The 115,343-nt window shown below is 37.8% G+C and carries 85 protein-coding genes, 1 other RNA gene and 1 riboswitch (2 of these 87 cut by a window edge); of the genes, 32 read left to right on the top strand and 54 right to left on the bottom strand.

What is annotated here, in order from left to right; all coding sequences use genetic code 11:
* The 3 genes in view from ubiH to ABN212_RS05120 are tightly spaced (at most 51 nt apart) and all read right to left on the bottom strand, a layout consistent with a single transcriptional unit that may run on beyond the window.
* On the bottom strand, positions 1 to 84 hold the start of the coding sequence (ubiH, locus tag ABN212_RS05130; protein ID WP_198620802.1) for a 2-octaprenyl-6-methoxyphenyl hydroxylase. It extends 1,089 nt beyond the left edge of the window; only the first 84 of its 1,173 coding nucleotides appear in the window; the start codon lies at positions 82 to 84; its stop codon lies beyond the left edge, outside the window.
* Positions 85 to 97: 13 nt separating this feature from the next.
* Positions 98 to 1,408: a Xaa-Pro aminopeptidase gene (gene pepP / locus ABN212_RS05125; RefSeq protein ID WP_198629867.1), complete on the bottom strand. Its 1,311-nt coding sequence runs from the start codon at positions 1,406 to 1,408 to the stop codon at positions 98 to 100.
* A 51-nt stretch (positions 1,409 to 1,459) separates the two neighbouring features.
* Positions 1,460 to 2,038: a YecA family protein gene (locus ABN212_RS05120; protein WP_109371086.1), complete on the bottom strand. Its 579-nt coding sequence runs from the start codon at positions 2,036 to 2,038 to the stop codon at positions 1,460 to 1,462.
* Positions 2,039 to 2,214: 176 nt separating this feature from the next.
* Here ABN212_RS05120 and zapA point away from each other — a divergent pair, with 176 nt between their 5' ends.
* From zapA to ABN212_RS05090, 6 genes are all read left to right on the top strand, one after another.
* Positions 2,215 to 2,544 carry a cell division protein ZapA gene (gene zapA, locus ABN212_RS05115; RefSeq protein ID WP_023581530.1) on the top strand — a complete coding sequence of 110 codons (330 nt, stop codon included), beginning with the start codon at positions 2,215 to 2,217 and terminating at the stop codon, positions 2,542 to 2,544.
* 109 nt (positions 2,545 to 2,653) lie between these two features.
* A non-coding RNA gene (gene ssrS, locus ABN212_RS05110) (6S RNA) lies at positions 2,654 to 2,837 on the top strand.
* A 172-nt stretch (positions 2,838 to 3,009) separates the two neighbouring features.
* Entirely contained in the window at positions 3,010 to 3,603 is a 594-nt protein-coding gene (locus ABN212_RS05105) for a 5-formyltetrahydrofolate cyclo-ligase (RefSeq protein WP_198632513.1), read from the top strand.
* A gap of 122 nt (positions 3,604 to 3,725) precedes the next feature.
* Positions 3,726 to 5,783, top strand: coding sequence for a peptidase domain-containing ABC transporter (locus tag ABN212_RS05100; protein WP_349442970.1), 2,058 nt, complete (start codon positions 3,726 to 3,728; stop codon positions 5,781 to 5,783).
* A 2-nt stretch (positions 5,784 to 5,785) separates the two neighbouring features.
* Positions 5,786 to 7,147 carry an HlyD family type I secretion periplasmic adaptor subunit gene (locus tag ABN212_RS05095; protein ID WP_198629869.1) on the top strand — a complete coding sequence of 454 codons (1,362 nt, stop codon included), beginning with the start codon at positions 5,786 to 5,788 and terminating at the stop codon, positions 7,145 to 7,147.
* Between the two features lie 16 nt (positions 7,148 to 7,163).
* Positions 7,164 to 9,275 (top strand): type I secretion system permease/ATPase, encoded by a 2,112-nt coding sequence (locus tag ABN212_RS05090; protein WP_198632515.1) that lies wholly within the window; start codon positions 7,164 to 7,166, stop codon positions 9,273 to 9,275.
* Between the two features lie 72 nt (positions 9,276 to 9,347).
* Here the strand turns inward: ABN212_RS05090 and serA are convergent, their stop codons facing one another.
* Positions 9,348 to 10,598, bottom strand: a complete 1,251-nt coding sequence (gene serA / locus ABN212_RS05085) for a phosphoglycerate dehydrogenase (RefSeq protein WP_198632516.1) — start codon at positions 10,596 to 10,598, stop codon at positions 9,348 to 9,350.
* 272 nt (positions 10,599 to 10,870) lie between these two features.
* The gene (gene rpiA / locus ABN212_RS05080; RefSeq protein WP_072063358.1) at positions 10,871 to 11,527 is read right to left on the bottom strand and encodes a ribose-5-phosphate isomerase RpiA; all 657 of its coding nucleotides are present in this window, start codon (positions 11,525 to 11,527) and stop codon (positions 10,871 to 10,873) included.
* A gap of 160 nt (positions 11,528 to 11,687) precedes the next feature.
* Here rpiA and ABN212_RS05075 point away from each other — a divergent pair, with 160 nt between their 5' ends.
* Complete coding sequence (locus ABN212_RS05075; RefSeq protein ID WP_088494952.1) at positions 11,688 to 12,587, top strand: LysR family transcriptional regulator ArgP; 900 nt, start codon at positions 11,688 to 11,690, stop codon at positions 12,585 to 12,587.
* A 72-nt stretch (positions 12,588 to 12,659) separates the two neighbouring features.
* Here ABN212_RS05075 and ABN212_RS05070 read toward each other — a convergent pair whose 3' ends face one another.
* The 10 genes from ABN212_RS05070 to ampD form a co-directional block, all read right to left on the bottom strand.
* Complete coding sequence (locus ABN212_RS05070) at positions 12,660 to 13,394, bottom strand: oxidative stress defense protein (RefSeq protein WP_109419752.1); 735 nt, start codon at positions 13,392 to 13,394, stop codon at positions 12,660 to 12,662.
* An 84-nt stretch (positions 13,395 to 13,478) separates the two neighbouring features.
* Positions 13,479 to 14,102: an arginine exporter ArgO gene (gene argO, locus ABN212_RS05065; RefSeq protein WP_198620812.1), complete on the bottom strand. Its 624-nt coding sequence runs from the start codon at positions 14,100 to 14,102 to the stop codon at positions 13,479 to 13,481.
* A gap of 164 nt (positions 14,103 to 14,266) precedes the next feature.
* Entirely contained in the window at positions 14,267 to 15,127 is an 861-nt protein-coding gene (gene mscS / locus ABN212_RS05060) for a small-conductance mechanosensitive channel MscS (RefSeq protein ID WP_109371100.1), read from the bottom strand.
* A 92-nt stretch (positions 15,128 to 15,219) separates the two neighbouring features.
* The gene (locus tag ABN212_RS05055; protein ID WP_349442969.1) at positions 15,220 to 15,591 is read right to left on the bottom strand and encodes a YacL family protein; all 372 of its coding nucleotides are present in this window, start codon (positions 15,589 to 15,591) and stop codon (positions 15,220 to 15,222) included.
* 135 nt (positions 15,592 to 15,726) lie between these two features.
* Complete coding sequence (gene acnB, locus ABN212_RS05050) at positions 15,727 to 18,324, bottom strand: bifunctional aconitate hydratase 2/2-methylisocitrate dehydratase (protein ID WP_198620815.1); 2,598 nt, start codon at positions 18,322 to 18,324, stop codon at positions 15,727 to 15,729.
* A gap of 488 nt (positions 18,325 to 18,812) precedes the next feature.
* Positions 18,813 to 20,240, bottom strand: coding sequence for a dihydrolipoyl dehydrogenase (lpdA, locus tag ABN212_RS05045; RefSeq protein ID WP_075670832.1), 1,428 nt, complete (start codon positions 20,238 to 20,240; stop codon positions 18,813 to 18,815).
* A gap of 200 nt (positions 20,241 to 20,440) precedes the next feature.
* A complete protein-coding gene (aceF, locus tag ABN212_RS05040; protein WP_349442968.1) occupies positions 20,441 to 22,306 on the bottom strand; it encodes a pyruvate dehydrogenase complex dihydrolipoyllysine-residue acetyltransferase in 1,866 nt (621 codons plus the stop codon).
* A 12-nt stretch (positions 22,307 to 22,318) separates the two neighbouring features.
* Positions 22,319 to 24,985, bottom strand: coding sequence for a pyruvate dehydrogenase (acetyl-transferring), homodimeric type (aceE, locus tag ABN212_RS05035; protein ID WP_349442967.1), 2,667 nt, complete (start codon positions 24,983 to 24,985; stop codon positions 22,319 to 22,321).
* Positions 24,986 to 25,148: 163 nt separating this feature from the next.
* Positions 25,149 to 25,919 (bottom strand): pyruvate dehydrogenase complex transcriptional repressor PdhR, encoded by a 771-nt coding sequence (gene pdhR / locus ABN212_RS05030; protein WP_109371481.1) that lies wholly within the window; start codon positions 25,917 to 25,919, stop codon positions 25,149 to 25,151.
* Positions 25,920 to 26,244: 325 nt separating this feature from the next.
* Entirely contained in the window at positions 26,245 to 26,787 is a 543-nt protein-coding gene (gene ampD / locus ABN212_RS05025; protein WP_198620817.1) for a 1,6-anhydro-N-acetylmuramyl-L-alanine amidase AmpD, read from the bottom strand.
* Between the two features lie 211 nt (positions 26,788 to 26,998).
* On the opposite strand from ampD, the gene ppdD reads away from it, so the two are divergent.
* From ppdD to yacG, 7 genes are all read left to right on the top strand, one after another.
* Positions 26,999 to 27,442, top strand: a complete 444-nt coding sequence (gene ppdD, locus ABN212_RS05020; protein WP_198620818.1) for a prepilin peptidase-dependent pilin — start codon at positions 26,999 to 27,001, stop codon at positions 27,440 to 27,442.
* A 100-nt stretch (positions 27,443 to 27,542) separates the two neighbouring features.
* On the top strand, positions 27,543 to 28,643 hold the full coding sequence (locus tag ABN212_RS05015) for an ATPase, T2SS/T4P/T4SS family (protein WP_198620819.1): 1,101 nt from the start codon (positions 27,543 to 27,545) through the stop codon (positions 28,641 to 28,643).
* Positions 28,640 to 29,536, top strand: a complete 897-nt coding sequence (locus ABN212_RS05010; RefSeq protein ID WP_349442966.1) for a type II secretion system F family protein — start codon at positions 28,640 to 28,642, stop codon at positions 29,534 to 29,536. Before ABN212_RS05015 ends, ABN212_RS05010 begins: the two co-directional genes overlap by 4 nt.
* Positions 29,442 to 29,840, top strand: a complete 399-nt coding sequence (locus tag ABN212_RS05005; RefSeq protein ID WP_349442993.1) for a type II secretion system F family protein — start codon at positions 29,442 to 29,444, stop codon at positions 29,838 to 29,840. Before ABN212_RS05010 ends, ABN212_RS05005 begins: the two co-directional genes overlap by 95 nt.
* Before the next feature lie 234 nt (positions 29,841 to 30,074).
* Positions 30,075 to 30,698, top strand: a complete 624-nt coding sequence (gene coaE, locus ABN212_RS05000; protein ID WP_109371118.1) for a dephospho-CoA kinase — start codon at positions 30,075 to 30,077, stop codon at positions 30,696 to 30,698.
* A complete protein-coding gene (zapD, locus tag ABN212_RS04995) occupies positions 30,691 to 31,443 on the top strand; it encodes a cell division protein ZapD (RefSeq protein WP_196533392.1) in 753 nt (250 codons plus the stop codon). The genes coaE and zapD overlap by 8 nt, the downstream gene beginning before the upstream one ends.
* A gap of 54 nt (positions 31,444 to 31,497) precedes the next feature.
* The gene (yacG, locus tag ABN212_RS04990; RefSeq protein ID WP_088494938.1) at positions 31,498 to 31,710 is read left to right on the top strand and encodes a DNA gyrase inhibitor YacG; all 213 of its coding nucleotides are present in this window, start codon (positions 31,498 to 31,500) and stop codon (positions 31,708 to 31,710) included.
* A gap of 86 nt (positions 31,711 to 31,796) precedes the next feature.
* Here the strand turns inward: yacG and mutT are convergent, their stop codons facing one another.
* The 4 genes from mutT to tnaC form a co-directional block, all read right to left on the bottom strand.
* Positions 31,797 to 32,189 carry an 8-oxo-dGTP diphosphatase MutT gene (mutT, locus tag ABN212_RS04985; protein WP_109371122.1) on the bottom strand — a complete coding sequence of 131 codons (393 nt, stop codon included), beginning with the start codon at positions 32,187 to 32,189 and terminating at the stop codon, positions 31,797 to 31,799.
* A gap of 106 nt (positions 32,190 to 32,295) precedes the next feature.
* Positions 32,296 to 33,546 carry an aromatic amino acid transporter gene (locus ABN212_RS04980; protein ID WP_196533390.1) on the bottom strand — a complete coding sequence of 417 codons (1,251 nt, stop codon included), beginning with the start codon at positions 33,544 to 33,546 and terminating at the stop codon, positions 32,296 to 32,298.
* Between the two features lie 72 nt (positions 33,547 to 33,618).
* Positions 33,619 to 35,022 (bottom strand): tryptophanase, encoded by a 1,404-nt coding sequence (locus tag ABN212_RS04975; protein WP_075670808.1) that lies wholly within the window; start codon positions 35,020 to 35,022, stop codon positions 33,619 to 33,621.
* Positions 35,023 to 35,135: 113 nt separating this feature from the next.
* The gene (tnaC, locus tag ABN212_RS18855) at positions 35,136 to 35,240 is read right to left on the bottom strand and encodes a tryptophanase leader peptide (RefSeq protein ID WP_071788547.1); all 105 of its coding nucleotides are present in this window, start codon (positions 35,238 to 35,240) and stop codon (positions 35,136 to 35,138) included.
* Positions 35,241 to 36,071: 831 nt separating this feature from the next.
* Between tnaC and ABN212_RS04970 the strand changes: the two genes are divergently transcribed.
* Both ABN212_RS04970 and hpmA read left to right on the top strand, forming a co-directional pair.
* Positions 36,072 to 37,757, top strand: a complete 1,686-nt coding sequence (locus ABN212_RS04970) for a ShlB/FhaC/HecB family hemolysin secretion/activation protein (protein ID WP_349442965.1) — start codon at positions 36,072 to 36,074, stop codon at positions 37,755 to 37,757.
* A 33-nt stretch (positions 37,758 to 37,790) separates the two neighbouring features.
* On the top strand, positions 37,791 to 42,524 hold the full coding sequence (gene hpmA, locus ABN212_RS04965; RefSeq protein WP_349442964.1) for a calcium-independent hemolysin HpmA: 4,734 nt from the start codon (positions 37,791 to 37,793) through the stop codon (positions 42,522 to 42,524).
* A gap of 200 nt (positions 42,525 to 42,724) precedes the next feature.
* On the opposite strand, the gene secA is transcribed toward hpmA, so the two are convergent.
* A complete protein-coding gene (gene secA, locus ABN212_RS04960; RefSeq protein WP_198620824.1) occupies positions 42,725 to 45,433 on the bottom strand; it encodes a preprotein translocase subunit SecA in 2,709 nt (902 codons plus the stop codon).
* A 99-nt stretch (positions 45,434 to 45,532) separates the two neighbouring features.
* Positions 45,533 to 46,060: a secA translation cis-regulator SecM gene (gene secM / locus ABN212_RS04955; protein WP_198620825.1), complete on the bottom strand. Its 528-nt coding sequence runs from the start codon at positions 46,058 to 46,060 to the stop codon at positions 45,533 to 45,535.
* Positions 46,061 to 46,105: 45 nt separating this feature from the next.
* On the opposite strand from secM, the gene ABN212_RS04950 reads away from it, so the two are divergent.
* The gene (locus ABN212_RS04950; protein ID WP_109371134.1) at positions 46,106 to 46,621 is read left to right on the top strand and encodes a DUF721 domain-containing protein; all 516 of its coding nucleotides are present in this window, start codon (positions 46,106 to 46,108) and stop codon (positions 46,619 to 46,621) included.
* Positions 46,622 to 46,655: 34 nt separating this feature from the next.
* Here ABN212_RS04950 and lpxC read toward each other — a convergent pair whose 3' ends face one another.
* The 19 genes from lpxC to leuO all read right to left on the bottom strand — a co-directional run bounded on the left by lpxC (position 46,656) and on the right by leuO (position 69,098).
* Entirely contained in the window at positions 46,656 to 47,573 is a 918-nt protein-coding gene (lpxC, locus tag ABN212_RS04945) for a UDP-3-O-acyl-N-acetylglucosamine deacetylase (RefSeq protein WP_036913397.1), read from the bottom strand.
* Between the two features lie 98 nt (positions 47,574 to 47,671).
* Positions 47,672 to 48,838, bottom strand: coding sequence for a cell division protein FtsZ (ftsZ, locus tag ABN212_RS04940; RefSeq protein WP_023581499.1), 1,167 nt, complete (start codon positions 48,836 to 48,838; stop codon positions 47,672 to 47,674).
* A 70-nt stretch (positions 48,839 to 48,908) separates the two neighbouring features.
* On the bottom strand, positions 48,909 to 50,165 hold the full coding sequence (gene ftsA, locus ABN212_RS04935; protein ID WP_006533748.1) for a cell division protein FtsA: 1,257 nt from the start codon (positions 50,163 to 50,165) through the stop codon (positions 48,909 to 48,911).
* Between the two features lie 45 nt (positions 50,166 to 50,210).
* Positions 50,211 to 50,996 (bottom strand): cell division protein FtsQ, encoded by a 786-nt coding sequence (ftsQ, locus tag ABN212_RS04930; RefSeq protein ID WP_198620826.1) that lies wholly within the window; start codon positions 50,994 to 50,996, stop codon positions 50,211 to 50,213.
* Position 50,997: 1 nt separating this feature from the next.
* Positions 50,998 to 51,354, bottom strand: coding sequence for a hypothetical protein (locus ABN212_RS04925; protein ID WP_198625859.1), 357 nt, complete (start codon positions 51,352 to 51,354; stop codon positions 50,998 to 51,000).
* A 5-nt stretch (positions 51,355 to 51,359) separates the two neighbouring features.
* Positions 51,360 to 52,823, bottom strand: coding sequence for a UDP-N-acetylmuramate--L-alanine ligase (gene murC / locus ABN212_RS04920; protein ID WP_160230585.1), 1,464 nt, complete (start codon positions 52,821 to 52,823; stop codon positions 51,360 to 51,362).
* Between the two features lie 41 nt (positions 52,824 to 52,864).
* Positions 52,865 to 53,947 (bottom strand): undecaprenyldiphospho-muramoylpentapeptide beta-N-acetylglucosaminyltransferase, encoded by a 1,083-nt coding sequence (murG, locus tag ABN212_RS04915; protein WP_109392863.1) that lies wholly within the window; start codon positions 53,945 to 53,947, stop codon positions 52,865 to 52,867.
* The gene (gene ftsW, locus ABN212_RS04910; RefSeq protein ID WP_196533381.1) at positions 53,944 to 55,137 is read right to left on the bottom strand and encodes a cell division protein FtsW; all 1,194 of its coding nucleotides are present in this window, start codon (positions 55,135 to 55,137) and stop codon (positions 53,944 to 53,946) included. The genes murG and ftsW overlap by 4 nt, the downstream gene beginning before the upstream one ends.
* Positions 55,137 to 56,447: a UDP-N-acetylmuramoyl-L-alanine--D-glutamate ligase gene (gene murD / locus ABN212_RS04905; RefSeq protein ID WP_198620830.1), complete on the bottom strand. Its 1,311-nt coding sequence runs from the start codon at positions 56,445 to 56,447 to the stop codon at positions 55,137 to 55,139. The genes ftsW and murD overlap by 1 nt, the downstream gene beginning before the upstream one ends.
* A 1-nt stretch (position 56,448) precedes the next feature.
* Positions 56,449 to 57,531 (bottom strand): phospho-N-acetylmuramoyl-pentapeptide-transferase, encoded by a 1,083-nt coding sequence (gene mraY, locus ABN212_RS04900; RefSeq protein WP_023581493.1) that lies wholly within the window; start codon positions 57,529 to 57,531, stop codon positions 56,449 to 56,451.
* On the bottom strand, positions 57,525 to 58,907 hold the full coding sequence (gene murF / locus ABN212_RS04895) for a UDP-N-acetylmuramoyl-tripeptide--D-alanyl-D-alanine ligase (RefSeq protein WP_349442963.1): 1,383 nt from the start codon (positions 58,905 to 58,907) through the stop codon (positions 57,525 to 57,527). The genes mraY and murF overlap by 7 nt, the downstream gene beginning before the upstream one ends.
* Complete coding sequence (murE, locus tag ABN212_RS04890) at positions 58,904 to 60,391, bottom strand: UDP-N-acetylmuramoyl-L-alanyl-D-glutamate--2,6-diaminopimelate ligase (RefSeq protein ID WP_196533378.1); 1,488 nt, start codon at positions 60,389 to 60,391, stop codon at positions 58,904 to 58,906. Before murE ends, murF begins: the two co-directional genes overlap by 4 nt.
* Entirely contained in the window at positions 60,378 to 62,174 is a 1,797-nt protein-coding gene (gene ftsI / locus ABN212_RS04885) for a peptidoglycan glycosyltransferase FtsI (protein ID WP_109371150.1), read from the bottom strand. Before ftsI ends, murE begins: the two co-directional genes overlap by 14 nt.
* Before the next feature lie 11 nt (positions 62,175 to 62,185).
* Positions 62,186 to 62,503 carry a cell division protein FtsL gene (gene ftsL, locus ABN212_RS04880; protein ID WP_109371152.1) on the bottom strand — a complete coding sequence of 106 codons (318 nt, stop codon included), beginning with the start codon at positions 62,501 to 62,503 and terminating at the stop codon, positions 62,186 to 62,188.
* Positions 62,504 to 63,451, bottom strand: a complete 948-nt coding sequence (rsmH, locus tag ABN212_RS04875; RefSeq protein WP_196533377.1) for a 16S rRNA (cytosine(1402)-N(4))-methyltransferase RsmH — start codon at positions 63,449 to 63,451, stop codon at positions 62,504 to 62,506.
* Positions 63,452 to 63,454: 3 nt separating this feature from the next.
* Positions 63,455 to 63,913, bottom strand: a complete 459-nt coding sequence (gene mraZ / locus ABN212_RS04870; protein ID WP_075670769.1) for a division/cell wall cluster transcriptional repressor MraZ — start codon at positions 63,911 to 63,913, stop codon at positions 63,455 to 63,457.
* 684 nt (positions 63,914 to 64,597) lie between these two features.
* Positions 64,598 to 65,605: a catabolite repressor/activator gene (gene cra, locus ABN212_RS04865; RefSeq protein WP_075670767.1), complete on the bottom strand. Its 1,008-nt coding sequence runs from the start codon at positions 65,603 to 65,605 to the stop codon at positions 64,598 to 64,600.
* Between the two features lie 223 nt (positions 65,606 to 65,828).
* The gene (locus ABN212_RS04860; RefSeq protein WP_198620832.1) at positions 65,829 to 67,634 is read right to left on the bottom strand and encodes an AMP-dependent synthetase/ligase; all 1,806 of its coding nucleotides are present in this window, start codon (positions 67,632 to 67,634) and stop codon (positions 65,829 to 65,831) included.
* A gap of 519 nt (positions 67,635 to 68,153) precedes the next feature.
* Positions 68,154 to 69,098 carry a transcriptional regulator LeuO gene (leuO, locus tag ABN212_RS04855; protein WP_109371160.1) on the bottom strand — a complete coding sequence of 315 codons (945 nt, stop codon included), beginning with the start codon at positions 69,096 to 69,098 and terminating at the stop codon, positions 68,154 to 68,156.
* Between the two features lie 869 nt (positions 69,099 to 69,967).
* On the opposite strand from leuO, the gene leuA reads away from it, so the two are divergent.
* From leuA to mutH, 6 genes are all read left to right on the top strand, one after another.
* Entirely contained in the window at positions 69,968 to 71,527 is a 1,560-nt protein-coding gene (leuA, locus tag ABN212_RS04850; protein WP_109371162.1) for a 2-isopropylmalate synthase, read from the top strand.
* 2 nt (positions 71,528 to 71,529) lie between these two features.
* Entirely contained in the window at positions 71,530 to 72,621 is a 1,092-nt protein-coding gene (leuB, locus tag ABN212_RS04845; protein ID WP_349442962.1) for a 3-isopropylmalate dehydrogenase, read from the top strand.
* 1 nt (position 72,622) lies between these two features.
* Positions 72,623 to 74,032, top strand: a complete 1,410-nt coding sequence (leuC, locus tag ABN212_RS04840; RefSeq protein ID WP_198620834.1) for a 3-isopropylmalate dehydratase large subunit — start codon at positions 72,623 to 72,625, stop codon at positions 74,030 to 74,032.
* A gap of 11 nt (positions 74,033 to 74,043) precedes the next feature.
* The gene (gene leuD / locus ABN212_RS04835) at positions 74,044 to 74,646 is read left to right on the top strand and encodes a 3-isopropylmalate dehydratase small subunit (protein WP_198620835.1); all 603 of its coding nucleotides are present in this window, start codon (positions 74,044 to 74,046) and stop codon (positions 74,644 to 74,646) included.
* A gap of 267 nt (positions 74,647 to 74,913) precedes the next feature.
* Positions 74,914 to 76,593: an HTH-type transcriptional regulator SgrR gene (sgrR, locus tag ABN212_RS04830; protein WP_349442961.1), complete on the top strand. Its 1,680-nt coding sequence runs from the start codon at positions 74,914 to 74,916 to the stop codon at positions 76,591 to 76,593.
* Positions 76,594 to 77,216: 623 nt separating this feature from the next.
* The gene (gene mutH, locus ABN212_RS04825; protein WP_198620926.1) at positions 77,217 to 77,894 is read left to right on the top strand and encodes a DNA mismatch repair endonuclease MutH; all 678 of its coding nucleotides are present in this window, start codon (positions 77,217 to 77,219) and stop codon (positions 77,892 to 77,894) included.
* 96 nt (positions 77,895 to 77,990) lie between these two features.
* On the opposite strand, the gene ABN212_RS04820 is transcribed toward mutH, so the two are convergent.
* The 3 genes from ABN212_RS04820 to speA all read right to left on the bottom strand — a co-directional run bounded on the left by ABN212_RS04820 (position 77,991) and on the right by speA (position 88,218).
* Positions 77,991 to 85,091 (bottom strand): anthrax toxin-like adenylyl cyclase domain-containing protein, encoded by a 7,101-nt coding sequence (locus ABN212_RS04820; protein ID WP_349442960.1) that lies wholly within the window; start codon positions 85,089 to 85,091, stop codon positions 77,991 to 77,993.
* A gap of 196 nt (positions 85,092 to 85,287) precedes the next feature.
* Positions 85,288 to 86,208, bottom strand: a complete 921-nt coding sequence (gene speB, locus ABN212_RS04815; protein WP_198620924.1) for an agmatinase — start codon at positions 86,206 to 86,208, stop codon at positions 85,288 to 85,290.
* A 102-nt stretch (positions 86,209 to 86,310) separates the two neighbouring features.
* A complete protein-coding gene (gene speA / locus ABN212_RS04810; protein ID WP_198620923.1) occupies positions 86,311 to 88,218 on the bottom strand; it encodes a biosynthetic arginine decarboxylase in 1,908 nt (635 codons plus the stop codon).
* A 689-nt stretch (positions 88,219 to 88,907) separates the two neighbouring features.
* On the opposite strand from speA, the gene metK reads away from it, so the two are divergent.
* Positions 88,908 to 90,062 (top strand): methionine adenosyltransferase, encoded by a 1,155-nt coding sequence (gene metK / locus ABN212_RS04805; RefSeq protein WP_198620922.1) that lies wholly within the window; start codon positions 88,908 to 88,910, stop codon positions 90,060 to 90,062.
* A 185-nt stretch (positions 90,063 to 90,247) separates the two neighbouring features.
* Here the strand turns inward: metK and bcsG are convergent, their stop codons facing one another.
* Positions 90,248 to 91,993, bottom strand: a complete 1,746-nt coding sequence (gene bcsG, locus ABN212_RS04800) for a cellulose biosynthesis protein BcsG (RefSeq protein ID WP_349442959.1) — start codon at positions 91,991 to 91,993, stop codon at positions 90,248 to 90,250.
* Between the two features lie 842 nt (positions 91,994 to 92,835).
* Between bcsG and bcsR the strand changes: the two genes are divergently transcribed.
* Genes bcsR through bcsC form a run of 5 tightly spaced genes read left to right on the top strand, consistent with a single transcriptional unit; the run spans position 92,836 to position 102,057 of the window.
* On the top strand, positions 92,836 to 93,027 hold the full coding sequence (gene bcsR / locus ABN212_RS04795; protein WP_109371180.1) for a cellulose biosynthesis protein BcsR: 192 nt from the start codon (positions 92,836 to 92,838) through the stop codon (positions 93,025 to 93,027).
* Positions 93,028 to 93,035: 8 nt separating this feature from the next.
* On the top strand, positions 93,036 to 93,773 hold the full coding sequence (locus tag ABN212_RS04790) for a cellulose synthase operon protein YhjQ/BcsQ (protein WP_196533366.1): 738 nt from the start codon (positions 93,036 to 93,038) through the stop codon (positions 93,771 to 93,773).
* Positions 93,773 to 96,358 (top strand): UDP-forming cellulose synthase catalytic subunit, encoded by a 2,586-nt coding sequence (gene bcsA / locus ABN212_RS04785; protein WP_349442958.1) that lies wholly within the window; start codon positions 93,773 to 93,775, stop codon positions 96,356 to 96,358. The genes ABN212_RS04790 and bcsA overlap by 1 nt, the downstream gene beginning before the upstream one ends.
* A gap of 59 nt (positions 96,359 to 96,417) precedes the next feature.
* Complete coding sequence (bcsB, locus tag ABN212_RS04780; RefSeq protein WP_349442957.1) at positions 96,418 to 98,739, top strand: cellulose biosynthesis cyclic di-GMP-binding regulatory protein BcsB; 2,322 nt, start codon at positions 96,418 to 96,420, stop codon at positions 98,737 to 98,739.
* A gap of 3 nt (positions 98,740 to 98,742) precedes the next feature.
* Positions 98,743 to 102,057, top strand: a complete 3,315-nt coding sequence (bcsC, locus tag ABN212_RS04775; RefSeq protein ID WP_349442956.1) for a cellulose synthase complex outer membrane protein BcsC — start codon at positions 98,743 to 98,745, stop codon at positions 102,055 to 102,057.
* 82 nt (positions 102,058 to 102,139) lie between these two features.
* On the opposite strand, the gene ABN212_RS04770 is transcribed toward bcsC, so the two are convergent.
* The 3 genes from ABN212_RS04770 to ABN212_RS04760 are packed head-to-tail and all read right to left on the bottom strand — an operon-like array spanning position 102,140 to position 103,319.
* Positions 102,140 to 102,553: a YeeE/YedE family protein gene (locus ABN212_RS04770; protein WP_198620917.1), complete on the bottom strand. Its 414-nt coding sequence runs from the start codon at positions 102,551 to 102,553 to the stop codon at positions 102,140 to 102,142.
* 4 nt (positions 102,554 to 102,557) lie between these two features.
* Positions 102,558 to 102,992 carry a YeeE/YedE family protein gene (locus ABN212_RS04765; protein ID WP_109371192.1) on the bottom strand — a complete coding sequence of 145 codons (435 nt, stop codon included), beginning with the start codon at positions 102,990 to 102,992 and terminating at the stop codon, positions 102,558 to 102,560.
* 3 nt (positions 102,993 to 102,995) lie between these two features.
* Complete coding sequence (locus ABN212_RS04760) at positions 102,996 to 103,319, bottom strand: ArsR/SmtB family transcription factor (protein WP_036912417.1); 324 nt, start codon at positions 103,317 to 103,319, stop codon at positions 102,996 to 102,998.
* 105 nt (positions 103,320 to 103,424) lie between these two features.
* Here ABN212_RS04760 and ABN212_RS04755 point away from each other — a divergent pair, with 105 nt between their 5' ends.
* Positions 103,425 to 103,934 (top strand): SprT family zinc-dependent metalloprotease, encoded by a 510-nt coding sequence (locus tag ABN212_RS04755; protein WP_023581469.1) that lies wholly within the window; start codon positions 103,425 to 103,427, stop codon positions 103,932 to 103,934.
* Between the two features lie 76 nt (positions 103,935 to 104,010).
* Here the strand turns inward: ABN212_RS04755 and mgtE are convergent, their stop codons facing one another.
* From mgtE to hcp, 4 genes are all read right to left on the bottom strand, one after another.
* Positions 104,011 to 105,084, bottom strand: coding sequence for a magnesium transporter (mgtE, locus tag ABN212_RS04750; RefSeq protein WP_100159143.1), 1,074 nt, complete (start codon positions 105,082 to 105,084; stop codon positions 104,011 to 104,013).
* A 75-nt stretch (positions 105,085 to 105,159) separates the two neighbouring features.
* A riboswitch (M-box (ykoK) riboswitch) is annotated at positions 105,160 to 105,331 on the bottom strand.
* 214 nt (positions 105,332 to 105,545) lie between these two features.
* Complete coding sequence (locus ABN212_RS04745) at positions 105,546 to 105,881, bottom strand: DUF6694 family lipoprotein (RefSeq protein WP_198620915.1); 336 nt, start codon at positions 105,879 to 105,881, stop codon at positions 105,546 to 105,548.
* A gap of 271 nt (positions 105,882 to 106,152) precedes the next feature.
* Positions 106,153 to 107,157, bottom strand: coding sequence for an NADH oxidoreductase (gene hcr / locus ABN212_RS04740; RefSeq protein ID WP_198620914.1), 1,005 nt, complete (start codon positions 107,155 to 107,157; stop codon positions 106,153 to 106,155).
* A gap of 58 nt (positions 107,158 to 107,215) precedes the next feature.
* Positions 107,216 to 108,868 carry a hydroxylamine reductase gene (gene hcp / locus ABN212_RS04735; protein WP_196533359.1) on the bottom strand — a complete coding sequence of 551 codons (1,653 nt, stop codon included), beginning with the start codon at positions 108,866 to 108,868 and terminating at the stop codon, positions 107,216 to 107,218.
* A gap of 492 nt (positions 108,869 to 109,360) precedes the next feature.
* Here hcp and ABN212_RS04730 point away from each other — a divergent pair, with 492 nt between their 5' ends.
* Positions 109,361 to 110,842, top strand: coding sequence for an aldehyde dehydrogenase family protein (locus tag ABN212_RS04730; RefSeq protein WP_198620913.1), 1,482 nt, complete (start codon positions 109,361 to 109,363; stop codon positions 110,840 to 110,842).
* 187 nt (positions 110,843 to 111,029) lie between these two features.
* Here ABN212_RS04730 and ABN212_RS04725 read toward each other — a convergent pair whose 3' ends face one another.
* Entirely contained in the window at positions 111,030 to 112,430 is a 1,401-nt protein-coding gene (locus ABN212_RS04725; RefSeq protein ID WP_349442955.1) for an alanine/glycine:cation symporter family protein, read from the bottom strand.
* 195 nt (positions 112,431 to 112,625) lie between these two features.
* Here ABN212_RS04725 and clcA point away from each other — a divergent pair, with 195 nt between their 5' ends.
* Complete coding sequence (clcA, locus tag ABN212_RS04720) at positions 112,626 to 114,047, top strand: H(+)/Cl(-) exchange transporter ClcA (protein ID WP_198620912.1); 1,422 nt, start codon at positions 112,626 to 112,628, stop codon at positions 114,045 to 114,047.
* A 99-nt stretch (positions 114,048 to 114,146) separates the two neighbouring features.
* Here clcA and tehB read toward each other — a convergent pair whose 3' ends face one another.
* Both tehB and ABN212_RS04710 read right to left on the bottom strand, forming a co-directional pair.
* Positions 114,147 to 115,001, bottom strand: a complete 855-nt coding sequence (gene tehB, locus ABN212_RS04715; protein ID WP_160230596.1) for an SAM-dependent methyltransferase TehB — start codon at positions 114,999 to 115,001, stop codon at positions 114,147 to 114,149.
* Between the two features lie 78 nt (positions 115,002 to 115,079).
* A protein-coding gene (locus ABN212_RS04710; protein ID WP_232799457.1) for an NAD-binding protein crosses the window boundary here: on the bottom strand, positions 115,080 to 115,343 show its final stretch. The gene runs 852 nt beyond the window's last position; 264 of the gene's 1,116 nt are visible here — the last part of the coding sequence; its start codon lies off the right edge, out of view — the gene reads right to left on this strand; the stop codon is at positions 115,080 to 115,082.

Below are 115,343 nucleotides of genomic sequence, written 5' to 3'. Positions count from 1 at the left end.
TGAAATCTTACCTTTATTTAATGCAGAGAGTGCAAGTGCTAATGTCGCACCTGCCATTCCACCACCCACAATAATCACATTCATGCTGATTTTAGCCTTAAATTTTTCCTGCCATCAGAGCTTCAATTTCATCAGGATCTTTAACGACAGATGCCGTTAAATTCTCATTGCCTGTTTCCGTGATAACAATGTCATCTTCAATGCGAATACCAATGCCACGATACTCTTGTGGCACATCTGCATCTGGTGCAATGTAAAGTCCCGGTTCAATGGTCAGTACCATGCCAGGTTCTAAAATGCGGTCACGCTCCGTGCCATAATGTCCAACATCATGAACATCAAGACCTAGCCAATGGCTTAAGCTATGCATAAAGAAACGCTGATAGGCTTTTGTCTCAATAAGATGCTCGATTTCACCGTGCATAATGCCCAGTTTAACCAGTCCTTCGACCATGATATACACGACATGCTCAGTGACTTCTTTGATACTTGTACCAGGTTTGTACAATTCCAAAGAAACATTGATGGATTTTAAGACTATGTCATAAATTTCACGTTGTTGACGGCTAAATTTACCATTAACAGGGAAAGTACGGGTGATATCACCGGCATAACCTTCATATTCACAGCCTGCATCAATAAGAACTAAATCCCCATCACGCATTTTGGTTTCGTTTTCGGTGTAGTGCAAAATACAACCATTTTCACCACTGCCGACAATACTATTATACGAAGGGAAACGCGCACCATGAGAGGTAAACTCATGTTCAATCTCACCTTGAAGTTGATATTCATACATACCCGGCTGACATTTTTGCATCGCACGCGTATGTGCTAATGCGGTAATTTTTCCAGCTTTACGCAGTAATTCAAGTTCAAAATCAGATTTAAATAGGCGTTGCTCATGAACAATTGGACGCCAATCAATGATAGTTTGTGGTGCTTTTAAGTTACGGCGAGAACCTTTTCTTAAGGTTTCTAATGCACCAAAGACTATCTCATCAGCAAACGCATATTCACCTTGAGCATGATAAACAACATCTAACCCGTTTAATAATTGGTACAGTTGCTCACCAACATCTTCATAAGGTAGCGCCTTATCAACACCTAATTTTTCAGGTGCAGCTTCTTGTCCAAGGCGACGACCAAACCAAATTTCAGCGGTTAAATCTCTAACGCGATTAAAAAGCACACTGTGATTATGTGTTTCATCACTTTTAATCAGCACAAGAATAGCTTCAGGCTCGCTGAAACCAGTTAGATAAAGGAAATCACTATGTTGGCGATAAGGATACTCACTATCGGCATTACGTTGCGCTGGTGGTGCGGCAAAAAAGATAGCTGCACTCGCAGGCTTCATTTGAGCTAATAATGCCTGACGACGGGATAAAAATTCTTGCTTATTCATACCCACTCCTGTCTTTCATTTATCTTTATGGTTATCTAATTAATGATGAAATTAATGTAGTACACGTTGCTCATTTTGTTTGTCATTTCCTTTGTCTTTTGGAGCGACAAAAGTGATATAACAAAGTTGAACGGATACTTTTACATATTCACTGACTTCTTCAAGTGCATCTTCAAGTTCTTCTTGGTTTTCGTCTTCTTCATAACCTAGCGCACCAATATTACGCAAATCAGTAATCACTTCAGTCAATTCTTTATGATCAGACAACTTAGGTTGAGCAACACCCAGACCTAAAAGAAAATGATTAACCCATCCCGCAAGGGCATCGGCTCTTAGAAAAACAGATTCAGATTCGTCAGGCACTAACATAGAGAAGTTGAACACACTGTCATCGAGCTGTTCATAGGTGATGTGATAAAGCTCTTCAAGTGGCTCTGATAACGTTTTAGGAAAAGCTAAACCCTCATTAGTCAAATCGTGTAATAAGGTTTTCCAACTGTTATCGCGCACTGCACCGCAAATAAATCCTGTAATCAAACCATGCATTTCAGCCGCGGTTAAAGGCACTGTATGTTGCTGTAATAATGCATCAATAGTTTGATAATTCGGTAATGTGTTCTGTTTTGACATAAGAATAAACGTCGCATTTAGGGGAATAGTTCAAGATATGCTACCATCAATAGAAGTCGCTGTACCAGTTAAGCCATGTTAATCATTGGAATTTTTGCAGTAATAGCGTTTAATACAGCGTTATAACCGTATACACTACTAAACACGTAGCACAGATTTTATGTCAGGAAGGAATCATGTCCGCACAACCCGTTGATCTTCAAATTTTTGGGCGCTCATTACGTGTCAATTGCCCACCAGAACAAAGAGATGCTTTACTGGCTTCTGCTGCTGAACTGGAACAACGATTACAAGATCTCAAAGAACGCAGTGGTGTTTCCAACACAGAGCACTTAATTTTTATCGTGGCATTAAATATGAGTCATGAGTTGGCAGAAGAAAAGTTAAAAACCAGAGACTATGCCTACAACATGGAAGAGAAGATAAAAATGCTACAACAATCCATTGAACAAGCTTTACACGATCAAGGCAAGCATCATGATCGCACTTTTTCAACTGCGAAGTAGATTTGTTCAGAAAGCACGCGTACACCACGAAATTCACAGATAATAGGTTGCTTTCTACAATTAAAATAATACAATAGTTCATAGATAAGGTGCTTAACGCACCCACCAAATTTCTCTGAGATGTTTGCCAGCGGGCCAGTCCCCTGAGCCGATATTCGAAACACATAGAACGTGGTGATCTGTTGCTTGTGAGCATACCCGATTCGTTCAGGCAGCCTAATGGCAGCAACACTATGTTCACCTTGGACCATGGGTTCAAGGGTTACAGCTTGCGGCGGCATCTTGGAGACCTCCATTTAAGTTCTAAACACTGAGTATTTTATAAATGCTTAATGTTTAGAACTTTTTTTATACCCTTTTCCCTTACCCAATCTTGGCTTTTCTCTTTTTTACCTCTAAAGTGTAATAAATTGATGTTAATGATACTTCATCATTAACACTAACGACTTACTGATGGGTTGATGAATGATAGAAGCCTCACTTTTTCAGCAAAGAGATGAAATACGCAAGTCTATCCGCCAAAAGAGACGTTTACTCACTCAAGAGCAACAGCAGGACGCTGCGCTAAAACTATGCGAGCAAGTTCTTACTCACCCTAAAATCAAACAAGCGCAGACGATTGCACTGTTTCTTTCTTTTGATGGTGAAATTGATACATCACCTTTGATCTCCCAGCTATGGGCATTAAATAAACAAGTTTGCTTACCTGTATTGCATCCCTTTCATCGCCATCACCTCCTTTTTTTACGCTACACACCTTCTACTACATTAGTAAAAAATCGCTTTAATATTTCAGAGCCGCCTTTAAATGTGAATGCGGTGATCCCTCTTTCTAATATCGATATTATTTTTACCCCACTTGTCGCATTTGATGAACAAGGTCAACGATTAGGTATGGGGGGGGGTTTTTACGATAGAACACTAGAAAACTGGCAACAAAAATCATTTTACCCAATGGGATTAGCGCATACTTGCCAACAAGTTGCTCACCTTCCTAGTGCGAATTGGGATGTACCATTACCTGAAATTATTACACCAGAAAAGATCTGGCATTTTTAGTTTTTTATTAGTGCTAGATTAAAATTAATGATTATCATCTGTGTTTTTTTATATTTTTGATAAAAAAAATAATATTAAATACCTTTTTATATTTTCAGCTATACAAAAGGTATTTTATTGTCATGGATAATAAAACAAAAAGTCACATAATAAAAAGCATTAGTATTATTATCAATCTAACTAAAAAGAGAAAAATAGAAATAAAAAAAGATTCTACTATAAACGCATTAGAAACTGAATATCAATTTAAACTAAAAAAAACAAAAAAATCATTTATTTTAAAAAAAATAGAACATCACATTATTTTTTTAGATAATAAAAACAATACATTTATATTATTAAAAAAAAATAAAAATACATATCTTATTTATAATATACAAACAGATAAAACAGAAAACCTAAGTCAAAGCCAATTCAATTCATTAAACATCTCACAATGCTATTATCTCTGTTTTAAAGAAAATCCATTTTTTAGTCTCTCATGTTTTTTTACAGTAATAAAGAAATACAAACTTATCTTTATAAACATTTTATTTTACTCACTCATTCTCCAATTATTAATGCTCACATCGCCTTTTATAATACAAATTATTATGGATAAAGTGATTATCCATCAGGCTCTATCAACACTAGATGTTTTAATTATTGGATTGATTTTTATTGCTATTCTAGAAGGAACACTAAAAGGAATTCGAGAATATACTTATCAGCATACAGCAAATAAAATTGATATAACGTTAAGTCTAAAACTCGCCCAACATTTATTTAGACTTCCTATCGGCTATTTTAAATCACGTCAAACAGGTGCCATTGTGGCTCGAATAAAAGAATTAGATATTATTCGAGAATTTATAACAAAAACGCTGTTGCTGTTATTTGTTGATTCTTCTTTTATTTTTTTATTTATATTTGCAATGGCAATATTATCGCTAAAGCTAACATTAATATTTATTTCGACAATTCCTCTTTATCTTATTTTAGCTAAATTAATTGCCCCAAAAATAGAATTTGCAGTTCAGCATCTTTATCAAAAAGTTGCAGTCAATACAGCCTTTCTTACTGAAAGCTTAGGTGGTATTGAGACAATTAAAAGCCTTTCTCTTGAACCAAGGTTTACACAACAATGGTATACACAAATTCATAAACTAACAGGTGAAAACGAAAAACTTCAAAATATTGATAATTTATCTCGCTTTATTGTGTCATTCATAAATAAAACAACAGTTGCACTACTCTTATGGGTAGGGGCTTGTGAAGTTATTTCGCTCTCAATGACAATAGGTCAGCTTATTGCTTTTACGATGCTACTTGGCTATTGCTTACAACCTTTAGCGACAGCTATTGATGTTTGGGGAAAATATATCAAAACAAAAACAGCAATCTACAACTTACAAGATATACTTAACCTTCCTAAAGAACAAAATAGTTCAATATTAGAAACAAATATTAAGGGGGAAATTACCTTTGATAATGTCAGTTTTCATTATCAAAATCATACGCCTGCTATTTTAAATAATATTTCATTACATATAAAAAGACATGAAATTATTGGTGTTGTTGGAACATCAGGATCAGGAAAAAGTACTTTAGCACGCATGATCTCAGGTCTTTATATTCCACAATCAGGTCATGTCGCACTTGATAATATTCCTCTTTCACAACTTAATTTAAATAGAGTACGCCAGCAAATAGGTATTATTCTACAACAAAATTTTTTATTTAATCTCAGTGTGTTTGATAATATCCGACTCACTCGACAAAATGCCTCTTTAGAAGACGTTATTTACGTAGCAAAACTAACGGGCGCTCATGAATTTATTTTAAAACTACCATTAGGTTATGACACTATTATTGCAGAGGGAGGACAATCCTTATCAGGAGGACAACGCCAACGTATTGCGATTGCAAGAGCCTTATTATCTTCGCCTAAAATTTTAATCTTTGATGAAGCCACCAGCGCATTAGATGATGAATCTCAGGCTATTATCCAAGAGCACCTTCCTCTTATTGCAAAAGAGAGAACCGTTATCATTATTGCTCATCGACTTTCAACGGTGAGAACTTGCCATCGTATTATTGTGTTGGAAAAAGGCAACCTTATTGAAGAAGGAACACATAAGGAATTAATTGCAAAAAATAGCCACTACAAAAAACTTTGGCAACGTCAACAAGGATGTTGAGTATGAACCTAAATATAAAATCTGCACTTTCTAAAGTATTTCAGCGTAAGAGAAAGAATATTAATTATGATTTCTACCCTAATCATATTGCACTTATTGAAAAACCTTTAACGCCATATAGTCGTTATATTGCGTCAATTATTTCATTCAGTGTTATCGCTTTTCTTATGTGGGCTTATTTAGGTAAATTAAATGTGCAATCATCTGCAACAGGTAAACTTATTGTTGCAGGGCATTCTCAAGTTATTCAAATTTATGAGCATAGCCGCCTTGCTGTCCTTCATGTAAAAGAGGGACAAAAAGTAAATCAAGGTGATGCATTATTAACACTCGATATACTGGGTGTTGATGAGGAAGTTAAGGGAATACAGAAAAAAATAGATAGTCTGCTGTTACTTAAACTTCGTTATCAAGCATTAAGCCAAGAAACATCTCCACAAAAACTTTATCATTTTAATAAATTAGATGAAAAAACAAAAAAATCTATTCTTATCAGTTACCAAAAAGAAAAAGATGAATTTGAAAGTAATATAAATTTAATTGATGCCGAAATCGAGGTGAATAATAAAAATCAAACCATGATCCATAATGAACTATTATCATTAAATATATTAAAAGAAAATATTAAACAACGTTTTATTCTTAAGGAAAAGCTCTTTATAAAAAAAATAATTAGCCAAATGGAATATTTAGAAAATGAAAAAGAATTATTAGAAATAAACCGAGTCATTACAATTAAGAATGCTGAATATCAACTTATTAAGAGTCAAGAGAAAAAACTAAATGAAAATTTAGATCAGTTAGAGAAACAGAAAAAATTAGAATGGCATGATAAATATAAACAGTATGAAAGTGAACTATTAATTTATAGCCAAAATCTTAATCATGCCCAAAAACGACAACAGCTAAAAATCGTCCGTTCTCCCGTTACAGGTACTGTACAACAAATCACAAATTACACACTTGGCAGTATCTTACAGCCATCACAACAAGTGATGACGATAATTCCTGATAATCAGCACAATATAGCAGAAGTTAATATTCTCAATAAAGATATTGGTTTTATTCATGTAGGGCAAAAAGCAATGATAAAAATAGATGCTTTTCCTTACACTCGTTATGGCACCTTAGAAGGAAATATAACCAATATCGCCAGAGATTCCGTTCAACATGAGCAGCTAGGTTTAGTTTATCCCGCAAAAATTGAACTAAATACGCAAATGATAGAAAGCAATAATCAACAATATAACCTTGCTCCTGGGATGTCTTTAGTCGCTGAAATTATTATCGATAGACGTCGTGTTATTGACTATTTCTTAAGCCCAATAGAAGTTTACCGTCATAACGCACTAACAGAAAAATAATAAGGTGCTTAATATCATGAACAATATTAATTTAGAGAAAGAAAAAAAATATCACTCATCAATTATTGATGGACTAATTTATTTTTCAAAAACACAAAGTGGAAAGATAAAAAAAGAGCAAGTTATTCATTTCCTGGGTAAAGAAGATCATCTTAATAAGTGGGATATTCTTGAAGCCATTCAACTTTTGGAATTAAAAGGTGATTTCTGCTTATTCGATTATAATGAGCATCTTATTATCGATACCCTTATAGAAATAAATGATTCTTGGTATATTTTAAAAAAAACAAAAGAAAAAACATTAATTATTATAAATCCTACAAATAATATAAAAACCGAACATGTCATTGATAAAGAAAAAAAGCTTAATACATTACAACTTATTGCTAAAGAGCCCTCTTCATCATTATCAAAATTTAATCTAAATTGGTTTATTCCTTCTATACTAAAGCAGAAAAAATCATTATTCCTGTTTTTTATTTTATCTTGTTGCATTCAACTCTTTGCTTTAGTGAATCCCATTATTTTTGAAAAATTTATCGATACCGTTTTAACGGGGAGAAATTTATCTAATTTACATCTATTTGGCTGTCTATTCGTCTTAATTGCTATCACGGAACCCATATATCTTTTTTTGCGAGATAAGTTATATGCATTTATATCTTGTCAATTAAGTGCTGAATTTTCAGGAAAAGCGTATCAACATCTCATCCGCTTACCGAGTCATTTTTTTACTCAACGCCCATCTGGACAAATCATTGCTCGTATACAAGAGCTTTCACATATCAGACAATTTATTACTGGTTCAGCATTGATGATGGTCCTTGATCTTATTTTTATTGCTGTGTTTATCTTTGTGATGTTTATTTATTCATCAACCTTAACGTGGATAACATTAAGTTCTTTAGTTCTTTATTTTATATTTTGGCTTATTCTAGGACCTATCATTCGTTATTGGGTAAAGCAAGAATATCAAACCAACGCAGATAATATTAGTCTACTGACAGAAGCGATAAATGGCATAGAAACCATTAAAGTGACGGCGACAGCAAGTCATTTTATAGAAAAGTGGCAATACAAGTTGACCGATCACATTAATAAACGTTTTTCAGGTGCTAAAAAAGCGTTATTCGCTCAGCAATTTATTTTTATTATTCATAAGATCACTACTGCAATTATTTTATGGCAAGGCGTCAATTTCATTATTAATGCACAAATGACCGTAGGTGAACTTATCGCGTTTAATTTATTTGCCGCCCATATTACACAACCTATTTTACGTTTAGCGCAATGTTGGCAAGATTTTCAACAAACATCCATTTCTTTGCGCCGTATTGGTGATATTTTAAGTAATCCCACAGAACACCAATACCAAGGATTAGCTACCGTTCCTAAAATAACAGGGAGCATTACTTTTTCAAATGTCTATTTTCGTTACACAGACAAGACACCTGATGTTATTGAGTCACTTTCTTTATCTATTCCAGCAGGGAAATTTATTGGTATTACAGGGCGTTCTGGCTCAGGAAAAAGTACTCTTACTCGCTTAATTCAACGTTTCTATACGCCCCAACAAGGAAAAATTTATATTGATGGCATGGATTTAGCTATCGCTGATCCTTTATCTCTACGCCAAAGCATGAGTATCGTTTTACAAGAGAGCTTTTTATTTAGTGGCTCTATTTTTGAAAATATTCGTTTATCAAAACCGAATGCGAGTGAAGAAGAAATAACAGAAGCGGCTCGACTTGCTGGCGCTTTAGATTTTATTAATCAACTTCCTTTAGGATTTAATACACAAGTAGGAGAAAGAGGTTCTAATTTATCAGGCGGGCAACGCCAGCGTATTGCACTTGCTAGAGCCTTATTAACTAATCCACGTATTCTTATTTTAGATGAAGCAACATCTGCATTAGACTATGAGTCTGAAGCACAAATTTTAGCGAATTTACCTCAGATTTGTAAAAACAGAACCGTAATTAGTATTGCGCACCGTCTTAATACATTAGCGCATTCAGATTATATTTATGTAATAGATAAAGGGCAGGTATTAGAAGAAGGCTCTCACTCTCATTTATTAGAAAACCAAGCACTCTATTACCAATTATGGCAGCAACAAATTCAATAAATAAAGATTAAAAGATACAAAAAAGGCTCGATATTTCGAGCCTTCAATATATTACGAATAATTTATTAATAATTAGTAAAGCATACGAGCGCGGATTGTTCCCGGTAATGCTTTGAGTTTTTGTAACACTAACTCAGCTTGAGCTTTCGTTTGTGTTGTAATATCGATCACAACATAACCTACGTTACCTGACGTACGTAAATATTGCGCGGCTACGTTGATATTTTCTTCAGTAAACACTTTATTGATGCTATTCATCATACCTGGGCGGTTTTCATGAATATGCAGTAAACGGTTTACATCGTCGCCGTGGCTTGGCAGTGATACTTCTGGGAAATTAACAGCAGATAATGTAGAGCCGTTATCTGAATATTTCGCTAATTTACCCGCAACTTCATAGCCAATGTTTTCTTGCGCTTCTTGAGTTGAACCACCGATATGTGGTGTTAATATCACATTGTCGAACTTGATAAGTTCAGAAACAAACGGATCGTTAGGATCGTTATTTGCACTCGGCTCTGATGGGAATACGTCAACCGCAGCACCAGATAAATGTTTTGATTCTAACGCTTGAGCCAATGCAGGAATATCAACCACCGTACCACGAGAAGCGTTGACAAGAATTGCTCCCGGCTTCATACGCTGAATTTCTTCATGTCCAATCATATTCTTGGTTGATGGTGTTTCTGGCACATGTAAGCTGACAATGTCACACATATTCAACAGTTCAGAGAGATGACGAATTTGCGTTGCATTACCTAATGGCAGTTTGTTTTCAATATCATAGAAATAGACATCTAAACCCACACTTTCGGCTAAAATACCTAATTGTGTGCCAATGTGACCATAACCAATAATACCCAGTTTTTTACCTCGTGCTTCAAAACAGCCTTTGGCTTGTTTATCCCAAACACCACGATGAGCTTTCGCATTGGCTTCAGGAATACGACGCAGTAATAACAGTAATTCGCCAAGCACCATCTCAGCCACGGAACGGGTGTTTGAGAAAGGTGCGTTGAAAACAGGAATACCACGACGGGCAGCAGCCTCTAAATCAACCTGATTGGTACCAATACAAAAGCATCCCACTGCAACTAATTTTTCAGCCGCAGCAAAAATCTCTTCTGTTAAATGAGTGCGGGAACGAAGACCAACAAAACGTGCATCACGGATAGCTTCTTTTAATTCTTCGTCCGATAATGCGCCTTTGTGATATTCAATATTGGTATAACCCGCAGCTCTTAAATTTTCTACTGCACTTTGGTGCACACCTTCGAGGAGTAGAAACTTTATTTTTTCTTTTTCCAAAGATACTTTGACCATTTACCCTGCCCTATCGTTATTACATTTAATGAAAAACAAAATCCTGTCTCAACAACATAACAAAAATAGATTTTGTGGCAATACAACCGATTGCTGTGATGACAGAATAAGCGGTAAAGAAAGCGATTTTCTACCGAGTAAAATGATTTTGACTTTGAAAATGGCAGGATTTTAAAGAGAGATATAACTGTCGTGTGATATATATCACTGAATTTGCAGTTTCTAAAATAATTTAAAAAATAGGTAGCCATCGCTACCTATCTTAAAAAGAATTACTTAATGGTTTTCACACCTTCAGAGGTACCCATTAAAACAACATTCGCACCACGGTTAGCAAATAATCCTACGGTTACAACACCTGGAATACTGTTAATTTTGTTTTCCAGTTCAATAGGATTAAGAATAGTTAAGTTATGAACGTCTAAAATAACGTTACCGTTATCCGTTACCACATTTTCACGATATTCAGGTAAACCACCCAGTTTGACCAATTCACGAGCAACATAAGAGCGCGCCATTGGAATGACTTCTACTGGTAGTGGGAATTTACCTAATACGTCAACTTGTTTAGATTCATCAACAATACAGATAAATGTTTTCGCTACACCTGCGATAATTTTTTCACGGGTTAATGCTGCTCCGCCGCCTTTGATCATTTGCATGTGATGGTTAATTTCATCAGCACCATCAACATAAATGTCTAAAGAGTCAACTTCATTACAATCAAAAACAGGAATGCCGTAACTTTTTAATTTTGCAGTTGATGCTTCTGAACTTGAAACTGTGCCTTCGATTTGACCTTTCATTGTTGCTAATGCATCAATAAAGTGAGAAGCCGTAGAGCCAGTACCGACACCCACAATCGTGCCTGGTTTTACATATTCAAGCGCCGCCCAACCTACTGCTTTTTTCAATTCATCCTGAGTCATTTAAAAAACCTTATTTATCACGTTAATGGACTAAGAATAGCATATTGCATTCAAAACTAGCACGAGACACATCAAAAACTGAGAAGCAACATTTTAACTCATTACAACGAAAAATATGGCATAGTAAGCAATAGAATATAAAATCGAAGAGAGTCTGTTAATGAAACGCCCTGATTATCGAGCATTACAAGCCCTTGATGCCGTCATTCGAGAACGTGGCTTTGAAAGAGCCGCGCAAAAGTTATGTATTACACAATCTGCCGTTTCACAGCGTATCAAACAATTAGAAAACTTATTCGGGCAACCGCTATTAGTCAGAACTGTTCCACCTCAACCCACTGAGCAAGGACAAAAATTATTAGCGCTATTGCATCAAGTAGAATTACTTGAAGAACAATGGTTAGGTGATGAAAATAGCGGTTCTACGCCTCTTTTACTCTCTTTGGCGGTGAATGCTGACAGTTTAGCAACATGGTTATTGCCTGCTTTACATCCCGTCTTAACGCAACTGCCTATTCGTCTCAATATTCAAGTAGAAGATGAAACTCGTACTCAAGAACGATTAAGACGGGGCGAAGTGGTTGGTGCAATCAGTATTCAGCCACAAGCACTACCTAGTTGCCTTGTCGATCAATTAGGCGCTCTCGATTACCTATTCGTTGCTTCTCCTGACTTTGCTCAACGCTACTTTTCCAATGGCGTAACAAAATCTTCGTTATTAAAAGCGCCAGCAGTCGCATTTGACCATCTTGATGATATGCATCAGGCATTTTTACAACAAAATTTCGGCTTATCACCTGGTAGTGTGCCGTGTCATATCGTGAACTCATCTGAAGCCTTTGTGCAATTAGCTAAACAAGGTTCAACCTGTTGTATGATCCCTCATCTGCAAATTGCTAATGAACTAAAAAGCGGAGAGTTGGTTGATTTAACTCCAGGGCTTTGCCAGCGACGTATGCTTTATTGGCACCGATTTGCGCCAGAAAGTAGAACTATGAGAAAAGTGACAGACGCACTCATTGATTTTGGCCGTAAAGTTTTAAAACAGGATGAAGAGTAATACGCTATTTCATCTTATTAACACAATAAATAGGCTTCATATTGAAGCCTATTTATTTTTATCACCACATGATTATTTAGTGCGTTTTAATTCAAAAACCACATCAACATAATCTTTAAACTCGATGCTTTGCTGTTCATAGGTTTCTTGCACAGCAGCAGGTGCTTGTGCTTTTAATGCCATTGCATCCATACGCACTTGTGCGATTGGATAAGGTGTGGCTTCTGGCGCACGATAGCTCACGCTATAAACAGCACCTAAATCTGCACCGAAACCTTTTGCTACTGACGTTGCTTGATCAATTGCATTTTTAATCGCAACTTCTCGTGCTTTTGTTTTGTATTGTTCTGGATTATTGACACCAAATTCAACGTTATTAATCTCATTTAAACCAGCTGCTAATGCGCCATCAAGCAACGTATTAAGCTGTTCTAATTTCTTAATTTTAACATTAACAGTACGTGTTGCGGTATAACCATTAATCACTGAACGCTCTGCTTTTTTATCGTACTCATAATTTGGTTGAGTACGGATATTAGCAGCATCAATATCTTCTTTAACAACACCATTTTCTTTTAAGAAGGCAAAATATTTTGCAACACGCTCATCAACTTGTTTCTTAGCCTGAGCTGCATCTTTTGCTCTTTCGTTAACCTGAATATTTAATGTTGCCATATCAGGAGCGGCTTTAATTGTCGCATTACCCGATGTTGTGATATGAGGCCCTTCTGGCTCAGACGCCGCTAATGCAAAAGAAGGTAATCCCAGCGTAAACACGGATGCTAATACAATTGCTTTTAATTTCACAAAAACCCCCGACATAATAAAATTTAAGACCATCTTTTATGGCTAAGAAGAACCTTAGCATATCTGATGTAAAGTTCTTTAAGATTAAAAGAGTGTTTTCCATCCTTGTGCAGCTAATTGAATAGCAATAAACCACATTATACATCCTACAAACAGATTAATAATACGTTGAGCGCGCGCTTTGCTTAATATTGGAGAAAACCAAGCTGCTAAGAGCGATAACGCAAAAAACCAGCTTATAGAGGCAAATACCGCACCAAATGTAAACCAAGGACGAAGTTCTGACGTTAATTGCCCGCCAATACTACCTATCACAACAAAAGTATCTAAATAAACATGAGGATTAAGCCATGTTACGGCAACTAATGTTACGATCACACGCCAACGGCTTTTTACCTGATTTTCGCTTTGTGACAATTCAATATCTTTTGAAAAAGCAGTTTTAAATGCATTCCAGCCATACCATAATAAGAACGCGACTCCACCCCAAGTGATCAGTAATAAAAGTATTTCTGATTGGCTAAGTAGGGCACTTCCACCAAAGACACCTGCCGAGATCAAAATAACATCACTTAAAGCGCATAAAAATGCACTCATCAAATGAAACTGTTTTTTACTTCCTTGTTGTAAAACAAAGGCATTCTGAGCCCCTATTGGTAAAATCATTGCTGCACTTAATAAGAACCCCTGAAAAAAAGTTGTGAACATGCAAAATATCCTAATAATTATTCGTTTAATATTGGATGAATAATAGAGGGGTTTTGATATTAGAGGAAATGAATCATTCTTATTGATAATAAGAAAAACTAATGGCAATAAATACAAAAAAGCCACGTTATTAACGTGGCTCTAAATCATCTATTTTAGTGTGACTATTCTGCTTTAGTCGTCGCACTTTGTATTTGATGCATATAGACATCCATTTGTGGGAATGGAATACCAATTTTATTCGCATCCAATGTGCGTTTAAAGTCTTCCATTAAGTCCCAATAGACAGGCCACGCATCATCATTTTTTGTCCACACTCGTACCACAAAATTTAATGAAGACGGTGCCATTTCATGTAAACGGATAGTCACGCCTTTATCATGTTGAATACGTTTGTCTTTAGCAACGACATCACCTAATACTTTTTTTACCGTATCAATGTCAGCATCATACGCTACACCAACAATGATTTGAGTACGGCGATCAGGCTCTCGCGTTAAGTTAATCACTTCGCTACTGATTATCTTACTATTTGGGATAACAATAATTCTGTCATCGGCTGAGCGCAAAGTCGTTGAGAAAATTTGGACATCTCTAACGGTACCTTCCACAGCCCCTATAATCACATATTCGCCTGCACGAATTGGGCGGAAAATAACAATAAGCACACCAGCAGCAAAGTTTGAAAGTGAGCCTTGTAAAGCTAAACCAACCGCTAAACCAGCCGCACCTAATACAGCAATAACAGAAGCCGTTTGTACACCTAATCGGCCTAATACTGCAATTAAAGTGAAAGCGACAACAGTGTAACGCACTAAAACAGATAAGAATGTCACGACAGTAGCATCGATATGACGTAACGTTAAAACTCTAGCAACACCTTTTCCAATCATTTTTGCCACAAATAAACCTATAAATAGGATCAAAAATGCGGCAACAATATTGACTGCATACTGAATAAAGAGATCTTGATTGGCGACAAACCAACCTGTTGCTTCATCTAAACTAGCAGGTAATTCATTCATTAGACCACCTTTTAAACTTAAAAACGTAATAAAAAGAAGAGTAATTCAATAGTATATTGTGGCAGATTTATTCCAAAAATATATAGGATTTGTTAATTTTTTCTATTTTCCAGAATAAATAACCGGTATTTTTGTAGCATAGTAGCGAAATCATCTAGCCCACAAAAAGCAATGCTCTCGTTATCGTAATAACTCATGCCCTCTTCCATTTCATCTGTTTCAAAATGTAATGTATTCGCTCTTATCATCACTTCTTCGTCATCAATAGAAAGGCTGTATTCTTTACCGATTAATTCCCACTGTCTTTCACTACCTTTAATACCTTCCATTTCTTCAAAAATTTGATCTATCAGACTAATATCGCCCTGAATTTCATCATTCAGCCAATAGCCTATTGCTTCATGATCCATCGAAAAACGGGCTAGTATACCGCCAGTGAGATCTCGCTGAAATTCATAATCCATGGTGTACGCCCCTTATTAAGCTGCTACTTTTTGATAAAAAATATCTTATTCTTATTATGACAAAAATAACAAAAAACGGGAGGCATTTGCCTCCCGTTTGTTCATATAAAATACTTTAAAGCAATAAATTAATCGTTATACCGTTGTTTGGAAAATAACTTGGTCTGCTTTATCTGTATATTGCTCTAGTTGGTCAAAGTTTAAATAGCGATAAGTATCTTCTGCGGTTTCATCCACTTTACTCATAAAGTCCAGATACTCTTGTGGCTCAGGTAAACGACCTAATAATGACGCAACTGCGGCAAGCTCCGCAGAAGCAAGATACACATTCGCACCTGTACCTAAACGATTAGGGAAGTTACGTGTCGATGTTGAAACCACTGTTGCACCATCAGCAACGCGTGCTTGGTTACCCATACACAATGAACAACCCGGCACTTCGATACGCGCACCACTCTTACCAAAGACGCTGTAATAGCCTTCTTCCGTTAATTGTGCCGCATCCATTTTTGTTGGTGGTGCAACCCATAAACGTGTTGGTAATTGACCTTTATGCTGATCAAGCAGTTTACCCGCAGCACGGAAGTGACCAATATTGGTCATACAAGAACCAATAAACACTTCATCAATTTTGCTGTTTGCCACTTCTGAGAGCAGACGTGCATCATCAGGATCATTCGGCGCACATAAAATTGGCTCTTTGATCTCATTTAAATCGATTTCGATAACAGCCGCATATTCTGCATCTGCATCAGCTTCAAGTAATTGAGGATCTTTCAGCCAGTTTTCCATTGATGTAATACGACGTTCGATAGTACGGCGGTCGCCATAACCTTCAGCAATCATCCATTTCAGTAAGATGATATTAGATTGCAGATATTCAATGATAGGCGCTTTATCCAGTTTAATCGTACAACCTGCTGCTGAGCGCTCTGCTGATGCGTCAGCAAGCTCAAATGCCTGTTCTACTTTAAGCTCTGGTAAGCCTTCAATCTCAAGAATACGACCAGAGAAAATATTTTTCTTACCTTTTTTCTCAACTGTCAGTAAACCGTCTTGGATCGCGTAATAAGGAATAGCATGAACTAAATCACGCAGTGTCACACCCGGTTGCATTTCACCTTTAAAACGTACCAGAACAGATTCTGGCATATCTAATGGCATTACTCCTGTTGCCGCAGCAAAAGCCACTAAGCCTGAACCTGCTGGGAATGAGATACCAATAGGGAAACGAGTATGTGAGTCACCGCCTGTACCAACAGTATCAGGCAGTAACATGCGGTTTAACCATGAGTGGATAATACCGTCACCAGGACGCAGTGAAACTCCGCCACGGTTCATAATAAAATCAGGTAAGGTGTGATGTGTTGTAACATCTACTGGTTTTGGATAGGCCGCGGTATGACAGAATGATTGCATCACTAAATCAGCAGAGAAACCAAGACACGCCAAGTCTTTTAGCTCATCACGGGTCATTGGACCTGTGGTATCTTGTGAACCCACAGAGGTCATTTTTGGTTCGCAATATTCGCCAGGGCGAATACCTGTACGACCACAAGCACGACCAACCATTTTCTGTGCTAAAGAGAATCCACGGTTGCTTTCTTCAACAGGTTTAGCATGACGGAACAATGTGCTAACCGGTAAACCTAGCGATTCACGCGCTTTTGACGTTAATCCACGACCAATGATCAATGGAATACGACCACCAGCACGCACTTCATCAATTAATACTTCTGTTTTCAGCTCAAAGGTTTCCAGTAACTCATTTGTTTCATGGTTACGAATTTCACCTTTGTATGGGTAAATATCAATAACATCACCCATATTTAATTTAGAAACATCGACTTCGATTGGGAGTGCTCCCGCATCTTCCATAGTATTAAAGAAGATAGGCGCGATTTTGCCGCCAAGAACAACACCACCACCTCGTTTATTAGGAACGAACGGAATGTCGTCTCCCATAAACCAGAGTACAGAGTTAGTTGCTGATTTACGTGATGAGCCAGTCCCAACAACATCACCAACATAAGCCAGTGGGAAGCCTTTCTTATTTAATGCTTCGATTTGTTTAATTGGGCCTACGCTACCCGGCTGGTCAGGCTCAATGCCTTCGCGCGCATTTTTCAGCATTGCTAAAGCATGTAATGGGATATCAGGGCGGGACCAAGCATCAGGTGCTGGAGATAAGTCATCGGTATTAGTTTCACCAGTGACTTTAAATACGGTAACAGTAATTTTTTCCGCTAGTGCAGGGCGCTCAGTAAACCACTGTGCATCAGCCCAAGATTGCATAATTTGCTTAGCATAAACGTTGCCTGCTTTCGCTTTTTCCTCAACATCATAGAAGTTATCAAACATCAGTAATGTGTGAGAAAGCGCTTTGGCTGCAATTGGTGCTAACTTATCATTTTCCAGAGACTCAATTAATGCATGGATATTATAGCCACCTTGCATGGTGCCTAATAATTCAACAGCTTTTTCTGGTGTGATAAGAGGTGATGTGGTTTCGCCTTTCGCGAGGGCAGTTAAAAAGCCCGCCTTAACATAGGCAGCTTCATCAACTCCGGGTGGAACGCGGTTAACAATTAAATCAAGAAGAAATTCTTCTTCACCTTTAGGGGGATTTTTTAATAGCTCAACAAGTGCGGCTGTTTGTGTGGCATCGAGAGGTTTTGGAACGACACCTTCAGCTGCACGCTCTGCTACGTGCTTACGGTATTCTTCTAGCACGACTGTCTCCTCGCTTCTTTGTCATTTTGTATAACCCGGCTGTCTGCACCCTGTCTGTTGAAGGATGCCAGGTCAGAGGATCTTTTGCTCGCATAAAACATAAGAGGTTGTAAAATTATGCCCAGCTAAGGGCTATCAGCATAGCAAATCTTCAACACGATGTTAATTCGTTCACATAAAAGTAACATTAATCAGATTCAAATATCCACTTATTCAGATTAAAACACTTAAACAAAATATATAACAGAGACTTTTAACCAAGATTTGGGTTAATAACCACACTTTTTATAGTTTTTTTAATACCCAAATTAGCACTAAAGTGAAATTAACGGTTAAATAAACGACTAATGCACATAATAATCGATATGAGTCTTCACAAAACAGTCATATTCTAAATAGAAACCATAAAAAAAGAGCCAAGTTCTATAAAGAACTTAGCCCTTATCATTTAAACAACTTTAGTAAACTGTTTTCAGTAAACGAGTCGCTTATTTTTTCTTTTTCGCTTTTGGATTTGGCAGGTCAGTGATGCTACCTTCAAATACTTCCGCAGCCATACCAATTGATTCGTATAACGTTGGGTGAGCGTGGATAGTTAATGCGATATCTTCAGCATCACAACCCATTTCAATTGCCAGACCGATTTCACCTAACAGTTCACCACCGTTAGAACCAACAATTGCACCACCGATAACACGGTTAGTTTCTTTGTCGAAAATCAGTTTAGTCATACCATCAGCACAATCTGATGCGATTGCACGGCCTGATGCCGCCCAAGGGAAAGAAGCCACTTCATAGCTAACACCTTTCTCTTTCGCTTCTTTTTCAGTCATACCAACCCATGCAACTTCTGGTTCAGTATAAGCGATTGATGGAATAACTTTAGGATCGAAGTAATGTTTCTTACCAGAGATAACTTCTGCTGCAACGTGACCTTCATGGACACCTTTGTGAGCCAGCATTGGTTGACCAACGATGTCACCGATAGCAAAGATGTGAGGTACGTTAGTACGCATTTGTTTATCAACATGGATAAAGCCACGATCATCAACTTCGATACCTGCTTTACCCGCGTCTAACAGTTTACCGTTAGGTACACGACCGATAGCAACTAATACTGCATCGTAACGTTGTGGTTCTGCTGGGGCTTTTTTGCCTTCCATTGTTACGTAGATGCCATCTTCTTTTGCTTCAACCGCAGTTACTTTGGTTTCTAGCATCAGGTTAAATTTCTTGCTGATACGTTTGGTAAATACTTTAACCACGTCTTTATCAGCAGCAGGAATAACCTGATCAAACATTTCAACTACGTCAATCTGAGAACCCAGAGAGTGATAAACCGTTCCCATTTCCAGACCGATGATACCACCACCCATAACCAGTAAACGCTCTGGTACGGTTTTCAGTTGCAGTGCATCTGTTGAGTCCCATACACGAGGATCTTCATGTGGAATGAATGGTAATTCGATTGGACGTGAGCCGGCAGCAACGATTGCATTGTCAAAAGTGATGGTAGTTGTACCTTCAGCACCTTCAACAGACAATGTGTGAGAACCAGTGAATCGTGCTTCGCCATTAACGACAGTAACTTTACGGCCTTTAGCCATGCCCGCTAAGCCACCCGTTAACTGAGAGATAACTTTATCTTTCCAGATGCGAATTTTGTCGATATCTGTTTTTGGTGCGTCAAATACAACACCGTGTTCAGACAATGCTTTCGCTTCTTCGATAACTTTAGCAACGTGGAGTAACGCTTTAGAAGGGATACAACCCACGTTCAGACAAACACCACCTAAAGTAGAGTGACGTTCAACTAAAACTGTTTCTAAACCTAAGTCAGCGCAACGGAACGCCGCGGAATAACCCGCAGGGCCTGCACCGAGAACCACTACCTGTGCTTTAATTTCAGTACTCATCGTGACCTCATTATTTATTTGTCCGGCGAGTCAGACGATAATCCATATTTAACACCGAGACTTACATACCGCATGCAGTTTACAGAAATGTTAATAAACTGAAAAGCGCTCTAACATGACGGATCTCACAACCTAAGATGTATGACTGTAAAACCCATCACTGTAATCAGAGAAACCGGCGCTAAGCACCGGTTTTAAAATTACATTACCAAACGACGTAAATCACTCATGTACTGATTAATCAGAGTGATGAATCGAGCACCATCAGCACCATCGATCACACGGTGATCGAAAGATAGTGACATTGGTAAAATCAAGCGTGGTACGAATTCTTTACCATTCCATACAGGTTTCATAGAAGAACGGGAAAGTCCCATAATCGCAACTTCTGGTGCGTTAACGATTGGTGCAAAACCGGTAGTACCGATACCACCAAGGCTAGAAATAGTGAAACATCCGCCTTGCATATCTGCTGCTGTCAGTTTACCTGCACGCGCTTTCTTAGAAACTTCAGCTAACTCATAAGACAGTTCGATAATGCCTTTTTTGTTAACATCTTTGAAAACAGGAACAACAAGACCGTTAGGTGTATCTACTGCGATACCGATATTGATGTATTTTTTCAGGATCAGTTTCTGTCCATCTTCAGAGATAGAGCTGTTAAAACGAGGCATATCTGCCAGCGCTTTCGCTGCTGCTTTCATTACGAAGACTAATGGCGTGATCTTAACATCCAGTTTTTTCTTCTCTGCTTCTTTATTTTGCTGCTTACGGAATTCTTCAACCTCAGTAATATCTGCTTCATCAAACAGATTTACGTGAGGGATCATCACCCAGTTACGGCTTAAGTTAGCACCAGAGATCTTCTGGATACGGCTTAATTCAACTTCTTCAATTTCACCAAACTTGCTGAAGTCAACTTTCGGCCAAGGTAACATGCCAGGTAATCCGCCACCTGCATTAGCTGGCGCTGATTCAGCACGTTTAATTAATTCTTTCACGTAAGACTGAACGTCTTCACGTAAGATACGACCTTTACGACCAGTACCTTTTACTTTCGCTAAATTCACACCGAATTCGCGCGCTAAGCGACGAATAACTGGTGTTGCATGAACATAAGCATCATTTTCAACAAACTCTTCTTTCGCAGCTGGCGCAGTCGCTTGTGCTTTAGCTGGTGCTACTGGTGCAGAACTTGCTGGCGCTGGCGCGGTTGCTGCTGGTGCTTGAGCGACAGGCGCTGCACCGGCAACTTCGAAAGTCATGATCAGTGAGCCAGTTTTCACTTTGTCACCCACTGCAATTTTGATCTCTTTAACCACACCTGCAAATGGTGCTGGCACTTCCATTGAAGCTTTGTCACCTTCAACTGTGATCAGAGATTGTTCTTCAGAGATGGAATCACCTACTTTCACCATCACTTCAGTAACTTCAACTTCATCACCGCCGATATCTGGAACATTCACTTCTTTCACAGCAGATGCTGCTGGTGCAGATGCCGTTGGAGCTTGTGCTGGTGCTGCTTGAGCAACAGGTGCGCTACCTGCAACTTCAAATACCATGATAAGAGAGCCTGTGCTCACTTTATCACCTGTTGCAATTTTAATTTCTTTCACTACGCCAGCAAATGGTGCTGGTACTTCCATTGAAGCTTTGTCGCCTTCAACAGTAATCAGTGATTGTTCTTCAGCAACGCTATCGCCCACTTTTACCATCACTTCAGTGACTTCAACTTCGTCACCACCAATATCTGGAACGTGAACTTCTTTCAGCGCAGCTGTTGCAGGTGCTGCGGCTGGTGCAGCTGCTTGAGCTGGTGCTGCTTGCGCGGCACCTTCTGCTTCAAAAATCATGATAAGAGAACCCGTTTGGACTTTATCGCCTACGGCAATTTTGATCTCTTTAACAATACCCGCTTGTGGTGATGGGACTTCCATAGACGCTTTATCGCCTTCTACGGTGATTAAGGATTGTTCTTCCTCAATACGGTCACCCACTTTCACCATCACTTCGGTGACTTCAACTTCATCAGCACCGATATCTGGGACTTTAATTTCAATAGACATTCACTTTACCTCTTACGCCAGACGTGGGTTTACTTTTTCAGGGTTGATGTTGTATTTTTTGATTGCTTCTTCAACAACCTTCACATCAATCTCACCACGTTTAGCTAATTCACCTAATGCAGCAACAATCACATAAGAAGTATCAACTTCAAAGTGGTGACGCAGGTTTTCACGGCTATCAGAACGACCGAAACCATCAGTACCTAATACGCGGTAATCATCTGCTGGTACATAAGTACGAACTTGTTCAGCAAACAATTTCATGTAGTCAGTAGACGCAACAGCTGGTGCATCATTCATAATTTGAGCGATGTAAGGTACGCGTGGTGTTTCTGATGGGTGCAGCATGTTCCAACGTTCACAATCTTGACCATCACGAGCCAATTCAGTGAATGAAGTTACGCTATAAACATCAGAACCAATACCGTATTCAGCAGACAGGATTTCTGCGGCTTCACGAACGTGACGCAGGATAGAACCTGAACCCAGTAACTGAACTTTACCTTTCGCACCTTCGTGTGATTTCAGTTTGTAGATACCTTTACGGATACCTTCTTCAACACCGGCTGGCATTGCTGGCATATGGTAGTTTTCGTTCAGTGTAGTGATGTAGTAATAAACGTTTTCTTGTTTATCACCATACATACGCTCTAAACCGTCTTGCATGATAACAGCAACTTCATAAGCGAATGCTGGATCATAAGAGATACAGTTAGGGATAGTCAGCGATTGAATATGGCTATGACCATCTTCGTGCTGTAAGCCTTCACCGTTAAGTGTTGTACGACCTGAAGTACCACCTACTAAGAAACCACGTGCTTGTTGGTCGCCTGCTGCCCAGCATAAGTCGCCAATACGTTGGAAACCAAACATTGAGTAGTAGATATAGAATGGGATCATTGGCAGATTGTTAGTGCTGTAAGATGTTGCAGCCGCTAACCAAGATGCGCCAGCACCCAGTTCATTGATACCTTCTTGCAGAATCTGACCTTTAACGTCTTCTTTATAGTAAGCAACTTGCTCACGGTCTTGAGGCGTATATTGTTGGCCATTCGGGCTATAAATACCGATTTGACGGAACAGACCTTCCATACCGAAAGTACGTGCTTCGTCAGCAATAATTGGAACTAAACGATCTTTGATAGATTTGTTTTTCAACATCACGTTCAGAGCACGAACGAATGCGATAGTTGTTGAAATCTCTTTAGATTGTTCTTCCAGTAATTGGCTGAAATCTTCCAGTGTTGGGATATCCAGTTTTTCTTCAAAACGTGGACGACGAGCTGGTAAGTAACCGCCTAAATCCTGACGACGTGCGTGCAGGTATTTGTACTCTTCTGACTCTTTGTCAAAAGTAATATAAGGCAGGTCTTTGATTTGCTCATCAGCAACAGGAATATTGAAACGATCACGGAAATGGTGAACGCCATCCATGTTCATTTTCTTAACTTGGTGAGCGATGTTTTTACCTTCTGCCGTTTCACCCATACCATAACCTTTGATGGTTTGAGCTAAAATAACAGTTGGTTTACCTTTAGTCTCTTTTGCTTTTTGGAATGCAGCAAAGACTTTCTTCGGATCGTGACCACCGCGGTTTAATGCCCAAATCTCGTCATCAGTCATGTCTTTAACTAATGCAGCAGTTTCTGGGTAGCGATTGAAGAAGTGTTCACGAACGTAAGCACCGTCACGAGATTTAAACGTTTGGTAGTCACCATCCAGTGTTTCGTTCATTAATTGAACGAGTTTACCAGAAGTGTCTTTACGCAGCAGTTCGTCCCAACGGTCGCCCCACATCACTTTGATAACGTTCCAGCCAGCACCTGCGAAGATACCTTCTAGTTCGTTAACAATTTTACCGTTACCTGTCACTGGGCCATCAAGGCGCTGTAAGTTACAGTTAACAACGAAGCACAGGTTATCTAATTTTTCGCGAACAGCGATAGTGATAGCACCTTTAGATTCTGGTTCGTCCATTTCACCATCACCTAAGAACGCATACACAGTTTGTGCAGTGGTGTTCTTCAAGCCACGATGATTTAAATATTTCAGGAACTTAGCCTGATAAATTGCAGATAGTGGTCCCAGACCCATAGAAACTGTTGGGAACTGCCAGAATTCAGGCATTAATTTAGGGTGCGGATAAGAAGATAAACCTTTACCACCAATTTCTTGACGGAAGTTGTTTAATTGATCTTCTGTTAAACGACCTTCTAAGAATGCACGTGCATAGATACCTGGGGAGATATGACCTTGGAAATAAACCAAGTCGCCGCCATCAGTTTCATTTTGCGCACGGAAGAAATGGTTAAAGCACACTTCATATAAAGTTGCAGAAGATTGGAATGACGCCATGTGTCCGCCGAGTTCCAAATCTTTTTTGGATGCACGCAGAACCATCATTACTGCGTTCCAGCGAATAGCAGAACGAATACGACGCTCTAATTCCAGATTGCCAGGGTAAGCGGGTTCATCTTCAGCAGGAATGGTATTGATATAATCACTGTGTACAGAACCGCCTAAAGCGATATTAAGACCACCATTACGGGCTTGTTTTAATACCTGATCAATCAGGAACTGTGCACGTTCAACACCTTCTTCACGGATGACCGAGTCGATCGCTTGTAACCAGTCGCGAGTTTCGATCGGATCCACGTCATTTTTCAGCATATCTGACATGGTGTATTCCTTATCTGTTATCTGTTTTTAATGGTTATGGGAGCCTATCTTCCCGTTCTACCCATCTGATATGACGGGAAGATAGGCCCTGCTGTTATTACCGCTTCCCCTGAAAATCACAGGGCGATAGATAGTACAGACTCAGCGGTCAGGATCTGTGCTACTAAAATAAATCCGGATGTTGTTGTAGCCGGCGCAAAGAGCGCTCACGGCGAGTATGTTCACGACTCATATCCAACAAAACATCTTCAATAAAGGCCAAATGGCGATGTGATGCTTCACGCGCAGCTTCTGGCTCTCTATTAATAATAGCCTGATAAATCTGACTACGATGCTCACTTACTGCTGTTAACATCTCTTTACGAGTGTAAAGAAACTCAAAATTCTGGCGGATATTTTGCTCAAGCATTGGCACCATGCATCGTAATAGATGTAATAAAACGACATTATGAGCAGCTTCCGTGACAATTAATTGATATTGCAATACAGCTTCAGACTCAGCGATTAAATCACCCTCTTCATGGGCTTTCAAAATGCAATCATGGCTAGCTTTGATACGTTCAAGATCTTCATCAGTACCACGTAATGCAGCGTAATATGCAGCAATACCTTCAAGTGCATGACGAGTTTCTAAAAGATCAAATTGAGATTCGGGGTGTCCGCTAAGCAGTTGAGCTAAAGGATCACTAAAACTTTGCCAGAGATTATGCTGAACAAAAGTACCACCGCCTTGGCGACGGAGTAAAAACCCTTTAGCTTCTAATTTTTGGATTGCTTCACGCAATGAAGGGCGAGATACATCAAATTGTTTTGCCAGTTCACGCTCAGGTAAGAGTTTTTCTCCTGGGCGCAGAGTACCTTCTAAAATCAGATGTTCAAGCTGTTGCTCAATAACATCAGAAAGCTTAGGTTGGCGGATTTTTGTATAAGCCATATTGCTGGAAGCCATTATTGGATAACTATTACCTTAGTGATTGAGTTGTCAATTGGTAATACCAATTTAATATAACGGATAATAAAGTAACAAAGTATTCACTAACTGTCCATACAGTTGTTGAGCGAAATCATAAAAACCTGCAAATTTTAACAAATTATTTTAAAAATTCATCAAAATTGATAACTAGATCGCATTACACAGAAACGCTAAAAATAAATTTTTTAACGTTTTTTAAACACATAAACAATCAAACTGAAGCGTGACAGCAATATTATTTTGAATTTAAATTCATAATTTATAATTTTAAATTCGATTTAGGTGGTTATTTTGTTAACAAACTGCGGTAATAAGCCCAATCAAAGTGAGGTCCTGGATCAGTTTTTCTATTTGGTGCAACATCACTATGCCCAGTAATGTTTTCTTCAATAGCAGGATAAAGAGCAATAAGCGATTGAGTTATCTTCACTAATTGTTGATATTGCTGCTGGGTAAAATCGCATTCATCAGTACCTTCAAGCTCAATACCAATAGAGAAATCATTACATTTTTCTCTGCCTTTATATAAAGAAACACCAGCATGCCACGCTCTCTCAGTAAAAGGCACATATTGCACAATTTCTCCATCACGACGAATAAGGCAATGAGCCGATACTCTTAAGCTAACAATCTCACTAAAAAAAGGATGGTCTTGCTCTGATAATGTATTGGTGAAAAGCTGGTCAATATAAGGTCCACCAAATTGGCCAGGAGGCAAACTGATATTATGAACAATTAATAAAGAAGGCTGCTCACCTTCGGGTCTCTTATCATGATTAGGTGAAGGAACTTGTCTAGCATCGATTAGCCAACCTTGTTTAATTTCCACATCAACCCTCTTTTATTTTGTTTTAGCCATTATCAATAATGTTATTAACGCATACTCATCAATAAATGCGAACTTTCCCTCAATAATAAAGGCTAAATATGTATATCTCCTTTTTCTTTTCGATATTTTACTCAAACTTTATTTTATCTATTCGCCAATAAAGTCCTTTTTTTTCATACTTCTAGTGTCTATTACTCAAGGAGGACGCTAGATGAATGTACTTAATTATCACTCTAATGAAAATGGTTTTACCCTTATGGAGCTTATGATTGTAATTGCTATCATCTCGATTTTAAGCTCTGTTGCTATTCCGGCTTATCAAGGTTATATCCAAAAAGCCGCATTAACCGATGTATTGCAAACACTGTCTCCCTATCGTTCTGCAATAGAATTATGTCGCTATGAAAACGAGCCTCAACACTGTAATTCTGATTCAACCTTTATACCGCAACAATTCCGTAGTCGATATTTGTCCGATATTAATGTGTTAAACGGTGTGATTAGTGCAATCGGAAAATCACAGCTTGATGGTCTGACGATCACAATGTCGCCAGAGAAAGGAATTAACGATCTTCTTCCGATATGGAAAACACAATGTTCAACAGCAAATCTTACGTTGCAAAAACAGTGTAGTGAGATTTTAAAATCATATTAGTGCTTTAGATATAAAGGAGCACTCATATTGAGTGTTCCTATTACGCACATTAAACATTGAAGACAACACAGATAAATCAAAAAGTATAAAGAGGTGAAGAATGGATATCACACACTCTGCAACAGAATTTATTGAGCATCTATTACGTGAAAGTATTTTAAAACGCGTCTCTGATTTACATATAGAGCCTCAACAAACCAGTGTAAGAATTCGAGCCAGAATAGATAATCACTTATATCTATTATCATCTCCTCCAGATGAATTCTCTGAAGGAATAGTCACTCGATTAAAGGTACTTGCTAACTTAAATATTGCAGAAAAGCGGTTACCTCAAGATGGGCAATTTAGTTGGTCTTATAATGAAAAAAACTATTCTATACGAATAGCGACACTCCCCACGCTGTATGGTGAAAAAGTTGTTTTACGACTTATAAATAATTTACAACAACCAGAATTAAATCATCTAGGTTTTCAACCCTCGCATTTAACGCTATTAAAGAAATATTTAAATTTACCGCAAGGAATGATTTTAGTCACAGGGCCAACGGGAAGCGGGAAAACACTCACTTTGTATAGTTGTTTACACTATTTAAATAAAGAGAACCTAAATATAAATAGTGTTGAAGATCCGATTGAATTACCTCTAAAAGGTATTAATCAAATTCAAATTTCTGAAAAATCAGGGATCTCATTTACGACAATATTACGAGCATTACTACGCCAAGATCCTGACATTATCATGGTAGGTGAGATACGTGACCAATCGACTGCTGAAATGGCAATAAAATCAGCGCAAACAGGGCACCTTGTATTATCAACCTTACATACTAATTCGGCTTCATCCACATTAATGCGTCTATATAACTTAGGGATTGAAAAAGATCTTATTCATTCCTGTGTTAGTTTAATTATTTCACAACGATTAGTTCGTTGTTTGTGCCCTCACTGTAAAATATGCTTATCCAATAAACAGCATATTAGTATAAATAAAGAAGAGGTCGAATTACCAAATTGGCAAGCTGTTGGTTGCCAGCAATGCTGTTCAGGCTATAGCGGAAGAACGGCTATCTATGAATGCTTTGAACCATCAAAACAAACACACTCATCCCTTTATCATCTACTCTATTCAGGTTTTTCATTAATTAAACAAGGCATAACAACACTTGAGGAGGTTTATCAAACGCTAGGAGATATTGAATGAGATTACAGCTAATTTATCGCTATGATGCATTAAATTATCAAGGAGAATGGTGCACTGGAAAAATACTTGCCTCCTCTAATAACGAAGCATTTATTAACTTAACTCAACAACAAAAAGTTCCCATAAAAATCCGTTTATATAAAATCGTTTTATTTCAAGATGCTGATAAACAATATCGAATTCAATTATTCGAACAATTAGCTTTATTACTTCGTTCTGGTTTAGCACTTCTTCCTGCATTAACACTATTAAAAAATGAATGTCGTTACTCACATTGGCAATGTGTATTAGAAGATATTATTTTTAACTTAATGCAAGGAGGCTCACTTTCTAAACAATTAAATCGCTATCCACTTTATTTTCCAACCTCACTAAGTCGTTTTGTTTTTATTGGTGAAGAAAGTGGGAAGTTAGATGAAGTGATTACTCTGCAAATAATACAGTTAAAAAAACACCGAGAGATTGTAAAAAGAATCAAAAAAGCTTTTAAATATCCTATTTTTTTACTGACTGTATTAGTTTTTATTACCAGTATTATGTTGCTCTATGTTTTACCTGAATATCAATCTTTATACAGCGCCTTTAATACAGAACTTCCTCTTTTAACACTCGCCCTTATTGATTTTTCACAATGGCTTACTGATTATATCTGCATGATAGTGTTTATCTTTATCGGGTTAATATTTATTTATCGTTTGATTCGTTACTCTTTATCACCCTTTTATTTTGCTGAACAAGCTCTCTTTCTTCATCTTCCCTATTTAGGTAAACTTTTTAAAATATCAGCAGCAACATCTTATTTTTCAGATAATCAGTATTACACAACAAGCAGGATTACCTTTATTACAAAGCTTAAAAATAGGAACAGAACAACTTACACACCCTATTTATAAGCGAATCCTTTCTCAAATGAGTGATCACATTATGCAAGGTAAATCGTTGAGCTTATTTATGAAGAATGAGCCTCTTTTTACACCTATTTGTTATCAGTTTATTATTTGTGCAGAAAGCTCAGGGCAGTTACTCTATTTTTGCCAGCAATTGAGTGATTGGTTTTATCATCAACTCGATGAGCAATTAAAGACAATTAGTGCTTGGTTAGAACCAATGCTGATGACGGTCATTGCATTGATTATTGGCACATTAATCATTGCTATGTATCTTCCTATATTACAGTTAGGTGATACTATACAGTGAATCACAAGTTTTATGAGTAACATGCTGTTACTCTATATTGCACTAACTTATTGATTGATGGTAATTCTATTACATATTATGAGGTAGGGTGTCAGGGTAGCAGAAAATCATCTATCATAATAACCGAATAAAACCCAAATATTGCAGTTATTATCTTGTGATAAAAACAAAATTAGGCTTTAGAATACTTGGACTAATAGTAAATTTTAATTCATTAAAAACAGATAAACACAAATGGCTTATACGGTTGCTCTTACAGGCGGAATAGGCAGTGGTAAAACTACCGTTGCTAATGCTTTTGCCTCATTAGGTGTACCTCTTGTTGATGCTGATATCATTGCTCGATTAGTGGTAGAGCCTAACTCCTTAGGACTAAATGCATTGCATCAGCATTTTGGTGGTTGCATTTTGCTACCCGATGGCTCGTTAAACCGAGCACAGCTGCGCCAGATTATTTTTGAAAATAATGAAGAAAAAACTTGGGTTAACAATCTTCTTCACCCATTGATACAGCAAGAGACTCAAAAACAGATACAGCAAATTACAGCGCCCTACTTTATTTGGGTTGTTCCATTATTAATTGAAAATAAATTAACGCATCTCGCCTCTCGCGTTCTTGTTGTTGATGTTACACAGGAAGAGCAAATAGAAAGAACCATGAAACGAGATGGCGTAAGTCGAGAGCAAGTTCTCAATATTTTAAAAGCTCAAGCTCAAAGACAGGAACGATTAGCCGTCGCTGATGATATTATTGAAAATCACGATAATAGCCAAAATATGATTGGAAAAGTTAAGCAACTCCATCAGCATTACTTAGAATTAGCTCAACAAGCGTTACAGGACAATTGCCATGAGTGATGACATCACAACAATCATCTTCGAACATCCCCTCAATGAAAAAATGCGTTCATGGCTTAGAATTGAAAACTCATTGATTCAGATTAACAGTTTTAGTGCAATTGATTCATTACCCACGGCACTCTCGTTTTTCCGTGCGATATCAGAATTTATTGAAGTGCTTGATCGTGGCGAAATCCGCGCTGAATTACTTAAAGAATTAGAAAAAAGACAAAAAAAATTACAGCAATGGCTTTCATTTCCTAATGTTGATAAAGCGATTGTCACTCAAATTATTGATGAATTAGCTGAAAATGCTGCCGTATTAAGTCAAGCACCTCGCATTGGTCAGCATTTAAAACAAGATAAAGTCATCAGTTTAGTTAAACAGCGCCTAAGTATTCCTGGCGGATGCTGTAACTTTGATGTGCCAGCATTACATTTGTGGTTAAGCTTACCTCAAGCAACCCGTGATGAAAGATTACAAAGCTGGTTGACGGGTTTATTGCCATTACAAAATGCATTAAATAGTTTGCTCATGCTTATTCGCCAATCAGATACATTTAAGCCCGCGCTCAGTCACCGTGGTTTTTATCAAGACAGCGCTGAAGAAGGTGAATTGCTACGTCTTAAGATAGCCATTGATCACCAAATCTATCCTCAAGTCTCTGGGCATAAAAATCGCTATGCGATCCGCTTTTTACCACTTGATAGTGAAAATGGAACAGTACCTCTAGAACTACCTTTTGAGATTGCTTGTTGCTAACATTATGCTTATTGATATGAGCATAAATCGCACCAACGAAATCTAGGAGAGATAATGAGCGAAGAATTAATTGTAAAATGCCCAACCTGTCAAACAGAAGTTGTTTGGAATGAAAGCAGCCCTTATCGTCCTTTTTGTAGTAAACGTTGCCAACTTATTGATTTAGGCGAATGGGCGGATGAATCAAAACGCATTCCCAGCCAAAGTGATATTAATGACAGTGATGATTGGAGCGAGGCTCCTCAACAAGAGCCTAAAGACTTTTAATACTCTGATTAATAACATAAAAATAGCCACTCAATCGAGTGGCTATTTTATTTATAAACGCTTATTTAACACGATTCTACTTTTACTTACTTCTGCAATAACGCCACAATAGTGCGGTTAGCAGGCGGAAAATCATCAGCATTTAACGATCCAATAGATATCCACTTGAATTTTTGCCCCTCTTTACCATAGGGCTCATTATCCCATTGTGTGACTAAGAAAAAGGATAACGTAATGTGTCTATCTGGAAAATCATGCTCTACCGTTTCAAAAAGGGAGCATTGTGTTACATCAATACCGATTTCTTCTTGTAACTCACGGACTAGCGCCTGCTCTGGGGTTTCTTTATCTTCTAATTTTCCCCCCGGAAATTCCCAAAATCCCCCCATATGCGATTTTAGAGGACGTTGGGTGATAAAGACATTATTGTGTTGATCACAAATAATACCCGCTGCAATATGTAGTTTTTTTTTATCCATTATAGACAACCTATTGAATAGTCCAGTTATTATAACAACTTAACGTTATTATAACGTATATCCAATAGCGCTACTCTGGTTTTCTTTCCCTGATTATCTTGGTTGATTAGCGATATATAGGTAATAAACCGAACTGTGCTAATGTTTGGCAAATAATTCCCACTGCACCAAAAGCGATAACGGCATAAATTAATCCTTTGCCGCCCCACACTTTAAAGCCTGAGTTTGGGAATTTCTCGCGTGCTTTTAGCGCCATAACCGCAGGACAAATAATTGCCCATACACATGCCGCGGTTCCTGCATAAGCAATTGCAATTAAGAAACCATTAGGGAAAAGTAAACATAATAGTAAAGGCGGAGTGAAGCATAAAACGCCAGATTTTAAGCGCCCTGTTTTGTTATCTTCAAATTTTAGTGATGCCAAAATATAGTCGAATAAACCAATCGCAACCCCTAAAAATGAACAGAATACGGCACTAATAGAAAACCATAATAAAAAGCCTTCAATATATTTACTATTTAATACAGTGTATAACGAATCAATAAAGGCATCTAAGTTACCGCCCTTTTGGATAATAGTAATAAATTGCTCACGAGGTAAATTCCCCATAGTACCAATCATCCAGAGCAAATAAATCACCAGTGCTAACACACAACCAATAATACAGCTTTTCACGACCTTTCTTTCATTTTCATGATAAAGCTTATAAAGGCTACAAACATTACCATGATAACCAAAAGAGGTTATAGCATAAGGAATGATGATAAAAATAAAAGGATAAAGATATAATTGACTTTTGCCTTCAAAGGTAGCAGTAAATAATAAATCGCCTCTCGCTTTGAAGAATAAGCCCGAGAATGCTAATACGAATAGAACAATCTTAATAAATAAAAATATTGAGGTTAAACGGCTGGCACAAGCGCCTCCCCACCATATTGTTGCTCCGAGTACTATGGTAAATACAAAAAATATCACTCTAAGGTTTAGACTAAAGCCATATAATGATGAAGCTTCATAAATGATTGAACCCGCGGCAGAGATATAAGCATAAATTAATATATACAATACAAATATCAAGGAGGCATTCGCGAGATAACACGCCCATTTAGGTAATAACTCTTTCGATATATGAAAGTAGTTTGTTCCTGCGCCATATTTCGATATACATTCAAGAATATAAATTCCCGAATGAAACATAAAGAAACAGACAATAAATAATATAAAGAGTGAGTTAATAAACCAAGCACCAGACATTATTGTTGGTAGGCTAAACATTCCCGCACCGATCATGGCGCCGCCCAACACAAATCCCCCTACAATAATTGAGGGTTCTTTATTTACCGACTTATTTTCCATTTTTTAGTCCTTACTGAAATAAGGATAGGGCTCTCGCATTGCACGAGAGCCATTATTATTGTGGAGTATTATTTATTTGATAGGTTTTAATCTAGCAGTAAAGTGTCTTAATACAGGTGGTTCATATTCGAACTCAAGACCTTTAAGCGTTTTAAACTTCTCTTTTAAACCGATAAGTGCGTCAGCAATATAATCCATATGGTCGTTGGTATAGACACGACGCGCAATGGTTAAACGCATAAATTCCATATCTGCGTGTTTTTGTTCTCCCGTTGCAGGATCACGCCCCAATAAGAACGAACCAATTTCAACAGCACGAACACCAGATTCTAAGTAAAGTGCGTTAATCACAGCTTGAGCTGGGAATTGATCACCTGGGATATGCGGTACTAGTTTTTTACAGTCAACGAAAACAGCATGTCCGCCAGTAGGATATTGAATTGGAATACCCGCTTCACGTAGACGATCACCCAGATATTGAACCTGACCAATACGATAGTGTAGATACTCTTCTTCAGTACCTTCCTCTAAACCTTGTACCATTGCTGCCATATCACGACCCGCTAAACCACCATAAGTCACAAAGCCTTCCATTGGTACACAGCGCTGTCTTGCTAATGTGAATACTTCTTCATTATCACGAATTGAGACTAAACCACCGATATTTAACAGAGGATCTTTCTTCGCTGACATTGTTAATGCGTCAGCATATTTATACATATCTAAAATAACTTCTTTGATGGTCGCATTTTTATATTTAGGATCACGCTGTTTAATGAAATACGCATTTTCACAATAACGCGCTGAGTCCATAACAACAAAAATACCGTGTTGTTTTGCAATTTCGTAAACTTCTCTTAAATTATCCATTGAAACAGGCTGACCACCAGCACTATTACAGGTCACTGTTGAAACAATGGCAACAACGTTATCAGCACCATGTTTAGCAATATTTTCTTTTAATTTAGCAATATCAAAATTGCCTTTCCAATCATCATAGGTTTCTGAATCAAAGGCTTTTTCAGTCACAATATTAATTGCTTTACAGCCATTTAATTCAACGTGCGCTGCTGTCGTGTCAAAATGGAAGTTAGAAATAAATACAGGATTTTTCGCTTTTCCATCTTTTTGTTTATATTTTAATAATACTGGAAAAAGAATATTTTCAGCACCACGTCCTTGGTGAGCAGGAATAATATAATCGTAGTTAAACAACTCTTTGGCTTTATCTTTTAAATCATAATAGTTTCTTGAGCCTGCATAAGCTTCATCACCTGTTATCATTGCTGCCCACTGGTGATCACTCATTGCGTTAGTACCAGAGTCAGTTAATAAATCAATATAGACAGCATGACTTGGTAATAAGAATGGGTTATATCCTGCTTCTTTTAATGCAGCTTCACGTTCTTCTCTTGAAGGAACACGGATTTTCTCTACCATTTTAATACGGAATGGTTCTACGATTCTTTTAGCCATGATAATACCTTTAATATAAATTAAATAATAAAATTAAAAATAAATAAAATAGCCTTCCCATTTAAATTAAACGGAAAAGAGTATTAAATTATTTTGAATAGATATAAAAAGGATTATTTTTCAGGGAAGAAGAAGGCGAGTTCAGAATCAATATTAAACCATTTCTTCAATCTGAAGAAACCTCTTAATATTATCAAAACATTAAATGATGAGAACATACTTTAACCCTTATCGTCAGGAAATAGTACAATTTACACGCTAATTTATATAACAGTTAAACACAATTAGTAATATAACAATAGTATATTTTGGATAAAAATCACACTATTTATAATTAATGATACATTAACGTGATCACTATCACTTACTTTATTATTTAATAAACTATTTTTTATAACTTAAATTTTTATTGATAATATTAAGTGGTAATACATGTATTTACATTGCATTTTCACAGAATGAAAGTTGCATTTAAATAACCATACTTTTTATCATGATTAATGATTTAACAATAAAATCCTAATCTTTTTACTTTCTTGCTAATCATTTTATTCATTAAAATGAAATAATAATTCATGAAATATTTATTCCAGAATAAAACATTAATAAACTTCCAAACAACAAATGAAAAGCTAATTAGCATTCTGCTTTTTTTATATCTTCGAATCTCCTCTCATTATTTGTTTTCTCTTTATAAAAAATGAAAAAATTGTAATTAACATAGCTGAATCGATGGTAGTTTAGGCAAGAAGAAAAAATAACATGAAAGATTATAACCATGAAAATCAATACACTAGACACCATTTAAATGAATCATTTGTTTAAGTAATGCTATTTGAGATATCAATCATTTTAGTTATGTCGCTATTTAATAGCGAAAGAAATAAAAATTTATCTTTATTTCGTCGATTTTTAATTTCTTTTCATATTGAGAGTAGCCGGTATTTATTATTCTAAAATTAACGATAATATAAAAACATTAATTATTATCTTTCTATATTTAAGCAATATTATTTATATTTGAATTAATACCTTTATATTGAGGTAAAATGAGAAAAAAAGTTATTTTATTAACACTATTAAGTGGTTTTTCAACCAGTGGATTAACAGCAAATGACGCCGGTTATTTAGGCTCGATGGGAGAATCGCGGCGCGCATTACAAGATAGCCAACGTGAAATAAATCAACTTATTGAACAAAATCGCTATCAACAACTTCAAGAAAATGTATTAGAGGTTCCACCTACCCCCACACTTATTACTGAATCAGAACATTGTTTGCCTATTAATGGGGTTTATGTTCAAGGAGTTACTTTACTTAATGAAAAAGATCTTGATTCCTTAACATCATTACCAGAGCAATGTATAAAAAGTGCTGACGTTAACCGTTTAATTAAAGAATTAACCCAACGCTATCTTCAACATGGTTATATCACAGCCAGAGTCCAATTTTTACGTCCGAATCAAGAGCAGCAACTTGGGTTGTATGTTATTGAAGGTTTTATTGAAAAAATAGAAGGTGGCGATAGAGGCGTTAATACCGCATTACTTTTCCCTCATATTGAAGGAGAGCCTCTTAAACTTTCAAAATTGGATCAAGGGCTCGATCAAGCAAATCGCTTACAATCGAATAAAGTTAAACTAGATATATTGCCTGGTACGCAATTAGGTGGCTCTATTATTCAGCTCACCAATCAGCGACAAGAACCGTGGCACCTAAATATTTCAAGTGATAATTATGGGCAAAAAAACTCAGGGCGCTGGTTAGTTAGAACGAATGCAAGCTTAGACAGCCCATTAGGGTTATCTGATTTTGTTAGCTTAAATGCCAGCATTACCACTGATAATCCCAATACACGTTTTAATCGTGCTTACACCCTACTCTATTCTTTACCTTATGGTGCATTGACATTCAGTACTTTTGGTAGCTATTCCGAGTATGAATTTCATCAAGCATTACAAACACGTACCGTACGTTTATCTGGTGATACCACACAAGTTGGTTTAAGGGGCGATTACGCTTTTTATCGTAGTCAAAAACAGATTGATACCTTAAATATACAGGTAACACATAAACGAATACGTAACTATTTCAGCCAAATCCGCCTTGATCTAAGTAGCCCTGCACTTACAACGGTAGAGCTAGGCATCAACCATTTACACATTGTTCCAAGTGGTGTTATCAGCGTTAATTTAAGTGCTGAGAAAGCCATTGGTTGGTTTGGTGCAGATGAGTCACCTCGTATTGCTAATGGCAATAGTAATGACTATCGCTTTACAAAAGTTAAGCTTTTTGCCAATTGGCAACATCGTTTTTCTATATCGAATTCTACATTTTTATTCAATAGCGCCTTCTTTGGTCAATATAGCCCCGACACCTTACCGGGTGTGGAATGGCTTAGTTTAACGGATAAAAACGCAATCCGTGGCTTTGATCAAAGCACACTTTCTGGCGATAACGGCGGCTATTTGCGCAATACGCTTTCTTATCCTTATCGGATAAACACATTTTCAATCACCCCTCGAATTGGTCTTGATGCTGGTCGTGTTCAACAACATGGTAACTATGAAGGATGGCGTAGTGGCTATGGGCTAAGTTCGGGCTTAAACCTCCAATATCAAAAAGCACAGTTCGATATTGAAGTTGCCAAGGGGCATTTGCTTTACAACCAAACGAATTCCAATAAAACCAAAGACCCTACTCAAGTGTTAGTTAGATTTTCATACTTATTTTGATTCACACTCATAGCAATAAACGGAGAAAACTCTATGAAATCAAAAAACTTCAAGCTCTCTCCTTCGGGTAGGCTTGCTGCATCTTTAGCGATTATTTTCGTATCACTAAATGCATATGCTGGCGGTATTGTTCCTGATGCGGGCAATCAAGGACCGAATGTTTCATCAGTTAATGGTGGCACTCAAGTCATTAATATCGTTACACCAAATAACGAAGGTATCTCTCATAACCAATATCAAGATTTTAATGTAGGTAAACTAGGAGCTGTTTTTAACAACTCTTTAGAGGCAGGACAATCACAGCTTGCTGGACAGCTAAATGCCAACAGTAACTTAAATGGACAAGCCGCTTCTTTAATTTTAAATGAAGTTGTTAGTCGTAATCCTTCGTTCTTATTAGGCCAGCAAGAAGTTTTTGGTATCGCTGCGGAATATGTACTTTCTAATCCAAATGGTATCACCTGTGATGGTTGTGGTTTTATCAATACCAGCCGCTCTTCTTTAGTTGTAGGTAACCCACTGTTTGAAAACGGTGAGTTAAAAGGTTATAGCACGCTTAATAATACAAATTTACTTTCTATTGGTAAAAACGGATTATATGCGCCCGGCCTTTTAGATTTAATTGCACCTCGCATTGATAGCCGAGGTAAAATAACAGCAGCAGAGATTTCTGCATTAACGGGTCAAAATACCTTCTCTCAACGTTTTGATATTCTTTCATCACAAAAACCCGCTTCTGCCTTAGATAGCTATTTCTTTGGAAGTATGCAATCGGGTCGTATCCGCATCATTAATACCGCAGAAGGAAGTGGTGTTAAATTAACAGGTAAATTTGTTGCTGATAACGAATTAAGTGTCAGAGCAGACAATATTCAAACGGATAGCCAAGTTCGTTATGACAGTTACGACAAAGATGGTAGTGAAAACTATCAAAATTACCGTGGTGGTATCGCGGTTAATAACAGTGGTTCAAGCCAGACTCTGACAAAAACAGAGTTAAAAGGTAAAAACATCACTTTAGTCGCTGATAATAAAAACCAAATCAAAGCCTCTGATTTAATGGGTGATGATATTTTATTACAAGGGGCTCATTTAACTGTTGATGGCAAACAGTTACAACAAAAAGACACAGATACTGACAATCGTTGGTTCTATTCTTGGCAATATGATGTCACTAAAGAAAAAGAGCTAGTACAGCAAGTTGGTAGCCATATTGATGCCAAAAATAGTGCAACATTAACAGCAACTAAAGGTGATGTAACACTTGAAGGTGCCAAAGTTAATGCAGGTAACACGCTGGCAATTAATGCCAATAAAGATATTAATATCAATGGATTAATTGAAAAAGAAAGTCGCAGTGAAAACGGCTATAAACGTAACCATACTTCTCGTTTAGAAACAGGTAGCTGGAGCAATAGCCATCAAACAGAAACCTTAAAAGCGAGTGAACTGACCGCAGGTAAAACGCTGGGCTTAAATGCTGAAGGCTCTATTACCGCTCAAGGTGCAAAATTACATTCTAATGAGAATGTTGTCGTTAACGCTAAAGAGAACATCAATCTTAATATTCAAAATACCAACAATGATAAAACAGTAACCAACAATCATGTTGTTTGGGGGGGTATCGGCGGTGGTAATAATAAGAATAATAACAACAAACAAGAAGTTAGCCATTCAACACAATTAACGGCTGACGGACAACTGTTACTTACGGCAGATAACAATGTCAAAATCACGGGTAGCCAAGTGAAAGGCAACCAAGGGGCTTTTGTTAACACAACCCAAGGTGATGTTGTTATTGATAATGCGATTAGCGAAACCATCACTAAAACTGATGAGCGTACAGGCACAGCCTTTAATATTACTAAGAATTCCCATAAAAATGAAACTAATCAACAAGTTTCAACCGGTAGTGAATTAGTTTCTGATGCACAATTAACCGTGATCAGTGGGAAAGATGTCAATGTTATTGGTAGCTTGATTAAAAGTGCTGATGAGTTAGGCATTGAATCTTTAGGTGATATCAACGTTAAATCTGCACAGCAGACCACAAAAATTAATGATGAAAAAACATCATTAGAGATCACTGGTCATGCTAAAGAAGTTGAAGACAAGCAATATAGCGCAGGTTTTCATATTACTCATACATCCAATAAAAACAATAGCACTGAAACCGAACAAGTAGGATCTACTATTAGTGGTGGCAGTGTTAAAGTTCAAGCGGATAAAGATGTCACTTTTGCAGGTTCTGATTTAAAAACAACCGCAGGTAATGCCTCTGTTTCTGGTGACAATGTTGCTTTTGTTTCAACAGAAAACAAAAAAGAAACAGACAGCACAGATAGAATCATTTCAGGTGGCTTTAGCTACACAGGTGGTGTTGATAAAGTGGGCTCTAAAGCTGATTTTCAATATGATAAACAGCATACAACAACTGAGATCACCAAAAATAAAGGTAGTGAAACTCAAGTTGCAGGTGATTTAACCATTACTGCGAACAATAATGTAACGCATCAAGGTGCATCACACAAAGTTGACGGTTCATATAAAGAATCAGGCGAAAATATTAATCATCTTGCGGCAAATGACAGTGCAACATCTAAAACAGATACCTTAAATATCGGTGTCGATGTGGGTGTTAATCTTGATTACAGTGGTGTGACTAAACCGATTAAAAAAGCAGTAGAAGATGGAATTGATACCACAAAACCAGGTAACAATACCGATATGGATAAAAAAGTTACTTTTAAAGATGCCATTAGTAATCTTGCTAACTTAAGTAACCTAGAAGCACCTAATGTCGGTGTTGAAGTCGGTATTAAAGGTGGCGGTAGCCAGAAATCACAAAGCGATAGCCAAGCGGTTTCAACATCAATTACTGCGGGTAAAATCAATTCTGACAGTAATAACAACTTACGTGACCAAGGTACTCATTACCAATCAACACAAGGTGATGTATCACTAACCGCAAATACTCACACCAGTGAAGCGGCTCAAAACAAACACCAAGAGTCTTTCCATGAAACAACAGGTGGTGGTCAAGTTGGTGTCAGCACGAAAACAGGGAGTGATATTACCGTTGCCATTAAAGGCGAAGGTAAAACCACAGATACAAGCTTAACCACAACGAAAGCTAATGGTAGCCAGTTTAATTCAGCCGGTAATATCAATATTAATGTACGTGAAGATGCACATTATGAAGGCGCTAAGTTTGATGCTCAAGATGGCAAAACGGTGATCAATGCTGGCGGTGATTTAACACTGGCACAAGCAACAGATACTCACTCTGAAAGCCAACATAACGTGAATGGTAGCGCAAACCTTAAAGTAGGTACAACACCAGACAGCAAAGATTACGGTGGCGGTTTTAACGCAGGTGGTGCTACTCATCAAAAAGATCAGACAACAGCGAAAGCAGGTTCAGTGAATGGCTCTCAAGGTATTGAGTTAAATTCAGGTCATAATCTGACTTTACAAGGTACTCATTTAACCAGCGAAAATGATGTTGCTCTGACAGCAACTAACAAAGTTGATTTCCAAGCAACAGAATCTCAACGTACTGAAACAGGTAAAAACTTATCTGGTGGATTACAAGCGGGCTTCGGTCAAAAAACAGGAGAGAAATCATCTTCTGTCAATGGCTTGGGTGGCGCTGAATTTGCTATTGGTAAGCAAGATGAGAAAACGGTCTCTCGTGAAGGTGGAATAATTGCTAACCAAGGCAATTTAACCGTTAACGGTAGTTCCGTTAATCTTCAAGGTACTAAAGTTAATAGCAAAGATACGCAATTAACCTCTCAATCTGGTGATACTACCCTGACTTCGACACAATCCACTGATTACAAAAATAATTGGGGTACTGATATCTCTTTAAATGGCAAACAAACTAATACGACGCCAAAAGAAGTGACTGAAGAAAACCCAGCAACCTCTATCCATAATATTGGTGGCAAAGTCTTAGTAAACGTTGAAGATCAACAAAAATCCACACACCAAAATGTTTCAGTAGAAACAGGCACATTAACTGTAAATAGCGACAAAAACCTTGCTCTTTCTGGTGCCAATGTTTCTGCGGATAATGTGACAGGTAATGTGGGCGGTGACTTTACAGTGACAAGCCAAAAAGACAGCGATCGTCACGTTACTGTTGGTGTAAATGTCGGTTACAACCACAATAATGATCCTAAATCTAGCCAAGTTGATAAAACAGCTAAAGCAGGTGGATCACTATTAGAAAATACGATCAAAGAAACTATTGATTCAGGTATTAAATCTGCAACTGATGTTATCTCTGATAAATACAACTCACTCTCTTCAACTATCGCAGATAAAACCGGTATCAGTGGCGAAACAAAAGCCAAAATTGATAAAGGCGTTGGTACAGTGGGCAATGGCATCAAAAATATCGTAACAGGTGCTGAAGGCCATACGGCGAATGCGGATATCAAAGTTTCTCATATTGATAATGATGCCGTTACCCAAACCACAACCTTAACAAGCAAAAATGACATTTCATTAAATGTAAGTGGTACAACTAAACTTACAGGTGCTGAAATTAAAAGTGAGCAAGGTCAGGTTGATTTAGGCGGTAGCAACGTTCAATTAAACAATATTGAAGGTCATCAATATGAAGCAGGTGCAGATCTTGATCTGAAATCATCTGCTGTTGATTTAGTGAAACAACTTGCAGGTGGTGACTTATCATTAAAATCACCTATTAAAGTGAATGAAACGGTAAACACAAAATCGTCTATTTCTGAAAAATAATAGACACCCTATAAAAGAGTAATGCCTATTCTTTTGTAAACCAAACCCCACTTATTAGGATAATAAAGTGGGGTTTTTTATGTGTTCGTTTCAAAATAGAACGTAAAGTACGATCAGTAATCGATAAAAAAGACCCACTTATGACTAAGTGGATCTTTTTCTAATCAGTACATTACACAGCTATTATTATGAAAAATAAATTAACCTAATTGGCCATGACAATGCTTATATTTCTTACCTGATCCACAAGGGCATGGCTCATTACGACCCACTTTTTTACCTGCAGCAACTTGACCATCGATTGCTGACATTTGAGATTCTTTTGTCACTTCATGGCTTAATTGTTGTTGTTTAGCTAAACGCTCGGCTTCTTCACGACGACGACGTTCTAACTCTTCAACTTCTTCAGGTAAACGAACTTGTACTTTGCTTAGTGTGCTGATCACTTCATATTTCAGTGATTCCAACATGTTAGCAAACATAGCGAACGATTCACGTTTGTACTCTTGTTTTGGATCTTTTTGTGCATAACCACGTAAGTGGATACCTTGACGTAAATAATCCATTGCTGCCAAGTGCTCTTTCCACAGTGAGTCTAGCGTTTGTAACATCACGCCTTTTTCAAAGTTACGCATCATTTCAGCACTAACGATCTCTTCTTTCGCTTTATAGACTTCGATAGATTTTTCTAAAATACGCTCACGTAATGTTTCTTCGTGTAATTCTGGTTCTTTATCTAACCACTCTTTGATTGGTAAATTTAAATCAAAGTCTTTTTGTAAACATGCCGTTAAGCCGTCAATATCCCACATTTCTTCTAGTGATTGAGGTGGAATATAGTTATCAATCATCGAAGTGAAAACGTCTTGGCGAATACTATCGATAGTTTCACTTACGTCTGCCACATCCAGTAATTCATTACGCTGAGTATAGATTGCACGACGCTGATCATTTGCCACATCATCATATTCAAGCAGTTGCTTACGAATATCAAAGTTGCGGTTTTCTACTTTACGCTGTGCGTTTGCAATTGCTTTGGTTACCCAAGGGTGCTCAATCGCTTCGGTTTCATTCATCCCTAATTTACGCATCATGCCAGACACTTTGTCTGAAGCAAAAATACGCATTAAGGAGTCTTCCATAGATAAATAGAAACGAGAAGAACCTTCATCCCCTTGACGACCCGCACGACCACGTAACTGGTTATCAATACGGCGAGATTCGTGACGCTCAGTACCTATGATATGTAAACCACCTGATGCTAATACTGCATCATGGCGCTCTTTCCATTTAGCTTTGATTTCTTCAATTTTTTCTTCTGTTGGCTCTTCCAGTTTAGCCACTTCAGTTTGCCAGCTACCCCCTAACACGATATCGGTACCACGACCTGCCATGTTAGTTGCGATAGTTACCGCTGAAGGTAAACCTGCGTTAGCAATAATATCCGCTTCCATTGCGTGGAATTTCGCATTCAGCACGTTATGGTGAACATTCGCTTTAGTCAGCGCTTTAGAAATCTCTTCTGATTTTTCAATTGAAATGGTACCGACAAGAACAGGCTGACCATTTTGAGTACGTTCACGAATATCTTCAATAATGGCTGCAAATTTACCTTGCTCATTCATATAGACTAAGTCAGGCAGATCTTTACGTACCATTGGGCGGTTAGTTGGGATAACAATTGTTTCTAAGCGATAGATAGAGTTAAATTCAAACGCTTCTGTATCCGCAGTACCCGTCATCCCTGCTAATTTTTCGTATAAACGGAAATAATTTTGGAATGTGATTGACGCTAATGTCTGGTTTTCATTTTGGATCTTCACACCTTCTTTTGCTTCAACAGCTTGGTGTAAACCATCAGACCAACGACGACCTTGCATTGTACGACCTGTATGTTCGTCAACAATGATAACTTCGCCATCTTTAACAATGTAATCAACATCTTTGGTAAACAGTGCGTGAGCACGCAATGCCGCTGTTACATGGTGCATTAACATAATATTAGCCGGTGAGTATAAAGACTCCCCTTCTTTCATCATGCCAGCATCTGCTAATAAACCTTCAATTTTAACTAGACCGCGTTCTGTGATATTCACTTGACGTGTTTTTTCATCAACAGAGTAATCGCCTTCACCTTGGAATGTATCTGAGTCTTCTTTTTCTTGAGAAACCAAATGAGGAATGATTTTATTCATTTGGATATAAAGCTCAGAACTGTCTTCTGCTGGACCTGAAATGATCAGTGGTGTACGTGCTTCATCGATCAAGATTGAGTCAACCTCATCCACTAATGCATAGTGTAATTTGCGTTGAACACGTTCTTGTGGACTAAATGCCATGTTGTCACGTAGGTAGTCGAAACCAAATTCATTGTTCGTACCATAAGTGATATCAGCATTATAAGCTTCACGTTTTACTGGTGGCGCCATATTTGGTAAGTTGATACCAACGCTTAATCCTAAGAATTCAAACAAAGGACGGTTGTTTTCGGCATCACGCTGTGCCAAATAGTCATTGACGGTAACAACGTGAACGCCTTTACCTGATAGCGCATTTAAGTACGCAGGTAATGTTGCGGTTAATGTTTTACCTTCACCCGTACGCATTTCTGCAATACAACGTTCATTCAGAACCATACCACCGATTAACTGTACGTCGAAGTGACGCATACCAAAAACACGTTTACTGGCTTCACGCACTGTTGCAAACGCTTCTGGTAAAATATCTTCTTCTTTCTCACCATTTTTTAAGCGCTCACGGAATTCATCCGTTTTCGCTTTTAGCTCATCATCTGTCAGCTTTTCAAATTCTGGCTCTAGTTTATTAATTTCAGCAACAACCTTGCGCATACGGCGGATTGAACGATCATTACGACTACCAAAAATTTTGGTTACAATTTTACCTAACATAAATCTTTATTCTCATTTATGGCGTGAAACGCCGAAAACAGCCTCTGTTTTTATTGATAAACAGAGATAATCATAATCTTATTAGATTAAGTGACTCAATTAAGCTGTTAGGTAAGGCCCTGCGCGAATACCACGGATTTGTGCAAGCCATAATCCGGTATGATAGGAAATTTTATTCTGTACTAAAACATAGCCAGAAAGAGGGAGGAGGCTTAGTGCCGATGATGGAGTCTCTGTTAATAAGGCATACAGCGTATCAAGCATAACCGCTGCAACATTAGAAGCAGGTAACGGTTCATCTTTGGCTTTAACCATCAATTCGGGTGAATTAATGGTGAATGCAAAAGAGAGCTGTTTGATCACATTTTTTACTGCATGCTGTTGCCAGTAATTAAAGGTGAAGGATGAGGCAGGATTCTGTACACTTTGACGTAAGAATAAGTTATCAAACGCAATAATTGCCTGGCTTTGACGGTTTTGAGAAGAAGGAGTATCTGTTTGCTGTGGATTTTCGGCATGAGCAGACAACAGCGAAGGTATTCCGATACCTGCTGCTACCATCCCTAAAAGCAGATGCGACCAAAAATATCGCCTGCCAAACTGTCGCCAAAAACTTATAATACTCATTAACCTTCGTTGCTCATTAATCTTTATTTTGTGGAGTCAAAATCTATGCGGGATAGTTACCCACAATCATTGGAAAAAATCTTCATTGAACTTGAAGGTTCCAACAAGAGTACACTACAACTTATACAACAGCGCGCAACGATTTTACTAAAATTAAATCGTGCCGTCATGGCTCTTTTACCCGTTCCTTTACGAGATAAGTGCCGTGTCGCAAATTATCGTAATGCTATTTTAATTATTGAAGTTGCAAACGCAAGTTGGTTAACTCGTTTACGTTATGAAACCCCGTCATTACTTTCCGCATTGAGACAAGAAATTTTACCATCCTTATCCTCAATAGACATCAAAATAAATCCGTCTTTAGGCGTAAAACAGGAAAAAAGATCTTTAATATCATCATTAAAAGAACAAGAGCCTAAAAAGAAACGTCACTTAAGTTTAGAAAGTGCGCAATCATTGAAGTATTTAGCTGAGAAAAGTCCAAAGAAATTAAGAGAGAGATTAGAACGGTTGGCTGCACTTGCCGGAGAGAGTACAAGTACAGCCAAAGATGAACGTTAATTAGAGATAATTAACGCGCTTTCCTTCGCAGGAATTAAGCAAAGACCATTGAGGGGGCTTTGAATGCCACTGGCATTTGCGCTTCGTCTTCAAATGTGACGAATTCCCACGCAGATTCTTTCGCTAATACAGCTTGGAGCAATTTATTGTTCAGTGCATGACCTGATTTAAACGCGGTGAATTCACCGATAATGTTATAGCCACACATAAATAAATCACCGATTGCATCCAACATTTTGTGACGAACAAATTCATCTTCAAAACGTAAGCCATCGTCGTTGAGAACACGATAGTCATCAACTACGATTGCACAATCGAAGCTTCCGCCCAAACACAATCCTTTAGATTGTAGATATTCGATATCACGCATAAATCCAAATGTACGAGCACGGCTAATTTGGCTCATAAAAGATTCAGCGGAAAAATCTAATTTATAACGCTGTGTACTTGCATCAATGGCTGGATGATTAAAATCGATAGTAAAATCTAATTTAAACCCGTTGTATGGACGCATCTCTGCCCATTTATCGCCATCTTCTACACGTACTGTTTCTTTGATGCGAATGAATTTCTTCGCAGTACGAAGCTCTTCGATACCTGCATCAAGTAACAAGAAAACAAAAGGTGCCGCACTTCCATCCATAATTGGAATTTCAGGTGCATTCACTTCAATTACGATATTATCAATGCCTAAACCAGCCAGTGCTGCATTTAAATGCTCAACGGTTGATATACGCACATCGTCTTCGTTGACTAAGCAAGTACATAACATAGTGTCACGAACTGATTTTGCGTCTGCTGGAAAATCCACCGGTGGATTTAAGTCAGTACGACGGTAGATGACCCCAGTATTTGCTGGCGCCGGACGCATTGTAAGCGTAACTTTTTTACCCGTGTGAAGTCCCACACCGGTTGCTTGTACAATTCGTTTTAATGTCCGTTGTTTGATCATCATTTTATCTCGCAATGTTATCCGTCCTACCAATCATTATACTTATAATTGGCAGGACAGTTTAGCACAAAAAGCGGAGATGCCAATCTTTTTGGCGATTAATCAGCCTGTTTTCTCAGGAACGCAGGGATATCTAAATAATCTGGTTCTTTGTTTGCCTGAGTAGATTGTTCGTTAACGGCTTTTGCGGCAGGCTTGCTTTCTTCTACAGCAGAGAAAGAAGACATGCTATTTTGCATTTGCTGGTAACGATTCTCCATTGCGCTTTGCTGATTCTGTTTATTAGTTACCAGCGTAATTTCTGGACGTTTGTCCATACCAATACCTGTTGCAACCACAGTCACACGCAATTCATCATTCATTTCTGGGTCAAGGGATGTACCGATAACCACAGTCGCATTATCTGATGCAAATGCACGAATGGTATTACCCACTGTTTCAAATTCATCAAGACGTAAGTCAAAACCTGCTGTGATGTTGACTAACACACCACGCGCGCCAGATAAGTCGATGTCTTCCAATAATGGACTTGAAATCGCCATTTCTGCTGCTTCTTCAGCACGATCTTCGCCTTTCGCAGCACCCGATCCCATCATGGCATAACCCATTTCAGACATCACAGTTCTTACGTCAGCAAAGTCAACGTTCATTAAACCTGGGCGAGTGATTAGCTCAGCTATACCTTGAACTGCGCCTTTTAATACATCATTAGCTGCGCCGAACGCATCTAATAATGAAATTCCACGACCAAGTACTTTTAATAACTTGTCATTTGGAATAGTGATTAATGAGTCAACATGTTTTGATAACTCAGTAATACCTTGTTCCGCAAATGCCATACGTTTTTTGCCTTCAAAATTAAAAGGCTTAGTCACTACAGCAACGGTCAAAATGCCTAATTCTTTAGCCACTTCTGCAACAACAGGCGCAGCACCAGTACCAGTACCACCGCCCATACCTGCTGCGATAAAGACCATATCGGCACCTTCAAGTGCTGCACGTAACCCTTCGCGGTCTTCCTCTGCTGCATTACGGCCTACTTCAGGATTTGCACCTGCACCTAAGCCTTTCGTAATGGCATTACCGATTTGGATAGTCTGTCCGACCGCTGTTTTACGTAGCGCTTGAGCATCCGTATTGACTGCAAAGAAATCTACGCCTTCAATACGTTCACGAACCATGTGCTCAACCGCATTACCGCCGCCGCCACCAACGCCGATGACTTTGATCACCGCATCGTTGGTTAATTCCATAGGTTCAAACATAATTTCTCTCCGTTTTGTGCCTTCTCAGGGCCGCTTGCTCAAACGACCTCTTTTTAAATTTGTCTGATTATTAAAACTCTCTTTTTAGCCAACCAGTGAGTTTTTTAAATAAACCACTGACAGCAGAGCGTTTCTCGGTTTCAGTTTCCTCACCAAAGTGAGATTCTTTACCGTAATGCAAGAGCCCAACCGCTGTTGAGTAATAGGGATCCTGCGCATAATCTGTTAGCCCGGTAATATTTAACGGTTTACCGATCCGTACTTGCGTGTGGAAAACACGTTGAGCACATTCAACAAGTCCATCAATCTGTGCAGCACCACCTGTTAGCACAATACCTGCGGCTAAATGATGCTTAATCCCTTGCTGGCGTAACTGTTCTTGAACTTTTAAAATCTCTTCATTAACAAGATTGAGCAGTTCGGTATAACGAGGCTCAATCACCTCAGCAAGAGTTTGTCGTTGCAGACTTCTTGGTGGTCTGCCTCCGACACTTGGAACTTCGACATTTTCATCTTTACCAACTAAAGAGCCTAATGCACAACCATGACGAACCTTGATAGCTTCGGCATCATTTGGCGGAGTGCCAAACGCGTAAGCGATATCACTTGTTACTACATTGCCAGCATAAGGAATAACGCGAGTATGCCTTAATGCTCCACCGGTATAAATTGCGATATCCATTGTACCGCCACCAATATCAACAACACACACACCTAATTCACGTTCATCTTCGGTCAATACAGCAAAACTTGAAGCCAGTCCCGCAAAAATCAGTTGATCCACTTTTAACCCACAGCGTTCAACTGCTTTTACAATATTCTTTGCCATATCGTTATGGCAGGTAATTAAATGAACTTTAGCCTGCATACGCACACCCGATAATCCAACTGGGTTTTTGATCCCTTCTTGATAATCAATGGCATACTCTTGCGGTATAACGTGTAAAACACGATGTTCATCTTTTACTTTGACGGATTTCGCGGTATGAACCACGCTATCAACATCATCTTGAGTCACTTCTTCTTCCGAAATTGGCACCATACCAATCTCATTTTGGCAACTGATATGCTTGCCTGATAACGCCAAATATACTGAAGATATTTGGCAGTCAGCCATTAGCTCAGCCTGATCTACCGCCCGTTGTACACATTTTACGACGGATTCGAGATCATTAACGCCACCTTTATCCATGCCCCGAGATGGACAACTTCCCACCCCAATAATATTCACTACACCATCAGGCAGGATCTCACCGACAAGGGTGGCTACTTTGGCCGTACCAATCTCAAGACCAACTACTAATTTTCTGTCCGTCGCTTTGATCATTATTGTTCTGCCTTCGCCTTCATCGTGTCATCTGCCACGTCTTGTTTATTCATTATCAAGTAATAAAGGAGCCCATCCGACTGCACCACCACTGTCATAACGCAGATCCACGTAATCAACTCGTTTATCTGTTTGTTGTTGCAGTATCGGATACAACTCAATAAAGCGAGCGATCCGTTTTTCGTTATCCTTACGACCTAACTCCAATCGGACATCATTGTCTAAAACTAATTGCCATCCTTGACGGGCAGACATTGACGCTGCTTTTAAATTCAGGTTACTTGCAAGAAGCTGATCTCTCATTGCCACATAACCTGACAACACCATTTTTTCGCTTCCTTGAGGACCATATAACAAAGGATAACTTCCTTTGGTTTCCAACTGCGTTGGCAGACTGAAAACGCGTCCTTCTTTATCAAGAAAGTAAGTGTCATTCCAACGGGTAAAGGGAACATACTCTACCAGATGGATTTTAAGTTCATCAGGCCACTGTTTACGAACAGTGACTTGCCTAATCCATGGCATACGTTCAATTTGTTGCTGAATAATATTCACATCCTGTGTCATAAATGTACCCGGCTGTCCTAAAGACAAAATGGCCTGACGTACATCATCATTCGTTGTGTAATGTCGCTCACCCGTTAATACAAGTTTTGAGATTGGCAGACGATTTGCGTCTTTCATCCAGTTAACCACTTGTATTCCACCCCAAATGATGGTGGCAATCACACATAAGAAAAAGATTAATCCTGATAAATAAGTACCATTACTCGGTCTGTCAGAATGTTGCTTCTCTTTGTGTTCTTTTATATTTAGCGCTGCTTGTGACATATTAACCCACTAACTCCTGAGCAACGTTTAAACAAGAGAATCGCCCATTCTTTTGTCCGATATTCCAGCGATTAATACTTTTCCTACATATATATACTTTATGAACACTTTTAGGTTTGATAATTAAATCACTAAATTGTTCAATCTGTTGAGAATTATTTACTTTAAAAGAAGAAATTGCGAATTTTTCCGCGTTTTTCTTACTTTTTAACTGAAATTTTTTCTCAACACAGATTTGAGCAAGCGAATTCTCGATCATTTTTTTCGCTAATACAGTGTTATTTTCCTCATAACACGCCATCATTACAGTTACTTTATTGACCATTTCACCATAAATGATGTTCACTTGCTCAAACATCCGTCTTAATCCTCGCTGAAAGATGGTTGTAATTTCGTATCTGCTAAGCGACGCGCTATTTTACCAATATTTCCAGCACCTTGAACTAAAACAAGATCATTATCTGTTAATACACCTGCCAATATTGATGAAATATTAGTCACATCAGAAACCCAGATAGGATCTAGCTTCCCACGTTGGCGAATTGTTCGACAAAGTGAGCGACTATCGGCACCTGCAATAGGCGCTTCCCCAGCAGAATAAACATCTGTTAATAATAAAATATCAACCTGATTGAGAACAGTGGCAAAGTCTTCATATAAATCGCGAGTACGTGTATAGCGATGAGGTTGGAAAATCATCACTAGGCGTTTATCTGGCCATCCCGCTCTCGCCGCTTTAATCGTTGCATCAACTTCTGTTGGATGATGACCATAATCATCCACTAGCATCACTTCACCTTCTTGACCATTAACATGCTCAAGACCGTAGTTACCTAAGAAATCAAAACGACGTCCAGTACCTTGGAAGTTAAGTAATGCGGCTAAAATATGTTCGTCAGCAATGCCTTCTTCTGTGGCTACAGCAACCGCAGCTGTCGCATTCAGTGCGTTATGGCGACCTGGTGCATTTAATACAACTTGTAAATCTGGCATACCTTCACGAGAAATAGTGAAAAAGCCCTGAGCACCTTTTTGTTCATAATGTGTAATACGAACGTCAGCATCTTCACTAAAGCCATAAGTCGTAATATAGCGACCCACTTTAGGAATAATAGAGCGAATGACATCGTCATCCAGACACATCACTGCACGACCATAGAATGGTAAATTGTGCAAAAAGGTAATAAACGTCTCTTTTAGATTGTCAAAATTACCGTGATATGTGTCCATATGGTCTGCTTCGATATTCGTAACGACAGCAACCATGGGTTGTAAATGTAAAAACGATGCATCACTTTCATCAGCTTCAGCAATTAAATAACGACTGCAACCTAAGCGAGCATGAGTGCCAGCCGATTTAACAAGCCCACCATTAACAAAAGTAGGATCTAAACCCGCTTGCGCATAAATATTTGAAATCATCGCTGTTGTTGTCGTTTTGCCATGTGTTCCGGCAATCGCAACACCATGACGATAACGCATCAATTCGGCCAGCATTTCAGCACGACGAATAACAGGGATACGCGCTTCTCTTGCTGCAATAATCTCAGGATTTTCAGCACTGATTGCTGTCGAAACCACAACAACACTTGCGCCACGAATATTTTCAGGGCGATGATTAAAATAGACTGTCGCGCCTAAGGCAACGAGCTGTTGTGTGACTACGTTTGGTGCTAAATCAGAACCGCTGATTTCATAACCTTCGTTAGCCAACACTTCGGCAATCCCCCCCATACCAGCACCACCGATGCCAATAAAGTGAATATGCCTAACTTTTCTCATTTCAGGCACAAATGATCTTAATTTTGCCAGTTGTTGTGTATTCACTATTTACTTCTTCACTCTACGTTAATGGTTACAAGTTACGTTTATTTTTTTGCCACTTCGATTATCACATTCGCTACGCGCTCTGTGGCATCCGTAATCGCAACACTTTTTGCTTTCTCTGCCATTGCTAACAAGGTTTCTCTATCCCAATTTTTCAGGGTTTGTGCAATGACTTCTGGAGTTAAATCGTTTTGCTCAATAATACGCGCTGCACCCGCTTTTTCTAACGGCAGTGCATTCCAATATTGCTGTCTATCTTTGTGCTGGAAAGGAACAAAAATAGCGGGTAATCCCGCTGCGGCAATCTCGCTGACCGTTAATGCACCTGAACGACACACAACAACATCAGCCCATTGGTAAGCTTGCGCTATATCATCAATAAATTCAGTAACTTTATATTCAGATTTAACTGAATTTTTTGCTAATTCGTTCTGATAGCGTGTTTTTGTATCACTTTCGCCACCTTTTCCTGCTTGATGCCAGATTGTAACATGTTCACCTAGTAAACCTGCAACTACGGGTAAGGTGTGATTTAAAATTCTAGCACCTTGGCTACCACCAATGATCAGTACACGAATAGGCCCTGTTCTCTCTTTTAATCGTACTGAAGGCGCTTCAAGTGCCAATACATCTTCACGAACAGGGTTTCCAACAACTGGTGCTTTAGGAAATGCCCCCGGAAAAGCCTGTAATACACGTTTCGCAATTTTCGATAACCAGCGATTGGTTAATCCAGCGATACCATTTTGCTCATGCAAAATAACGGGTATCCCGCACATCCAAGCGGCAACACCACCAGGACCTGAAACGTAACCACCCATACCAAGTACAGCATCTGGCTGATAGCGCTTCATAATGGCACGAGCTTGAAAAATCGCTTTAATAATACGAATAGGTGCTGCGATTAATGCTTTAATACCTTTTCCACGTAAACCTGAGATACGAATAAATTCAATTTCGATACCGTGCTTAGGAACTAAATCGGCTTCCATTCTATCTGCCGTTCCTAACCATCGGATTTCCCAACCTTGAGATTGTAGATAATGAGCAACAGCCAGACCTGGGAATACATGTCCCCCAGTGCCACCAGCCATAACCATTAAACGGCGTCTACGCTCGCTCATTTCGGGCTCCTTACAAACGCCTGAGCTTGTGCTAGACGTGTTTCATAATCAATTCGTAATAACATCACGATAGCCGTTGACATAATAATCAAACTCGAACCACCGTAACTAATAAGAGGAAGGGTTAATCCCTTTGTCGGCAACATGCCTGCTGCTGCGCCTACATTCACCAATGATTGGAATGTAAACCAGATCCCGATAGAACAAGCTAAAAAGCCTGAAAAACGTTGATCGAGGATCAGCGCACGTCGTCCAATTTGCATCGCGCGAAAAGCGATGAAGAATACCATTAAAAGCACCAAAACCACACCGATATAACCAAGTTCTTCAGCCAAAATGGAGAAAATAAAGTCGGTATGTGCCTCTGGCAAATATTCTAGTTTTTGTACTGAGTTTCCTAAACCTTGTCCAAGCAAATCACCACGACCAAATGCCATTAGAGATTGTGTAAGCTGATAACCGCTTCCAAATGGATCTTCCCAAGGTTCTAAGAAAGAAGTGATACGTCGAACACGGTAAGGTTCAACAATAATCAACATAACAACAGCGGCAATTCCTGAACCGATAATGGCTAAGAACTGCCAAATTTTAGCACCCGCTAAAAATAACAGCGCTAATGTTGTTACGAATAAAACCACAACGGTTCCTAAGTCTGGTTGTAATAACAATAAAACGGCCAGTACTAACATCACGCCCATCGGCTTACAGAAACCCCAAAAGTTATTTCTGACTTCTTCAACTTTTCGGACTAAATAGCTCGATAAATAACAAAACAGCGCAAGTTTTGATAATTCAGCAGGCTGGAAATTTAATGGTCCCACCGCAATCCAGCGTGAAGCACCATTAACGGAACTCCCTACCCCCAATACCACTAATAAAAGTAATATCGAACCAAACAGCATTAAGCTGCTATAACGTTGCCAAATTGCCATTGGAATGCGCATGGTGACTAACGCAATACAAAATGCGACAACAATATAGATGCCATCACGTTTAGCAAATAAGAAAGGATCTTCTGCAAGACGTTGACCAACAGGCATTGAAGCTGATGTCACCATAACAAAGCCGACAACCGCTAATCCGAAAGTAAACCAGAGCAAAGTGCGATCATACGGTACAAATGCCGTATTCTCAGTTTGATAACTGCCCACTAGCCACTGTTTTAATCTTCGCATTGCGAATACGCTCATCAGCCAAGCTCCCTTGCTAAACGTGCAAATTCATCACCACGCTGCTCAAAACATTTAAACTGATCTAAGCTTGCACATGCAGGGGAGAGCAACACCATATCCCCTGATTTTACAGAAGGAGCTAAAGCCCGCATGGCTTCTTCCATTGTCACTGTTAATAAAGAGACATCTGGTCGTAGATTTGCCAATGCGTGTCCATCTTGTCCAAAACAGTACAGACGAATATTATCTCCACTGATATAAGGCAATAAAGAAGTGAAGTCAGCAGATTTCCCATCACCACCTAATAAAAGATGTAGTGTGCCCTCAACTTCAAGTCCTCGTAATGCCGCTTCAGTGCTTCCCACATTGGTGGCTTTCGAGTCATTTATCCAACGTACATTTTGATGTGAATAAACTAATTGAAAACGGTGAGCAAGACCGTGATACGTTTTCAGTACCTCGGTTGCAGCTTTACGAGAAATACCCACAGCATCAGCAAGAGCTAATGCGGCTAATGCATTGGTATAGTTATGCTGTCCTGAAAGGTACATTTCAGCCGTTGAAAGGACTTTTTCACCTTTCACTTTTAAAATGCGATTTGTGTTATCAAGCTGATAATCACCTTGTCCAACACCAAAACTAACACAACGATTATCTTTACCCGCTAAAGGTAGCGTTAATGCATCATCTTCGTTATAAACACAGGTTTTAGCATTATCGTAAATACGCAGTTTTGCTTCACGATATTGTTCTAATCCTAACGGATAGCGATTCATATGATCTTCGCTAATATTTAATACCGTTGCAGCAGCGGCTTGTAAGCTATAAGTCGTTTCTAGTTGAAAACTCGATAGCTCTAATACATATAAATCATAAGGCTCGGTTAATAAGGTCAGAGCTGGAACACCAATATTGCCACCGACTCCAACACGAATACCATCCGCGCTTGCCATTTCACCCACAAGCGTTGTCACGGTACTTTTACCGTTAGAGCCCGTAATCGCTACAATAGGCGCTTTGGCTTCACGGCAAAACAGTTCAATATCACCAACAATTTCAACACCATGATTTGCGGCTTCAACAAGCTCCGGTGTCGAAAGTGCAATACCCGGACTTGAGATAATTAAATCAGCATCGTTAAGCCATGCTTGATGAAAACTACCTGTATGATATTCAACGTCAACAGGAAGCTTATCTAAGCCTCCTGGTTTTTGGCGTGTATCAATAACCTTAGGTGTAACACCTTGGCGGATAAAAAAGTCAACGCAAGAAAGGCCTGTTATCCCAAGCCCAACAACAACCACTTTTTTTCCCTGATAATTTGCCATCTTAACGCACCTTTAATGTCGCCAGACCAATAAGCACTAACATCAGTGAGATGATCCAGAAACGGACAATAACACGAGGTTCAGGCCAGCCTTTTAATTCATAATGGTGATGAATTGGAGCCATACGGAAAATACGTTGACCACGCAACTTAAATGAACCGACTTGTAAAATAACGGAGAGTGTTTCAACAACAAACACACCCCCCATAATCACTAATAAGAACTCTTGGCGTAATAACACTGCGATAGTCCCTAATGCGCCACCTAATGCAAGTGAACCAACATCGCCCATAAAGACCTGTGCTGGGTAAGTGTTAAACCAAAGAAAACCTAAACCAGCGCCAACTATCGCGGTACAGACAATCACCAATTCGCCCGCATGCATTAAGTAAGGAATTTTCAAATAACTGGCGAAATTAACGTTACCTGTTGCCCATGCAACTAATGCAAAGCCCGCAGCAACAAATACTGTTGGCATAATAGCTAAACCATCTAAACCATCTGTCAAGTTCACAGCGTTACTGGTACCCACAATCACAAAGTAAGCCAATAAAATGTAGAGCATACCTAATTGAGGCATAACATCTTTAAAGAATGGAACGACTAGCTGTGTTGCTGGCGTATCTTTACCAATTGCGTACATACTAAATGCCACAACAAGTGCGAGTACGGACTGCCAGAAATATTTCCAGCGAGCAATTAAGCCTTTTGTGTCTTTACGAACTACTTTGCGATAATCATCAACAAAACCAATCACGCCGTAACCAATTAAAACCAGTAATACACACCAAACATAGGGGTTATCTAATCTTGCCCATAGTAGTGTGGAGATGGATATAGAGAACAGGATCATAATCCCGCCCATTGTTGGCGTACCGCGTTTGCTAAAGTGAGACTCTGGCCCTTCGCTACGAACCACTTGCCCGATTTGCATTTTTTGTAACCATGCAATCAGATGAGGTCCCATCCACAACGCAATAATTAATGCCGTCAATAAGCCAACAATCGCCCTGAATGTCAGATAAGAAAACACATTAAAAAATGTATGGTATTTAACCAAATATTCGGCTAGCCAAACTAACATTCAAAGCACTCCTTTAATGCGTTCACGATATCTTCCATCGCGGAGCTTCGTGAACCTTTTACTAAAACTGAAACAACATCATGCTGCTGTAATAATGGAATTAATTGAGTAAGTAAGTCGGCTTTAAATGCAAAATGCTGACCACCTTGATTTTCATCACTAATAAAATGGCTGTGATGTCCTACGGTAAATACGCTATCAATACCTACATCGTGTGCAAAACGCCCCACATCACGGTGACATTTTTCTGAATCTTTACCTAATTCAGCCATATCACCTGCGACAAAAATCTTATATCCCGGTAATTGAGACAAAACCTGTAAGCCTGCGATCATCGAACCATCGTTAGCATTGTAAGTATCATCTAACACCATTTTTCCTGCTGTTAATTCAACAGGGTACAATCTTCCTGGTACGGCTTTTAATGTCGATAAACCAAGGCGAATATCTTCAAGCGTCGCCCCAGCAGATAGCGCAAGCGCACTTGCCGCTAAAGCATTCGCAATGTTATGACGACCCGGTAATGGAAGAGTGACTTCTACACAACCTTCTGGTGTGTGTAAGGTGAAGTTTGTGATGAATTGCTTAACCGTGATATCTGATGGATAAAAATCGGCTTTACCTTGTGCTGATAAAGAGAATGACCATTGCGTTTGGCGCGCATTCAAATGGTGTTTCCACAGAGGTAAGTCATTACTATCCAGATTAATAATGGCTGTACCTTGCTCTTTTAAGTGGGTAAAGATTTCACCTTTTGCCTGAGCAATCCCTTCCAGTGAACCGAAACCTTCAATATGTGCAGAAAAGAGATTATTTACCAATGCACTATCTGGTTTTACCATATTTACGGTATAAGCGATTTCACCGATATGGTTTGCACCTAATTCGATAACCGCAAAACGGTGTTCTGGCGTTAAACGAAAAAGCGTTAAAGGTACGCCAATATCGTTATTTAAATTGCCATGGGTATATAAGGTTTCGCCACTGTGACGCAAAATAGAAGCGGTCATCTCTTTAACGGAGGTTTTTCCAGAAGAGCCTGTCAACGCAACAATCTTGGCGTGGCTTAGCGAACGAATATGTGCTGCAATTTCGCCCATTGCTAGATGGGTATCTTTCACAATGATTTGCGGACAATCAACATCAATCTCACGATTAACTAAAACCGCAACGGCGCCCTTTTCTTTTACATCAGCAATAAAATCATGAGCATCAAAACGCTCACCCGCTAATGCAATAAACAGGCAATCTTCATCAATTTTACGACTATCTGTTGAAATCGATTTGATGATAAGTTGATCCGCTTGGCTTTGAGCGAGATGGCTCAATGTGCCTTTGCTAATTTGTGCAATATTTCCTAAAGACAGAGGGATCACGCTATCACCCCCAATAACCGAGCAACGGTTAATCTGTCTGAATAATCGAGACGACGCGAGCCAACCAACTGATAATCCTCATGCCCTTTACCTGCGACTAAAATCATATCATTGGTATCTGCTTGCATAATCACGTTAGTAACCGCTTCAGCCCGACCTTCAATAGCAATCGCACGACCAGGATCCATTAAACCCGAAAGAATATCTTGGATAATTGCTTGAGGCTCTTCACTACGAGGATTGTCATCGGTGATAACAACTTTATCAGCCAGCTCTTCTGCGACTGCTCCCATTAGTGGGCGCTTACCTTTGTCTCTATCTCCGCCACAACCAAATACACACCATAGTTTACCTGTGCAGTGTAAACGAGCAGCTTGAAGTGCTTTCTCTAAAGCATCTGGAGTATGAGCATAATCGACAATAACCGTAGGGCGATTATCCGCACTAAATACTTCCATGCGGCCACAAACAGGTGTGAGTGAAGATGACGCTTTAATAACCGCATCTAATGGATATTCAAGTGCTAATAATGTCGCTAAAGCGCATAAAAGATTACTAACATTAAATGCCCCCATTAATGGGCTTTCAATTTCACCATCACCCCAGCTAGAACTAAAGTGAATGGTTGCACCCGCATCATGATAATTAATCTGGGTTGTTTTAACAAAACGGCCTTGCCAATTCTGTGGCAATTTATTTTCCATTGTCACGGCAACAGCGTCAGGTAAACGAGATAACCATTTTTGACCAACGGCATCATCCGCATTGATGATTTTTTCACCACTGCAATGAGTGGAAAACAGTAACCATTTTGCTTCTTCGTAGTTAGCCATATCACCATGGTAATCAAGATGATCACGACTTAAATTCGTAAATACACTCGCCACAAAAGGCAATGCACTCACACGACCTTGAACTAAACCATGAGAAGAAACTTCCATAGCGGTCAATGTCGCGCCTTGATTTAATAATTGCTGTAACTCTAATTGAATATCAACCGCAGATCCTGTGGTGTTCATCGCAGGAACAACATGACCTAAAAGTCCGTTACCTACTGTTCCCATCACAGCACTTGTTTCACCTAAACCTTGTGCCCACTGTGCTAACAATTGTGTTGTTGTCGTTTTTCCATTAGTCCCAGTAACACCAATCAGTTTCAGTTTTTCCGCAGGTTGATGATAAAAATGTCCCGCTAACTTTGATAATTCTGCATTAAGATTATCAATGTAAATAACTGGAATACCGTGACTTTCACGGATTTCACCATGCGTTGCAACATCTTGTGCTTCCGCTAATACCGCCGAAACACCTTGAGCAATTGCTTGAGGAATATAGCGTCTACCATCAGTTTCATGACCTTTGATGGCGATAAAAAGATCACCGCTCGCCGCTTTTCGGCTATCGAGTGTCATGTCTTTGAGCATCAATGACGGTGCTTGTATCCCGAGTGCCCCTAATAGGTCACTTAAGTTAGGATCGGCCACTTGTATCCTCTTCTTTTTTAATTACAAATTCATTTTTATCGTCTGGCGTCAATGCGTCAGGTTCTACGTTCATTGTGCGTAAAACCGCGCCCATGATCGCGCCAAACACCGGTGCAGAAACTGCCCCACCATAGTACTTCCCTGCTTTGGGTTCATTGATTACGACAACCAATGCAAAACGAGGGCGACTTGCTGGAGCAACACCCGCCGCATAAGAGATATATTGATTGATATATTTTCCGTCTGGCCCTACTTTCTTCGCTGTTCCTGTTTTAATCGCAACACGATAACCTTTAATTGCAGCACTCACACCGCCGCCACCGGGCAATGCAACGCTTTCCATCATATGAACGACGGTTCTCATCACAGGCTCGGGGAATACGCGAGTTCCCGGTACTGGAGGGTCAACTTTTGTAATAGAAAGAGGACGGTAAATACCAAAACTACCAATCGTTGCGTAGACACGCGCTAACTGTAACGGCGTTACCATTAGCCCATATCCGAAAGAGAAGGTGGCCCTTTCAAGATCGGACCACCGTTGTTTTTTTATTGGAAATATGCCACTACTTTCGCCAACTAGCCCCAAGTTAGTTGGCTTCCCGAATCCAAATCGTGAATAAACATCCACAAGTTCAGATGCAGGCATCGCTAACGCCAGTCTTGAAACACCAACGTTACTCGATTTCTGTAATATTCCTGTTATCGAAAGCTCATGATATAACGCCACATCTTTTATCTGATGCCCGCTAATACGATAAGGAACGGTATTAATAACACTATTTTCTTTAATAATATGATTGTGGAGCGCACTCATCACAACCATCGGTTTTACGGTAGAACCTGGTTCAAAAATATCGGTGATAGCACGATTACGCATCGCATCTTTAGGCGTTCCCGTTAAATTATTTGGGTTGTACGATGGGCTGTTAGCCATCGCCAGCACTTCACCGGTATTTACATCAACTAAAACAGCGGTTCCCGACTCTGCTTTATTCTTAATAACCGCATTGGTTAATTCGCGATAAACCACAGATTGCAGACGTTCATCGATACTTAACATCAGGTTATGAGCAGCTTGGCTGTCTGTTTGAGCGATATTCTCGATAACACGGTTAAAACCATCTTTACGAACAACACGCTCACCAGGAGCACCTGTCAGCCACTGGTTAAAGCTTTTTTCAACACCTTCAATACCATCACCATCAATATTTGTTACACCGATGATGTGAGCAGTTACTTCGCCTGATGGATAATAGCGTTTTGATTCTTGGCGCATATTAATCCCAGTGATTTTTAGTTTACTAATATAATCACTAATTTCAGGGTTCACTTGGCGAGCCAAGTAGATAAAACGAGCGGAAGGCGTTGCGACAATTTTTTGCTCGATGTGATTCACTGGCATTTTCAGTGCATCAGCAAGTGCTAACCAACGAGAATCTGTCATATCGGGATTAGCATCTAATACAACTTTAGGATCTGCCCAAATGGCAAAAACAGGCACGCTAACGGCAAGAGGCCTCCCCATTCTATCGCTGATCATGCCTCTTGCTGTCGGTACTTTTTGTACACGTAGAGAACGCATATCCCCTTCACGAATAAGGGGATCGGGGTTAATAATCTGTAAATAGGCAACACGGATTAATAGCGCGGCTAAAGCGATACCAATACCACCGCAAAGCAACGCAAAACGCCAACTCACAAATCCTGTTTTTTCTTCAGGCTTGCGTAGTTTGGCATTTGACTTTGTTTTTGCTTTCGCTTTTGCCGAACGTGAAAATTTCATACTTGCCTTAATTATTTAGTAACCACGATGTTCTCTTTTGTTGGGTCAACATGGATCATTCCCAAACTATCACTTGAAAAACGCTCTACTCGGCTATGGTCAGCCAGTGCGTTTTCTTCAAGAATGAGATTGCGCCATTCGATCTCCAATACGTTTTTCTCCAGCACTAAACGCTCTTTCTCGGCTGTTAATAAACGTGTCTTATGTGCGGTCGTCACGACATACACCGCAGAAATAATCACAGCAATCAGTAAACATACAGGTAATTTGCCATGACGCAGTAAATCCTGCCCTATAACTCTCGGTAGTGAGTGTCGTTCAGTAGACATTTATTCCTCAATACGTTGTGCTACACGCAATACAGAGCTTCGTGCCCGTGGATTTTCTTCAACTTCTACGCCTGTCGGTTTCATCTTGTGAATACTCGATAAGCGAGCACTTCCTAACTCTTTTATCTGCGCTTCTGTGAGAGGAATACCCGCAGGGACAACTGGCCCTTTACTTTCATCTCGAATAAAACGCTTCACCAATCGGTCTTCTAATGAATGGAAACTAATGACCGACAAACGTCCTTCTGGTGCTAAAACAGAAACAGCACCTTTTAATGCTTTTTCAATTTCATCTAATTCGCTGTTGATATAGATACGAATTGCCTGAAAGCTACGTGTTGCTGGGTGTTTATGTCGTTCTTTTACTGGGCTTGCGTCGCTAATTAAATCAGCCAATTGTTTGGTTCGAGTCAAAGGCTCTTCTGTTTTGTTACGTGCAACAATGGCGCGAGCAATACGCTTAGCAAATCGTTCTTCACCAAAGGTTTTCAATACCCATGTGATGTCTTCTTCTGCTGCTGTCATCAGCCATTGTGCGGCTGATTGCCCTGATGTTGGGTCCATACGCATATCAAGAGGTCCATCACGCATAAAAGAAAAACCACGTTCTGGATCATCAAGTTGAGGTGAAGAAACACCTAAATCCAGTAATACACCATCAATTTTCCCTGCTAAACCTAACTCAGTGACATACTGCTCAATATTTGAAAACGGCCCATGAACAATAGAAAAACGAGCATCATCAATTTCATTAGCAACAGCAATCGCTTGTGGATCTCTGTCTATCGCAATCAAGCGACCTTGTTCGCCCAATTGCGATAAAATTAGACGAGAGTGCCCTCCGCGACCAAATGTTCCGTCGATATAGATACCTGAAGGTTTAATATTCAGGCCATTCACTGCTTCATCCAGTAATACACTGGTATGACTAAAATTATTCGTTGTCATTATTTAAAGTGATAAATCCAATAGTCGTGTCGATAACGGTTCCTGTGAGGTTTGCTCGGCTACAATGTCTTTTTCGATCTGTTTGTACCAGACCTGTTCATCCCACAATTCAAATTTATTGAATTGACCGACTAACATGACCTCTTTTGTTAGCCCCGCATGCTGTCTTAGCGTGCTAGCTAACAAAAGACGTCCTGCGCTATCCATTTGGCATTCGCTGGCGTGACCTAATAACAAACGTTGAACTCGACGTTCCGCAGGATTCATGGAGGACAAAGCCGCTAATTTTAACTCAATCTTTTCCCATTCTGGAAGGGTATAAAGCAATAAACATGGCTGATTGAGATCAATGGTACAAACCATTTGACCTTCAGAAATCTCACTCAGCGTTGTTCGATAACGGGAAGGAACTGTTATTCGCCCTTTGCTGTCAAGATTAACGAGTGTTGCTCCACGAAACATCCTCATTACCCCCAGCTTTGTAATTTACACCACATTATCCCACAAATCCCCACAAATAGAGTTTACGGATGGTATGAAAACGTTGTCAAGCCAGATATAGGAAGCTTTATTTATATTTACAGTAATTTGGTAGATACTCTGGAATGTTCAAATTATCGACAAAAAGAAAAAAAGAAATATTAACACTATGATTAATAGAGGTTATTTTTCAAATTCTATTTTTAATCACGAAAAGTAATTATTTATAGCGATTACAAGGAAGAAAACCAGATAAAGAAATCATAATAAGTAAATCATGATTTTTATTATAAAAAACTAATTTATTGCAGTTCATTTACCTTTAGCCAACATAATAATTTGAGGTTGCTTTTATATAAACAAAAACAGCAAGACGAAAAAAAATAATTCAATATCATGAAGATAGTTATTTCTTTTTTTCTTAAGTTTCCCAAAATAAAATTAATTACTCATTAAATTTAAGCAATATCACTTATGGATATGTCAAAATTCAATCTACTAATTTAGCAAAATGCGAGAAATAGTAAAAAAACGCTTAAGATTAATCTCAAATTTAATATTCTCTAAGCAATTCGACATTCTTAAATCAAATAAAACATCCCCGTTTTAATTTAATAAAACAGGGATGAGTATAAATGCAGATAATTACCAACAGAGCGACATCAATTAACGCGCACGCCCCAAACTGCCTCGACGACATAAATCACGACGAATACGTGTAATTCCTGCTTGCGGTTTTTGTTCTTCTTCAAGACTCGCAAGAACAAGTTCTAACACACGTTCTGCAATATCACGATGTCGTTGAGCGACAGATAAAACAGGACATTCAAGGAAATCCAATAACTCATGATCACCAAAAGTCGCAATAACCAATTGTGTTGGTAAACGACCACTACGTTGTAATGTCACATCCATAACCCCTTGTAATAAAGCGAAAGAGGTAGTGAATAACGCATCAGGCATTGGATTGTTATTTAACCATTCAGAAAAAGCAGCCGCAGCAGCTTCTCGTTCATAGCTATTTGCATATAGGTAGGTGACTTCTCTAGGATCATCTTTCCATACATTACGGAAACCTTGTTCACGTAAAAAACTCACAGAGAGTTCAGGAAGTGCGCCTAAATAGAGTACAGATTGCGAAGGGAATGCTTTTAATTCTGTTGCCAGCATTTTGGCATCTTCTAAGTCATCGCCAACAACACTGATAAAATGCTCACTTTCTAATGCTCGGTCTAACGCAATAATCGGTAATGAGCGATTTGCCCAACGCTGATAGAAAGGATGCTCTGGTGGCAATGCTGTTGAAACAATAATGGCATCAACTTGACGTTGCAGTAAGTGCTCAACACAACGAATTTCGTTGTCTGGCTGGTCTTCTGAACAGGCAATCAGTAATTGATAACCGCGTTGACGCGCTTGTCGTTCAAGGTAATTTGCAATCCTGGTATAACTGGTATTTTCCAAATCAGGAATAACCAAACCAATAGAACGCGTACGACCAGCACGTAATCCCGCGGCAACAGCGTTCGGGTGGTAATTATGCTCTCTGACCACCGCCATCACTTTTTCAACAGTCTTGTCACTTACACGGTACTGTTTCGCTTTACCATTAATGACATAACTTGCTGTTGTTCGTGAAACACCAGCCAAGCGGGCGATTTCATCCAGTTTCACATTAGCCTCTTTTAATTATTAAATGTGTTATTTATTACATATTGCTATGAATTTCAGTCATCATGCTGATCTGAGTTTGCATTTTAACACAATTTACTGATAAAACCGTATGCGTCAACGTTTCCGTTTATGTCTTTTATCAATTATTTCAATCATTATTATCTATCAATAAGTAATTTCAAAAGAAAAAAGCACCATTTAGGTGCTTTTTCATCAATTAAAATTAATCTTGATACATTAATTCGATTTCATTTCGATAGCGTTCAAAAATAATTTTACGGCGAAGTTTCAATGTTGGTGTTAATTCACCCGATTCCATAGAAAAGCCTTCAGCAAGAAGAGTAAAGCGCTTAACTTGATGAAAACTTGCAAAGTTTTTTTGCATTTCACGTAAACGTTCATCAAATAGCTCTTTAATTTTAGTATGGCGTAATAATTCCATACGATCTTGATATTTTAGATTTAATGCACGCGCGTGTTCTTCTAATGCATCAAAGCAAGGTACGATAAGTGCAGAAACAAATTTGCGTGTATCTGCGATCACCGCAATATGCTCAATAAAGCGGTCTTGCCCTAATGTTCCTTCGATCATTTGTGGTGCAATGTATTTACCATTTGACGTTTTCATTAAATCTTTTAAACGTTCAGTGATAAATAACATGCCATCACTATCAAGTGCACCAGCATCTCCGGTACGTAACCATCCATCTTCTGTAAAGGCATCCGCCGTATCTTCAGGCTTATTGAAATACCCTTTCATGACAATGCTGCCACGTACTTGGATTTCGTTTTCTGCGCCAATACGCACTTCGACGCCCGGCAATGGGGTGCCAATAGAACCTAATTTATATTTGTTCTCTTCCCAGCATGAAACTGTGGCGCAGGTTTCTGTCATACCATAGCCATATTTAATATTGATACCAGTAGCCAAGAAGAAGCGGATCACAGCATCATCTAAACGCGCTCCTGCCGCAGGTAAAAAGCGAACTCGCCCACCTAAAATTTGACGCACTGGACTTAACACTTTTTTATCTGCAAAACGATAACATAAGCGGGAAATAAAGCCCTGTTGACGTTGATTTAGTTGTGCTTCACGCTGTTTTTCACCCTGCTTTATCGCCCATTTAAAGATAAATTGACGAAACACTGAAGCTTGAGACACTTTATCTTGAATAGCGCTATACACTTTCTCATAAAAGCGAGGAACGGCGCACATCACGGTAGGTTTAACCGCACTCATTGCCTCTCTGACAGCATGAGTGTCAGTCAAATACACGTTAACCGCACCTGTATGCATCACATAGAAGCTCCACGCGCGTTCAAAAACGTGAGAAAGAGGTAAGAAACAGAGAGAAACATCTTTATCAGATAATGAGAGACGCTCATCATGTAGATAAAGTTGTGATGCTAGACTTGTATAGTCAAGCATAACACCTTTAGGTTCACCTGTGGTTCCTGATGTATAAATCAGAGTAAACAGATCATCTAAATTGCATTCATTAATACGCTGTTTTAACACGTCATCATGCTGAAATGTTGACTGGTTAATTAAATTTTCCAGATAGCATGAAGGTATATTTTCGTTTAACACAACATCAGAGTTAAACACAATAATATGTTCAAGCTGAGGACATAACGCTAATAATTCAGAAACAATATCGTATTGCTTTTGGTCGCCAACAAAAAGAATACGAATATTCGCATCATTTAAAATGTAAGCGGCTTGTTCAACACTACTTGTTGCATAAAGAGGAACAGTTACTGCGCGTAGCTGCAAAGAAGCAATATCAGCTAAAGACCAATCAATGGTATTTTGAGAAAAGATCCCAATATTTTCTTGAATATCCACACCCATTTCTAACAATGCATTTGAGAGCGCGCGTGTTTTCTTTTCAACCGACTCCCAAGACATTTCGATATTGCGCTTAGCATCCCACTGACGATAAGCAATTTTATTCCCGCTGTGCAAAAATTGCATCTGCAATCTTCTAATTATATGATAATCATGAAGATTATTATTAGTTATCATAATTTTCCTGCTATTTATGGAAAAGCGACCGTGTTATGAAACCGAAATGGAGAAAATGTCTCCCTTACAATTTCAGCTTACACATGTTCGCTGACTCGAATAAAAGTCTAAGTGATCCACCAAAATAAAGGAATTCAATTTTACATAAATTTGTAAAATTGTGAGTTATGAAAAGTTTTGTCAAAAAAGGCTATCTCATCATCGTGAGAAAACTAAATATGATGATCTTATTTTTTATGGAAAGCCGAAAAGAAAAGCTGATAAATAACAATAGGTAATTGTTATAACTTAATCAATGACAATATAGCGAGGGGGATATTAGTGAAAAAAAATAGGTTTAGCACAGTATAATACAAATAAGAGTCATTATTACAAAGAAAGGGCAAAAATAGTGGCAGCAATCCAATTTAGTTTACCTAACTGCATAAACGCCATTTTGGTCATTAGCCGAATAGCTAACGTTATCTGCCACTATTTCTGCATAATTAGTAAAAAATACTAATTATGAGCAAAAACACTCTATTTTTGACAAACTTCACTTAATAAATTTTTCATCCATAAGTGGCCTTTATCACGCGCTGTTGACTCATGCCAAATCAAGTAACATGGACGCTCTGTTTTTTCCCAAGGTAACGACACAGCTTTAATATCTAATTGCTCAGAATAACTTTCAACTAACCATCTTGGTGCAATAGCGACCAAATAAGTTCTAGATACAATATTTAATACACTATTTAAATCGGTTCCTTGATAAGTGATTAAATCTTCCAAATGAGTATCTTTATAATAAGGCGCACTAAATGAACCAATATCATCTAAAGAAACAATGGAATGTTGCTCATTTAATAACATCTCTTGGGTCACACTCTCTTTAATACGAGGATGTTTATTAGAAACGACTAAAACAACTTCGTCATTAAATAGTGGTTGTGAATGAAATTCAGTCTTTTCAAATTCCTTATAGCTAATAAAGAACTCAACTTCTTGATATTTTAATTGGTGTTCTATATTGCTATTTAAATAAGACTTAATATTAACGTTAATATTAGGTGTTTCATTTTTAATTTGTTCAACTATTTTGGGTGCTAGTTTTATATCTAGAGGACTACAAATAGATAAATTAAATATACGCTCACTTTGTTCTGGTTCAAATCCTGCTCCAGGAAGCTCGTTATGAACCAATTGTAAGGCTTGTCTTACTGGGCCAAAAAGTTGTTTAGCTCTTAATGTAGGTTGAATACCGCGTCCATAGCGAACAAATAATTCGTCATTAAACATAACTTTAAGGCGAGATACAGCATTACTCACTGCGGGTTGTGACATGCCCAGTACTTGCGCAGCACGGGTAACATTTTGCATTTGCATAACAGCATCAAATACCGTTAATAAATTAAGATCAACATTACGTAAATGCATATCTGCTGATTCTCTGCTGGTAACTGTTGCTGATGTGTAATCCGTCATTTCTTACTCCACTATGTTATCATAATAGTCAAATAAACATTATTAACTAATATATTATTAATAATAAATAAGCTTTAACTATTACTTAAACTATTTATTAAAATTTATTATTCATCATCCATGTATATAACTAAAAACATAATTTTCATATCAATAAAAAAACATATTTCATATAAGAAATTAATTTTGACATTAAAATTACATGTATAGAAAATGATTATATCAATATATATTACAACCTGTTTTACCTTCTGCCTTGCAAATAATAAAACAAAGTATGATAAAAATCATAATAAAATAATGTACTTTCATTCCTAAAATAGGTATCCGATATCTATTATTTTTTATAATACAATGATTTTTATTCTTACATTCAAAACGTTGCTCACATTTGTCAATTATTCCTCCCCTAACCCCCTCTTTTTCCCCTACCCACTGGCTGATTAAAAAAAAAGCAAACAATTGTTTAATTTTTCATTTCACTCTTTTTCAAACAACGTATGGAACATTAACCCAATCAATGAATGCTTGATAGTTATAATCATTAGTAAAAATTTAGATATTAGCCAGAATCACTATGAAAAATTTATAAATAACACTGACAAATGAATTAATAAATTCCAACACTTGACATCTTTATTGGTATTAGGTATCAATAAATACAGATTATTGAGAACTTATCTAAGGATGTTTCATGTCAAACGCAATTTTACTATCAAGCCTACTACTACTCGCAACTTTTATGCGCGGTCGGCTTATGGGTAAAAAGTGAAACACACCTGCCCTTAGAGAGAAAACCCGCGCTAGTCGCGGGTTTTTTTATACCTGGGAGAGCGCAAACAGCAAATAAAAAGAGAAAGGAACAGATTATGAGCCATGACGTGATTATTTTTGATACCACATTGAGAGATGGTGAACAAGCATTGCAGGCGAGCTTAAGCGTAAAAGAGAAGTTACAAATTGCTTACGCTTTAGAGCGTTTAGGTGTGGATATCATTGAAGCGGGCTTTCCTGTTTCTTCTCCCGGTGATTTTGAATCCGTACAAACCATTGCACGCGAAATCAAAAATAGCCGTATTTGTGCATTAGCACGCTGCGTTGATAACGATATTGATGTTGCAGCAGAGTCTTTAAAAGTCGCAGAAGCTTTTCGTATCCACGTGTTCTTGGCAACCTCGGCATTGCATGCTGAACATAAATTGAAGAAATCATTCGAAGATATTATTGAAATGGGCGTGAACTCAATAAAACGAGCTCGTCGCTATACCGATGATGTGGAATTTTCTTGCGAAGATGCGGGACGTACTCATATCGATAATTTATGTCGAATTGTTGAAAGCGCAATTAATGCTGGTGCAACCACCATTAATATTCCAGACACCGTAGGCTATACAACGCCTTATCAGTTTGGTGGCATTATCACCAACTTGTTTGAGCGTGTTCCCAATATTGATAAAGCTATTATTTCTGTTCACTGTCATGACGATTTGGGCATGGCGGTCGCTAACTCAATTACCGCAGTACAAGCGGGTGCAAGACAAGTCGAAGGGACAATTAATGGCTTAGGCGAACGTGCAGGTAACTGCGCATTAGAAGAAGTCATTATGGCGATAAAAGTCCGTGAACAAATGATGAATGTTCAGACACGGATTAATCACAAAGAAATTTATCGCACCAGCCAATTAGTCAGCCAATTATGTAATACGCCAATTCATGCTAATAAATCTGTTGTTGGCTCCAATGCATTCGCGCATTCATCGGGTATTCACCAAGATGGCGTTTTGAAGAACCGCGAAACCTACGAAATCATGACTCCAGAATCTATCGGATTAAAAGAAGTGCAACTGAATTTAACTTCTCGCTCAGGTCGTGCGGCAGTTAAACATCGTATGGAAGAGATGGGTTATCGTGAAACAGATTATAACTTGGATACTTTATATTCTGCCTTCTTACGTTTGGCTGATAAAAAAGGCCAAGTCTTTGATTACGATTTGGAAGCTTTAGCATTTATGGGACAACAGCAACAAGAGCCTGATGAGTTTGTAATGAATTATTTTAATACTCAATCGGGTTCATCAACCGTTGCTACCGCGAGTGTCAGCATTACTCATGGTGATAAAGAAATTACTGAAGCAGCAACGGGTAATGGTCCCGTCGATGCGGTTTATCAAGCCATCTCTCGCGCAACAGGTTATCCGTTGAAATTAGTCACTTACCAATTAACAGCTAAAGGTGAAGGCAGAGACGCCTTAGGGCAAGTTGATATCGTCGTTGAATATCAAGGACGTAAATTTCATGGAATGGGTTTAGAAACTGACATCGTAGGTTCATCAGCAAATGCCATGATCCACGTTATTAATAGCATTTGGCGCTCAGAGCAAGTCGAAATAGAAAAACGCAAACAACACACAACACAAGAAGCGGTTTAATTATGTCAAAAAATTATCATATTGCAGTATTACCCGGAGATGGTATTGGCCCTGAAGTCATGGCTCAAGCACAAAAAGTGATGAAGGCAGTTAGTGAGCACTTCTCACTCAATATCACAACAAAAGAATACGATATCGGTGGCATTGCCATTGATAATCATGGTACTCCGCTACCCGCAGATACTTTAGCAGGTTGTGAACAAGCTGATGCGATTTTATTTGGTTCAGTCGGTGGTCCTAAATGGGAACATTTACCTGCAAATGAACAGCCAGAACGTGGTGCTTTATTACCATTACGTAAGCATTTTAAATTGTTCTGCAATTTACGCCCTGCTCGCTTATATGAAGGTTTAGAAGCCTACTGCCCATTACGAGCCGATATTGCACAACGTGGTTTTGATATTTTATGTGTACGTGAATTAACAGGCGGTATCTATTTCGGTCAACCTAAAGGTCGTGAAGGTGAAGGTGCACAAGAGCGTGCTTTTGATACTGAAATTTATCATCGTTATGAAATTGAACGTATTGCACGCTTTGCGTTTGAATCAGCACGTAAACGCCGTCATAAAGTAACCTCAATTGATAAAGCTAACGTATTACAAAGCTCTATTTTATGGCGTGAAGTGGTAACAGGGATCGCAAAAGAATACCCAGATGTTGAAATTCAGCATATGTATATCGATAACGCAACAATGCAGTTAATTAAAGATCCTTCTCAGTTTGATGTGTTGCTGTGCTCCAATATTTTTGGCGATATTTTATCTGATGAATGCGCAATGATCACTGGCTCTATGGGAATGTTGCCATCTGCCAGTGTTAACGAAGAACGCTTTGGCTTATATGAACCAGCTGGAGGTTCAGCTCCTGATATAGCAGGTAAAAACATTGCTAACCCTATTGCACAAATTCTGTCTGCCGCACTGTTATTACGTTATAGCTTTAATGAAGATAATGCAGCTCAAGCCATTGAAGATGCTATCACACAAGTGTTAGCAAAAGGCTATCGCACCGCAGATTTAGCGGGTGATGGTAACGCAATCACAACCGCCGAAATGGGTGATCGTATCGCTCAATATATTCGTGAAGGGGCATAACATGGGTAAAACATTATATCAAAAAATTTATGATGCACATGTTGTCAGAGAAGTGAGTGATGAAACACCCATTCTGTATATCGACCGGCATTTAGTGCATGAAGTGACATCGCCTCAAGCCTTTGATGGATTAAGGACAAAAGGTCGCCCTGTTCGTCAACCGAATAAAACCTTTGCAACGATGGATCACAACGTATCAACACAAACTAAAGATATTAATGCTTGTGGTGATATGGCAAGAATTCAAATGCAAGAGTTGATGAAAAACTGCCAAGAATTTGGTGTCACGTTGTATGACTTAAATCATCCTTATCAAGGAATTGTTCACGTAATGGGGCCAGAACAAGGCATAACCTTACCGGGAATGACTATTGTTTGCGGTGATTCACATACAGCAACTCATGGCGCTTTTGGTTCATTAGCTTTTGGGATTGGTACTTCAGAAGTTGAACATGTTTTAGCAACTCAGACCTTAAAACAGTCTCGTGCTAAAACATTAAAAATCGAAGTTCAGGGTAAAACAGCCATTGGGATCACGGCAAAAGATATCGTATTAGCCATTATCGGCAAATTAGGTAGTGCGGGGGGTACAGGCTATATCGTTGAATTTGCAGGTGAAGCCATTGAAGCCTTAAGCATGGAAGGTCGAATGACCTTATGTAACATGGCAATTGAGATGGGAGCTAAAGCAGGTTTAGTCGCACCTGATGACACCACTTTTGACTACTTAAAAGGGCGTCAATTTGCGCCTAAAGATCAGTCATGGGATGAAGCCGTCACTTATTGGAGAACCTTAAAATCTGATGATGATGCAATCTTTGATGCCACAGTGACTATCAATGCTGCCGATATCGCACCACAAGTCACATGGGGAACCAACCCAGGCCAAGTCATTGCGATTGACCAAATTGTTCCATTATTAAACAGTTTTAACGATCCTGTTGAACGTGCCTCTGCTGAAAAAGCCTTGGCTTATATGGGATTAAGTGAAGGCGTTAACTTAACAGATGTCGCTATCGACAAAGTCTTTATTGGCTCTTGTACAAATTCTCGTATTGAAGATTTACGTGCTGCCGCTGAAATAGCCAAAGGTCATAAAGTCGCCTCTCATGTTCAAGCGATTGTTGTTCCGGGTTCAGGGCCGGTTAAAGCCCAAGCGGAAGCGGAAGGCTTAGATAAAATCTTTATTGAAGCAGGTTTTGAATGGCGCTTACCGGGTTGTTCAATGTGTTTGGCCATGAATAACGACCGATTAAATCCAGGCGAACGCTGTGCATCTACCAGCAACCGTAACTTTGAAGGCCGCCAAGGTCGTGGAGGTCGAACACACTTAGTTAGTCCTGCAATGGCGGCAGCTGCTGCTATTAATGGTCATTTTGCAGATATTCGTACATTTGCAGTGGCATCTTAAAGGAGAACACAATGAATAAATTTACTCAACACACGGGTATTGCGGTTCCTTTAGATGCAGCAAATGTGGATACCGACGCCATTATTCCTAAGCAATTTTTGCAGAAAGTGACGCGTACTGGTTTTGGTAAACACCTGTTTCATGATTGGCGTTTTTTGGATGACGAAGGCACACAGCCTGATCCTACATTTATTTTAAATCAGCCAATTTACCAAGGCGCTTCTATTTTATTAGCACGAGAAAACTTTGGTTGTGGATCATCTCGTGAACACGCACCTTGGGCATTAACTGATTATGGTTTTCACGCCGTTATCGCACCCAGCTTTGCTGATATTTTTTACGGAAATTCATTTAACAATCAATTATTACCCATCAAATTAAGTGATGATGAAATCTCACAATTATTTGATTGGGTAAAAGAACATGCTGGTACACCAATTACCGTAGATTTAGTGGCACAAGAGGTTAGAGCGGGTGAATTACATTTCTCTTTTGAAATCGACTCATTTCGCCGTCACTGCATGATTGAAGGATTAGACAGCATTGGATTAACGCTGCAACACCAAGATGATATTAGTGCTTACGAGGCAAAACAACCCACCTTTATGCGCTAACTACAGTAATTTTTTCACCTTCTTCTACTTTCTGTGATGTTTACTTTGTCATTCTTGCCGTAAATTCATTTACGGCTTTTTTTTGCTCAAATAAAAAAGCCAGTGATCCGTATCACTGGCCGGTAATCACCGAATGCTCAAATGGGGGAGTCTGTCAGTATTCGTAATTTGTGATAACTAACATGAGAGCTAACTTTAAACACAGGCATTATCGGTCTAATATAAGGAAATTAAAATTGATCACTTTATCAAGGGATTTCCTCTTTTATGACCTCACCCCGCTTAGAGTTACAATTTATTCGCTTATGGCAAGCCTTCCAAGGAAAAGCAACCGAAACAACGTTACAAGAATTAGCACAAACCCTGCATTGCACACGTCGTCATGTCCGCTCTTTATTAAATAAAATGCAAGAAATAGGTTGGATAAATTGGCAAGCAGAAGTCGGTCGAGGTAAAAAATCCACGCTTATTTTTCATTCTAATGCACTTGAGATCCAACAAAATCGCGCCGAAAGACTAATAGAAGATAATGATATTGAAAAGCTTGTAGCACTAATGGGTGATAAAGATTCTGTACGCCAAATGGTGCTCTCACAAATTGAAAAAAGCTTTCATCCCGGTCAACAATTACTACGTATTATTTACTACCGTCCCTTTAAAAATTTATTACCAGGAACACCATTAAGGCGCTCTGAATTGCATTTAATGAGCCAAATATTCAATTCGTTGGTGCATCTAAAAGAGGAAAATGGGGAAGTAGAAGCGGAATTAGCTCATCATTGGCAAATGCTCACAGAGCAACATTGGCGATTTTATTTACGTCCCTCTATCTATTTTCATCATGGTCGAGAGCTTACACTTGAAGATATCAGCACTTCTTTAATGAGAATGAAACACTGCAATCCTCTTTATGCCCATATAGAACAAATTTCCTCGCCCCAACCTTATGTGCTCGACATTTACTTAAGCGAAGCTGATAAGCAATTTGCAACGTTATTAGGGAGTCCACAAGCTGTTATTTTGCCGCAAGAATGGGCATCACTTCCCTCTTTTGCACAACACCCTATTGGCACAGGCGCTTATCAAGTTATCGCTAATGATAAACATAAGCTGCAAATCAAGGCCTTTAATCGCTATTTTGGCTTGCGGGCATTATTAGATGAAATTGATATTTGGGTCGTTCCTGAACTGAATAACAAGATGGTTTGTTCAACTATTCATTTAACGGACGATGATACCAATAAAGATTCATTAGAAAGTCGTAAAGAGGAAGGGTGTTATTTTCTTCTCTATGATAGTCGCTCAAAACTGTGCCAACAGACTGAAATAAGGGAATGGTTAAGCAGTGTATTGACCCCTGTTAATATGCTCACTCATTGTGATCCTTTCTATCAACGTCATTGGTCTCCCGCTTATGGCTTATTACTTCATTGGCATCACAGTAAATTAATACGCCAACATCCTAAACCAGCTTCATTAACAAAACTCACTGTCACGCTTTATAAAGAGCATCATGAATACAGTACTATTGCAGACTTAATAGAAAGTATTTTATCTCAGTATGATATTGAACTAACCATTCAAGTACTTGATTATGAACAATGGTATTACGGTGAAGCTAATAGTGATATTTGGTTAGCGACAGTGAATTTTTATAAGCCTTTAGAGTTCTCAATTTTTGCTGCACTTTATGAATTACCCCTCTTTCACCAATGTTTGGGAGCATCGTTCTCACAAGAGCTCACATTATGGCATCAAAAATCTTTGCCACTTGAAGAGTGGTGTCACCAGCTAACACAAGATATTTGGCTTTACCCTCTATTTCACCATTTATTAGAGCTACAAGGGCAGAGAACCATACGAGGTGTCAAAATGAATACTTTTGGCTGGTTTGATTTTAAATCAGCGTGGTTTACACCTGATATCGATACACCAAGATTAAAATAGGTTATCGTCTCTTTTCAGCATACGGATTAGCCATTATTTGCGTTAATTCACAGAAACCTTGAAAGTTATAAACACCCACATAAATGCTTAGGGGATTTATTCACTTTTTCTGTGGATATCTATGTGAAAAAGAGTGAGATAATCAGGGTATAGTTTTTATATTGTTAGAAAGGCTGTTGATATAAATTTTAAAATATCACTTATAATTCAAATTAATAGCCATATTTCAATGCCTATTTCAGCGATTGGATAAAACAATTAAAATACTCCCCTGCTTAAATCGCACAAAAAATAACCACAGGGTGTTTTATCCACAGGTTATGCCGATTAGTTAGACAAAATAGGATAATTTTGGCAAATATCTGCAAAAGTCAAGGCTGTAAATCAGAACAGTGATCTCACTTTCTGTGAGTTATCCCATAAAGCTGTGGATAACCTAGTGCAAAAGCCTGTTTATGATTTCAGGATAACCGTGCACAACTTAGAATTATAAATTTCAATTGGCGAGTTAACTCAAAAAAATGATGATATATCATGCTATTATGATTTAAATGAAATAAAGCTAAATACGTTATCAATAACCTGTTTTTTCTGTCTATTATTTATACAAGAAGATAATAACTATGTTTACGCCACCAGTAGCGCCCGAAAATGAGCAAGTTTTATTCGAACGAGCAAAAGCGCTTGCAGGTTATACTTTTGGTGAACTTGCCTCTTTTGCACAACTTCCTATCCCAATTGATCTTAAAAGAGATAAAGGCTGGGTAGGTATGTTGTTGGAATATTATTTAGGTGCAAGTGCAGGTAGCAAACCTGAGCAAGACTTCAGTGAGTTGGGCATTGAACTCAAAACAATTCCAATTGATAGATTAGGTATGCCTTTGGAAACGACTTTTGTCTGTGTCGCAGCATTAACCGGAAACAGCGGTATTACATGGGAAAATAGCCATGTAAAACGTAAACTCTCAAAAGTATTATGGGTGCCTGTTGAAGGAGAAAGGGAAATACCATTAGCACAACGTCGCGTCGCTTCTCCATTACTTTGGAGCCCTAATAGGACGGAAGAAGAATTATTACGTCATGATTGGGAAGAGCTAATGGATATGATTGTGTTGGGTAAAGTAGAAAGCATTACCGCACGCCACGGACAAGTCTTACAAATCCGTCCTAAAGCAGCTAACAGCAAAGCATTAACCGAAGCCATTGGTGAAAATGGACAACGTATTATGACATTACCCAGAGGCTTTTATTTAAAAAAGAATTTTACCGCTCCACTGCTTGCTCGTTATTTTCAGCTTTAACGTTATCGTAGTTAAGATATTTGTTATCTGTGAAACAGCCCCAAATCAAATTGGAGCTGTTTTTTTAAGTTATGGCATCTCAATGATTAAAAAAAATCACAACTGTTTTTCCACTAATGCCAAAGGCGACCATGTCGATAACGACATAGTTTCATGATTGTTTACGACAGTAAATTGTTGCTGATTGAATATTGCCATATCTTGGATAATATTTGCCACCCCTTGTAATGATAGCTCTGAGGATGTTTCAGTCATCGAAATAACAGGTTTCTGTTCTTTTTCATTCACCTCATTTGCTGCCATTTTTACAGTTAGCGTAAATTGCTTATCTTCAGTTTGATACTGTGTATTATTACCCACTTGAGATGAAATCAATGTTTCATTTTCCGTCAATCCAGTCACAAAAATATGACTGTTTTTTCCTTCATCATAAACAGTCACATGACTTTGCCGTTTTTGCACCACATATACATTGTTACCTTCACCCCCACTCAGATAATCATGACCAAATTGAGAAATTAACAGATCGTTGCCTTCACCTCCGCTCAAGCGATCATTACCTTCTCCAGCAATTAAAATATGATGCCCTTTATTGACAAGAATATTATCATCACCTTTCCCACCATCAATAACTGAGCTTATATTATTATGATTAATAATAATATCATTCCCATCATTCAGTTCAATAATAGGCAATAAATCAATGAGTTCTTTCGGTTTATCTGCAAGTGCTGCTGATAATGGAGTTGAATAAGGCACTACTGAATTAACACCATAGGCAGATAATGCTTCTTTATTTAAAATAAGTGATTCAGGGATCACTAATAAATCATCATTATTACTTATATTTAAATTCAAATTAACTACAGGCATTAGCAAATTTGAATAGCTATCTTTAGTTGGTAATGTAAAAACAATATTATCTTTATCTATTAATCGAATACTCACGTTTGTATCGACGATTTTATTTAATAGCTCTGAATCGAAAGATAGCGTTAAATAATCATCAGGAAGATAGCGATGAGATAAAAGGCCATCTTTAAATGTTAAATCAAAACCACTTATATCTGTTAAAAAGAAATGGCTCACATCAGCATCAGTTAGTTTATCGATATAGTCAGATAGTGAGATATTTACCCTTTCATTGTTATTGTTTGTTAAAAATGTTTTTATTTGATAACTGTCATTTCCCTGACTTAATTTAATGTATGAGTTAGCCTCAATACCAAAATAATGATTATTTTGGTTATTCCCGTGAATACCAAATCGTAAATTTGTTCCAGATGAGAAACCACTATATTTAAACTCTGGCAATAATTTTATATTTCGACTCTGACTTTTAAAAGCAGTCACAACTAAATTATCATACTCATTAATATAAAAATCTTTAATTGCTAATTTTGATTCATTATATTTTTCTAAATAACTAAACTTGTATAATACCTTATCTTTAGTACTTTCATCCAACGTGAGTGTAAAACCATCTTGAGTTATTAATGTATAACGATGTGAATGCGTATTATTTACTGAATCATCATAAACATTTTTCAATGTCACAGAATGATAAATATATTTTCCCTCCTGATTTTCATTATTAATTTTAAAATCAAAAATAATATCTTTTTTATTACGTTTTATTGATGTTATCTCATCAAAACAATAATTAAACCTTACAACACTAGATCCGAAATTATTAGTTTCATTAATTATAGTTTCAAATAATTTATTATAACTCTGTTCTAAAGAAGAACGTAAAATAACATAGCTATCATTGCCCTCCCCCCCTTCAGCATAACCTTCATTTAATACAAGTGTATCATTTCCCCCTTTACCATATAAATGATCAACACTACCAGCACCATTTAAATAATTATCCTCTTCATTACCCAAAATATAATCATCACCTGTTTCACTGCCAATAACATTTTCAATACTGTCTAAATACGCAATGACTTGCTGATCTTGTAACTCTATATTAGGCATTGTATCAATAAGTTTTTTCGAATAAAAACGCCCTTCACTTTGATAAAGATAAAGTTTTGAATGAAAACTTTGGCTATTAGTTTTATCTTCTGAGTTTTGAAATTTAACGTAATTATGTTGTAAATCGACTTTATAACCCGTGTATTTACCTGTAGTTTTTATCAGGCGAAGTGTATCATTTCCTTCTCTACCATAAAAACGACTCGCATAATAAGGTGACTCTGATGTAAAGACATTAAATACATCATCTTTTTCACCACCACTTAATCGCTTAGTGCCATTATAAATATCGAATGTATTTTGAGTTATTGAGGGTGCTGCAATAATATCATTACCATTATGTGTGTTAAAATAAAGCACTGCATTTTCATGCCAATCCGAAGTATAGTATTTTTCAATATTATTAGTTTTTATTAATCCATTCTCTAATTTACTTTCTCCTAATTTATTAATCACATATTCTTTAGTCGTTTTACTATTCTTAAAAAAATCTTCATCCACTATCTCGCCAAAAATAGCATCTTCGTCGTCAGAAGCAATTTTTATTGTATATCGGTTTAACTCATTAATATAAAAATCCATATCAAAAATAAGTTTTTCATCTGTGGCAATCGCTTCTTTAGGTAAATAATATTTATAGGCTGTTTTTTTCGCACGCAGATTAGGATGAAGCGCTGACATTTCTTCAGCTTCTTTTTGGCTCATATTTTGTGCTATTCGCTGAGAAATAAAATCTTTTGAAGGTATTAAAATAGAATCGACTGTTTCTTCTATTAATGTAGAAATAACTTTATAATAATAATGTTCTTGATAAATCTGTTTTTCATTTGTATAAAAATAGCTACTATTTGGGCTCTGTTCTTTTATTTCTTCATAATGAATTAACGCTTTTTTATCAATCATCTCTTCAAGTTGATTTTCGGTGTCTAAATATATTATCTCATTTTTCTTATCTGGCATAATATCGCCCATAAGAAAGGCATGAAAACCATTATTTAATTCCTCCATAGGTGTAAAATTGACTTGTTTTTTTGCCTCTTCAATTAATCTTACTGCATTATAAATTGAAGTTGCCAATGCAATCAAAGTACTCGCGACAATACCAATAGGTCCTGCAATTGTTGAACCTGCAAGTATAGCTATAGAAATGCCTACAGTAACAAGCCCTGAAACAATCGCGAATGAACCATTAACGATATAATCAATTTTTCTCTTTTCATCAGTCTCACCTGAAATACGGCTGAAATTATCATAAGCATGATAAATATCAAATCCAACTGAAAGCACATTAAGCGCAATCCCTACTCGCGTGCTTATCTTACTCACATATTCCAAAGGGTTGTGTCGATATCGCAATAATCCTTTTGCTATTGCAATTTCAATTATTTCAGAAACCCCATTAAATGCCATTTCAGACCACATTAAGGACAAGTCAGTAATGATTTCTTTTCGTTGTTGTAAAGATATATTTGGGTTATTGAGTTGTTCTGCTAAAGAAAAAGTATTATTAACAGACTGCCACATGGAATAACCAATATTAGCATAACCTACCTTACTCAATATTTTCATATGTCTAGGTATTTTTAATGAAGGTTTTCTGATGCTCTCCCAATAATGCTCATCAAATGGGACTTTTTCTAATTCTAAAATTTTAACTAATCGTTCATAACTTGCAAGATAATCAATACGCTCAGCATTAATTGAAATTAATTTTTTTATATTCTCTTCTTTATTATTTAATAAACTTCTAATAATAGAAATAGCTGTTTTATCATTATCTGTTCCCGAAGCAAATAAGAAATAATCATTTAGCTTATCCGCATCGAATGTAAAATTAGAATAATCATGATTTTTTTCAAAAATATCCGTATGCTCTATTTTTTTATTATTAATTTTCGCACCTAAGCTGATAAGTAGTCTTTTGTCTACTTCGATATCATGGATTTTTATTTTATCCTCTACAATTTCACTATTATTAAGCCCTAAGCTTAATTCAAATAAATTATCAGTTGATTTATTCTCATGTGATCTTTTTTGACTTAATGCTCGTACTTCGTTTATACCAAATGATGATAAAATATCTTTATTACTATTTAATGAGATTAAATAATCAACATCATTAATAGCAATATTATACTCTTGTTCATTTAAAGCTATTTTCAACAAATCAACCGTCAATTTATTTTTATTAGATTCATTAAAATAATGAGAGAGTAAATCAATTGATGCGTCACTTAAATAATCAATCGATTTTGGTACATCATAAATATTATTTATTAATAATTTAATTCTATTTAAATTATCAGTTATAGTATCGTTTAAATAGTTAAAATCATAGCTGTTTTTCCATGCTTCTAAGGTTATATTTTCATTCACATACTGATTAAACGCTTTACTCATTAATGGATCATAAAGAGCAATATATAACTTATTGGATAATAAGGTGCTATTATCAATAGAGAAAACCTCTGAAATTTCTTTAAAGTATTTATGTATTGCATATTCAACTGAAATTTTGCCTTCGATAATTTTATCTATCACATTTTTAATAGTGACTGATCCTAGTGATTCACCACACCAAGCTCCAAAAATATTATTCAGCTGGAAAGAATTTATCTTTCTTTCCGTTTTTTCGTTAAATGTCGTTCTATTCTTATCAATACCAATGCCTTTTAATTCTCCGTCATATAAATCAAAAACGGGCTCTTGATAATTTATTTCATTAGCAATTTCTAATACAACGTAATTTTTATTATTGATAATTTTATTTTTTATTACACGAAGATGTGTTCCCGGTGCAATAATTGCTCTTTCTGAACTACCTGAATGAAGACTTGTTAATGGTTTAGCTCGGTGCTTTCCAACAATAGAAACATACACATTATCAGACGATGTTTTCTTTACTTTTTCAATATTACTAAAGCCATGAAAAATACCATCAAAAGCGAGCAAATTTCCTTTTTCATAATTATTTTTTAAAACATCACTATTTTTAACAGTAAATGATTTATATATTGGTGTATCAATATCAGAATATTTAGATAATAAAGAAAAGACACTAATTAAACTAGTTTCATTCGTTCTATTCAAAAAAAGTCCATCTGTCTTAATCAATGACTCAAGTAATTGATAACCTACTTTTTTAAACCATTGTATATCTCTTATTTTAGAATAAAATTCGATTCTCTCTTTTGTAGATAGAAGATGATTTTTATTAGTCATCTTATTTAAAAGATCATTTTTACGATTATATTCTGATGATAATAAAGTTATTTCATTCCTAGCATTATTATTGAGTTCTATTTTAGACGAAATTGTATTATTTTTAACATAAGAACCTTCATTAAACTTATTAAGTGAAGCTTCATGTTCTAACGTATATTTATCTTTTTTATCTATGCTTAACTTTCGTCCTACTTCATTTTTTGTATCAATAAATGAGGCTGAGATCTTTCGTTTATTTGTAAAATAATTATCATTGATCCCATCGTTCCATTTTTCATTTAAAGGCGCAATATAACCTAAATCAATCATAAATTGCTGAAACTTTGAAAATTCATCTGGTGATTGTAATACAACAGTGCCATTATTATTAATATAAAATAAATCATGTAATGTTTGATTTTTTGAATTAAGAGATTTATCAAATAGTGATTTAGGAACAAAAAAAGTGGCAGGAAAATTATCATGAATTACTGCAAAGGGATTAGCATCATCGGCACCATGATGGACTATTTCCATCCCTATTGATCGCCCCAATGCTGTGTTTAGTTCATTTTTTAGTTCTTTTATTTGCTGACTAATAAACCCTAATTGATGTCCTTCATTTTTTTCATATAATAATTGATTATTGTACAATATTTTTTGCTTATCAGTGAGTTCAGAGTAATTCACACTTTGTTTCCATTCCTCCCAAGATACAGGCATATTAACCCGTGTATTTGTTCCTAAATGGCTATAAGGATAAATCACCGTAAATAGATCATAATCCGCAATCATCGGTTTATTTGATATAGGATCAGCTATCACCAATACAGGTTCTACTTCAAGTCGATTATGGTGTTGAACTAAATAATACTGTTTTCCTTCTATTATTTGTAGTTCTAAAAAGAACTCATGTGTTTTATTATTGTGTATGACTTCAAAAATTAAAGGTGAATCTTTATCGTAAGGATAATTGATCACCTTGCTCTCCATCAATTCGTCCACTCTTTCGGTAGAAAGATAAAGCTCACTCACAGATGCAACGCCTGTTTTTATTGCATCTGCTACTGCGTCCTTATATTTCAATAGATCTTTTTGTGCCGATGCTTTAGCCAGTGATTGATCGACAGGAATAAAACCAGCCATAGGTCCCCAATCAGAACTTTTCGCCTTGATAGCTAAACTCTTACTACTATATTCTCCCGATGAAATTAATGAAGTTGAGTTAGTATCGATCGGTCTTACACCAATAATAAGCCCTTTTTCTTCTGCTATCTGAGAAAATATCGCTTGATCTTTAATTGGCATACCTATTTTTATTTCGTTTAACTCCTTTTTTCTATGATTATTAGAACCTAATGAATTTAATATCTTATTATTTTCTTTTTTGTTTAATTCTGAAAAGCTATTATATTCTTCTCTATTTGTGAAGCTGATTTTTTTTACTTTTTTATTTTTACTTAATAATTCATTATAGATGAGATTATTGTTATAGTCCTCGTCAGGATTTTCATAAGAGAAATAAATATTTGTATTTATTTCCAAATCTGATGGAAAAATAAATTCATTTTTAGGAAGATAACTACTTAATATAATGCCTTTTATTTCATTATTCTTGGCAATATTATTTGCATATAATAAAAGCGCATTTTCTCTTTGATCGTTATTTCCATGAATGAAAATATTTTGAGGTAATTGCCCTCTATGCTGTAACCAAAGATGTTCTAATAAATCAGAACCTGCATTTTTGTTTTTTGATACATCAACAATAAATAAATCATATCCAGCCGCATGATATTCATCTACATATCTAAGATAGTTTTTTTCTATTTCATCTGCTTCACTCAGAAGAATAATGACATTTTCGTTAGTGTTCTTTCTTTTATCATTTAATGAATAATATGCATTTATTTTATCATTTCTTACTTTTTTTAAGATATCTGTCTCTGCTTTTATGAGTGTAAATCGATATGATTCATCATTATCTATTAATAATTTATTTTCTTCCATTTTATATTTTCCATTTAAATAATTTATTTATCTGAAAAATAATTGCATTATTTCATTAATGTAAATATAAAAAATAACACACATTAAAATAAGATGTATAATTATAATAAAACGAGTAAGAACAAGAATCGTTATTTTATAAAAAAATAGCTTCATATTATGAAGCTATTTTTTATTTAATAGACATCAAGCGAAGTTATTTTTTAGCTGCCTGCAAATAAAGCATATCAAGTGCAATTGTTGCCCCTGCAAGCGCAGTAATATCAGATTGATCGTAAGCTGGAGAAACTTCAACTACATCCATACCGACAATATTTAACGGTTGCAATGCACGTAAGATCTTCAGCGCTTTATCTGTTGTTAATCCACCGACAACGGGTGTTCCTGTTCCTGGTGCAAACGCAGGATCAAGACAGTCAATATCAAAAGTGAGATAAACAGGTAAATCGCCAACAATACCTTTGATCTGATCTACAAGATCAGCCACACCACGATCGTTAACTTGCGCTGCATCCAATACAGTGAAACCATTATCACTGTCATGATCAGTACGAATACCAATTTGAACAGAGTGGTTAGGATCGATTAATCCTTCATTTGGTGCATGGAAGAACATTGTACCGTGGTCAAATTTACTACCATTACCATAAGTATCGGTATGTGCATCAAAATGAACTAATGCCATTTTACCAAAGTGTTTTGCATGGGCACGTAATAACGGTAATGTGACAAAATGGTCACCACCAAACGTTAAACATTTTTTACCTGCCGCTAATAATTTCTCTGTATGAGCTTGTAATTTATCGCTCATATCTTGTGCATCACCGAAGTTAAAAACTAAGTCACCACAATCGACGACGCTTAAACGTTCACGCATATCGAAATCCCACGGCCAGCGGTTACCTTCCCACGCTAAATTCGTTGAGATTTGACGAATAGCGCCCGGTCCGTGACGAGTTCCTGCGCGACCTGATGTTGCCATATCAAAAGGCACACCCGTAATAACCCAATCTGCATCACTGCTGTAAGGCTGAAAATTCAGTGGAAAACGTAAAAAACCAAATGCATTAGAGATCAATGAATTATCAGTCTCATTACCTAACGTACTATTTTTCATGCTATTACCTCTGTTACTTATTTAAAATAAGCAACATACAATCAATATGATAGATAAAGAGTGATGTTTAATAACATCACTCTTGCATTGGAAAGTGAAGAATTACTCTTCTTCTTCCAGATACGTATAACCGTATAAACCACTTTCAAATTCAGTCAGGAATTGCTCTTGTAACGCTTCATCTAACTGTGCATTTTTTACTTGAGTACGGAAACGATCTAACAGCACGGTAGGATTTAACTTAACGTACTGGAGCATATCGGCAACCGTATCACCCTCTTCACTTTGCTCGTAAGTCAGGTTACCTTTCTCATCAAGGTAAACGTCAACAGCTGCCGTATCACCAAATAAGTTATGCATATTGCCTAAAATTTCCTGATATGCCCCTACCATAAAGAAACCGATCATGGGTGGATATTCAGGATCATAAGCAGGCATTGGCATTGTTGTTTCAACACCATCACCATCAACATAATGGTCAATAATACCATCTGAGTCACAAGTAATATCGAGTAACACTGCGCGACGATCAAGAGGTTTATCTAGCCCTTCAATAGGTAATACAGGGAATAACTGGTCGATACCCCATGCATCAGGTAAAGATTGGAACAATGAAAAGTTAACATAGAACTTATCTGACATACGTTCTTGTAACTCATCAATAATAGGACGATGAGCGCGATTACTTGGATCTAAATCATACTGAATACGACGACAGATATTCAAATACAGCTCTTCTGCCCATGCACGCTCTGTCAGGCTTAACATGCCGTGAACATATTGAGTATGCACATCGTGTAAGTCTAATTGGCTATCGTGCAACCATTCACGTAATGAACGGCTATGCCCCTTAGTTTGCATCTCTTCCCATGTTTCCCAAAGACTTGCAATCGGTCTTGCAGCATCATCTTCAGGTGGTGTAATTGCCGTAAATTCATTACGCTCAACGCCAATCACATTAGAAATTAATACGGTATGGTGTGCCGTTAATGCACGACCTGATTCAGTAATAACAGTTGGATGTGGTAAATCATTTTCATCACATGCGTCACCAATCGCCCAAATAACGTTATTCGCGTATTCATTAAGGCCATAGTTAACAGAACAATCAGATTGTGAGCGTGTACCTTCATAGTCCACACCTAAACCACCACCCACATCGAAATACTGAATATTTACGCCCAATTTGTGCAGTTCAACATAGAAGCGTGCAGATTCACGAACACCCGTTGCGATATCACGGATATTCGCCATTTGTGATCCCAAATGGAAATGTAGTAATTGCAGGCTATCTAAGCGGTCAGCTTGGCGTAACATATCAATTAATTGCAGAACTTGTGTCGCAGCTAAACCAAATTTTGATTTTTCACCACCACTTGCCTGCCATTTGCCTGATCCTTGAGAAGCAAGACGAGCGCGAACGCCTAAACGTGGAATAACTTCTAAACGTTCAGCTTCTTCAAGAACCATTTTAATCTCAGACATTTTCTCAATGACTAAGAAAACTTTATGCCCAAGTTTTTCACCTGTGAGTGCTAAGCGAATATACTCACGGTCTTTATAACCATTACAAACAATCACAGAGCTTGTCATATTGGCATGAGCAAGTACTGCCATTAATTCCGCTTTAGAGCCAGCCTCTAAACCTAAAGGCTCTCCTGCATTCACTAATGACTCAATCACACGACGTTGTTGGTTAACTTTAATTGGATAAACTAAAAAATAGTCACCTTTATAACCATAGGATTCACGCGCGCGATGAAACGCGGCATTAATCGAACGTAAACGATGTTGTAGTATTTGTGGAAAGCAAAAAAGTGCAGGTAAACGCAGGTTTGGTTGCTCTTCTTGAACTCGTTTAACCAATTCGGTTAAATCAAAAGTAGCATCAGGAACATCAGGATTAGGGCAAACACTAATATTTCCCCGATTATTCGCTAAATAGTAACCGCCCCCCCAATATGCAATGTTATAGGTCTGCTGCATCTTACGAGCGATGTTATCATTCATGACATTCTCCTTAGGGAGTATGAGTTTATACCTTGCCTGTCACCATAGTAGTCAATTATCTGACAAAAATCTGAAACGACTGATAAATAACAGTTGGAAGTAATGGCTCACTATATATTTTTATATGATTATCCAGCTATACGCAGGACATAATAGTAGAAAGTTCTTGAGTTAACCTATAACGAGTTAACACAATCACCTATTGGCAAGTAACAGACAACTTCGCTCTAAAGAGAAAGAGCTCAAAGAGGAAATTACTCTAGATATACTACGTGTATAGTATTGGTGAGTACTGTTTTGGTTTTTGAAAAGACTAACCTGTAGACAATGGAACATTACCCATTCACTCCACACATGGCTTAAACCCGTAAGCCATTTCCCTAACAGAGAAACAGGATCAGAAATCCTGCGGTTTACACTGTGTTCAGATTTCACAGTAACCGCGAGTTTATACCTTTACTTAGTTAAAAATGCAAAGCAAAAAGTACAAAAAACTTTTTTTTCTCTACTCCCTATTTTCTCAACACAAAAATAGCGGGCAACAAAAAATAAGATTAACTGTTTGATTCTGCTTTATCCCTATATTTGATTAAAAAAAGCTGGAATTAAAGAGAGAAGAGTCATAAAATGGACGTCTAGATGTTAAAACATCCATCCTTAAACCGTTTGTATTAAGGTAACGAGATATAATGACTACACACCTTTTTACTTCTGAATCAGTCTCAGAAGGTCATCCAGATAAAATCGCGGATCAAATTTCTGATGCCGTTCTGGATGCAATTTTAGAACAAGATCCAAAAGCACGCGTTGCCTGCGAAACTTACGTTAAGACAGGCATGGTTATGGTAGGCGGAGAAATTACCACCAAAGCTTGGGTCGATATCGAAGAAATTACACGTAACACTGTTCGTGAAATCGGCTATACCAGTTCCGAGATGGGCTTTGATGCTAATTCCTGCGCAGTTATCAGTGCGATTGGTAAACAATCTCCTGATATCAACCAAGGTGTTGACCGTGCAAATCCATTAGAACAAGGCGCTGGCGACCAAGGTTTAATGTTTGGTTATGCAACCAACGAAACTGATGTATTAATGCCTGCTCCAATTACTTATGCTCATCGCTTAGTTCAACGCCAAGCACAAGTCCGCAAAAGTGGTACTTTATCTTGGTTACGCCCTGATGCAAAAAGCCAAATTACCTTCCAATATGACAACAATAAAGTTGTTGGTATTGATGCAGTTGTATTATCAACTCAGCATTCTGAAGATATTTCACAAAAAGATCTGCATGAAGCTGTGATGGAAGAGATCATTAAACCTGTTCTGCCAGCAGAATGGTTAAATGAGCAAACTAAATATTTCATCAACCCAACAGGTCGTTTTGTTATCGGTGGACCAATGGGTGACTGTGGTTTAACCGGTCGTAAAATCATTGTCGATACTTACGGCGGTATGGCTCGTCACGGCGGTGGCGCTTTCTCTGGTAAAGATCCATCGAAAGTTGACCGTTCAGCAGCTTATGCTGCACGTTACGTTGCTAAAAACATCGTGGCAGCAGGTTTAGCAGATCGTTGTGAAATCCAAGTTTCTTACGCAATCGGTGTGGCAGAGCCAACATCCATTATGGTAGAAACATTTGGTACTGAAAAAGTCCCAACAGCACAGCTGATCCTGTTAGTGCGTGAATTCTTTGACTTACGTCCTTACGGATTAATTCAAATGTTAGATTTACTGCACCCAATCTACCAAAAAACGGCTGCTTACGGTCACTTTGGTCGTCCTGAATTCCCTTGGGAAGCAACAGATAAAGCTGAAATCTTACGTGAAGCGGCAGGCTTAAAATAAGTCTCTTGCCAATAACATCATGTTATTGATTTTAAATAAGACCACATCTTTATAGATGTGGTTTTTTTATGGCTTCTGTTTATAAAACCCATAAAAAACCCCGCAATCATACGGGGATCTCAATAAGAGAAAACGAGAACATAGATTTATGATGAAACGCTTTTTTTATAAAAAGCGATAAAAAGTTAGTTAGGATAATTAATCCACTCTCCTCCATTTAACTTGATATAAGACTGCCCTTGATAATCAACCACAACCGTAGCTTGGTTTTCTGCAACATTGGCAGTTTGAGGAAGTTCACTGGCTAATGCATCCCAATCAATAGCAGATTGGTTAAAAACATCCCCATTCACATTACGAGAAATAAACTCAGAGATAGCTAAATAGCTGCTTGGTTCATCAACAATCACCGGAGGGTTAAATGATGCTTGCTCTTTTATTCCAGTGAAACGAATACCAACAGGTACGGTAGTAATACTTTGGCTTGGAATATCTCTTAACCCTGACATTTGCGTCTTATCACCTTGTAAAGCCGCACCATGCTCAGGCACAATCACCACCATCACTTTTCTTCCTTTTTTATCTAGTTCATCCATAAAGCTATCTAAATTATCAAGTAATGTGGAGGCACGCTTGCCATAATCAGCAGTGCTATTTTCTCCTACATAACGGTTGCCATCATGTAGTGATACCAAGTTCACAAAGGTCACAGTGCGGTCTTCGTTAGACTGTTCACGCGCTTTCAACCAACGTTGTAATGTTTCCTTATCGTTGTAAATTTTGGTGCCATCAAATGCGGTAATTTGATGAGAAAGATTTTCTTGATCTTGTAAGGCGATATTAAGATTGCCGAGTTGCTGAACTTCTTTGAGGTAATTACCAAACTTCCCGTTATGGTCGAGTACCAATTTCTTGGCAAATCCTAACGATGATAAATTATCCATCAGCGAGCATTGCGTATCTGCGGGATCGTATAAATCAGAATGGTGAGTCTGACCACAACTCGCACGTAATAATCTTAATGATGCAGGACCACTATAAGAAGATACGCTGTTAAAGTGGCTAAATAACACATTAAAGTTACCCCAAATTGGGTGTTCTTGTAGCCCAACAACCGCCGCATCAGCGGTAGAAAGTGAACAAATATTAATAATCAAGATATCAAAAGGCTGAGCATTGGTTGCTAACTGCGCAGGAAATGGTGTTGTACGTTTTTTCTCGTAACCATAAAATTGTGTGAGCCAATCATCCAATACCTTATTACTAACCTTCTGTTTTTGTGGTGGATAAACAGTATTAATTGATGTACTTTCTACCTCTTTAGTCGGTACAACTTCAGGGAGGACTTGAGGTTCGACTGATGCGGGTAACACCTCAGGAGCTTTGACGACCGCAGTGCTTTTTTCAGTATTAATGTTACTTTCTTGCACAAAAGTATTCGCTGAAACAGGAGGCACCATACCTTGAGAAATATGAGTAAACCCACCAATATTTAGCCACAATACACCTGCAATAATAAAAACAGATACCCTTACCCACTGTTCAATAAAAAGGTAACCGACTAACAAAACAAAGGCGAAACCTATCATTTTGATATTGATAAAGTTAACAGTTAACTCAACCAGGTAATCAACGGAAAACTGTTTAAGTTGCCCACCTTGGGCAAGTACCGTTGAAAAGCTGGGTAACCAAGTATCATGGTAAAATAGTATTATCCCTATTGGGATAGCGACCCAATTGCGCATTTTATGCCAAATATTTTTTGGTAATGGGAACAATAAAAAGGCAAGAAAAAGTAAATTGCTAAAAGCATCAAAATTTAAATAACCATACCAAAGCAAAACAAACTTTAGTAAAAAATAGAAATTCCATGCACCCAACCCATGCCAGTAATGTAAAAAATTGAACTGGGTTGTATTAGATTTGTTCATTTTAATTTCCTACTCTTTAGTATAAATAAATCCAATTCGACAGTTATATGATTACTCACATCTGTCTTTTTATCACTTCTGATATTTAATTAACTACTAAATAAACATATAAGAGAATATTTATTTAAAACCAAGTAAAAACCCTTAAATAAAAAAAGAATCTCGCCAGAAAATACCGGTCTCTTATATAAAAGAAAAATTAATGCTAGAAAAATTATTTAAGATTAGTTTAAAAATAAAACACTCAACGTTCTATTTATATAATAGCGCCTATTTTTAAAAATGATGCTTTATTTACATTAAATAATGAAACACAGAGTTATCTTATTTTTATATTTCGAAACAAACACAAAACAAATTACACATCAATAACACCAAATAACAATTAATAAACATACTTATCAATAAACAAACAAGAGCCTCAATATAAAAACAAAACTAATCAATAAAAGAATATAATATAATGATTTTTCTATGAAAAATGATACTGATCAAGATACAATAATGATCATCGAATTTGAATAATTTAATATATTGTTATAAACAGCTAATCTACATTTCTTTTTTTTACTTTACTTTGTAGCTAAGCCCTTTCCGTTATTATTTAACAAATAAATTTTAAAAATATAAATATAAAAAAGAAAACCAATAGCCATCTTTTATAGAAATAAGATAATAAATATCTATTTTATGTGTTTTTACGTAATTGAAATAATGTATTTTAAAGCCTATTCTAAAATAAGAACCTTAATTAAACAGAACAAATCATTAATCAGACACTATTTTATCAAGATTTTAATTTTGATAGAAATCTATTTCTATTTTATTCAGAGGTTATTAAAATGAAAAATGAAAATTTTATTAACTCAAATATGAAAATAGAAAAAAATAATCTAAATAAGGACATTGATAAACTAAAAAAATTATTTTCATTAAATAACTATCACTATCAGGATATTAATAAAGAAGAAGGAAATAATATGCTTATTTATCGCTGGCCATTACTTAATGCATTTCATTACATGACTAAATGAGGCTAACTATGCCACTTATTGTATTAAAAGGACTCCGAGGTGGAGTGGGTACAACATCCACGGCAATTGCACTTGCTCGGCAATTTAATCAACAAAATAAAGAAGTGCTGATTATTGATAATTGCACAGAAAATATTTTGTCTTTCTATTTTCCAGCACAGCAAAAAAGTACCACATTAAGTCAGGCATTATTAGCAGAAACGCCAATAGAGGAGAGTATTTTTTACTATCGACCACACTACCAAGTGTTACCTTTTGGTTTGGTTAATATGAAGGATAACTTGCTCTTACAATTGTCATTCTCAGCAAAACAACATCTTACCCATTTTTTAACGACATTTATTCAGCTACACCCTGATGCCATTATTTTAATGGATTTACAGCATACGCAAGACACCCTTTTCGCGTCTTGGATAGAAAAAGCGGATATTTTTTTTACCGTATCAATGGCAGAAAGCAACTGTCATATTCGCCTTAACCAGCACACATTTATCGAAAATGAATATGTATTAATTAACCAATTTCGTGCCACCAGCCAAATTCACCAAGATTTTTATCAATTTTGGCAAACGACACCATTTCCATTATGCCCTGTTGTTCTTCATCGAGATGAAGCCTCACTAGAGGCCTGTGCCTCACGTTTACCTTTATATGATTACCGAGCTAATTGCATGTTAGTAGAAGAAATATCGCAACTTGCTCAATGGTGTTTTTCGTTATTTAAGAGGAAAGAAGGACAGTCATAATGCCATCATCTTACGATGCTACGAATAAAATCGAAAAGAATGTGACACAACATATTCTTATTCGTTACTACAAGTTTTATCGCCATAACGGTGCATCTCGTAGCGCAGCTATTGTTAGCGAGCTATTTATGGGCATTATGTGGTTTTTTTTACGGATGGAATCCCCTTTTTGGCGGAAAATTGCCAGAAAACAACGAGAGCTATATCCTCATATTGATCCCCGTTGCCCTAAAATTTTTGATCCCTTGCGCTATTTGTTACAAAGCATTTGGCTAGCTTGCCATTATGTAGGGCAATTACTGATTAAAAAACCCACACAATTTATTTTCTATATTCGAAAAACATACAAAAAACTCTTTGTTCATGTCTCTCCTATCGCGATTGAAATCATTGAACATAAGGAAAAAACCACACCTTTTTGGCAATATGCTCTCTATTCCATTATCGCTATTTTTGCCATTTTCTTTATTTTACTCAGTATCACTCAACCGTTTGATCTTACATTTCAGTTCGTTTTTGTAATTGTTCTTTGGCTAGTTGCCTTAGCTATCCGCGATATTCCTGGGCGTTTTTCTTCTATCGCAATGGTTATGTTGGCACTGACAATTGCATGTCGATACATATGGTGGCGTTATCATTCAACCCTTTATTGGATTGATAATTTCAGTCTATTTTGTGGCTTACTGCTTTTACTGGCTGAAACTTACGCATGGTGTGTGCTATTCCTTAGTTTTATGCAATGTATTTGGCCACTGCATCGAAAACCTGTTTCTATGCCTGAAGACATTACACAATGGCAAAGCGTTGATATTTTCATTCCTACCTATAACGAAGATCTGCAAGTTGTTAAACCCACAATCTATGCCAGCTTAAATTTAGATTGGCCTAAAGATAAGCTCACTATTTATCTGCTTGATGATGGCTCCCGTCCTGAATTTAAAGCATTTGCTCAAGAAGTTGGTATTCGTTATATCGCACGAGAAAAACATGATTTTGCTAAGGCAGGTAATATCAATCATGCCTTAACTCTTGCTTCTGGTGAATTTGTCGCCATCTTTGACTGCGACCATATTCCAACACGTTCATTTCTACAATTTACAATGGGATGGTTTTTAAAAGATGAAAAAATAGCTTTGGTACAAACACCTCACCATTTTTTCTCCCCAGATCCTTTTGAACGTAATTTAGGTAACTTTCGTGAAACACCCAATGAAGGCACACTCTTTTATGGGTTGGTTCAAGATGGTAATGACACTTGGAATGCAGCGTTTTTCTGTGGCTCGTGCGCAGTTTTACGTCGTACTGCATTGGATGAGATTGGTGGCATTGCCGTTGAAACTGTTACAGAAGATGCGCATACCTCATTACGCTTACACCGTCATGGCTGGAGATCTGCTTATATTCGCATTCCACAAGCCGCTGGTTTAGCGACAGAATCATTATCCGCACATATAGGTCAACGTATTCGATGGGCGAGAGGAATGGTGCAAATATTCCGTCTTGATAATCCCTTGTTTGGTAAAGGACTAAGCGTGTCGCAACGTCTTTGTTACTTAAATGCCATGTTGCACTTTTTTTCTGGCATTCCACGGATGATTTTCTTACTCGCACCACTAACGTTTCTTATTTTCCATGCCTATATCATTTATGCACCTGCGATTGCGATCGCTCTCTATGTTGTGCCGTATTTGATCCACATTTCACTCGCCAGTGCAAAGTTACAAGGCGCTTATCGCCACTCATTTTGGGGTGAGGTTTATGAAACGATTTTAGCGTGGTACACCACTCGTCCAGTGTTAAGTACCCTTATCTCTCCTCATAAAGGAACTTTCAACGTGACTGGCAAAGGTGGCGTGATGGAAGAAGGCTTTGTCGATTGGCGAATTAACCGCCCTTACTTACTCTTTCTCAACTTGAACTTGCTAGGTATTTTGTTTGCTTTTTGGCGCATAGCAACGGGCGATCCCGATGAAGCATGGGCTGTTACCATGTGTTTATTATGGGTTTGTTATAACCTTATCTTACTCGGTGTTGCAATTGCAGTTTCTGTCGAAACAAAGCAACAGCGCCGTTTTCCTCGTGTTCGCGTTAAAGTTCCTGCCATGTTGCTGTTAGATAATGGCTCTCTCTACCGATGTTATCTCTATGATTTTTCTGATAATAGCTGTGCAATTTTATTGCCTGACAATGTCAAACTTTCACTATCTCCAAATGAAAGCATCACACTATTACTCAGTCAAAATCAGCGTGAACATGCCTTTAAAGCCAATATTTCACGTATTGATGGGCAAATTATTGGATTACAACTCCTTGAAATGACAACGCAAAAAGCTATCGAGTTTACTGCTTGTACTTTTGAGCGAGCCGATACTTGGGCAGATTGGCAAAATGAACTTCCAACCGACAGACCTTTAAGCAGTCTCAAGAACATTATTTTTATCAGTATGCAAGGTTATAACACCTTGTTAAAGCGTGCTCCTTACTTTATTTACGCTACTTTCCGCTTACTCGGTCTCTTTTTGCTATGGCTTTCATCGTTACTCCCTCAACGCGTTAATGTTTCACAAATATTTCATCAGTCTTGAAGGTAAAACTCAGTTTTCTGGGAATTTATTAATAAACAATAAGATCATGGGTAACAATAATGAAAAAACGTTTTCTCATATTTGCCTTATTTATGCTCACTTCTTCAGTTCATGGAGATGAAACGCAAGAAGCGCAAACCACTATTTCAGAGCCACCCGTTACAATAACTGAAGCAGCTCCTGAAGTTATTTCTCAAGCAGAGCCTAGAAATACACAATTGCCTTCTACAGATATCACGCCTTCTGCTCGCCAGAAGATATTAAAATTTGCAGAGACAGCACCTAGTTATGGCGCGCTCCATTTGACGGGTGTTAGCCCTGATGGCTATTTAGAATTTGGTGTCCGTAGTGATGAATATGTTTCCAAAGCCACTCTTGATTTAGAATTTACACCGTCTCCGTCACTACTTCCTGTAGAGTCTCATCTTAATGTCTATTTAAATGATGAATTAATGGGAGTTATTACCTTAAAACCAGAAGATTTGGGTAAGAAAAACCAAATTACGATACCTATTGATCCTTTATTTATTCAAGATTTTAACCATATAAAACTCTCTTTTATTGGCCATTATCGTGAAATTTGTGAAAACCAAGCAAATACAACACTCTGGCTTGATGTAAGTAAAAGCAGTCAACTCAATCTGACCTTTCAATCACTCCGTTTAGGTAATGAGTTAGCGCACTTCCCTGAACCCTTTTTTGATAGCCGTGATTTTGGAGAATTAACACTGCCAATGGTTTTCAGCCAGTCACCTAATTTAGCTCAACAAAAAGCGGCAGCGATCCTCTCTTCTTGGTTTGGTACTCAAGTTGATTGGCGTAAGCAAAATTACCCTGTTTATTATGATACTTTGCCAAATCAACACAGCATTGTTTTTGCAACCAATACACAAAAACCCGCCTTTTTAAAACAGCATCCCGATGTGAAAGAACCAACCATCGAAATGCTGACGCATCCAACCAATCCTTATATTAAGTTACTTCTTATTATGGGGCGTGATGATAACGATTTGATCACTGCCGTAAACGGAATAGCCCGTGGACAAGTTATCTTCAGAGGGAATATCGTCACAATTAATGAAGTAGAAAAATTGATCCCGCGTGAACCTTATGATGCGCCAAAATGGGTACAGTTAAATAAACCTATCTACTTTAATACGCTACAAGACTATGAAGGCCAGTTGCAATCTCGCGGATTAAAACCAAATCCTATTACATTAAATATGACATTACCGCCTGATCTATTTATGTTTAATAATACGGGATTACAAATGCAATTGCGTTATCGCTATACCGCTCCTGCATTTCAAGATGATTCTCGTATGTCTATCTCAGTAAACGACCATTTCATTAAAGCTTATCCTCTTGAGAAAGATAAAAAAGATAATCTTGTCATCGCTTATTTACCGCTTATTCAAGGCTGGATTGAGCATAAGAATTTATTGAATATACCCGCCGTAAAACTGGGTGAACGTAACCAAATTACATTTGCCTTTGATTACACCAACCCCATTCCTGGGGGCTCAGTAGATCAATGTATTACTTATCAACCTGTACCAAATGCTGTCGCTATTGATGATTTATCTAGCTTTAATTTTACAGGTGATTATCGACACTATATTGCACTGCCTGACTTACGGGTTTACAGCCATGCAGGCTTCCCATTTAGCCGTTATGCGGATCTGTCAGAAACCTTGATTTTTGTTAATCAGCAACCGTCTCCAACACAATTATCTACCCTATTAATTTCAATGGGGAATATAGGTGCTCAAACAGGTTATCCGGCACTCAATGTTTCATTAACCAGTTCATTGGATGAAGTGCAAAAAAGAGATGCTGATCTACTACTTATCGGAACCATTCCACCTGCATTAAATAATGATAAACAGATGAACGTACTGATTGATAAAGCACGTAGTGAAATCACTCTGCCTTCTCGTGAAATCAGTATCTTTAGCCACACAAGTTATCAACCGACTGATAAACGTCCTGATAGCCGGATCTCGCTGACCTCAAAAGGATCGATGGGGGCAATTATTGGTTTCCAATCTCCATTCTTTTCACAGCGTAGCGTTGTCGCATTATTAGCCGATAGTACGCAAGGTTACAAACTGTTAAATGAGGCGATCAGTGATAGTGGTAAGCGTGATGCTATGCATGGTTCAGTAGTATTGGTCAGAGAGTCTGGCGTAAATAGCTTGCGTGTGGGAGATACTTATTTCGTCGGTTATTTACCTTGGTGGGAAGAAGTTTGGTATGTGTTTGCTTCTCACCCTATATGGCTTGGTTTAGCGGCAATTGTCGGCATTATTCTTGTCTCTCTTCTTATTTGGCGAGCAATGAAAATAAGAAGCCAACGTCGTTTAGCGACTAAGGACTAAGCTATGTGGCAATTTGGTCACACACATCGCCACTCTGTTATTGCTCTCTTTTTGCTGACAGGCTTTTTGCCTGTCACGCAAGCCAGTGAAGAGGCAACAGAAGCCTTTTTACAAGAGCAAGTGAGATTAGGTACATCCACAGGAAATGAAGTTTTAGTGGCTCAATCGCTATATCGTTTAGCGTTAATTAAAGCCAATGATCCTAATATCTTGTTAATGCAAATTCAGTTTGCTGTAAAACAGAAGGACAATGCAAAAGCACAACAGCTATTTACCCAATTAGGTACTCAATTTCCACAGTCAGAGCAATATCAGCGTGCAATCAAAACGTTATCACTGACAACGGATGTTAATCGGCAAAAATTACAGCGAGCCCAGCTTTACCGCACAGCTGGCCGCTATGATGATGCGTTAAATTTATACGATGAAATTTACCGAGGAATGCCTCCCGATGAGACTTTAGCACTCGAGTATATTCAAGTACTTATGCAATCGTCTCACGATGATAAAATAGAACGACTCAATCATATTTATCGTCAGTATCCGCAAAATACGAAAATAGCGAGCCTCTACCAGCAACAACAACACGCCATAGAGTCAGTAAAAAGCCCAGTTTCAACAATAAAACCGCAAATAGATGTTACCTCATTACCTATTGCGACCTTAAAACAAAAAGCACGACAACAACCTGATAATGCTGATGTTGTTGGTGCTTTAGGTGTCCGTTATTCTCGTGCTAATCAACGCAGTGCGGCTATTTTTTATCTTTCCCAAGCGCTGAAATTAGCGCCCAACCATGATAATAGTGGTCAATGGCGATCTATGTTGCAGGCTAACCAATATTGGCATCTGCTTTCAAAAGGCGATGACGCACTCTTAAAGCAAGATTATGAATTAGCAGAACGCTATTTTAATCAGCTTAATAAGTTAAGCCCTTATGAAAGTGAACCTTATCTTGGTTTAGGTGATATTGCTGTTGCACAGCGGCAATGGGATGTTGCCGAAAACCATTATTTACAGGCATTAAAATATCAACCCAATCACCCTGCAACGCTACATCGTTTAGCAAAGCTTTATCGCCAACAATCTCATGAAAAAGCGCAACAATTTATTGCAGGCTTAACACCTAGACAATATAAAAATTTAGCAGAAGATTATGGCTATATTATTTCTGGTATAAGGCAAGATTTAGCGGCTGATGATGAACATAAAGAGCAATACCTCAGTGCGATTGAAAAACGTAAGGCAATAGCTAAAGATTATCCTAATGATGTTTGGAATATTTATCGTCTTGCTGATGATTTATTAATTACCCAGCAAGACTCTGTCGCTGAAGCGTATTTTAATCAGCTTAATCGTCGTCTTCCTAATGATCCGTCTCGCCTTTATGCTTATGCGTTATATCTCAATAAAACAGGACGAGAAACTCAAGCACTTGATACGCTAAAAACGATCCCCTTATCTCAACGCAGTGAGAGCATGAAAGCGTTAGATAGTCGATTGCGTTTTGGTCAAATAGTCGCACATGCAGAGTCTCTACGTGCGAAAGGACAAGAACAACAAGCTGTTGATTATCTTTTTGCTCATATTCCGCCAGAGCAAAAAATTCAGACTTATTTGTTATTAGCGAACTGGGCTCAAGAACGAAATAACCTCGATCAGGCCTTAAGTTATTACCATACTGCACTGAATTTAGAACCCAATAATGAAACTGCATTATTAGGTGCGACGGATATCGCCTTAGAACAAGGGAAAAAGATGCAGGCAAAATACTACCTTGCCAAAATAGAAACGCTTTCTCCCAACCTGTTTAATAGCAACTCAATTAGACGCGTTGCCAATGCTGAAAAAGAAGTAGGTAATACAGAAAAAGCACAACACTATTTTGCTTATTTGGCACAACAAATTGAAACAGAGCCAGACAGTGCTGATCCTTTAGTATTACGCGATATTGCTCGTTTTCAGCGTGATGGGCAACATCGCCAACAAGCTCACTATTATTATCAACAAGCTATGATCAAGGATGGAATAACAGATAGGTTGCCAAAAGATAATATTGAGTACACCACATTAATGCGTAATGACGAAAAAGATAATTGGCTATCTCGGAGTTTACGCGCGGATGCTGACGCGCTTTATCGCCAACAAGAGTGGCGATTTACGCTTGAGCATGATTATTGGGGCTCTAGTGGTAGCGAAGGTTATTCAAAACTACGCGCCCACACCACAATGTTACAACTTGATCACCCTGTTTATGATGGGCGTTTCTTCTGGCGTGCAGACTTAGTTAATCTTAATAGTGGCAAACTGGGTACATCACCATATGATTCAAAATTTGGAACTTGTTACCGCACGGGTTGTTTCCCGCTAGAACAAAAATCCTTTGGTGTTAGCCCTGCAATTGGCTGGGAAAATGGTCAATGGCAATGGGATCTTGGTACCACACCTTTAGGTTTTGAAGTGACTGATTGGGCCGGTAAAATCGCCTATAGTCATGATCTTTTTAATGTGGGCTGGACACTTGATATTCACCGCCGCCCTGTTAATAGCTCTATGCTTGCTTTTGGTGGCCAACGAGATATTTGGACTAACCAAATATGGGGGGGTGTAAGAAGAACCGGTATTCGTTTAAGCGGAAGTTATGATTTAGGTGGGAAAGATGGTTATTGGGGCGAGGTTTCTGTTGATAAATTGACAGGTAAAAATGTTGAAGATAATAGCAGTGTCCGAGGAATGGGAGGCTACTATTATAAACTTATCAATGAGAACAACCGCCGCGTTTCTGTTGGGTTAAGTACTATGCTTTGGCATTATGATAAAGACTTAAGCGGGTACACTTTAGGTCAAGGTGGTTATTATAGCCCTCAAAAATATGTCTCTTTAGGACTCCCAATTATTTATCGTGAACGTACTGAAAATTGGTCTTGGGAATTATCAGGCTCTCTTTCTTGGTCTTACTCCCAAACAGATGACAGAAAGCGTTATCCTTTACAAAATCTCGTTTCTCTCGATAAATTTAATCGCTATATGAATGAACTTAGCCCCGAAGATCGAGAAGAAATAATGAGACTTTATTATCAAGAGCGTGATGCGGTTGATGAAGGAGATTCTGGCAATGGCTTTGGTTATACCGCCAGAGCATTAGTTGAACATCGTATTACGCCGCATTGGTTTATTGGTGCAGCTATTGATATTCAACAAGCCAAAAACTATACCCCAAGCCATGCATTAATGTACTTGCGTTATTCATTTGATGGTTGGAACGGTGATTTAGATTTACCGCCAAACCCTCTTATTCCTTATGCTGACTTTAAATAACGTTCAATGTATAAAATACACAAACGGGAAGCACTGGCTTCCCGTTTAACGTTTTCTCTAAAATGATGAGAGCAAACTGCTATTATTGCGCTTTACGAAAAAGCCCAACAAACAGCCAACCTACAATCATGGCAAGGACAAACAAAATACCTTGATAAAACCCAGCACCTGCTAATACCAAGCTAGGACCTGGACAAATTCCAGCTAATCCCCAACCAAGACCAAATAACGCACTACCTAACACTAAGGGTTTATCAATCACTTTATTGGTTGGGATATTTAAAGGGCATGCTAATACACTTTGTTGTCTACGCCGTGTTAATTGGTAACCTATCACGCTGACAACCAGTCCTGCTCCCATGATTATCAATAAAGAAGGGTCCCAGTTTCCTGTGATATCCAGAAAACCTAGAATTTTTTGCGGATTGCTCATTCCACCAACAATCAATCCTGCACTGAATAGAAGACCACAAAGAAAAGCAACAAACTTAGTCATTTTCTTAGCCTCCTATCACATGACGCTGAATATAAACGGTAATAAATGCCGTTGCCATAAACACTAACACAGCAACAATAGAACGACGCGATAATCGTGCTAATCCGCAAATACCATGACCACTTGTGCAACCACTGCCTAAACGTGTACCTGCTCCCACCAGCACTCCGGCAATAATTAACATCCAAGGTGACGTTTCAATTACTGGCGATAAGGGTTTATCAAAAAAATAAAACAGTGTAGGTGCGATTAGCATGCCTAGTAAAAATGCCCAACGCCAGCCATTACCTTGCTGTTTTGTTGATAAAACCCCACCCAAAATCCCGCTTATTCCTGCAATACGGCCATTAAATAACAGTAAAATGGCGGCCGCAGCACCTATCATAAGCCCACCAATTGCCGCACTTAAAGGCGTAAAGTGAACCCAATCTATATTCATAAATTAACCTGCTATAGGGCAATAAAGCTGATAAAGCGTATTGAGTAGTACGAGAACTTTTTCATCAGCAATAGAATAAAAGATACGTTTTCCATCACGACGAGTATTCACTAACCCTTCATTGCGCAAAACGGTTAGCTGTTGAGAAAGTGTCGGTTGACGGATACCTAAACTCTCTTCTAATTCACTCACACTTTTTTCGCCCTGACTTAGCTGACACAATAATAAGAGGCGATCGCCATTTCCTAGCGTCTTAAGCATGCTAGACGCTTCATTAGCCGCCAATTTCATTGCATCTAATAAATCAGGTTGAACTCGTTGTGTCATGGTAAACTCCATAATCAATATACTTTTTAATAATATGTTAATTTATATATTGTGCAAGTTTTCTTTTTATTGCGTGTTTGTATAAGCCACTATATGCTCTGTAACATGAAAACGGTAAGAGTCCCCATCGCCTTAGTGCAAAGCGTTATGCGAACACTGCGTGAAAAATTGCAGCAGGCTAATCTTTATCTTAATACAAATTACCCAGAACCTACTCTACATTATAATCAGAGAGGAACTATTGCTGGCAGTGCCTATTATGCAAATTGGGAAATTCGTATTAATCCTACATTATTGATTGAAAATAAACAGAATTTTATTGAAGAAGTTATTCCTCATGAATTAGCGCATTTATTAGTTAATCGCCATTTTGGTCGTGTAGCACCTCATGGGAAAGAGTGGAAATGGATGATGGAAACAGTATTACAAGTTTCAGCTAAACGAACCCATCATTTTGATGTCAGCGCAGTTAAAGCTAAAACCTTTCCTTATGCTTGCCATTGTGAAGAAAAACATCAGCTTACCATTCGCCGCCATAACAAAGTATTACGCGGAGAGACACAATACCGTTGTCGCCATTGTCAGGCTATTTTACAATTTATTAAGCATGAATAAATGCAGACAAAAATAAAGCCGATGTGTTGATTAATTCACATCGGCTTTATCTTGAGAATGAATATATGGGATTGTCTTAAGCAAACTCGCTCATCACATGAGATGCGATTTCAAAGTAAATAATAAGACCTGTACCATCAATTAACGTCGCGATAAATGGTGCTGAAACAACCGCAGGATCAATACCTAAACGCTTTAATACCATTGGAATAACAGATGAAACAATCGCACTCCAAACCGTGATTGAAATAAGCGTTAAGCCAACCACAATCATCACTTCCATACCCACACCTAAGAACCAAGCACGCACAAAACCAGCAATACCCATAGTCAGTGCAACCATTATCGATGTGGTTATTTCTTTTCTTAATACAGACCAAACATTACGTAAGCTCACTTCTCCTAATGCCATAGCACGTACTAATGTTGAGGTGATCTGTGTACCACTATTTCCACCTGTACCAATCAGCAATGGAATAAAAAATGCTAATGAAATTGCGGCTTCGAGTCTGTCTTCAAAAGCATGTAACACAGTGCTGGTATACGCTTCTGCCACAAACAGCATCAATAACCACACAACACGTTTACGCCATAATGTTACTGGACTGGTTTCTAAATAAGGCTGCTCTAAAGGTGAAGTTGCACCCTGCATTTGTGCATCAAGTGTATTTTCATCTTCAATTAATTCAGCAATATCTTGAGGGCGTAAAACACCGACCAATTTTCCAAAATGCATCACTGGTACACTGTCTAAACCGCTATGGCTAATCAGTTGATACACATCATGTCGATTCTGTTCTGGTGAAACAGAGAAAAAGGTTTGACGCATCACATCAGACACAAACAGATCATTAGCCGCGGTTAATAATGATTTAACGGGCAAAATCCCATTTAGATAATTATCTTTATCCACCACATATAAATAGGTTGGAATTAATTCATCTTTTAAATCATTAACCAATTGAGCTTTCACATTTTCAACAGAATCAGCGACAGAAACCGCAATATAAGACTGGCTCATATAAGCACTAACGGTTGCATCATCTTTTAAACGATTGTATTGGTCTTGAGTTGAGTTATTTTGTGGTGTGTTTAAGGATGCATCTGCAACTAATACAGCATCCATTTTGTTTTGAGTATTGAATTTCATTTTGTGGTTCCCTATTACTGTTTGTGTTTAGCAAATCAGTTCTCCATAGGGGCGAAACCAGAAGCGAGAATGCAAAAGCTATCTACACGTCTCGGTTTTAGCACTATACAACGTATCCGATGAATACTGGAAGTTACATGGGGATATACCTTCGGTCGATATATCCTGTCCTAATCTTGGGCGTCTCTCGACGTCGTCAGATCAGTAACCTGTGTTTGTATAGGAGCCTCGCCTAACGAGATACTGCACTTTTCTTGCGAATGCGGCGCGCATTATAACCACCCACAATATAATGAAAAGCACGATAACGATTTTGTTTAAGTTCTATTGAAAAATAGCCTCAAGCATTCATCACACAATTAAGAATTGTAATTACATTCGAAACCAATATATAAAAAGAAATGAAGTTTTCCTACGAAAGCTAAAATCGTATAGTAAAAGATAATCTGTTTATTAATTGATTATTTTAATGCTAATTTTTGTACTCTTATTTCTTCTGCTTGCAAAAATATATCTTTTACCGTTTTACCATCTAATGATTGGCACATTTTACGCGTGATAATATCCGCATTTTTATTACGACCTGCGATAACTAAATCATTAAAATTAATATCATTAAGGATCGCTAATTCTATTGCTTCATCAAAACGTGATTGTTCATCAAGGGGAAGTGAGTTGCGCATTTCAACAATTGAGATACGTAGCGACTCTACATTAGAGCCATCAAGGGTTTGTTGAGGTTTTTCACAGCCAGATAACATGACACTAAATAAACAAACAAGTAACAATTTTTTCATATACCCCCCCTTACCCAGTCAATAGTTTAAATAATAGCAGAATGTTTATAAGGAAACGCCCCACTAACTAAAATATATTTTTAGTTAATCATTATTTCCAATATTTTTATTATTCTGAATAAATAAAAATCTTCTTTAATTTAAAATAAAGGGAAGCATTCTCCAGATTATTCAGTTTTTTAATGGGGAGAATAGACATAAAAAACCCTGTTAATAAATTAACAGGGTAAAAAAAACAGGAAAATAGAAGGAAATACTTAATAAAAAGAGGTTAAGCGAGCTCAACATCTCCTTTTAAACGACAGCTACATGCTAAGACATAACCTTGAGCTATCTCTTCAGCCGTTAATGTACTGGTACTGCTGACATCATAATCACCACTCACAATACGAGTTTTACAACTACCACAAACCCCTGCTCGACAAGCCGCAAAGACAGGAACTTTATTTTCTTCCATAGCGGATAATAAAGTCATGCCAACAGGAACTTTAATTTGTGATAATGGATGACGAATAGTCATGGTTAATTGTTCGTTTTCATCAACACAAACAGGCTCATCACCAAAACGTTCCATAAAGATATTCTCAGCAGGTACACCAAGATTTCTTGCAAAACGTCCTGTGTCTTCCATATAACTATTTGGGCCACAGCACATAACTGTACGACTCGCAATATCAGGTACTAGTGCAGCCAATTTTTCTTGAGAAATGCGTCCACTAAATAACCCTTTATTATCAGGTAATTTAGGCATCATGATAAAATTAAGATTGTATGGATATGCATTTGCTAATTCGATCCACTCTTTCTCAAAAATAAACTGGCTTTGCTCACGAATATTAAAAATAACCGTGATGTCTGCTTTAGGTTGATTATTTAACAACCAACGTGTCATCGACATAACAGGTGTCACTCCACAACCTGCTGCCAACATTAAATAGCGCGCACCTTCTTTACCAGCACAAGTAAATTCACCCTGAGCATCAGATAACCAAAGATAATCACCTGGTTTTACTTGTGATGTTAACCAACCTGAACCCACACCATTTTCTAAACGGCGAACGGTTAAAGTGATAAATGGACTTAATCCCGGAGAAGATGAAATGGTATAAGCACGCAGTATTTCATCACTATTATTGATACTCACCAGTGCAAACTGACCTGGTTTATAAGAATAAAAGTCATGATTAATTAAATTCAGCGTCCACACTTCAGGTGTTTCCTGATTAATAGAGTGAACTTGCATACGATTAGGACAAAGAGAAGTAGGCATCGTCATGGATATTGATCCTTCACCGAAGCCCGTAGGCTTCGGTAATGATAATGAATTTAAAACATTAAGCAGAAAGAATATCTTTAAGATCTTGTTCTGGTGTAGTAATAGAGCGCATACCAAATTTCTCATTTAGTACCGCCAGCAGATTGTCGGTTAAGAACGCAGGTGCTGTTGGGCCGGTATAAATGTTTTTCACGCCTAATGAAAGCAGTGTCAATAAGATAACAATCGCTTTTTGCTCGAACCAAGAGAGAATTAAAGACAGTGGTAAATCATTCACACCACAACCTAATTTTTCAGCAAGGTTAACGGCTAGCATAATCGCTGAGTAAGCATCGTTACACTGACCCACATCAAGTAAGCGTGGTAAGCCTTCTAAAGTACCGAAATCCAGTTTATTGAAACGGTATTTACCACACGCCAAAGTCATAATTAAACAGTCTTGTGGAATTTCTCTTGCAAGATCGGTGTAGTAGCTACGTTCACCACGGCTACCATCACACCCCCCCACTAAGAAAACATGACGTAATTTTTTCTGTGAAACTAAATCAATCACAGTATCAGCGGCATTTAATAGTGTTTCACGACCGAAACCAACTGTAATTAAATGCTCAATTTCATTGTATGGGAAACCTTCTAATGATTGTGCTTGTTCAATCATTTCAGAGAAGTCATCACCAGTAATATGTTTTACACCCGGCCAGCCTACAATACTGCGAGTCCAAATACGGTCACCGTAATTACCAACATTAGGATCGATAATACAGTTTGAAGTCATTAATACAGGACCTGGGAATTTTGCAAACTCAATTTGCTGATTCTGCCAACCACTTCCGTAGTTACCCACTAAGTGTTTATATTTTTTAAGTTCTGGATAACCATGAGCAGGTAACATTTCACCATGAGTATAAATGTTAATCCCTTTACCTTCCGTTTGCTCGAGTAGCATTTGCAAATCTTTCAGATCATGACCTGAAATTAAAATCGCTTTACCTGCAACAGGGCGCACGTTAACAGTAACTGGTGTAGGGTTGCCGTAAGCTTGAGTTTCGCCTTTATCAAGAATAGCCATAATGCGGAAGTTCATTTGACCAATGCCCATCGCATTTTCTAACAACTCATTCATATCAGCAGGATCAGTACCTAACCACGCCATATAACGGTGATATTCTGCATAAATTTCATTGTCATACTGACCTAAAACATGCGCGTGCTCCATATAAGCCGCAGCTCCTTTTAAGCCATACAGGCACAGCATACGTAATCCATGAAGATCATCACCGATTTGCGCTTTATCTGCATTTAAAGCAAAAAGCTGAGCTTGTTTTTGTAAACTGTCTAAATCGTTACCCGCTAATTGGATTTCAGCTCTTGGATTAGTGACTTGAATTGCCGCATTTTTCGCTAAAGTACGAGATTTCAAACTTTCACGGAAATAGATAGCTTCTTTCGCATAACCAACAATGCGATCAGAATCAAAGTTGACGTTAGTTAACGTAGAGAAAAAAGCACGAGGAGCAAAGCTATCTACATCATGATCAATAATACCAACGCTACGCGCTGCTAAAGCCCACGCTGAAAGCCCTTCTAATACCGCAACGAGTAAATCTTGAAGATCAGAAGTTTCTGCTGTTTTACCACACATACCTTGCGCATAGGCACAACCATTACCTACAGGCGTTTTCATTGTTTGTTCACATTGCACACAATACATATCGTATTCCTTCTAATAAAAGATAACGCTTTATTTTTATAAGTTGCATTCAAGATGCAACATAAGAATACGCCATTTTTATAAGAGCGAAAGTGCAATATTGAACAATTTAAATGTTGTTTGATCTAACGCAATTTCTAGCAAACCTTTTAATATTCCTTTTTTTATCCTTTGATTTGGCTTAAGCCAAAAATCTTTTTTTAAAAAAAAAAGATTAATTACATGACACCGTAGGCATGTAAATGAGAAGGATTATTTAAGAATTATTGATGGTTGTTTTTTGTTTAATCATATAAAGACTGAGAGATGAAACGATTAAGTTCATCCGTTTTTGTTAACTCAGTAATATTCTTTACTATTTTTTATAGTTAATATCACCTATTGCATCAATAGCTAATCAAATTATTTCAATTGATATATGTTATTAGCACGAGTATTACGAAATGAAACTACACATTTGAAAGATACTCACCCCTACATTGGAGATTAAAAATGATTAAATTAAATAATGTTCCATCAGAATTTCGCCCTCTAGAAAGCTACAAAATGTTAATTGGAGGAGAATGGGTATCTAGCACATCGCAAAAAACAACCAAAACCTATAGCCCTGCTACTGGTGAATTATTAAGCGAATACCAATCTGGTAGTGCTGAAGATGTTGAACGCGCAGTGAGCGCTGCACGTAACGCATTCAAAACATGGAGCAAAACGTCACCTGCAGAGCGTCAAGCCCTCTTATTAAAAATCGCAGATCGTTTAGAGCAAGAGCAAGAACGCTTTGCTTGGATTGAATCGCTTGATAACGGTAAGCCACTCAATGAGTCGAAAAACATAGATTTACCTGCCTCTATTGACCATTTTCGATATTTTGCAGGCGTGATACGCTCTCATACCGATGAAAGTGCCATCCTAGACGAAAATACCATTAGCCTTGTTATTCGCGAACCTATTGGTGTTGTGGGCCAAATTATTCCATGGAACTTCCCATTATTAATGGCAGCATGGAAATTGGCACCAGCGATTGCGGCAGGTGATACCGTGGTTATTAATCCAGCAACACTGACTTCCCTTTCATTATTAGAGCTAGGTCGTATTTTAAATGAGATATTACCAGCTGGTGTGATCAATATTGTTACAGGGCGCGGTTCTGTCGTAGGACAAGCTATTTTAGAGCATCAAGATATTGATAAACTTGCGTTTACAGGTTCTACCAATGTGGGCTATACCGTAGCAGAAGCCGCAGCGAAAAAAATGGTTCCAGCAACATTGGAATTAGGCGGTAAATCAGCCAATATCGTGTTCCCTGATGCAAACATGAAAAAAGCGGTCAAATATTCAGCATTGGCAATCTTGATGAACCAAGGACAAGCTTGTGAATCAGGTTCACGTTTGTTCTTACATAAAGATATTCATGATGAATTTTTGAAAGCATTAAAAACTGAATTTGAGAGTATTCGTGTCGGTGACCCACTTGATCCGAATACGCAAATGGGTACACAAGTTAGCCAAGATCAAATGGATACTATCTTAGGCTATGTTGAACTCGCTAAAAAAGAAGGTGCGACAGTATTAACAGGCGGTGAACGTATCACCGGTGAAGGTTATGATGATGGTTTCTTTGTTCGCCCTACTATCATTATCAATGCCACAAACCAAATGCGTGTTGCTCGTGAAGAAATTTTTGGACCTGTATTATGTGTTATCCCATTTGATAATGAAGATGAAGTTATCGACATGGCAAACGACTCTGAATATGGACTAGGTGGTGGTGTTTGGACTCAAGATATTAACCGTGCCTTACGTGTTGCAAAAGCAGTAAGAACTGGTCGTATGTGGGTTAACACTTATCACGAACTCCCAGCTCACGCACCATTTGGGGGTTACAAGAAATCAGGTTTAGGACGTGAAACACATAAAATGATGTTAGATGCTTATAGCCAAGTGAAAAATATCTTCATCAGTATGAAAGAATAAGATTTTCTCTCTTTTCTAAATTCTTATAAATATAATATCTATACTCATCTCTTCGCCTTCTCCCCAGAAGGCTTTTTATTATCTATAATTTCTCACACCTCAAGTTATTACCATAAAAAAACCGCATCCTTATCGCTATAAAGTATGCGGTTTTATGTTGTGTTGTTAGCCAATAAGTAAGAACGAGTTACTCTGCTTCGGCTTCTTTTTTGCTCACTGAGTGAGTTTCTTTATCTAATTCAATATTATCAGCGTTAACATCTTTTATATGATCTCTTGTTAAGCGATAAACAACAGGGCTTAATAACGCTAATGCAATTAAGTTAGGGATCGCCATCATTGCATTGAGTGTATCGGCCAATAACCACACAAATTCTAATGATTGTGTTGCCCCAACTGGTAACGCAATCAGCCAAGCAATGCGAAATGGCATAATAGCTTTAGGTCCAAACAGGTATTGCACACATTTTTCACCGTAAAAACTCCAGCCTAAAATCGTGGTAAATGCAAAAATAGCTAATGCAATTGCCACAATATAGTTACCACCCGGAATAGCGATAGAGAATGATGTGGCGGTTAATGTTGCACCACTTTGCCCTGTTAACCATTGTCCTGTGATAACAATAGTTAATCCTGTAACAGAGCAGACAATGATGGTATCAATAAAAGTTCCCAGCATCGCAATCAAACCTTGGCGAACAGGATTTTGTGTTTTTGCCGTCGCATGGGCAATAGGCGCACTACCCAATCCCGCTTCATTTGAGAAAACACCACGCGCAACACCAAAACGGATCGCCGCCCAAACAGCTGCACCTGCAAAACCACCTTGAGCAGCAACTGGTGTAAATGCAGATTTAACAATAAGGATAATAGCATCTGGGATCGCAGTCACATTCAGTGCTAAAACAACAATACCTGCACCAAAATAGCCAACGGTCATAATAGGAACTAATTTACCAGCAACATCAGCAATACGCTTAATGCCGCCAATGAGTACAGCACCGACTAAAACAACGAGCACAATAGCGGTAATTGTCGTCGAAATACCAAAATTACTTTCCAGTACATCAGCAACAGAGTTTGCTTGTACTGTATTACCAATACCAAAACCTGCAAAACTCCCAAAGACAGCAAAAACAGTACCTAGCCAAACCCAATTTTTACCTAAGCCATTTTTGATGTAATACATTGGCCCACCGACATAGTTTCCATATTTATCAACTTCACGGAAACGTACAGCAAGCACGGCTTCTGAATATTTGGTTGCCATTCCCACTAATGCGGTCATCCACATCCAGAACAATGCACCTGGACCACCTAAGACAACAGCTGTTGCAACACCAGCAATATTACCCGTTCCTATAGTGGCGGATAGTGCGGTCATCAACGCATTAAATGGTGATATCTGACCTTCGCCTCTTTTATCATTTTTTTCAAATAACAGCTTAAATCCTGTACCTAATTTCCTAATAGGTAAAAAGCCAAGTCGAAACTGCATAAAAAGGCCGATACCGAGAATACCGACAAGCATCGGAACTCCCCATACCACGCCATTTATAGCGCTTAATATATTAGTGATAAAATCCATAAATTACCCTTTTTCGTCCAAATGTTATCTAAATATGTATTTTTTGTTATCAATTACACTAAAGATGAAAAAGTGAAAATATGCTAGAAAAAAAAACGACTAATTTTAAAATTGACTAAGTTATGTGAGAAATATCACTTCATTATTAAATTACGCTATCATTAGGTTCATCGTTACAATACTTCAGTCAAAGTTATGCATAATCATAAATCAGCACAAAATACCCAAAATGAACGTCGTTTTAATCTGTTCAGAAAAGCGCAAGAAACCAACCTTGCACCACTAAAAATCCTACTACTATCCGCTGTGGTTGGCTCGCTAGCTGGATTAGTGGGCGTTTTATTTGAAAAAAGTGTTAGTTGGGTGATTCATTTTCGACAAGAAGAACTGATGAAAACCTTTACTAATCCTTATATTCTGGCAATAAGTACTTTGCTTTTTTCCTCTATTTTAGCAATGCTGGGATATTATTTAGTCAAGAAGTTTTCACCCGAATCGGGTGGCTCTGGAATACCTGAAATTGAAGGTGCGATGATAGATATTCGCCCTGTTCGTTGGTGGCGAGTATTACCTGTAAAATTTATTGCCAGTATTGGAACTTTAGGCTCTGGTATGGTGTTAGGACGAGAAGGTCCAACGGTTCAATTAGGTGCCAATATCGGCCAGCTCGTAAATGATATTTCTCGAGTAAAAGATAAAGAGTCACGCCACACGTTATTAGCAACTGGTGCAGCCGCAGGATTAACCGCTGCTTTTAATGCACCTCTAGCAGGTATTTTATTTATTATTGAGGAGATGCGACCTCAATTTAAATACAGTCTTATTTCAATTAAAGCAGTCTTTATTGGCGTTATTATGTCTTGCATTGTTTTTCGCCTATTTAATGGTGAAGGCGGTGTTATTCATATCGGTAAATTTTCATCCGCACCACTCAATACACTCTGGCTGTATTTAGTTTTGGGTATGTTATTTGGCATTATTGGCGTTATATTCAGTAAGCTACTTTTTTATGTCCAAACCCAATTTCAGCGTTTCTATCAAGATAAAACATCACGCTTTGTTTTAACTGGTGGCATCATCGGTGGGCTTTGTGGCTTATTAGCATTAATTATTCCTGAAATAACTGGCGGTGGATTTAGTATTATTCCTGCGCTGAGTACGGGACAATATTCCCTGATTGCGCTATTACTTTTCTTTGTTTTACGAACGATCACATCTATTGTCAGTTTTGCCTCTGGTGCTCCTGGCGGTATATTTGCACCCACTCTGGCACTAGGTACTCTATTTGGCAGTGCATTCGGATTAACTGCAACCTTACTTTTCCCCGATTATCAAATTCAAATCGGTACATTTGCTATTGCAGGAATGGGCGCATTATTTGCGGCAACGGTAAGAGCACCACTAACAGGGATCGTCCTCGTATTAGAAATGACCGATAATTATCAACTTATTCTGCCTATGATTATTACCTGCTTAGGAGCAACGATGTTGGCGCAACTATTAGGTGGTCGCCCTATTTATACGGTTTTATTAGAACGCATATTACAAAAGTCTGAAGAAAAAGAACAAACAGACCAATCCCTCGACATTAAAAGCGATAAATCACCACAACAATAAAATTCGCTTAAACAAATAAAAAATACCCCAAAGTTGGTGTCCAACTTTTGGGGTGCAGTTCATTATTTGGGGTATTTAAAAAGAGATGATAGTTCTTAACTATTTTTTGCGTGCGATTAAAGTAGCAAAATTTAAGGCGATACGATTGCCATTTGCATCTGTTTTATGTAAATGTCCTGGATCCTCATTATATTTAATAATTTCCCAGTCTTTATAATAATCAGCTAATTCGTTTGGACGTAAAAAGGTTTTAAATGGAATTTCAGCTGGATCACTATTTGGCGTTTCAACAGGGCAAACAATCACATTAATACCGTTAGAGTTGGTACATTCCTGCATATTTTTAATAATACTTTCAATACGTTCCCGTTGGCAGAACATCAATACAACAGTTGAAAGAATAATATCGTATTTCTCAGTAAGTGAAGCTTTATTTATATCATATAAGCCACTTTTTACAGCCAATCCTGTTTTGGTTTTAACTGTTTCAATAGCATCAATATGTGAAGCATTAATATCTAACGCCGTCACATCATAACCTTGAGACGCTAAATAGAAGCTGTTTCGACCACGACCAGCACCTAAATCTAACACCTTGCAAGGCTGAGTAAACGTTGCCATATAACGTACTTCAGAATGCGGTAATGATAAGTCGTTTTCTTTAAATAGCTTATCTTCTGGGGCACATAAAAAAGAGAGTTGGCAACGTACATCATCACTGGCTTTATCTATTTTATGCCACTGTTGAGGTTGAATTAAAGGTGGCTGATCCTCAGTATTACACTCAACTGAAATTTGTGAACCATCATCATTAAAAACAACAAATGTCATGTTGCCTTGCAGTACTCGCATTTGGGCATAAGTGCCTTCCTTTGTATTGTGACGTTCTAATAACGCTAAAGGAATGGATGTACGAGTCCACTCTGGCATTGTTTTATAACTTACAAGTTCCATAATTCAACCTCAATTAAGATGCATTTTAAATACATCTTATGGCAATCATTATCATTCGTAAAGAAGGTTTTATCAAAACTATGATTTTAAATATTTGTTTAAAAGCAAATCAGTCACATCTGAGGAGGAAATAGATTCACCACATAAAACTTTCATCATAATTTCTTTGCCTAATGATGCTAAAGAAAACAGCATATCAGGACGTAATCGGCTGATCTTATCCCTATTTTCATCTTGATTAATAATGGTGATCAATTTGGCATCAACATTAGAACATTCTTGGATAGTCAGCAAAATAAAGGTATTTTCTGCATCACTTTCAGATAAAGTAACAACCCAACT

The organism is Proteus genomosp. 6 (assembly GCF_040139785.1).
Taxonomy (GTDB): domain Bacteria; phylum Pseudomonadota; class Gammaproteobacteria; order Enterobacterales; family Enterobacteriaceae; genus Proteus.
The sequence above is the reverse complement of the archived record's forward strand: the minus strand, read 5'-3'. Positions and strand labels throughout refer to the sequence as shown.

What these genes read in the sequence shown, in the direction of transcription:
- ABN212_RS04970 (WP_349442965.1), top strand. Translation starts at nt 36,072, where the DNA reads ATGAGAAAAAAAGTTATTTTATTAACACTATTAAGTGGTTTTTCAACC.
- bcsB (WP_349442957.1), top strand. Translation starts at nt 96,418, where the DNA reads ATGAAAAAACGTTTTCTCATATTTGCCTTATTTATGCTCACTTCTTCA.
- ftsW (WP_196533381.1), bottom strand. Translation starts at nt 55,137, where the DNA reads ATGAGCGTATTCGCAATGCGAAGATTAAAACAGTGGCTAGTGGGCAGT.
- ABN212_RS05075 (WP_088494952.1), top strand. Translation starts at nt 11,688, where the DNA reads ATGAAACGCCCTGATTATCGAGCATTACAAGCCCTTGATGCCGTCATT.
- serA (WP_198632516.1), bottom strand. Translation starts at nt 10,598, where the DNA reads ATGGTCAAAGTATCTTTGGAAAAAGAAAAAATAAAGTTTCTACTCCTC.
- yacG (WP_088494938.1), top strand. Translation starts at nt 31,498, where the DNA reads ATGAGCGAAGAATTAATTGTAAAATGCCCAACCTGTCAAACAGAAGTT.
- mscS (WP_109371100.1), bottom strand. Translation starts at nt 15,127, where the DNA reads ATGAATGAATTACCTGCTAGTTTAGATGAAGCAACAGGTTGGTTTGTC.
- ABN212_RS05090 (WP_198632515.1), top strand. Translation starts at nt 7,164, where the DNA reads ATGAACAATATTAATTTAGAGAAAGAAAAAAAATATCACTCATCAATT.
- hpmA (WP_349442964.1), top strand. Translation starts at nt 37,791, where the DNA reads ATGAAATCAAAAAACTTCAAGCTCTCTCCTTCGGGTAGGCTTGCTGCA.
- bcsA (WP_349442958.1), top strand. Translation starts at nt 93,773, where the DNA reads ATGCCATCATCTTACGATGCTACGAATAAAATCGAAAAGAATGTGACA.
- ABN212_RS05010 (WP_349442966.1), top strand. Translation starts at nt 28,640, where the DNA reads ATGAGATTACAGCTAATTTATCGCTATGATGCATTAAATTATCAAGGA.
- ABN212_RS04755 (WP_023581469.1), top strand. Translation starts at nt 103,425, where the DNA reads ATGAAAACGGTAAGAGTCCCCATCGCCTTAGTGCAAAGCGTTATGCGA.
- ABN212_RS04980 (WP_196533390.1), bottom strand. Translation starts at nt 33,546, where the DNA reads ATGGAAAATAAGTCGGTAAATAAAGAACCCTCAATTATTGTAGGGGGA.
- ABN212_RS04725 (WP_349442955.1), bottom strand. Translation starts at nt 112,430, where the DNA reads ATGGATTTTATCACTAATATATTAAGCGCTATAAATGGCGTGGTATGG.
- leuA (WP_109371162.1), top strand. Translation starts at nt 69,968, where the DNA reads ATGAGCCATGACGTGATTATTTTTGATACCACATTGAGAGATGGTGAA.
- ABN212_RS05015 (WP_198620819.1), top strand. Translation starts at nt 27,543, where the DNA reads ATGGATATCACACACTCTGCAACAGAATTTATTGAGCATCTATTACGT.
- tehB (WP_160230596.1), bottom strand. Translation starts at nt 115,001, where the DNA reads ATGGAACTTGTAAGTTATAAAACAATGCCAGAGTGGACTCGTACATCC.
- ABN212_RS04860 (WP_198620832.1), bottom strand. Translation starts at nt 67,634, where the DNA reads ATGATAACTAATAATAATCTTCATGATTATCATATAATTAGAAGATTG.
- ftsQ (WP_198620826.1), bottom strand. Translation starts at nt 50,996, where the DNA reads ATGTCACAAGCAGCGCTAAATATAAAAGAACACAAAGAGAAGCAACAT.
- ABN212_RS04770 (WP_198620917.1), bottom strand. Translation starts at nt 102,553, where the DNA reads ATGACTAAGTTTGTTGCTTTTCTTTGTGGTCTTCTATTCAGTGCAGGA.
- ABN212_RS05095 (WP_198629869.1), top strand. Translation starts at nt 5,786, where the DNA reads ATGAACCTAAATATAAAATCTGCACTTTCTAAAGTATTTCAGCGTAAG.
- ABN212_RS04745 (WP_198620915.1), bottom strand. Translation starts at nt 105,881, where the DNA reads ATGAAAAAATTGTTACTTGTTTGTTTATTTAGTGTCATGTTATCTGGC.
- murG (WP_109392863.1), bottom strand. Translation starts at nt 53,947, where the DNA reads ATGAGCGAGCGTAGACGCCGTTTAATGGTTATGGCTGGTGGCACTGGG.
- ABN212_RS04950 (WP_109371134.1), top strand. Translation starts at nt 46,106, where the DNA reads ATGCGGGATAGTTACCCACAATCATTGGAAAAAATCTTCATTGAACTT.
- mraY (WP_023581493.1), bottom strand. Translation starts at nt 57,531, where the DNA reads ATGTTAGTTTGGCTAGCCGAATATTTGGTTAAATACCATACATTTTTT.
- rsmH (WP_196533377.1), bottom strand. Translation starts at nt 63,451, where the DNA reads ATGACAACGAATAATTTTAGTCATACCAGTGTATTACTGGATGAAGCA.
- aceF (WP_349442968.1), bottom strand. Translation starts at nt 22,306, where the DNA reads ATGTCTATTGAAATTAAAGTCCCAGATATCGGTGCTGATGAAGTTGAA.
- mraZ (WP_075670769.1), bottom strand. Translation starts at nt 63,913, where the DNA reads ATGTTTCGTGGAGCAACACTCGTTAATCTTGACAGCAAAGGGCGAATA.
- mutT (WP_109371122.1), bottom strand. Translation starts at nt 32,189, where the DNA reads ATGGATAAAAAAAAACTACATATTGCAGCGGGTATTATTTGTGATCAA.
- murD (WP_198620830.1), bottom strand. Translation starts at nt 56,447, where the DNA reads ATGGCAAATTATCAGGGAAAAAAAGTGGTTGTTGTTGGGCTTGGGATA.
- ftsZ (WP_023581499.1), bottom strand. Translation starts at nt 48,838, where the DNA reads ATGTTTGAACCTATGGAATTAACCAACGATGCGGTGATCAAAGTCATC.
- ftsA (WP_006533748.1), bottom strand. Translation starts at nt 50,165, where the DNA reads ATGATCAAAGCGACGGACAGAAAATTAGTAGTTGGTCTTGAGATTGGT.
- bcsC (WP_349442956.1), top strand. Translation starts at nt 98,743, where the DNA reads ATGTGGCAATTTGGTCACACACATCGCCACTCTGTTATTGCTCTCTTT.
- hcp (WP_196533359.1), bottom strand. Translation starts at nt 108,868, where the DNA reads ATGTATTGTGTGCAATGTGAACAAACAATGAAAACGCCTGTAGGTAAT.
- ppdD (WP_198620818.1), top strand. Translation starts at nt 26,999, where the DNA reads ATGAATGTACTTAATTATCACTCTAATGAAAATGGTTTTACCCTTATG.
- tnaC (WP_071788547.1), bottom strand. Translation starts at nt 35,240, where the DNA reads ATGTTCTCATCATTTAATGTTTTGATAATATTAAGAGGTTTCTTCAGA.
- bcsR (WP_109371180.1), top strand. Translation starts at nt 92,836, where the DNA reads ATGAAAAATGAAAATTTTATTAACTCAAATATGAAAATAGAAAAAAAT.
- ABN212_RS05100 (WP_349442970.1), top strand. Translation starts at nt 3,726, where the DNA reads ATGGATAATAAAACAAAAAGTCACATAATAAAAAGCATTAGTATTATT.
- ftsL (WP_109371152.1), bottom strand. Translation starts at nt 62,503, where the DNA reads ATGTCTACTGAACGACACTCACTACCGAGAGTTATAGGGCAGGATTTA.
- ABN212_RS04760 (WP_036912417.1), bottom strand. Translation starts at nt 103,319, where the DNA reads ATGACACAACGAGTTCAACCTGATTTATTAGATGCAATGAAATTGGCG.
- mutH (WP_198620926.1), top strand. Translation starts at nt 77,217, where the DNA reads ATGTTTACGCCACCAGTAGCGCCCGAAAATGAGCAAGTTTTATTCGAA.
- rpiA (WP_072063358.1), bottom strand. Translation starts at nt 11,527, where the DNA reads ATGACTCAGGATGAATTGAAAAAAGCAGTAGGTTGGGCGGCGCTTGAA.
- pepP (WP_198629867.1), bottom strand. Translation starts at nt 1,408, where the DNA reads ATGAATAAGCAAGAATTTTTATCCCGTCGTCAGGCATTATTAGCTCAA.
- ABN212_RS05055 (WP_349442969.1), bottom strand. Translation starts at nt 15,591, where the DNA reads ATGGATTATGAATTTCAGCGAGATCTCACTGGCGGTATACTAGCCCGT.
- speA (WP_198620923.1), bottom strand. Translation starts at nt 88,218, where the DNA reads ATGAATGATAACATCGCTCGTAAGATGCAGCAGACCTATAACATTGCA.
- ABN212_RS04790 (WP_196533366.1), top strand. Translation starts at nt 93,036, where the DNA reads ATGCCACTTATTGTATTAAAAGGACTCCGAGGTGGAGTGGGTACAACA.
- secA (WP_198620824.1), bottom strand. Translation starts at nt 45,433, where the DNA reads ATGTTAGGTAAAATTGTAACCAAAATTTTTGGTAGTCGTAATGATCGT.
- ABN212_RS04730 (WP_198620913.1), top strand. Translation starts at nt 109,361, where the DNA reads ATGATTAAATTAAATAATGTTCCATCAGAATTTCGCCCTCTAGAAAGC.
- coaE (WP_109371118.1), top strand. Translation starts at nt 30,075, where the DNA reads ATGGCTTATACGGTTGCTCTTACAGGCGGAATAGGCAGTGGTAAAACT.
- ABN212_RS05120 (WP_109371086.1), bottom strand. Translation starts at nt 2,038, where the DNA reads ATGTCAAAACAGAACACATTACCGAATTATCAAACTATTGATGCATTA.
- clcA (WP_198620912.1), top strand. Translation starts at nt 112,626, where the DNA reads ATGCATAATCATAAATCAGCACAAAATACCCAAAATGAACGTCGTTTT.
- ABN212_RS04765 (WP_109371192.1), bottom strand. Translation starts at nt 102,992, where the DNA reads ATGAATATAGATTGGGTTCACTTTACGCCTTTAAGTGCGGCAATTGGT.
- lpdA (WP_075670832.1), bottom strand. Translation starts at nt 20,240, where the DNA reads ATGAGTACTGAAATTAAAGCACAGGTAGTGGTTCTCGGTGCAGGCCCT.
- zapD (WP_196533392.1), top strand. Translation starts at nt 30,691, where the DNA reads ATGAGTGATGACATCACAACAATCATCTTCGAACATCCCCTCAATGAA.
- leuC (WP_198620834.1), top strand. Translation starts at nt 72,623, where the DNA reads ATGGGTAAAACATTATATCAAAAAATTTATGATGCACATGTTGTCAGA.
- zapA (WP_023581530.1), top strand. Translation starts at nt 2,215, where the DNA reads ATGTCCGCACAACCCGTTGATCTTCAAATTTTTGGGCGCTCATTACGT.
- pdhR (WP_109371481.1), bottom strand. Translation starts at nt 25,919, where the DNA reads ATGGCTTATACAAAAATCCGCCAACCTAAGCTTTCTGATGTTATTGAG.
- ABN212_RS04925 (WP_198625859.1), bottom strand. Translation starts at nt 51,354, where the DNA reads ATGTTTGAGCAAGTGAACATCATTTATGGTGAAATGGTCAATAAAGTA.
- ABN212_RS04820 (WP_349442960.1), bottom strand. Translation starts at nt 85,091, where the DNA reads ATGGAAGAAAATAAATTATTAATAGATAATGATGAATCATATCGATTT.
- leuO (WP_109371160.1), bottom strand. Translation starts at nt 69,098, where the DNA reads ATGACGGATTACACATCAGCAACAGTTACCAGCAGAGAATCAGCAGAT.
- leuD (WP_198620835.1), top strand. Translation starts at nt 74,044, where the DNA reads ATGAATAAATTTACTCAACACACGGGTATTGCGGTTCCTTTAGATGCA.
- mgtE (WP_100159143.1), bottom strand. Translation starts at nt 105,084, where the DNA reads ATGAAATTCAATACTCAAAACAAAATGGATGCTGTATTAGTTGCAGAT.
- ABN212_RS04975 (WP_075670808.1), bottom strand. Translation starts at nt 35,022, where the DNA reads ATGGCTAAAAGAATCGTAGAACCATTCCGTATTAAAATGGTAGAGAAA.
- speB (WP_198620924.1), bottom strand. Translation starts at nt 86,208, where the DNA reads ATGAAAAATAGTACGTTAGGTAATGAGACTGATAATTCATTGATCTCT.
- bcsG (WP_349442959.1), bottom strand. Translation starts at nt 91,993, where the DNA reads ATGAACAAATCTAATACAACCCAGTTCAATTTTTTACATTACTGGCAT.
- lpxC (WP_036913397.1), bottom strand. Translation starts at nt 47,573, where the DNA reads ATGATCAAACAACGGACATTAAAACGAATTGTACAAGCAACCGGTGTG.
- metK (WP_198620922.1), top strand. Translation starts at nt 88,908, where the DNA reads ATGACTACACACCTTTTTACTTCTGAATCAGTCTCAGAAGGTCATCCA.
- leuB (WP_349442962.1), top strand. Translation starts at nt 71,530, where the DNA reads ATGTCAAAAAATTATCATATTGCAGTATTACCCGGAGATGGTATTGGC.
- secM (WP_198620825.1), bottom strand. Translation starts at nt 46,060, where the DNA reads ATGAGTATTATAAGTTTTTGGCGACAGTTTGGCAGGCGATATTTTTGG.
- ABN212_RS05105 (WP_198632513.1), top strand. Translation starts at nt 3,010, where the DNA reads ATGATAGAAGCCTCACTTTTTCAGCAAAGAGATGAAATACGCAAGTCT.
- argO (WP_198620812.1), bottom strand. Translation starts at nt 14,102, where the DNA reads ATGTTCACAACTTTTTTTCAGGGGTTCTTATTAAGTGCAGCAATGATT.
- sgrR (WP_349442961.1), top strand. Translation starts at nt 74,914, where the DNA reads ATGACCTCACCCCGCTTAGAGTTACAATTTATTCGCTTATGGCAAGCC.
- hcr (WP_198620914.1), bottom strand. Translation starts at nt 107,157, where the DNA reads ATGACGATGCCTACTTCTCTTTGTCCTAATCGTATGCAAGTTCACTCT.
- ftsI (WP_109371150.1), bottom strand. Translation starts at nt 62,174, where the DNA reads ATGAAATTTTCACGTTCGGCAAAAGCGAAAGCAAAAACAAAGTCAAAT.
- aceE (WP_349442967.1), bottom strand. Translation starts at nt 24,985, where the DNA reads ATGTCAGATATGCTGAAAAATGACGTGGATCCGATCGAAACTCGCGAC.